The following is a 109,608-nucleotide window of genomic DNA, read 5'->3' on the forward strand; positions in this document are numbered from 1 at the left end:
CGTGAGCTTGGAGAGATGCCTGCGTTGTCTTCTGCACGGCAGGTACACTACACCGTACCGTGTAGTGCTGCACCGGTCGGTGTAGAGTTTCGGGCAGAGCGAAGGATGACGATGAGCGATGCGAGGCCGGTCAGGCAAGGCCAGGAGCAGAAGCGCTCCGCGATACTCACGGCGGCGCGAGAGCTCTTCGTCGAGGTGGGCGTCGAACGATCCAGCATGGATGCCGTTTCGGCGCGCGCAGGTGTCTCCAAGCGCACCGTCTACGACTACTACGGCGATAAACGGCGGCTGCTGCTCGGAGTGGTCGAGAGCGCGGGCGAGACAGCCGTGAACACCCTCCGCGAGCTGGCCGAGACGCACCTGCCGGACACCATCGCGATCGACGGCCGCGACGGATTGCACCAGGCTGTGCTCGCATTCGCCGCCGAACTCGGGGGGTTCCTCGCCACATCGACGAACTACGCAGCCGCAGTCAAGCTGATCTCGGAGAACGAGTCACTCCTGCCCGAACTCGAGGACCACCCGCTGGACCGAGCGCACGCAGACGTTCTCGCCGAGCGCTTCGCCCACTTGGCGACCGAGGGTCTGCTCGACCTCGACGACCCGGGACTCGCCGCCGAGCACTTTCACGCGCTCACGACGCTCCGGGTTCTCAACGAACCCGCTCGCCGCCGGACGGACGCGGAGCGGGTTCGACAGATCATGACCGATGGCGCCGGCGCCTTCCTGCGCGCTTACGGCCCGAGAGCGCGGTAAGCGCGCACCGCAGCGATCAGGCGGCGAGACTCAGGTAGGGCTCCCAGCGCGGGTCGGATCGCTCCGTTCCCCGCACCGTCCACTGCGGTCCACGCGGAGGCTTCGGCAGCCATCGCAGCTCCCATCCCATCTCCTGCGGAGTGTGGTCGCTCTTGAGGTTGTTGCACCGCAGGCAGCAGGCGACGAGGTTCTCCCACGAGTTGCTGCCCCCGCGCGAGCGAGGCATGACGTGGTCGATGGTCGACGCGGCCTTTCCGCAGTACGCACATCGGTGCGCATCACGGCGGAGCACCCCGCGCCGTGTCACCGGCACTCGGCGCGCATTCGGGATACGGACGTACCGGGTCAGAACGATCACCGCCGGGCGTTCGTACGTCCCGTCGATCCCGAGAACGGGGTCATGGACGACGTGCTCGACGATCGTCGCCTTGTCGTTCAACACCAGGAGGAGGGCCCGACGGAACGACACCACAGCGAGTGGCTCATACCCGGCGTTCAGTACCAGAGTGCGCATTTCCTGTCCTCACGAACTGCCCTGACGGCTTCAGCGGATGTTCGATGACCGACGTAACGCGCGCCGTGCGGGCAGGTCCCGCGAGGGTGTGAGCACGAAAAAAGGCGCCGTCATGAAGACAGCGCCTTGATTCACGGCCGAGGCCGCAGTGGTGCACACGATGCCGCAGGACGTAGCGACCGATCGCATTCACGGTTCGAATGCCCGGTACTGGTCCCATCGGCTCCCCCTCGGCGTGCGCGAGCGTCGCGTTCAGGGTAATACACCCTCGACCCCGGGAAGGTCGACGGAAGATGAACGGATGATGCGTGTCGTCAGCCCGCGTTCGCGACGAGCCACGACTCGGCGTTCACGTACGCGCCGTCGACGACGATCTCGAGGTGCAGGTGCGTTCCGAACGCACGGCCCGTGTCGCCCACCTGGCCGAGCAGCTGGCCCGCCGAGACGGTGTCGCCGACCTGCACCGCGCGGGTGCCCCAGTCCATGTGGGCGTAGAGGCTCGTGACGTTGGTGCCGTTGATGTTGTGCGCGACCTTGACGTACACGCCCCAGCCCGGACCGCTCTCGCTCGACGCGACGACCGTGCCGTCGGCGACCGAGTAGATCGGCGTGCCACGGTCGGCCATGTAGTCGGTGCCGCGGTGACCGGCGTACGGGGTGCCGAAGTTGTTGAACGACATCAGAGGACGACGCACGAGACCGGAACCCGGCGCGACGAGCGGAATCGACTGGCTGTACGACGTCGAGGATGCGGTCGAGCTGCTCGCGGAGATGCGGTTGGCGAGAGCCTCGGCGGCTGCCTTCGCGGCGGCCTCCTCGTCCTTCTTCTTCTGGATCTCTTCGGGTGTGGTCGCCGTGAACCCGCTGCGGTCGAGGGAGGCGGGGCCCACCTCGGACGCGACGACGATCGACTGCGCATTGTCGGCGGCCACCTGCTGCAGCGTCATCGCATCGGCCGACGTACCGCGCACGGCGGCGAAGGCCGGGATGGCGACGGTCGCCACGAGACCCACCACGGCAGCGACCGTGAAGGTGCTGCGGACGGGGTGGACCCGACGTCGGCTGCGGCGGGTGGCGCGGTTCTCAATGGTCGCGACGTCCCGTGATTGCTTCTTTGCTGTCGGGAAGCGGCGGCCACGCAGGGCGCGACCAGAGCGGTCGGGATTCGTCGCGTCGACCTCGGGTACGTCTACCGACGAATCGTTGTTTTCAGCCAAATCAGTCCTCCGGCGCCTCTGCGCGATGGTCTGCGCTGGCTCGTCGATACTGCGCGTGTAGGTCCACGCGACATTCGGGTGTCACCGCGTGGACGACGAGCCGAAGAGGCAATCCATGCAGCGGTCTCGGGCGGGCTTCTCGCCTGAAGACTTCTCGAGGCTACCGGAAGGTAACGAATAAGTCACGCTGTCGCCCCCATCCCCACCCGACGCTCAGGGTCGACGCGACGCGCACCGGATCGACGTCTGCGCGGGGCGGATCGTGCCGCGAGCCGGCAGGGACCTCAGTCGCGGCGCGTGAGGAAGATGTGCGAGGCGACCTCGACGGGGAGCTCGAGCCCCTCGTCGACGCCATCCATCTGCACGAGGACGTAGCCCTCGGAGAACTGGAAGGTGCCGTCGCGACCGGGGACGACACCCGCGGCACGCAGCTGCTGCAGCAGTTCAGGATCGACCTGGGCCGGCTCGGCGAGGCGGCGCACGGTGCCCTCGATCGGGCCCCCGGTCTCGTTGAGGACGCGGACGAGGCCGACCACGCCGTCATCGAACGTGCGAGCAGGCACGTCGCCGAGCTGATCGAGGCCGGGGATCGGGTTGCCGTACGGCGATTCGGTGGGGTGACCGAGCAGCTCGATGAGGCGGCGCTCGACGAGCTCGCTCATCACGTGCTCCCAGCGGCACGCCTCTTCGTGGACGTAGGCCCAGTCCAGGCCGATCACGTCGCTGAGCAGGCGCTCGGCGAGGCGGTGCTTGCGCATGACGTCGACGGCCTTCTGTCGTCCGCTGTCGGTCAGCTCGAGCGAGCGGTCTTCCGAGACGACGACCAGGCCGTCGCGCTCCATGCGGCCGACCGTCTGCGAGACGGTGGGGCCGGAGTGCCCGAGACGCTCCGAGATGCGCGCACGCAGAGGGACGATCGCCTCTTCCTCGAGCTCGAGGATGGTACGCAGATACATCTCTGTCGTGTCGATGAGATCGGTCATCACAGCCCTTGTCGTGCGCGTGGTCGGAAGAACCCCAGCCTATCCGCTGGCGAGGACATGCGAGGCTGCCCTTACCTCCTGCTCATGGCACGGCGGGTCCGGACACCGCCTCTAGAATCGGCTCATGGCGCACGTCACCCTGCCCCGAGACATCCTTCCTCGCGACGGCCGCTTCGGCTGCGGTCCCGCCAAGATCCGCCCCGAGCAGGTCGCCGCCCTGTCGGGTCCCGGCTCGATCCTGCTCGGCACGTCGCACCGTCAGTCGCCGGTGAAGAGCCTCGTCGGCCAGGTCCGCTCCGGTCTCTCCGACCTGCTGCGACTGCCGAACGGCTACGAGATCATCCTCGGCAACGGCGGATCGACCGCCTTCTGGGATGCCGCAGCATTCGGCCTCATCGAGAACCGCAGCCAGAACCTCGTCTTCGGCGAGTTCGGCGGCAAGTTCGGTGCGGCCGCATCCGCGCCCTGGCTGCAGGCGCCCGACATCCGCAAGGCCGAGCCCGGTTCGAGCATCACGGCGGAGCCCGTCGAGGGCGTCGACGTCTACGCCTGGCCTCACAACGAGACCTCGACGGGTGTCGCCGCTCCCGTGCGCCGCGTCGCCGGCGACGAGGGCGCGCTGACGGTCATCGACGCCACGAGCGCGGCCGGCGGCATCGACTTCTCGGTCTCGCAGTGCGACGTCTACTACTTCGCCCCGCAGAAGAACCTCGGCTCCGACGGCGGCATCTGGTTCGCCGCGGTCTCGCCCGCGGCGATCGAGCGGATCGAGCGAGTCGCCGCCTCGGGTCGCTACATCCCCGAGTTCCTGAGCCTGAAGAACGCGCTCGACAACTCGCGGCTCAATCAGACGCTGAACACGCCTGCCGTCGCGACGCTGTACCTGCTCGACAAGCAGCTCGAGTGGATCCACAGCAACGGCGGCCTGCAGTGGGCCGCCGACCGCACTGCGGAATCATCGTCCGCACTGTACGACTGGGCCGAGGCTTCGGAGCACGCGACGCCCTTCGTCGCCGATCCCGCCGACCGCTCCCCCGTCGTGGTCACGATCGACTTCGATGAGACCGTCGACGCCGCCGCCGTCGCCAAGAGCCTGCGCGGCAACGGCATCGTCGACACCGAGCCCTACCGCAAGCTCGGCCGCAACCAGCTGCGCATCGCCACGTTCGTCTCGATCGAGCCCGACGACGTGCGCCAGCTCATCAAGTGCATCGACTACACGATCGACCGTCTCTGACGGCGGCACACCGCTGAGACGACAGAAGGGATGCCGCGCGGTGCGGCATCCCTTCTGTCGTTCTGGGCGAGAGCGGTCAGCGCTCCCAGGGCGATTCGTCGTGGTCGGACTCGTCGTCCTCGTCGGACTCGTCGTCCTCGTCGGACTCGTCATCCTCGTCGTCCTCGGAGTCCTCGTCTGATTCGTCGTCTGCCGCCCCGGCGTCGAGGGCGTCGATGTCGACCCCGTCGACGTCGCCCGCGTGGGTGACGGCCGTGCTGCCGTCGGCGAAGTCGTCGTCGTCCGCATCGTCATCGTCGATGTCGTCGGCATCGTCGAGGTCGACCGCGTCGTCATCATCGAGATCGTCGTCGGAGTCGTCCTCGTCGGCAGCGGCCTGGGCAGCCTGATACTCGGCGAGCCGCACGGCCCAGGGCACCCACTCGGGGGCCAGGAGGGCACCGGCGGCGGGGAGCAGTTCGACTTCGAGAACCGTCGGCTCGGCGTCCTCGACCACCGCGACACTGACGGTCCAGAGCCACCCGGGGTACCCGGCGAGACGGTTCGCGAAACGCAGCGAGACCACACCGTCGGCCTCGACCACGTAGTCGACCGGGTCGCCGACCGTCGAGGCAGGGGTGATCTCGGCGAGCGCCGCCAGGGCCAGATCGTGCGCGGCGAGCAGACGCTCGTCGACGGTCACCGGATCGGTCGGCACAGCGTCCTCGGTTGCCGGAGCATCCTCGGAGACGGCGGTCACTTCGGCGACGGGCTCGGCGGACCCGGGCTCGTGCGACGTCGAGGCGACGGGAGAGTCAGGCGTCGAGGTCATCGGCGACCTTGCGCAGCACCGCGGCGATCTTCTTGCCGTGACCCGAGCTGGGGTACCGGCCGCGACGGAGGTCGGCACCGATGCCGTCGAGGAGCTTGACGAGGTCCTCGACGATGATCGCCATGTCGTCCGCGGGCTTGCGGTTGCGCTTGCTCAGGCTGACGGGAGCCTCGAGCACGCGAACGGCCAGGGCCTGCAGGCCGCGCTTGCCGTCAGCGACGCCGAACTCCAGGCGCGTGCCGGGCTTGAGCGACTCGGTGCCCGCCGGGAGTGCCGTGGCGTGCAGGAAGACGTCCTGGCCGTCATCGGAGGAGATGAAGCCGAACCCCTTCTCGTCGTCGTAGAACCTGACCTTGCCGGTGGGCATGTGCGTACCTCGCTGTCACGGACCGCGTTTCGCGGGCAGAACGGAATGCCGGGACCGTTTGAGCCCCGGCAACCAGCCTACGGCACCGCTGCGAAGCGCTACGCTGATGCGGATGAGCACGCGCAGCACGGGCGACGACCTTCCGGTCCGCCGTATAGACCGCATCCTCGCGTTCATGTCGCTGGGACTGCTGATCCTGGCGATCGTCTGCTTCTTCGCGATCATCATCGGCACCGCGACCGGCATGGAGCAGGCGGACTTCGGCTCGGGGGTGTGGCCGACGGTCAGCGCGATCGTGTGGATCGCCCCGCCGATCGCGTTCGCCCTGCTGCTGACGGTGCTCATCATGACCTTCATCCGACGGAGCCGGGCCAACAAGGGCCGGTGACGTGTCTCCTGTCGACGCCCGTGCCCTCGCGAGCTGGCTCGCCACGGTCGACGACGACGTCCTGACGGCACTCCTGCGTCGACGCCGCGTCTCGACCGACGCCGCGTGGGCCGACTTCTTCGACGCCGCCGAAGCGCTGCTCGACCCCACGGCGGTGGCGAAGGCCGCCCCGCTGCTGTCTCGGCCGCTCGTCGACGCCATGGATCAGGCCGTCGCCTCGGACGAGCCGGTGCCCCCGGGCACGGCACGCGACGAGCTGCTGCACCTCGGACTCGTCTCCCCCGAGGGCCTGCCCTACGCCGGCGCTGCGGCCGCATGGCGCGACCTCTCGCGACCCGAGACCCCGGATCCGGCGACCGCGGGAGCTGCCGCGGAGGATGACGCGCAGCTGGCCGAACGAGCCTTCACCGCGCTCTCGTCGCTCGCCGACGTCCTCTCGCTGACACAGCCGTCACCCCTCGGACGCACCGGCGCCGGAACTCTGGGCGCCGGCGATCGCCGCCGGCTGGTCGATGCGGGAGCGGTGGCGGATGCCGCGACGGTCGACCTCGTGATCGGCATCGGTCTCGACGCCGGGCTGCTGAGAGCGGTGGACCGGGAATGGCGGGTCACGACGGACGGGAGCGCGTGGCTCCTGCACGGATCGGTCGATCGTTGGGTCGAGACCGCGTCGCACCTCCGCGACGCCCTCCCCGCCGCGTTGCGCACGGAGAACGGCGGTTGGCGGCCGCCGGCCGAATGGCACCTCGCCTATCCGCTCGATCCTCAGTGGCCGGCTCGGGCCGGCCGCCTCGCGGCGCAGTGGCGGCTCTGGGCGATCATCGACGCCTCGGGCCGACCGGCAGCGTGGGCGACGGCGATGGCGGACGGCGGCGACGTCGACCGGGAGACCCTGCAGGCGCACCTGCCCGGCGAGGTCGACCGCATCTTCCTCCAGAACGACCTCACCGCGATCGCCCCGGGCCCCCTCGAACCCGCGATCGATGCGCGGCTGCGCCGGGCGGCGCGACGCGAATCGCGCGCGCAGGCATCGACCTACCGGTTCTCCGCCGAATCGATCGGAGCGGCGCTCGCGGCCGGAGAGGATCCGGCATCCCTCGCCGAATTCCTCACCGCGATCTCGCTGACCGGCCTGCCGCAGCCGCTGGCGTACGAGCTCGAGCGCGCGGCGCAGCGCCACGGGCGCCTGCGCGTGGGGACCGATGCGACCGGCCGTACCCAGGTCACCGCATCCGAGCCGACTGCTCTCGACACGCTCGCGGTCGACCAGGCGTTGCGCCCGCTCGGTCTCATCCGCGACGGTGACCGGCTCATCAGCCGCAGCTCGGTGGACGCCGTCTTCTGGATGCTGAGCGACGCCCGCTATCCCGTCGCCGCGGTCGACGCGGACGGACGGGTGCGCATCCTCGACCGCGCCCGCCTGACCGATTCCTCACCGGGAACGGCGGCGGGTGCCGACGACGCGTCGTATGCGCCACTCATCGAGCGCATGCGCCGCGCTCACTCCTCCGACGACGCGGATGCCGCGTGGCTGGGGCGCGAGCTCGAGCAGGCCGTCAAGGCACGGGCGGTGATCGAGGTGAGCGTGCGGCTGCCGGACGGCACGACGCGCGACTTCGTGCTCGAGGCGACCGGCCTCGGAGGCGGTCGTCTCCGCGGCCGCGACCGCGCATCGGATGTCGAGCGCACCCTGCCGGTGTCGAGCATCGTCTCGGCGCGTCTGACCTGAGCTCGGTCGCCGCTCGCCGCGCAGGCCGATGCCCGTTCAGCACCGGTACGATTGCTCGTTATGGCTGATGGCCCCCTGATCGTCCAGAGCGACCGCACCGTGCTGCTGGAGGTCGCCCACCCGAGCGCGGAGGACGCGCGGCACGAGCTCGCGATCTTCGCCGAACTCGAACGCGCCCCGGAGCACATCCACACCTACCGCATCACGCGGCTGGGCCTGTGGAACGCCCGCGCCGCGGGGCACGACGCCGACGACATGCTCGCGACGCTCGATCGGTGGTCGCGCTTCCCGGTGCCGCCGTCGGTGTCGACCGACATCCGCGAGACGGTCACCCGGTACGGACGCCTCGTCATCGAACGCGACGAGGAGGGCACGCTCGTGCTGCGTTCGAACGACGCGGCCGTGCTGGCCGAGGTCACCCGCAACAAGCGGATCCAGCCCCTGCTGCTGGGGCACCCCACGCCCGAGACGTACGTCATCGACGCCTGGGCCCGCGGCCAGATCAAGCAGGAGCTGCTGAAGATCGGCTGGCCGGCGGAGGATCTCGCCGGCTTCACCCCCGGCACACCCCACGAGATCGAGCTGCACGAAGACGGCTGGAGCCTGCGCCCCTACCAGCGCAAGGCGGTCGACATCTTCACCGAAGGCGGCTCGGGTGTGGTGGTGCTCCCCTGCGGCGCGGGCAAGACGCTCGTCGGGGCCGCGGCGATGGCCGACACGAAGACCACCACGCTCATCCTCGTGACCAACACCGTCAGCGCGCGGCAGTGGCGCAACGAGCTGCTCAAGCGCACGAGCCTGACGCCGGAGGAGATCGGCGAGTACTCCGGTCAGTCGAAAGAGGTCAAGCCGGTCACGATCGCGACCTACCAGATCCTCACCGCGAAGCGTAAGGGCGAGTACGCCCACCTCGCGCTCCTCGACGCCCTCGACTGGGGTCTCGTCGTGTACGACGAGGTGCACCTCCTTCCCGCGCCGGTGTTCAAGCTGACCGCCGATCTGCAGGCGCGACGCCGCCTCGGCCTCACCGCCACCCTCGTGCGTGAGGACGGCCGCGAGGGTGATGTGTTCAGCCTCATCGGCCCCAAGCGCTTCGACGCCCCCTGGAAGGAGATCGAGGCCCAGGGCTTCATCTCCCCCGCGGTCTGCTACGAAGTGCGCGTCGACCTCCCGGCGTCCGATCGCCTCGAGTACGCCGCGTCGGCCGACGACGAGCGGTACCGCCTGGCGGCCACCGCGCACGCGAAGATCGGCGTCGTCCGCGACCTCGTCGCGAAGCACGCGGGCGAGCAGATCCTCGTCATCGGGCAGTACCTCGATCAGATCGACGTGCTCTCCGACGCGCTCGGGGCACCGAAGATCACGGGGTCGACACCCGTCGACGAGCGCGAGGAGCTGTACGAGGCGTTCCGCACGGGAGAGATCCCCGTGCTCATCGTCTCGAAGGTCGCGAACTTCTCGATCGACCTGCCCGACGCCTCCGTCGCGATCCAGGTCTCGGGGTCGTTCGGATCCCGCCAAGAGGAGGCCCAGCGGCTCGGACGCCTGCTTCGTCCGAAGTCCAACGGTCACACCGCGAGCTTCTACACGCTCATCGCTCGCGACACCGTCGACCAGGACTTTGCGCAGAACCGGCAGCGCTTCCTCGCCGAGCAGGGGTACAGCTACACGATCCTCGACGCCGAGAAGCTCGAAGCGGCCTGAGCCGGTCGCCGCACGCCGGCCGCGTCAGGGCTTCGTGAGCTCGGGCGTCGGCTCGCCCGGAAGCGGCACGGTCGCCGTCGGCGTCGGCATGGGGATCGGCGCCGGCAGCGGTGTGCGCGGAAGGGCGTAGGTCCGCACGATCGGGCGGCGCCGCAGCACGTACTCGACGGCGAGGCAGTAGCCCCCGAGCAGCAACGTCGAGGTGGCGAAGCTCACCCAGCCGACATCCGCCGCCGTCGGGTCGGCTCCCGCAGCGATTCCGGTCGCGAAGGCCAGCAGGTTGTTGACGATGTGCACCGCGATCGCGGCCTCGAGTCCGCCCGTGCGCCACGTGAGCCAGCCCGCGGCGATCGCGAAGAGCGCGACGGCTGCCTGACCGACGGGGTCGTAGAGGTGCCCGATGACGAAGAGGGGAACGGGAAGCAGGATGGCGAACAGCGGATGCCGCAGCCACCGCCCGATCGCCTGCATCAGGTAGCCGCGGAAGACGTACTCCTCGGCTGCGGCCTGGACCGGAACGACGAGGACGACCACGAGCAGGCTCAGCCACAGGGTCGCGCCCGCCGGCGGCGTCAGTGCGGCTGCGCCCTCCTCGGCCGGGAGCAGCGCCGTGACGACCGTGACGACGACCGCCATAGCCACGGCGAGCGCGACGCAGACGAGCAGCCAGCGCCAGCGCAACCGCCCGAAGACGGCGGAGGCGAACCCGAGGCGACGACCGTTGACGATGAGCGACGCGAGCAGGTACGCGGGCAGCAGCAGCGCGATCGCGCCGAGGCCGAGAAGCAGTGACAGCGGGTCGCCGACATCCAGCGCTCCGCCATCGCGCAGGACGTCGTTGAGCGCGCGTGCCGCGTCATCGCTCGACAACGCGATGAGCAGGGCGGCGAGCGCGACCACGATCACCATGACGAGGTAGAGGACGATGCCGAGGGCGCCCACCGCGAGCGGGGTCCACCATCCCGAGCGACGACGTGCGAACACGAGCCGGTGGAATGCGAGACGGTCGGAATCGATCGGACGCGGCATGCCTCCATCCTCTCGCGACCCTTACCAGGTCGACCCGCTGCGGCGCGATATCCAGCAAACCGATGGGATCCGGTGCCAGTATGGGCCTATGACAGCACCGCGCATTCTCGTCGTGGACGACGAACCGAACATCCGTGACCTGCTGATCACCGGGCTGAAGTTCGCCGGATACCAGGTCCGCGCCGTGGGCAACGGAGCGCAGACGATCTCGGCGGTGCTCGAGGAGGAGCCCGACCTGATCGTGCTCGACGTGATGCTGCCCGACATGAACGGCTTCAGCGTCACCAAGCGCCTGCGGGGCGCGGGCTACACCGCGCCGATCCTCTTCCTCACCGCGAAGGACGAGACCGAGGACAAGATCGAGGGACTCAACGCCGGCGGCGACGACTACGTCACGAAGCCCTTCAGCCTCGACGAGATCGTCGCCCGCATCCAGGCCATCCTCCGCCGCACGATGCAGGCCGACGAGGAGTCGATCATCCGCGCCGGCGAGCTGACGATGGACCAGGACACGCACGATGTGCAGGTCGGGGACGTCTCGATCGACCTGTCGCCGACGGAGTTCAAGCTGCTGCGCTACCTGATGCTCAACCCCAACCGCGTGCTGAGCAAGGCGCAGATCCTCGATCACGTGTGGGAGTACGACTTCAACGGCGACGCCGGCATCGTCGAGAGCTACATCTCGTACCTGCGCCGCAAGATCGACCCGCACTCCTCCGAGCCGCTGATCCAGACCAAGCGCGGCTTCGGCTACATGCTCAAGGCCGACAAGTCGGCGTGATCCGCGGGAGCGCAGACGCCTGAGCGATTCCGCGAACGACGGCGTCACCCGGTGGTGGCGCGGCATCAGCCTGCGCACGAAAGTCACGGGCGTCATCGTCACCCTGCTGGCGATGGGGCTGATCGCGGCGGGCGTGGGAACGATGATCTTCCTCCGCAACGCTCAGGTCGCGGCTCTCGACGGCAGCCTGCGGTCGCTGGCCCCCACCGACCTGGCGAGCACGGTGATGGATGTCTCCGTCGAAGACGGAATCGCCCTCTTCGAGGCGAAGGAGTCCCCGGCGCCGACCACCTTCGTCGTGGCGATCTACAGCGCTGAGGGCGAGCTGCTGTCGGTGGCGGGCGGGCCCGAGTCGATCCGCCCCGATCTTCCCGCCTCGTTCCCTCTCGATCGAACGCTCGTCAAGGGAACGGAGCCGTTCGAGCTCCCCGCCCGCCAGGGGAACGGGACCTTCCACGCGAGCGTCGACATCCTCCAGCCTGAGGGATCGCGAGAGAGCTACACGCAGCTCGTCGCGCTGCCGCTGACCTCGGTGACGCAGACCGTCGCGAACTTCATCAGCATCTACACCGTGATCGCCGCCCTCATCCTCGTGGCCGGTGCTCTCGGCACCCGCTGGCTCGTGACCCTCACCTTCCGCAGCCTCAGCCAGGTCGAGGAGACGGCGATGACGATCGCGGCCGGCGACCTGAGCCAGCGCATGGGCGACATCTCTCCCGGCACCGAGGTCGGCCGGCTGAAGATCGCCATCAACGCGATGCTCGACCGCATCGACACCGCCCTGGCCCAGCGCGACGCCACGGTCCAGCAGATGCGGCGGTTCATCGGCGACGCCAGCCACGAGCTGCGCACGCCGCTGGTGACGGTCCGCGGATATGCGGAGCTGTACCGCATGGGTGCGATCACCGACGCCGAGCACACCGCGCAGTCGATGGAGCGGATCGAGAAGGAGGCCGTCCGGATGAGCGGCCTCGTCGAGGACCTCCTGGCCCTCGCGCGCCTCGACGAACGCCGAGACCTGGTCATCACCCCCGTCGACCTGCGTCCGATCGCCCGTGATGCGGCGCTCGACACGCGAGCCGCAGCTCCCGAGCGCCAGGTGTCGGTGATCGAGTACTCCGATGAGACGTTGACCGTGGATCTGCCGACGGACACCGGGGCCGGGGCGACGGCCAAGCGCTCCGGCGGCGCCCGCAATCGCACGGGCCAGACGCTCGCCCGCCTGCGGCGACGTCCGAAGGACGACCGCGGCGCCCGCTCGGGATCGGAGTCGGGTTCGACGTCGCGGAAGGCGGATGCCGCGTCGGCGAGCACCTCGTCCGCCGCGGCCGCCGACACGAAGCCTCTGCTGCAGCCGGCCGAGCCGCCGCTCGTCCCCGTCGTGCTCGGCGACGAGAACCGCATCCGCCAGGTCGTAGCGAACCTCATCGGCAACGCCCGGCGCTACAGCCCCGAGGGCACTCCGATCGAGATCGCCGTGGGCCTGGACCGTGACGCCCGCATGGGATGGATCTCGGTGATCGATCACGGCGAAGGCATCCCGGAACCGCTGCGCGAGAAGATCTTCCAGCGGTTCTGGCGCGCCGACACGTCGCGCACGCGCGAGACCGGCGGGTCCGGCCTCGGCCTGTCGATCGTCGCGTCGATCGTCGAGGCGCTGCACGGCTCGATCGATGTCCAGGCTACGCCCGGCGGCGGCGCGACGTTCCGCGTCGCATTCCCCCTGGCCGATCGCCGCGAGGCCGCCGAGCACCTCTGGATCGAGACCCAGCCGCTGCCGCGTCTGCGCGACGAGCGCTGAGCGGGATGAGGGGCGCGGCTCCTCCCCGGCAGCGCCCAGCGTCGCTCTCTCCCCCGTCCGCCCGACCTGCGACCGCAGGCGGTGGGAGGGGCCCTAGCGTGTCGGCATCCCATCGCACGACGCAAGGAGCGACATGGCCATCTTCTCCATCGACAGCGACGCCGTGGCGAGTGCCACCGCCGCCATCCGAGCCACCTCGGGGCGCATCGAGAGCGACACCGGCGCCATGATGGCGCAGTTGACACAGCTGCAGGGGTCGTGGACCGGAAGCGCCGCACTCGCGTTCCAGGCGGTCGTCGAGCGCTGGCGCGCCGCCCAGCGCGAAGTCGAAGCGGCGCTCGGCGACATCGGATCGGCGTTGGATGCCGCGGGCCAGCAGTATCTGCACGCCGAGGCTGCGGCCGCCGGCCTCTTTCGCTGACCCGTCCGAAACGCGGAACGGCCCCTCCCGAAGGAGGGGCCGTTCTGTCTGCGATGGATCAGAAGTCCATGCCACCCGTGGGGTCGCCCGCGGGAGCCGGGGTCTTCTCCGGCTTGTCCGCCACGACCGCCTCGGTCGTGAGGAACAGGCCGGCGATCGACGCGGCGTTCTGCAGCGCGGAGCGCGTCACCTTGGCCGGGTCGATGATGCCCTGCTCGAACAGGTTGCCGTACTCGCCGGTCGCGGCGTTGAGGCCGTGACCGATCTCGAGCTCGGCGACCTTGTTGGCGACGACGCCCGGCTCGAGGCCGGCGTTCAGAGCGATCTGCTTCAGCGGAGCCTCGATCGCGACCTTGACGATGTTCGCGCCGGTCGCCTCGTCGCCCGAGAGCTCGAGACCCTTGAACGCGTTCTTGCCGGCCTGGATGAGCGCGACACCACCACCGGCGACGACACCCTCTTCCACAGCTGCCTTGGCGTTGCGGACGGCGTCCTCGATGCGGTGCTTGCGCTCCTTGAGCTCGACCTCGGTCGCAGCTCCGGCCTTGATGACGGCGACGCCACCGGCGAGCTTCGCGAGGCGCTCCTGGAGCTTCTCGCGGTCGTAGTCGCTGTCGGTGTTGTCGATCTCGCGGCGGATCTGGGTCACGCGGCCCTCGAGCTGAGCCGAGTCACCGGCGCCCTCGACGATCGTGGTCTCGTCCTTGGTGATGATGACCTTGCGCGCACGGCCCAGCAGGTCGACGGTGGCGTTCTCGAGCTTGAGGCCGACCTCTTCGGTGATGACCTGGCCGCCGGTGAGGATCGCGATGTCCTGCAGCTGAGCCTTGCGGCGGTCGCCGAAGCCGGGGGCCTTGACGGCAGCCGACTTGAAGATGCCGCGGATCTTGTTGAGCACCAGCGTCGCGAGAGCCTCGCCCTCGACGTCCTCCGCGATGATGAGGAGTTCCTTGCCCTCCTGGATCACCTTGTCGACGATGGGCAGAAGGTCCTTGATGTTCGAGATCTTCTGGTTCGCGATGAGGATGTACGGGTCTTCGAAGACAGCCTCCTGGCGCTCCGGGTCCGTGACGAAGTAAGGGTTGATGTAGCCCTTGTCGAAGCGCATGCCCTCGGTGAGCTCGAGCTCGGTGCCGAAGGTGTTCGACTCCTCGACGGTGACGACGCCTTCCTTGCCGACCTTGTCGATCGCCTCGGCGATCAGCTCGCCGATCGAGGCGTCAGCGGCCGAGATCGAAGCGGTGGCAGCGATCTGCTCCTTCGACTCGACCTCCTTCGCGTCGGCGAGGAGCTGGTCGGTGATGGCCTTGACGGCCTTCTCGATGCCCTTCTTGAGCGAGATGGGGTCCGCGCCGGCTGCGACGTTGCGCAGGCCTTCGCGAACGAGCGCCTGAGCGAGGACCGTCGCGGTGGTCGTTCCGTCACCGGCGACGTCGTCGGTCTTCTTGGCGACCTCCTTGACGAGCTCCGCACCGATCTTCTCGTACGGGTCGTCGAGCTCGATCTCCTTGGCGATCGAGACGCCATCGTTCGTGATGGTGGGGGCGCCCCACTTCTTTTCGAGCACGACGTTGCGACCGCGCGGGCCGAGCGTCACCTTGACGGCGTCGGCCAGCGTGTTCAGGCCGCGCTCGAGGCCACGGCGGGCCTCCTCGTCGAAAGCGATGATCTTTGCCATGTGTGTGTCGTCCCTCCCGGACGGTGGAGAACAGTCTTTAGCACTCGATGAACGTGAGTGCTAAAGCCATTCTGGCACTCGCCCATGGGGAGTGCAAGCCGCCCCGTCGGCGACCGGACCGGGAAACGACAGAGCGCGCCGCGATGGCGGCGCGCTCTGTGCGAGTGGTGCGATTCAGGCGACGACGCGCACCGATTCCGCTTGCGGACCCTTCTGCCCCGTCCCCACGGTGAACTCGACCGCCTGCCCTTCCTCGAGCACGCGGAAGCCGCTCATCTCGATGTTGGAGTAGTGGACGAAGACGTCCTGCCCCTCGTTCACGGTGATGAAGCCGAAGCCCTTCTCGGCGTTGAACCACTTGACGGTGCCCTGTGTCATGCGAATCTCCTGATGCTGTGCGACAGCGTCATCGTATGCAGGGCGCTCCGCCTGACCCGGCGCTTCCGGTCACTGTTGACACGGCCGCATCGAGAATTTCACGAGCGTGAAACACGCCCCCTCATTCACCCTCGGAAGAGCCGCCCGCCCGGTCCTCGCCGACCACCACGGTCAGCTGCTTGCTGGGGTTGCCGTCGGCCGCGTCGGGGCCCGCGTATGCCTCGCTCATCTCCACGTCCGCACCCCCGATGACCTGGGCGAGACCTCGCGCAGCGCCCTCGTCCTCCGCATTGACATAGAAGATCGTGGTCGTCGCGAAGTCATGAGTGCTGGCGTCACCCGCGTCGACGACATCCGAGTTCCACCCGGCGCCGACGACGGTGTCGCTGAGGGCGGTCGCCAGGCCGCGCTCGGAGGTGGCGTTGAGGATCAGCACCGGATAGGACGTGTCGACCACCGGATCGGCTTCCACGGGGGCTTGGACCACAGCCGTGGCGGTCGGTTCCGCCGGGAAGAGCGCGATCCGCCCGGTGACGATCATCGTGCCGACGATGCCCACCGCGACCAGGACGAGAACCGCGCCCGCGGCCCAGGCCAGAACGACGCCGGCACGGAGCCGGGGGTTCTCCGCCCGGTGGGCGCCGACTCGGGTGGTGTCGGCAGGGAGCTCGTCGAAACGGTCTTTCGGGTATGTCGTTGTCGGCACGGAGGAATGCTATCTGGCCAAGCTCCGCGTCACATGGCCGCGCGTTCGGCGCGCGAACGCTCCGCAGCCGCGCGCATGCGCCGCAGCCGGTGCACCAGCATGGGGTCGTGCGAAACCGCATCAGGCGAGTCGATGATGCGCCCCAGCAGCTGGTAGTACCGCGCCGGGCTCAACGAGAGCTCGGCGCGCACGGCCTCTTCTTTCGCGCCGCTGTGGGCACCCCAACGCGCCTCGAAGTCGAGGATCGAGCGGTCGCGATCGGAGAGTGCCACTCCTCCACGTTACGACCGCGGTCGCTCGGATCCGGGACGCCACTCCCACCACCGCCCGAGCGGGTCGGCTGCCGCGTCGATCTCGCCATCGAGCGCCACGGCGAAGCCACCCCGCCAGTCGCTCGGCTCACCCGACCACGCGTCGTGGGTCGCCGGGTCGTCGATCGTCAGCCATCGCCCGAGATCGCGGGCGCGCTCGATCACCCGCGAACGACGCTCACGCGGAATGTGGACGAGGACGCCGGGAGTGGTGATCACCAGCGTCGCCCCCGCCGGCGCGAGAGCCGCGGCCTCCGGCAGAAGGTCGAGAGCGTCTCCGGCGAACAGGAGGGGCGGGTCGGATGCCGCGACCGCCGCGGCCGCGCGGATCCGATCGGCCCGTCCGTTCTCGCCGGGCCAGACCAGCCGAGCCAGCCAATCGACGTCGCGAGGGTCGCGCACGTCGAGCGGGGCGAGGTCGATGCCGGCACGCCAGACGATGTCGGGATGCCGCACCTGCGGCATCCGCTCCCCCGCAACCGCGCTGACGAGCTCGACGTCCGAGACGCCGGTCACCGGATCCAGCCGCACCTCGCCTCCGTCTACGCCGACATATCGATACGAGTAGCGGTCGGGATATAGGCACAGCCCCGCGCTCGCCCCGACCTCCAGCAGCGCGATCGGGCCGGTCACCCGCGAGAGCGTCGGGAGGAGTGCCGCGCAGCGCAGGGGCTCGTTCGTCTGCACCGAGCGCGCGAAACTCTCCGAGACCACAGCCTCGGCATGCGCCAGCACCCAAGCGGCCCACGTTGGGGCATCGACGTCGCCCGACCCGAGCAGCCGGCACACCGCGAACACGAGCGGCGGCTGGCGGCGGTTCGCGGGAAGGCGCGAGAGCACCTCCTGCAGGGCCGGGTCCTCGACGACGCGCCACGCCCAGTCGGCGTACAGCTCGGAGCGGCCCGGAGCCTCGTCTGCGGCGAAACGCCGGTAACGCTCGATCACGGCGGCGAACTCGTCGGACATGAGGACATTCTCCGGGAACATCGACCCCCAACGTCGAGTTGAATAGAACGAGGCGAAGGAGCAGACATGACCTATTCCGTGAATAAGACCGACGAGCAGTGGCGCGAGGAGCTCACCCCCGAGCAGTACGCGGTGCTGCGGCAGGCCGGCACCGAACGCGCGTGGACCGGCGAGCTGCTCGATGAGAGCCGCGCGGGCCTGTACACCTGCGCCGCCTGCGGCGCCGAGCTGTTCCAGAGCGGCACGAAGTTCGACTCGCACTGCGGGTGGCCGAGCTTCTACGAGTCGGTGCGTCCCGAGGCGGTCGAGCTCATCGAGGACCGTTCGCACGGGATGGTGCGCACGGAGGTGCGCTGCGCGAACTGCGGTTCGCACCTGGGCCACGTGTTCCCCGATGGTTTCGGCACGCCCACCGGCGACCGCTACTGCATGAACTCGCTGTCGCTGTCGTTCACCCCCGAGCAGGAGAAGTGACCGGAGCCTTCGAGGCCGCCGGCGCACGCCGGTCGTGGTCGAAGGTCACCGACGAAGCACCCTCGCACGAGGAGCTCGCGCGGCTGGTCTCCGCCGCGGGGCGTGTCGCCGACCACTCTTCGCTGCGCCCGTGGCGGCTCATCGAGATCAGAGGCGACGGGCGCACGCGGCTGGGCCGCGCGCTGAACAAGGCCGAGGGCAAGCGCGGTGTCTCGACGAAGCCGATGCGCGCTCCGCTGCTCGTCGCGGTCGTCGCCAGCTACAGCAAGAAGAGCAAGGTCCCGCGGTGGGAGCAGGAGGCCGTGGCGTCCGGCGTCGCGCACATGCTGAGCCTGCTGCTCGACGAGGCGGGCTGGGGCGTGTTCTGGCGCACCGGGGGCGCGACGCGCTCCAAAGCCGTCGCGAAGGCGCACAAACTCGGTAAGCGCGAGGAACTGCTCGGGTGGCTCTATGTGGGCGGCAAGCCCGCAGACCGGGACTCGGGCCGACGCAAGACGATCGACGCCGAGGACTTCCTCAGCCCGATGCCCTGAACGCGTCAGGTGGGCGGCGGCCCGCCTGACCGCACCCGCCGTGTTGTCAGGCGACTGTCATCGAGCAGGTCGGACATGTCGACATCGAGGGCTGCAGAGATCCGTGCCAGCTCCTCGATCGACATGGCCGACGGACGCCGGACATGCAGGCGGCGCGCGAGCGTTCGCATCGGGATGCCGCTCGCCTCAGCCAGCCATTCCTGCGTCAACCGCTCATCCGCGAGGACCGCGCGGATGGACCGAGCCACTCGAGCGCTTAGCAAGCCGTCTGCCATATGGCAACACTATTGACACGCTTGCCACATGGCAATGGTTCCGCCAAACTTGGCACGTGCCCACAGGAAGAACGCCGGAACCCGGCCCGCTCAGCCACCATGTCGCGAATCTGCTCGCCGCCGAGATCGCCCGCCGCGGACTGCGGCAGACAGACGTCGCCGCACAGGCGGGCATGTCGGCCTCGCAGCTGTCGCGCGTCCTCGCCGTGAAGAAGGTCTTCACGCTCGACCAACTCGACGCGGTGTGCCGCGCCGTCGGCATCCCCATCGCGCAGGTCGTCGTGATGCCCGGCGAGCAGGCGCGGCACGCCCGCCGAACCGGCCGCATCGCACCCATCGATGTCGGACCGGCGCGCCGCACCGAGCGCGCGGTGGCCAAAGCGCCGCAGGACGACCTCGGCGGGGACGACGGTCGCGGATGACACGCCGCTCTGGACGGGCGGACACGATGGCGACAACTCCGCCAGACTTGGCACGTGCCCTCAGGAAAGACGCCGGAACCCGGCCCGCTCAGTCGTCATGTCGCGCACCTGCTCTCCATTGAGATCGCCCGCCGCGGACTGCGTCAGTCGGACGTCGCCGCGCGAGCCGGCATGTCGTCCTCGCAGCTGTCGCGGGTGCTCGCCGCGAAGAAGGTCTTCACGCTCGACCAACTCGACGCGGTGTGCCGCGCGGTCGGCGTCCCCATCACCCAGGTCGTCGACGTGCCGGGACAGCAGCCTGGCCGGGCCACCGGCGCGGCTTCCGTCCCCCGCATCGATGTCGGACCCTCACGCGATACTGAGCGGGCGGTGGCCAAAGCGCCACACGACGACCGCGGAGGGGACGACGGTGACGGATGACGAGCTTCTCGACACACTCGATCTTCTCGGCGTACGCGTGACCATCGACGAGCTGCCTCCCGACCGCGACGGCGAGTACGAGCACGGGCTTCGGATCGTCCGGCTCCGGCCGGGAATGGCCCGTCGCCTCCACCGGTCGGTCCTGGCACACGAGTGCGCCCACGCCGTCTACGGCGACGTGCCGCTTCGCGACCCGCACCACGCCGAACGGCAAGAGACGCGGGCCGACGAATGGGCGGCACGGACGCTGGTGTCGGTCGACGACTACGCGCGCGCCGAGAGCATCCACGACGGTCACGTGGATGCGATGGCCCTCGAGCTCGACGTCACCGTCGACCTGATCCGAGCCTTCCAACGCACGCTCCGACATCCTCGCGCCCCTCGCATGCCGGGCATCCCGACAAGCGCCTCCCGGTAGCACAGCGTTCCGCATGCAGCCGACCGCATGCGTCGAGACGTAAAATCGACGGATGCCCGGATGCGCCTCGAGCGCGGGTCGGAGGCAGAAGCCGCTGGCCACCGGAGACACCGCGGGAGTCGCATTGCACGGAAACGCCACCACTCGTTACGACGACGTCGCCCTCCTTTCGGTCGCGAGTGTCCTCCCCTCCCGCGTCACTTCTTCCGACGCGATCGAGGACCGATTGTCGGACGTGCTGCGGCAGCTCAAACTCAAGCCGGGCCTTCTGCGCCGGGTCGCGGGCGTGAACGAGCGACGCAACTGGGCTGCGGGCGAGTCCTCCGACGACGCGACGATCCAGGCGGGGCGCCGGGCGCTCGACGAGGCGGGCGTGCGTCCCGACCAGATCGGCCTGCTCATCAACACCTCGGTGTCGCGGAAGCATCTCGAGCCCTCCGTCGCGGTGCGACTTCATCACGGGCTCGGGCTGCCCACCTCGGCCATCAACTTCGACGTCGCCAACGCTTGTCTCGGCTTCATCAACGGCATGAGCCTCGCGTCGGGAATGATCCAATCGGGCCAGATCGACTACGCGATCATCGTCAACGGCGAGGACGCCGATGAGATCCAGGTCAACACGGTCGAGCGACTCAATCGCGGCGGCCTCGACCGCAACGGGTTCATGAGCGAGTTCGCCTCGCTCACCCTCGGCTCGGGCGCCGCCGCCGCCGTGCTGGGGCGTGCGAGCGAGAACCCCGGCGGACATCGCATCGTCGGCGGCGTGACCCGCGCGGCCACGCAGTTCCACGAGCTGTGCGTCGGGAGCGTCGACGGAATGTTCACCGATGCGAAGGCTCTCCTCAAGGGCGGTCTGGCGCTCGTCGTCGACGCCTGGAAAGAAGCGCAGTCGACCTTCTCGTGGTCCGGCATCGACCGTTACATCACGCACCAGGTCTCATCGGTGCACACCAACGCGATCGTCAAGGCCGTCGGCCTCGATCGCCGCCGCGTTCCGGTCACGTATCCCCAACTGGGCAACGTGGGACCGGCGTCCATCCCCATCACCCTGGATGCGGAGAAGGCGACGCTGCAGCGCGGCGATCGCGTGCTGCTCATGGGTGTCGGCTCCGGGCTGAACACCAGCATGCTGGAGCTCGCCTGGTGACCCCGGTGGCGCCGCGGGAGCTCCCCGGAATCGAGGGCGGCGTCTCGACGACCCGCGTCGTGGCCGGTGTCGGCGCCGACGCCGGATCGCAGCGACGCTGGCACCTGCTCGACACCGCTCCGCTGCTCGAGCGAGAGGGCATCACCCCGGTCGGGACGATCGTCGCGGTGCACGGCAACCCGACCTGGTCGTATCTGTGGCGCGCCCTCGTCGCGGCGTCGCTGCAGCGCGCACGGGCCGGCGGACCGGCGTGGCGCATCGTCGCCGTCGATCAGCTCGAGATGGGCTACTCCGAGCGCACGACACTGACGCGGGGCCTGCCGCAGCGCATCGACGACCTCGGTGCGCTGATCGATGAGCTCGGCATCACCGGCACGCTCGTCACCCTCGGCCACGACTGGGGAGGCCCGATCTCGCTGGGATGGGCCGTGCGCCATCGCGACCGCGTCGACGCCGTCGCCGTTCTCAACACCGCGGTGCATCACCCCGCCGGGATGCCACTGCCCTCGGCCCTGCGCGTCGCGGGAGCCCGATCGCTGCTGGCCACGACGACGATCAAGACGACCGCGTTCCTCGACACGACCCTCGCGCTGGCCGATCCTCCGCTCGCTCCCGAGGTGCGTGCCGCTTACCGGGCGCCGTACACGTCGAGCGGACTGCGGCGCGGCATCGGCGCATTCGTCGCCGACATCCCCGCCACGCCCGAGCATCCGAGCACTCCCGCCCTCGACGAGCTCGCAGGCGGCCTCGTCGACCTGACGGTGCCCGCCCTGCTGCTGCGCGGGCCGCGCGACCCGGTGTTCGGCGAGCACCATCTCGACGACCTCGCGCGCCGCCTTCCGCACGCCGACGTGCACCGCTTCGAAGGTGCCGGACACATGCTCGCGGAGGAGCGCCCGTACGCGGACGTCGTGCTCGACTGGCTCGACGACAACGGCCTGTCCTCCGGTGACGCGACTGACGCCCGTGACGTGGGTGAGCGCCGCATCCCCGCCGACGAGAAGGATGCGGACGACGACGCTCGCGCGTTCGTCCCGATCTGGCAGCGACTCTTCGACCGCAGCGACGACGACGACACCGCCGTGGTCGATCTCACCCGACGCGTCGGCGGGGAGCCGCTGGACGTCAGCTGGCGCGAGCTCGCGCAGCGTGTGGATCACCTCGCCGCGGGGTTCGCGGCGTTCGGAATCCGACGCGGTGACCGGGTCTCGCTGCTCGTGCAGCCCGGTCCGACGCTGACCGCCGTGCTCTACGCGTGCCTGCGTATCGGCGCCGTCGTGGTGGTCGCCGACCGGGGGCTGGGAATCCGCGGGCTCTCTCGCGCCGTCCGCGGCACCGAGCCCGCCTTCGTCATCGGCGAGCAGGCCGGCCTCGCGGCCGCACGCGCACTCGGGTGGCCGGGCCGGCGCATCTCGGCTCCGAATCTGCCCGCCCCGGCAGCCCGTGCGCTCGGCGTCGAGGCCTCGCTCGCCGAGATCGCCACCTCGGGTTCTCGCGGCGCGGTGCCGGCGCCGCCGTCTGCCGACGACGAAGCGGCGATCCTCTTCACCTCCGGCTCCACCGGCCCCGCCAAGGGTGTCGTGTACACCCACGCGCAGCTCGCCGCGCTCCGCGACACCCTCGGATCGCACTTCGACGTCACCCCCGATGTCGGGCTGGTGACGGGCTTCGCCCCCTTCGCCCTGCTGGGTCCTGCGCTCGGCACGCGATCGGCGACGCCGCGCATGGATGTCTCAGCGCCGCGAACGCTCACGGCGACCGCGGTCGCCGAAGCGGTCCGCGCCTCCCGTGCGCGCATCGTGTTCCTCTCTCCCGCGGCCGTGGCGAACGTCTGCGCGACGGCCGATGCGCTCACAACCGACGATCGCGCAGCGCTCGCGCAGGTGCGCACGTTCCTTTCGACCGGCGCGCCCGTGAGCATCGGCCTTCTGCGCCAGGCGCACGAGCTCATGCCCGAGGCCGAAGCTCACACGCCGTACGGCATGACCGAGTGCCTGCTCGTCACCGACGTCACCCTCGACGAGCTCGAGCGAACGCAGTCGGCGCCCGACGCCGGCGTCTGCGTGGGCACGCCGATCGGCACGGGCACGGTCCGCGTCTCCGGCCTCGACGCCGATGGCCGTGCAACCGGCGACCTCTCGGACACACCGCATGTCACGGGCGAGATCGTGGTCTCGGCGCCCCACCTGAAGCGCGGCTACCACCGTCTGTGGGCGACCGATCGCGAGGCGGTGCGAGGTACGGGCTCCCACCCCGGCCGCTGGCATCGCACCGGAGACGTCGGTCACTTCGACGCCGAGGGTCGGCTCTGGGTCGAGGGGCGGCTCCCCCATGTCGTCGTCACGAGTGACGGGCCCGTGACCCCGGTCGGTCCCGAGCAGCAGATCGAGAGGGTCGAGGGCGTCCGCCGCGCGGCCGTCGTGGGTGTCGGGCCCCGGGGCCGCCAGGTGTGCGTCGCCGTCGTCGAGACGACGCCCGGGGCGCGCCGGCCCGGCCTCGCCCCGTCGGCACTGGCCGAGCGCATCCGTGCGGCATCCGACTCCGCGATCGCTGCCGTGCTCGTCGTGCCGGCCCTGCCCACCGACATCCGGCACAACTCCAAGATCGACCGGTCGCGCCTGGCGGCGTGGGCCGAGCGCGTGCTCGCCGGCGAGAAGCCGAGCGCACCGTGATCGTCCTGGCCACCGGGGCATCCGGTTTTCTCGGTCGCGCTGTCGTCGCGGACCTGGTCTCCGCCGGGCACGAGGTACGCACCTTGCAGCGCCGCCCGTCCGGCGTCACCGGAGCGCACGACATCCGGGGATCGGTCACCGATGCGACCACCGTGGCGGATGCCGTGGCGGGCGCGGATGCCGTCGTCCACCTCGCCGCGAAAGTGTCGCTCGCCGGTGACAGACGCGAGTTCCACGACGTCAACGTCGGGGGTACGACGACCCTCCTCGATGCCGCCGCAGCGGCGGGAGTGTCGCGCTTCGTGCAGGTCTCCTCCCCCTCCGTCGCTCACGCCGGCTCCGCTCTCGCGGGCGCCGGGGCCGATCCCGCCGACCCCGTTCGCGCGCGCGGCGAGTACGCGCGAACGAAGGCCGAGGCCGAGCTGATCGCACTCGGACGCGACTCCGAGGCGATGCGCGTCGTCGCCGTGAGGCCGCATCTGGTGTGGGGCCCGGGCGACCCGCAGCTCATCGAGCGCATCGTGGCTCGCGCTCGACGGCACACGCTGCCGCTCCTGAACGGGGGCACGGCCCTCATCGACACCACATACGTCGACAACGCTGCGTCGGGCATCGTGGCCGCGCTGGAGCGAGCGGACGCCGTCGGCGGTCGCGCTTACGTGCTCACCAACGGCGAACCGCGACCCGTGGGCGACCTGATGGCGGGCATCTGCCGCGCAGCGGGAGCCCCCGAGCCGAAGCTGCGCCTGCCGGCTGCCGTCGCCCGTGCGGCAGGAGCCGCCGTGGAGAAGGTCTGGGACGTGCGTCCCGGCGCCGACGAGCCGCCGATGACGCGTTTCCTCGCCGAGCAGCTGTCGACCGCGCACTGGTTCGATCAGACGGAGATCCGGCGCGACCTGCGGTGGGCGCCGACCGTCTCGATCGATGAAGGACTCTCACGACTCGCGGAGCACTACGCCGCACACCGCTGAGACTCTCAGCGGACGCGGCGCCGCCAGGGAACGACGGCGATGATGACGCCGACGAAGGCGACCGCGGCGGCCGTGGTCGCAGCCAGCAGCGACGGTCCGGACGGGGGCGGCGCGATCGCGTCGAGGACGATCGAGGCGGCGAGCAGTCCGACGACGGATCCGAGGCCGAGGAGCAGCACCCCGGTGCGCTTGACCAACGCCGCCGAGATCACGATGTAGACCACGCCCGTCGCACCGCCGAGGTACATCCAGGGCTCGGCCTGCAGCGCCCCCGGCATCCCGTTGACCGTCACACTCACCGCCGCTGCGATGCCGAGCGCGATCGATCCTCCCGCGAAGTTCACCACCGTCGTCGACAGCGGGCTGCCGAGCTCCTGCCGGAGCCGGCCGTTGGTGGCCTGCTGCCAGGCGATGCCGGCTCCCGCGACGAGCGGCAGCGCCAGCATCCACCAGGCGACGGGCTCGCCGCGCTGGCCGAGAGCGCACAGCACGACGCCGACGATCGCCAGCAGACCGCCCGCCAGCCGGGGAACGGTCACGGCGACGACGCCGGCCGGTCCGTACCCGACGCGGTCGAGCACCAGGCCACCTGCCGTCTGCCCCGCCACGAGCCCGACCGTGAAGAGCGCGACCCCGATCGTGGCGACGGTGAGCCCCTGGGTGGCGACCGTCACAGCGCCCGCGAGCCCGCCCAGCAGCATCCAGACGGGAATGCTGCGCCCCGCGCCCGCGACGAGCCGTCGGAGTCCTTGCCGGCCGGTGGGGGCGAGCAGGGTGCCCACGAGGATCAGCACCAGACCGCTTCCGAACGAGATGAACGCCGCGACGAACCCATCTCCGATCGCCGCGCCGAGCGCACCGTTGATACGAGCTTGAACGGCGGTGAGGACGCCGACCAACACTGTTGCGGCGATCGCCGCACCAAGCGGCAGAGCCGGGGGTCGATTCTGATCGGTCACTCGGTCAATAGTGCATCAGGAGGCACCGCGCCACGAACCGTGCGGGCTGCACGCGCCCCCTCTTGACGCTGGTGGGACGAACCGAGACCGTGGATGAGGAGAACGGGGAACGATTCGCGGGCGCGGTCCACACGCCGCATATCCCCCCTCAGTGCGGCGGCCGACTCGCGAATCGTTCCTCTTCGGGAGCCATCATGGGGCGATTCATCTACGGCAACGGCAACACGAAGGTCGAGATCGAGGACCGTGCTCTCGCGCACCTGCAACAGGTCATCGGGTCGAAGCTCCGTCGCAACGAGCGCTTCTTCTTCACCTGGCGCGACGACGTGAGCATCGGCGACGGGCGCCGGTCCGTCTGGATCCATCAGAACGCCGACCTGGTGTTCAAGTACCACGGGCATCGCCCGCCGCAGCTGAACCGGGACTGGCTCGAGGCCCTCACCACCGTCGCCAACTCCGGCGGCGGCCTCTACCTCACCCCGGAACCCCCTCCGCGCAGCTGCGTCGGCCACGACGCGGCGCTGCACGACCGGGCCGATGCGATCGGCCGCGGCTGACGCGCAGCCTAGGCTGGTTCCCATGTACGTGGGCACCATTCGTCGCGTCGAGAACACCACCGTCGAACTCGCAGGTCACTCGCTCGAGGAGATCCGGGATCAGGCACAGGCTGCCGCCCCGGAGGGCTTCGACCTCGTGTCCGCGCCGGTGCAGATGATCAAGGGCAGCAGCGAGCTCAAGGCGACCGCGACCTATCAGCGCCGCGACGGCTTGCGCGACATCGAGGCCGACGACCGGGAGGCGTTGTTCGCCAAGGTGCCCGAGGGTTGGCAGCTCGTCAACATCCGCAAGCACTGACGTCGCCGGTCCGGCCGGCTCCGCTTGGTCGCGTCGCGGAGAGCCAGACCACGTCGGGATGTCGTCGGGCCATGTCAGTCTCTGGCCGGGAGAGGAGACCCGGCCCGTGGGCACGAACAAGCGTTACGCCGATGCAATCGATCGACGGGTCGACGAACGCACCGAACGCGTCCTCATGCGCATCCCGCCGTGCACGATCCCGATGCAGGCCTATGGGCCACGCCCGCTCGAGTGGCCGGCGGACCGGCCTGCGGTGTGGGCGTGGGTGTCGTGGCCGCACAAGCCCGCCGAACGGGTCGCAGCCATCGCGCACGGGTGGAACGATCGCGTCGTGGTCGTGCACTGGATGAGCCCGGCCGGCGAGCTCAACACCGTCGTCTGGCGCAACGCCGTGACGCGCCGCGGCGAGCGCGCGCACGGATAGCCCGCCGCTGACGAGTTGGCAACCCCGTCCCGCACCATCGCCCGCCGTGGCATCGTGCGTCACGATGCGTTACGTCAAGTACGGGGGCGAGACCTTCATCACCAGCGATGCCGTCGCTCGCGCGCTGCTCGCGCTGACGGCGAGCGTGGCCGCCACATCGGGAAGTGAAGTCGTCACGGTCCTCGCGATCGAGCCGGGGTCGGAGGAGCCCGCGCAGGTCGATCTCGTCATCGGGACGGGCATCCACATTCTGTCCCGGCCCGCGGCCATCGACATCCCGGAGCCGGATTTCGAGGATGCCGTCGGCTGGCTGCAGTTGCATCCCGACTACCCCCGCCGCGCGCCTGAGCCCGGCCCGACAGCCGAGACCGACGACCTCACGTCGTGGAACGACGATTTCGGCGGAGCGATCGACATCATCTGAGATCTCGCGGCGTGAGCCGTTACGCGCAGTGCCCTTGACGACCGCTCGTGCGACGAGGACCGTTATGAGCAAGCAAGCGTGGAAAAACGCGATGGCCTCCTCGCTCCCTCCCCTCATCGGAGCGGCCGTCGCCCTGTGCACGTGTGGAGGACAGCATGGGCCGCTTCATCTACGGAAACGGAAACGCCAAGGTCGAGATCGAGGATCGCACGCTCGCTCACCTGCAGCAGGTCGTCGGGGCGAAGCTCCGGCGGAGCGAGTCGTTCTTCTTCACCTGGAAGGACGACCCGAGCGTGGGCGGCGGGCGGCGTGCTGTGTGGATCCACCCGGGTGCCGACCTCGAGTTCAAGTTCCACGGCGGCCGCGAGCCCCAGCTCAGCCGGGAATGGCTCACCGCGCTCACGACCGTCGCGAGCTCCCCCACCGGACTGTACGTGGTACCGGAGCCGGCGCCGCGGGCGGCACCCTTGCACAGCGGCGGTGTCGAGCTCTACGGGGAGCGTATCGGCGGATGATCGACCGCCGGCCGGCGGTACAACGATCCCGTTTCGGTATCGGCGAGCGCCCTCGCGCACGCTGACCACGGAGGAGTCGGGAACGGTCGTCGGTCCAGGCGATAATGAGCGCCGGCGACACGACAGGCGTCTTGCCGGGTGCCATTGGAGGAGCGCATGCCGTTTCGCACGAAAGAGACGTTGGAGGCCTGGCTGGCTGAGTTCGCCGAACTCGGATACCCGATCAGCGAGCGGCTGCGGGTGATGCCGCAGGACGGCACCGACGGCTATGACACGGGCCTCATCGGCCTCGACCTGGTCAATGCCGGCACCGTGACCTACCTGCAGCCCGAGCCCGTCGGTTCGACCCGCTGGGCGATCACGTTCGAAGCCCGCGAGCAGGACGTGAAGCTCGACGCCGGCCGTGCCTTCGAGCTGTCGGCGGAGCTGGCGATGGTGTCCGCCCTCTGCTCGTTCCTGCAGTCCAAGTCCGCCGACTTCATCGCGAGCCGGGCGACCTGACGGGTCAGTCGCCGGTCGGCTCAGGAACCAGCCGCAACCCCGCCGCGCTGTTGGCCGCCTCATTGAGGAGCACGAGCCACCGCCGGTTGAGCGTCCCCGTCGGCGCTTCGGCGAAGCTGAAATACAGCGACGAGGCGCGGGAGATCCAGACGCTCCCGTACTGACCTTCCTGCCCCTCCGCGGCATCGTCGCCGTGCGTGTCGGGCTCGCTGCCCCACGTAAAGACGAAGCTCTCGTCGCGACGGAGCTTGGTGACGATCACCGCACGCAGATGCTGCAGCGCCCAGTCATCGACGTTGACGGCCGGTGCGACACCGTAGATCAGATGTCCCATGCTTCTCCCTCTCGAGCAGGGCCCGGTCTCACCCCGGACCAGGGGCCTCTGGCGCTTGAGCGTCGCGAGCGGCTGATCCACAAGGTACCTCCACCGCCGCCCGTCGGGAGACTGCGCCGAGGAGGCGAAGGATGCGCCGCGTGCGCCCGATCACGCAAGCCGCCTTGCGTGCTTTCTCCTACCGGGGACAATTGGCGGGTGCGTCGAATCCACTATGGAACAGGCGTCGTCCTCACCACGGACGACGTCGCCGACGTGTTGCTGCGCCTCAGCGTCGCCCTCGCGAACCTGTCGCACACCGAGCGGGTGACGATTCCCGTCGCCAGTGGCGACTCCTCGAACACCAGCGTCGACCTGATCCTCGGTCCCGGCATCGCGGTGATGTCCGAGCCCGCCCCCTGGTACGGCGACGAACCGGACTTCTCGACCGGTGCCACCCTGCTCCGGATGCACCCGCACTACCCCTATCGGCGTCCCGCCGATCGTCCACAGCCGATGACTCCGATCGAGGTGGACAACTGGGACCCCGATCTCGAGGGCTACTGAGCCGACTACGGGACTCGAACCCGTAACCCCCGTTTTCGACGTGCGACGTACCATCGCGTACTTTGCTGTACTTTCCGCGGTTCCCGGCGGTTTCGGTCCACCAAAGTACAACTAAGTACGTGCGCAAAACCATGGGTAAACCATGGTTCACAGCCCGTCGCGGGCGGCCACTCACGACGCGAGCCGACCGCCGGCGCCGCGCGCGACGCATCCCGACGGCCGCCCCAGTAGATGACCGGCTCCCATGCGTTCAGCGGGCCCGCGCTACGCGTCGGCCGCTCACGTGCGCCCGATCCAGGCGCCGCAGCACGCGGTGCGTCGTCACCGGGTCATGCTCGAGCTGCTCGCGCGTGTCGACCGCGCGGTGCAGCAGCACGTAGGAGCGATCCGCGACGAGCTCGGCGTAGAGGCGGCGAAAGATCAACTCGGACACGAGGACAAGAGGACCACCGAAGCTCATTACGCCGACCGCGTCCGACGAGGCCCCGCCGCAGCCTAAACCCTATCGAAGCTGCTGCGCTGACTCTCGAACGCCGAGGAGTGCTCGGTAGTGCTCGCGGATCAGATCGTTGGGAATCGGCTCATCGCTCGACTCGCCATCCGACACCCCGGCGATGCGCCTAGTCTCACTCCACGGGGTACCGGGCTCGTGCGTCATCGCACTCAGCTGGAGTCCGGTCAATGCTTCGTAGTTGGTCAGGACTGCGTCCAAAATTATCCGCTCGTCCGCGGAGAGAGCATCCGGATCGCCGCTGGGCCAGGACGAAACACTGAAGCTTCTCCGGTGCTGCCTGTACAGCTGAGGGGAAACCGGCCCGTTCTTCCACGCCTCGAAGTCGCCGGCGAAGAGCGGGTCATCGCGGAGGGCAAGCGACCAGCCCTGAGCGATGTAGCACAGCTTTTGTAGCTTCATCGTCGAGATCCCTTCGCCTTCGAAGTGACTCACTACATGAGCGGCAACATCATCAGCTTTCGCCATCGTCCTGCCCTTCTCTGTTCTCGGCATCATACGAGTCCCCCCTGACATCCGCATGTGCAACGCCGCGGAGAAGAACCATGGCATCACGCAGCTCGGGCTGCACGTCTCGTGCTGCGGATTCGAGCAACTGAACGCCGACCTCAAGGAAGCGCGCGATCGACCGCGAGACGCTCTTCTGGTCATCTGTGAAGTCGTTCAGCTTGTCTGAGTCCAAGAAGAGTGCGCCCCAGACTCGATCGCGCGAATGGACCGGCACGACACAGAAGGACCTCCATTGCGCTTCTTCATCCCGATCGAGAGGTATGGACGGAGCGCGGTGCGTGGCAACGTAGCGCGCCTTGCCTTCCTCCACGATCTCGATGATCGCCTTGCCGTGCGCCGTATCGGGGGTGAAGCGCCTCCGCGCATTGTCAGGCCGCCCTTTCGATCGCCCGACCCTTTGCAGGTACTGCGCACCACCCTCCGACCGCTCGTCGCCCTCCAGGGTGTAGAGAGTGGCACGGCAGTTTCTGATGGGCATCAGACGTGTAGCCTCACCGAGCATCGAGTCCATGAACCGATCGCAATCGGCTCCGAGCCGTTTTGACTGCATCAGCTCAGAGACCGCGTCGGATGCGCCTGTCAAAGAGTTGCTGAAGGATTTCATCGCGCCGCGAGCTTCGGCACGCGTGGTGAGCGACCGTTTCCCGGTCACGAGCGCCAGACCGAGCGACGCGACGGTCGCCACAATCGCGCCCCAGGTTTCGAGGTGGCCGAGAGCTTCCTGCCATCCGTCCTCCGTCGGCGCAAACTCCCATACGACCGCTGCGAGCGCCGCCGTGACAGCCGCAAGCGCGGGCAGGAAGAAGTCCGCGGCATCGGCTTTGTTGAAGCCGTTGTCGTCCATCCAATTCCCGAACGGGCGTCTGACGGCCTTCCAGGCTGTCGAAAGTGAATCCCCCACGGGGAGATAGTAGGACAGCTCAGGACTTGGTCAGGACCCGAAGGCTGTCGTCCAAAACCATGGGTAAACAATGGGTTGCCCCAGTTGGCCCTGAACTCACCTGCAAATTTTGGCCCTCTGACCGGGACTTTACAGAGCCGACTACGGGACTCGAACCCGTAACCCCCGTATTACAAGTACGGTGCGCTACCAATTGCGCCAAGTCGGCAGGACGTCCAGTCTATCGACGGACGCGGGCAGCGCAGAAACGCCTGCTGCCCCGACGGCGCCCGGTCAGGACGCGGGCGCCTCGGTGGGCGTCGGGGTCGGGGTCGGGGTGGGAGCGGACTTGTAGTACGCGTCGCTCGCGGTCGTCAGCACGAACTGCGAGAACTCGGCCGGATCGCTCAGGTCGCCGATGTACTGCTTGCCGTTGACGAGCACCATCGGGGTCCCGGTGAGCGACAGGCCGTTCGTGTCGGGGATGCCGGCGACGGCGCGCTCGGTCGCCGACTTCGCCCAGGCGGCGTAGGAGCCCGACTCGATGCAGTCGCGGACGACGCGGGTCGAGTCGACGCCGGAGGCCTGCGCCATGTTCGCGAGCTCGGTGTCGGAGTAGCCGTCGGTGTCGACCTCGGGCTGACGCGTGAGCAGCTCGTTGTTGAACGCGAAGAAGGCGTCGGGCGCGTTCGTGGCAACGCACGCTGCCGCACTGGCCGCGCGGAGCGAGTACTTCGTTCCGTTCGACTTCGCCGTCAGCATCGCCACCGGGTAGTAGCTGAGAGTGACGGCACCGTCGTCGACCCAGGAGGTGAGCTGCTGGGCGTTGGCGACCTGCCACTCGCGAGCACCGGCGGAAAGGTAGTCGACGTAGACCCGGATCTCGACGGGCGGGGCCGTGGAGGACGTCGGAGCAGGAAGGCCCTCGGCGGGCGTCGCAGCCGCGGCATCCGGGGCGGACTCCGCCGGCGCGGACGCATCGGTCTCGGCGGCGATGTCGGTCGATACCGAGGTGTTGACCACATCGGCGACGACGAATCCGTCACCCGAGGCGGTCGCGGGCTCGAGCTGCGGCTGGCTTCCGGCGCTCGAGACGGTCATGGTGACGGCCACGGCTGCGGCGGCCACGACTCCGACAGCAAGCACTCCCAGACCCGAGCGGCGTGCGATGCGCGCACGCGACTGCCGGGTGTGAACCTGGAGCGCCTTCTCACGCACCGCCTCGCGACGGTCGGTGACTGCCGGCGTTTCAGGTGCGTCAGGAGTGTCGTCAGAAGACATGGAACCTCGGGGAACAGAAGAAGGATGAGGGCCGAGCGGTGGCACTCGCGACGGGCTTCACGAGTCACTCGATGGTAATCAGCCAGCCTGGGAAAGCCCAGAGCACCGGCCCGATCTCCATGTCTCTCGCACGCCCGCGCACGTGCCATACTGAGAGCGCGCCCGATGAGGGGCGTACGGGGGCGACCCCGTTCCATTCACAACGGATCGTCCGGCACGTACCTGCCGGTGAAGGAGAAGAAACGATGGCGACTGTCACTTTCGACAACGCAACCCGTCTGTACCCCGGTGGCACGCGCCCCGCGGTCGACAAGCTCAACCTCGAAGTGGGCGACGGCGAGTTCCTCGTCCTGGTCGGCCCCTCGGGTTGCGGAAAGTCCACCTCGCTGCGCATGCTCGCCGGCCTCGAAGAGGTCAACTCGGGCAGCATCCGCATCGGTGAGCGCGACGTCACCGACGTTCCCCCGAAGGACCGCGACATCGCGATGGTCTTCCAGAACTACGCGCTGTACCCGCACATGACGGTCGCTGAGAACATGGGCTTCGCGCTCAAGATCGCCGGCGTCGGCAAGGAAGAGCGCGCCCAGCGCGTGCTCGAGGCGGCCAAGCTCCTCGACCTCGAGGAGTACCTGACCCGCAAGCCGAAGGCTCTCTCGGGTGGTCAGCGTCAGCGTGTCGCGATGGGCCGCGCCATCGTCCGCAAGCCCCAGGTGTTCCTCATGGACGAGCCGCTGTCGAACCTCGACGCCAAGCTCCGCGTCCAGACCCGTACGCAGATCGCTTCGCTGCAGCGCAGCCTCGGCGTCACCACGGTGTACGTCACCCACGACCAGACCGAGGCCCTCACCATGGGCGACCGCATCGCGGTCCTCAAGGACGGCATCCTGCAGCAGGTCGGCACCCCGCGCGACCTGTACGAGAAGCCGAACAACGTCTTCGTCGCCGGCTTCATCGGGTCGCCCGCCATGAACCTGTTCACCGCCTCGCTCGCCGAGGGCGGCGTGCAGTTCGGCACCAAGGTCGCCCCGGTCGAGGCCGACACGCTCGGCAAGGCGCACGGCTCGACCGTCACCATCGGCATCCGCCCCGAGGACATCATCGTCAACCCCGAGGACGGCCAGGGCCTGACCGTCGACGTCGACCTGGTCGAGGAGCTCGGTGCTGACGGCTACCTCTACGGCCACACCGACATCAACGGCAAGCGCACCGACATCGTCGCGCGCGTCGACGGCCGCCGTCACCCGAACGCGGGCGACAAGGTCGTCCTGGCTCCCGTCCCCGGACACGTCCACGTGTTCGACGGCGAGACCGGCGAGCGCCTGACCGACAAGGCCATCGCCTCGGCCTGATCCGGTATCTTCGTACGCTGCGGCGCGGGTGGCCTCTGGTCGCCCGCGCCGCAGTCTTTGCGCCTCACATCCGATCGGAGAATCCGTGACCGCCTCGCTCTCGATCACCGCCAGCAGCGTCGACCCGGGCCTGCTCGCCCTTCCCTGGTCGACGACCCTCGCCGACTGGTCGACGCCCGACATCGTCTACCTGCCCAAGGGCATCTCGCGCCACCTCGTGCGCTTCGCGAACCTGTCCGGACGGGTCGTGGCGATCAAGGAGACGACGGCGGCGATGGCCCGGCGCGAGTACGAGATGCTCGGCTCGCTGCAGCGCCTCGACGTGCCCTGCGTCGAGCGGGTGGCGGTCATCGACGGGCGTCGCGACGCGGACGGCGAGGAACTGCCCGCGGCCCTCGTGACGGCACACCTGAAGTTCTCCCTCCCCTATCGCGCCCTGTTCACCCAGGTGCTGCGCCCCGACACGGCGACCCGTCTCGTGGACGCCCTCGCGGTGCTGCTCGTGCGCCTGCACAACGTCGGCTTCTTCTGGGGCGACGTCTCGCTGTCGAACACGCTCTTCCGCCGCGACGCCGGCGCCTTCGCCGCGTACCTCGTCGACGCCGAGACGGGCGAACTGCACGAGCGCGGCCTCACGCGCGGTCAGCGGATGCACGATCTCGACATCGCACGCACGAACATCGCCGGCGAGATCATGGACCTCGAGGCCGGCGGCCGTCTTGAGGGCGGCGTGGACGCCATCGCGATCGCCGACGGCATCATGTCGTCGTACCACTCGCTGTGGGCGGCCCTCACCGACCAGGAGACATTCTCGGCGAACGAGTCGTGGCGCATCACCGAGCGCGTCCAGAAGCTCAACTCGCTCGGGTTCGACATCGGCGAGATGTCGATCGACGCCGCCGCCGACGGCACGCGCGTCTCGATCCAGCCGAAGGTCGTCGACGCCGGCCACCACCAGCGTCGACTGCTCCGACTGACGGGACTGGACGTCGAGGAGAACCAGGCCCGTCGTCTGCTCAACGACCTCGACGAGTTCAGCGCGCGCGTCTCACGCCTCGGGTCGAACGAGGAGATGGTCGCGCACGAGTGGCTCACCCGAGTGTTCGAGCCCGTCGTGCTCTCGGTGCCGTGGGACCTGCGCGCGAAGCTCGAGCCGGCCGAGCTGTTCCACCAGGTGCTCGAGCACCGCTGGTACCTCTCGCAGACGGAGGGGCGGTCGGTGCCCCTGGCCGAGGTGCTGTCGTCGTACGTCGAGAACGTGCTCCGTCACCGGCGCGACGAGGCGACCGTGATGGGTCCGCCGACCGAGACGATGTCGGTTCCGATCGTCACCGACTCCGTCCCGGTCGACGACGACGAGGCTGAGGTCGACTGGCGCGACCTCGTCTGACGAACGAGGCCGCGCCGCCGGTCAGTAGCCGACGGTGAAACGCTCGCGGACGTGCTTCGGGTTCTCGATCTCGTCGACGACCGCGATGGCGAAGTCGGCGCCGGAGATGAACGAGTCGCCGTTCTCGTCGGTGACGAGCACATCGCCGCCGTCGCGGTAGCGTCCCGTGCGCTCGCCCGGGTTGAACGACCCGAAGCCGCCCGCCGGGTGGATGAAGAACCAGTCGCGACCGCTCTCATCGGCCTGCAGATCTTCGAGGATGCCGATGGCCTCGAGCGCCTCGTCCTTGAACTCCTCGGGGAAGCCACTGTCGATCAGGCGCGGACCGCCCGGGGCGACGAGGCTGCCGCCCGCACCGCCGACGACGCCGACGCGCACGTTCTCGGGAAGGCTTTCGACCAGCAACGCGGTGTTCGGGCGGACCTGCCCCTGCATGTCGCCGCGCGGGGCGACAGCCGAGACGACGACGTCCACGCCGTCGAGCTGGCCGACGAGGGCGGGCACGTCCAGCAGGGTGCCCTCGAGGTACGTCGCGCCCTCGATGCGATCGGCGGGAACCTTGCGGGCGACGGAGACGACGGTGTGGCCGCGCGAGACGGCCTCCTCGACGATGTGGCTGCCGGCGTAGCCGGTTCCTCCGATGACGGCGATGCGTGCCATGACTTCTTCCTCCGTTGGGTGTCGTGCGCGGGCCCCGGCCCGCGGGTGTGGCCGATCAGCGAGCGGGCTGCGTGTGCCAGATGCGGTCGATGTAGTCGCGGATCGACCGATCCGACGAGAAGAAGCCTGTTCGAGCGACGTTCAGGATGGCCGAGCGGGTCCAGGCATCGCGGTCGGCGTACGCGGCATCCACCCGCTCCTGGGCTGCGATGTACGACGTGTAATCGGCCAGCACCATGAAGCGGTCGTCGTACATCAGGTTCGACACGACGGGCTCGAAGGTCGAGCGGTCGCCGTCCGAGAACGCACCGGATCCGATGAGATCCAGCGCCCGGCGCAGTTCATCGTCAGCCTGGGCGAACTCTCCCGGACGGTAGCCCGCGGCCCAGAGCTCCTCGACCTCGGGCTCGCTCATGCCGAACAGGAAGAAGTTGTCGTCACCGACGAGCTCGCGGATCTCCACGTTTGCGCCGTCATCGGTGCCGATAGTGAGCGCGCCGTTCAGGGCGAACTTCATGTTGCCCGTGCCCGAAGCCTCCTTGCCTGCGAGCGAGATCTGCTCGGACAGGTCGGCGGCAGGGATGACCCGCTCCGCGAGCGTGACGTTGTAGTTCGGCGGGAAGACGACCTTGAGGCGCCCCTCGAGGCGCGCGTCGTTGTTCACGACAGATCCGACGGCGTTGATGAGGTGGATGACCCGCTTGGCCATCGCGTAGCCGGGAGCCGCCTTGGCACCGAAGATGAAAGTGCGCGGCTGCAGGTCGGACGCCGCCACCCGCCCCGACACGACCCGCTCGTAGAGCGTGACGATGTGGAGCAGCTTGAGCGTCTGACGCTTGTACTCGTGCAGTCGCTTGACCATGACGTCGAGCAGGTGGTCGTCGGCGATCTCGAAGCCGTCGCGCTTCATCAGCACGTCGTTCAGGCGCCGCTTGTTCGCGGCCTTGACGCTGGCGAAGGCCGCACGGAAATCGGGATCCTCGGCGTACGACTCGAGTTCGCGCAGCCGCTCGAGGTCGGTGAGCCAGCCGGTGCCGAGCGCGGCGGTGATGAGCTCGGACAGGTCGGGGTTCGCCAGACGCATGAACCGTCGCGGGGTCACGCCGTTCGTGACGTTCGTGAACTTCTCGGGCATCATCTCGTCGAACTGGTGCAGCACCTTCTCGCGCAGCAGCTGCGAGTGGAGCTCGGCGACACCGTTGACCTTCGACCCGGCGACCGTCGCGAGGTAGGCCATGCGCACGGCCCGCTGCTCGGAGACGATGGACATGTCGCGCAGGCGCTGCTCGTCGTCGCCGAACCGCTCGCGCACGCGGAGCAGGAACTCGTCGTTGATGCGGTAGATGATCTCGAGGTGCCGCGGCAGCAGGCGACCGAGCAGATCGACCGACCAGACCTCGAGCGCCTCAGGCAGCAGGGTGTGACACGTGTAGGCGAAGCACTTCTGGGTGATGGCCCAGGCGGCATCCCAGTCGAGCTTCCGCTCGTCGACGAGCACGCGCATCATCTCGGGAACGGCGATGACGGGGTGGGTGTCGTTGAGCTGGAAGATCACGCGCTCAGGAAGATCCTCGAGATCGAAGTCTTCGGGCAGCACCTTCGTCATGTAGTCGGCGATGGACGCCGCGACGAAGAAGTACTGCTGCTGAAGGCGCAGCTCCTTGCCCTGCGGCGTGGAGTCCTCGGGGTACAGCACCTTGGAGATGTTCTCCGCGAACGTCTGCGCGCGCACCGCCTCGACGTAGTCGCCGCTGTTGAAGGTGCGCAGGTCGAAGGCCTTCGTGGCTTCGGCGCTCCACAGACGGAGGGTGTTCACCCGCCCGTTCTGGTAGCCGGGCACCATGTAGTTGTAGGGCACGGCGCGCACGCTCCAGGCCGGCACCCACCGGCTGCGGATGACGCCGTCGTCGTCGTAGGTCTCGGTGTGGCCGGCGAACGAGACGGTCTGCGCCGATTCGGGGTGACGGAACTCCCACGGCGAACCGAGCGCGAGCCAGGCATCCGGCTTCTCGATCTGCTCGCCGCCCCGGAAGACCTGGCGGAAGATGCCGTACTCGTATCGGATGCCGTACCCGATGCTCGGAACACTGAGGGTGGCGAGCGAGTCGACGAAGCATGCAGCGAGGCGCCCGAGGCCGCCGTTGCCGAGGCCCGGCTCGACCTCGTGAGCGCGCATCGTGTCGATGTCGATGCCGCATGCGGCCAGCGCCTCGGTCGCGATCTCGGTCAACCCCGAGGCGAGCAGGTTGTTGTCGAGCTGACGCCCCAGGAGATACTCCGCCGACAGGTAGCAGACGGCCTTGCGCTGGTCCTCGCGCTGACGCCGCTGGTCCTCGAGCCACCGCGCGACGAGATAGTCGCGCACGGTGGCGGCGAGTGCCATGTACGTGTCGGTCTCGGTCGCCGACGACAACGCGACACCGCGTTCCATGTTGAGGTTCAGCAGGAACTCGCGCACGAAACCGTCCACCGTCGCCGGGGGCGACGCCACCGGCGCAAGCGCCAGCGGGTGGGTCGCAGCGATCGTGCGGGAGCCGGAGGTCTTGTCGTTCTCGCTCACGGTTCGAAACTACCCGTTCGATCGGAATCGCGTCGGGTCGTCAGGCGTCGACCGAGTGGAATTTACAGGAAGGTCATCGCCCGGTCACAGCCCGACGACGCCCTCCGATCATTCCTGCGCGGCGCGGATCGTGGCGACCTGGTAGAGCGCGACGGATGCCGCGATACCGGCGTTGAGCGACTCGGTCGCCGACGAGATCGGGATCGAGACGACCTGGTCGCACGTCTCGGTCACCAGACGCGAGAGCCCCTTGCCCTCTGACCCGACGACGATGACGACCGGGCGGTCGGCGAGCTGCAGCGACGGCAGCTCGATGTCGCCGCCGCCATCGAGGCCGAGCACGAAGACGCCCTGCTTCTTGAACTCCTTGAGCGTGGTCGTCAGGTTCGGCGCGATGACGACCGGGATGCGCGCGGCCGCGCCGGCGCTGGTCTTCCACGCGGCCGAGTTGACGCCCGCCGAGCGGCGCTGGGGAACAATGACGCCCTGGCTGCCGAAGGCGGCGGCCGAGCGCATGATCGCGCCGAGGTTACGCGGGTCGGTGACACCGTCGAGCGCCACGAAGAGCGGGGTCTCCCCCGAGTCGATGACCTCTTCGAGCAGGTCCTGCGGGTGGCCGTACTCGTAGGGCGGCACCTTGATCGCGACGCCCTGGTGCACGCCGTCGAACCCGGCCATGCGGTCGAGCTCCTGGCGCGTGACCTCGAGCACCGGGATGCCGCGGTTCGTGGCGATCGACAGCATCTCCTTGACACGGTCGTCCATCTCGACGCGCTGGGCGATGTAAAAGGCCGTGGCGGGGATCTTGGCGCGCAGCGCCTCGAGCACGCTGTTGCGGCCGGTGACCGTCTCGGTGTCATCGCCCGACTTCGACTTCGGCGCCCGGTTCGCGCTGCCCTGGCGCTGCTGCGGCTTGCCACCGGCGGCGATGTAGCGCTCCTGAGCGGCCTTCCGCTTGCCCGCGGGGTGCCACGCGCGATCCTCGGCCTTCGGCGTCGGGCCGCGACCCTCGAGCGAGCGACGGTTCTTGCCGCCGGTGCCCTTGGTGGGGCCCTTCTTCTTGCCGCGTCCGGCGGACGGGTTTCCTGGCTTAGCCACGGTTCACACTCCAATGGGTCCCCTCGGGACCGTCTTCGAGGACGATGCCGGCCGCCGCGATCGCGTCGCGGATACGGTCGGCTGTCGTCCAGTCCTTGGTCGCGCGCGCTTCAGCGCGCTGGTCGATCATGGTGCGCACGAGCGCGTCGAGAGCGACGGTCTCGGCGTCGTCGCCGCGCGGCTCATCGGCGGCATCGAGCCCCAGCACGGCGAGCATCGCCGACACGGCTCCCACCGCGGCGGAGACCGCGTCGTGGTCGCCCTCGTCGAGCGCGGTGTTGCCCGCCCGGACGGTCTCGTGCAGCACGGCGAGCGCCTGCGGGACGGCCAGGTCGTCGTCCATCGCGGATGCGAAGGCGACGGGCACGTCCTCATCCCGACCGGCCGATCCCCCGGGCAGCACGCGAGCGGCGCGCTGCAGGAACGAACGGATGCGGCCGAGCGCGGCCTCGGCCTCGTCGAAGCTCGCCGGCGTCAGGTCGAGGCTCGACCGGTAGTGGGCGGCGCCGAGCGCATACCGGACGACACGGGGGTCGCGCTCGCGCAGCACGTCGTCGGCGAGCAGGAAATTGCCGAGCGACTTCGACATCTTCTGGTCGCCGACGGTGACGAGGCCGTTGTGCACCCAGTAGCGCGCGAAGGCGTCACCCGCCGCCGTCGACTGGGCGAGCTCGTTCTCGTGGTGCGGGAAGCGCAGGTCGAGTCCGCCGCCGTGGATGTCGAACTCGCCGCCGAGGTAGCGCCGGCTCATCGCCGAGCACTCGATGTGCCACCCGGGACGGCCGTGCCCCCAGGGGGAGCTCCAGGCGGCATCCGACGGCTCCTCCGGCTTGGCACCCTTCCACAGGGCGAAGTCGCGCGGATCGCGCTTACCCCGGGGGTCGGCGTCGGCCGCGGCCTCCATCGCGTCGAGCGACTGGCGGGTCAACGAGCCGTACTCGGGCCACGACCGCACATCGAAGTACACGTCTCCCGAGCCGTCGGGGGCCGCGTAGCCATGGCCACGCTCGATGAGGGTCTCGATGAGCTCGATCATCTGCGGAACGGATGCCGTGGCGCGCGGCTCATAGGTCGGCGCCAGCACACCCACGGCTGCGTAGGCACGGGTGAACTCGAGCTCGATCCGGTACGCGAGCGCCCACCACGGCTCGGCATCCGTCGCGTTGGCGAGGATCTTGTCGTCGATGTCGGTGACGTTGCGGACGAACGTCACCCGTCCGTGCCGGTACTCGAGCCAGCGGCGGAGGATGTCGAAGCCGACCGCCGCGCGGACATGGCCGATGTGCGGACCGGACTGCACCGTCGGACCGCAGACGTAGACCGTGACGTTCGACGGGTCGCGCGGCGCGAAATCGCGCAGCGCCTGCGCGCGGGTGTCGTAGAGGCGAACGGTCACTGCACCAGCCTACCGGCGGGGCGCCGCGCCGCCGTGGCATGAGCGTGCCCCGAGACGCGGTAGAACTGGAGGGTGCTGCCCGTGATCGCCGTCCTCGTCGCAGCGGTGCTGTTCGGCACGACCGGCACCGCGCAGGCGCTCGGCCCCGACGACACGACGCCGCTCGGTGTCGGAGCGGCCCGCCTCATCGTCGGGGGCACGGCGCTCGCGGCCGTCGGCCTGTCGATCGGTGCCCGCCGACAGCGCGCTCGCATCGCGCGCGACGGCATCCGCCCGGTCGGAGGTCCGCGCGCCGTCGGCCTCATGGCGCTGACCGGACTGTGCCTCGCGCTCTATCAGCCGCTGTTCTTCCTCGGCACGGCGCGCAACGGTGTCGCCGTGGGGACGGTCATCGCGCTCGGATCCGCCCCGGTGCTCGCGGGACTGCTGGAGTGGGCCCTCACACGGCGGCGGCCGACGTCGTCGTGGATGACCGCGACGGCGCTGGCCACGGCCGGAGTCGCCCTGCTCGCCGTCGCGGGCGGCGGCTCGGCAGGGGCCGACGGTCTCGGCGTCCTGGGGTCGCTGGGGGCGGGTGCCTCGTTCGCGATCATCGCCAATGCGCAGCGGCGGCTGATCTCCGGCGGATGGGACGCTTTCACCGTCTCGGGTGCGATGGGCTCCGGCGCAGCCGTGTGCGGCGCCGCGATGCTGCCGTTGACCGACATGCGGTGGCTCACCGAGCCGCGCGGCTGGGTCATGGCGCTCTGGCTGGGCGTGGCGACGGTCGCGCTGGCGTACGCGCTGTTCACGTGGGGGCTCGGCGGCTTGAGCGCGGCGACCGCAGCCACCCTCACCCTCGCCGAGCCGCTGACGGCGAGCCTGCTCGGCGTCATCCTGCTGGGCGAGCGCCTCGCTCCGCTGGCGCTCGTAGGACTCGCCGTGCTCGCCGCCGGCCTCGTGCTGCTGGCCGTCACCTCGCGCTCCCGCCGCAACCCCGCCCCGACACCCGTGGAGGCCTGACATGGCGGGATCCGTCACGATCGTCCGAGACGACCTCACCGGCGCCGCGACCCGCGGTCTGCTCGCCGCGCACCTTGCGGGCATGCTCGCCAACACGCCGGTCGAGAGCGTGCACGCCCTCGACCTGACCGCGCTGCAGCATCCGACCGTCCGGGTGTACTCGGCCTGGGTCGGTGACGAGATCGCCGCTGTCGGCGCGTACAAGGCTTTCGACGTCGACCGCGCGGAGATCAAGTCCATGCGCGTCGCCGACGGGTTCCTCGGGCGCGGCTTGGGGCGCGCGATGCTGCAGCACCTCGAGCGGGAGGCCCGGGATGCCGGCATTCGCTCGCTCTGGCTCGAGACCGGCTCCGGCCCCGACTTCGTCGCCGCACGGAGTCTGTACGAGAGCGCCGGCTTCTCGTACTGCCCGCCGTTCGGCGACTACTCCCCCGACCCGCTGTCGGTGTTCATGACGCGCGACCTCGAGGCAGCGCCCCGCTGAGCCTCAGCGGATGCGGTAGACGAGGGCGACCGCGGTAGCGGAGACCCCTTCGCCGGCGCCGGTGAACCCGAGCCCGTCGGTCGTCGTGGCCGCGACGGAGACCGGCGCGCCGAGCGCCTGCGTCAGCAGCGCCTCGGCCTCGGCGCGGCGCGGCGCGAACCGCGGCCGGTTGGCCTGCACCTGCACCGAGACGTTTCCGATCGCGTAGCCGGCCTCGGCCACGAGCTCGCGCACGCGCCGCAGGAAGACGATGCCCGCGGCCCCCGCGTACTCGGGACGGTCGACCCCGAAGTGGGTGCCGATGTCGCCCAGGCCGGCGGCCGCGAGCACCGCGTCGACGATCGCGTGAGCGACCGCGTCGCCGTCCGAGTGGCCGCGCAGCCCGGGTTCGCCGGGCCACTCCAGTCCCGCCAGGCGCAGCGCCCCGTCGCCTCCGAACGCGTGGACGTCGGTGCCGATGCCGACGAGCGGGACCACGGATGCCGCCGCGGCGGTGGGCCGCAGCAGGTGACGCGCCCGGTCGAGGTCGGCGGGCGTGGTGATCTTGAACGACAGGTCATCGCCCGCGACGGTGTGCACGGGGTGACCGGCGGCCGCGAACAGCGCGGTGTCGTCGGTGAACTCCTCGGCCGCCGTAGCGTACGCGGATTCGAGGAGTGCCCGAGGAAACCCCTGGGGCGTCTGCGCTGCGGCCAGCGGAGCGCGATCGACAGCCTCGTCGACCGCGGCACCGGTCACGCGTTTGAGCGTGTCGACGACGGGGCGCACCGGCACGACTCCGGCGCCCGAGCGATCCACCTCGGCGATCACCCGTTCGAACACGTCCGGCGGGGTCAGCGCACGGGCGGCGTCGTGGACGAGGACGGTCTCGACGTCGGCCCACAGGGCCGCGAGTCCCGCGGCGACCGACTGCTGCCGCGTCTGGCCCCCGACGACGACCGAGACGAGGTCGGAGCGACCGCCGAATGCCGCCTCAGCCTCGGTGCGGGCGTCGCCCTCGCGTCCGGCGGGCGCCACGATCACGACCTGAGCGGTCGGTGCCGCGGCGACGCCGTCGAGGGCGTGCCTCAGGATCGAGTGCTCGTCGATCCCGACGAACGCCTTCGGAGCCCCGGCCGAGAGCCGTGTTCCGGAACCGGCCGCGACGACGATGACCGCGACGCGCGGAACGGGGATGATGCCCACGGCAGCGGATGCCGAGACGGACTCAGGAGGCGAGGACCTCGTCGAGGACGCCCGAAGCGTGGTCCTCGTCGGCCTTGAGCGCCAGCGCGATCTCGGACACGAGGATCTGGCGCGCCTTCGCGAGCATGCGCTTCTCGCCAGCGGACAGGCCGCGGTCCTGATCGCGACGCCACAGGTCGCGCACGACTTCGCTCACCTTGATGACGTCGCCCGAGGCGAGCTTCTCGAGGTTGGCCTTGTACCGACGCGACCAGTTGGTCGGCTCTTCGGTGAAAGGGGCACGCAGGACGTCGAACACGCGCTCGAGTCCGTCCTTGCCGATGACGTCGCGAACGCCGACCAGGTCGACGTTGTCAGCCGGGACCTCGATGATGAGGTCTCCCTGGGTGACGTTGAGCTTCAGGTATTTCTTCGTCTCGCCCTTGATGATCCGGTCCTTGACCTCGATGATCGTGGCTGCCCCGTGGTGGGGGTAGACGACGGTTTCGCCAACCTCAAAAAGCATGGAGTTATATCCCTTCGGCAACATCCAGGATAACACAGGGGGCATACAGTAAGGTTTGCCGCCGCTTATACCCCGCGGCATCCGAGGGGTGTCGGCACGTCGGCCCCGTCACCCTTAGACTTCTGAAGACGCCCGTCTGCCTGCCTGGAGGATCCGTGAAACTGCGAATCGTCGCTTCGATTGCCGTGGGCGCCGCCCTGACCCTGGGGGCCACCGGCTGCAGCATGATCTCGCCGCAGGCGACGACCATCGACTTCTCCGCCTCGGACGGCGTGAACATCCCGCCCTCCGGCCCGCTCGACGTCCGCAACGCGATGGTCATCGCCGACGAATCCGGCACCGCGGGCAACTTCCTCGCCGCCATCGTCAACCCCACCGACGAGGACCACACGCTCATCTTCGGCTTCGGCGAGACCACGACCACGCTGAAGGTGCCGGCGCGCGACAGCATCAGCCTGGGCGTCGACGGCAACAAGCCGATCCTGCTCGAGGACATCGACACCATGCCCGGTGCGACCCTGCCGATGTCGTTCCAGTCGGGAGACGCCGAGGGCGTGCGCATCGACGTGCCCGTCCTCGACGGCACGCTCCCCTACTACACGGAGTACGTGCCGCTCGAGGCGACGACCCCGTCGGCGACCCCCACTCCGTCCGCCACCCCCACCCCGTCGGCGACTCCGACCCCGTGACGGCCCGACGCATCTGACGCGAACGAGGGGCCCGGCGACGATCGCCGGGCCCCTCATCACGTCTTCGTGGCTTCCTCCTCGCCGCGAGCGAGCTCAGCCCTCGAAGCGATAGCCGAGACCGCGCACGGTGAGCAGCATCGACGGCCGGCCCGGGTCGGTCTCGATGCGGGAGCGGATGCGCTTGATGTGCACATCGAGGGTCTTCGTGTCGCCGAAGTAGTCGCTCCCCCACACGCGGTCGATGAGCTGACCGCGTGTCATCACCCGGCCTGCGTTACGCATCAGGACCTCGAGCAGCTCGAACTCCTTCAGCGGCATGTTGATCTCGCCGCCGTCGACGGCCACCGTGTGTCGGTCGAGATCGATCGTCACACGGCCACCGGCGAGCACGCGCTCGTCGACGTCGACCTCGGCCGTCGCGGCCCGCCGCAGAACCGCCCTCATGCGAGCGAGCAGCTCGCGCGACGAGTACGGCTTGGTGACGTAGTCGTCGGCGCCGAGCTCGAGCCCGACCACGATGTCGACTTCGGAGTCCTTGGCGGTCAGCATGATGATGGGCGTCTTCGACGTCGTCCGGATGATGCGGCACACCTCGGTTCCCGGCATCCCGGGAAGCATCAGGTCGAGCAGCACGATGTCGGCCCCGCGCGACTCGAACGCCTCGAGGGCGGCGGGTCCGTCCTCGGCGATCTCGACCTCGAAGCCCTCCCGTCGCAGCAGGTACGCCAGCGGGTCGGCGAGGTCGGGCTCATCCTCCACGAGCAGGACACGAGTCATGATGGGTCTCCCTTGGGCCGGGCGGGCATCGCCCGGACGATCTTCTTCCTGGTCTTCCTCGGCGCCGCGGCCGCACCATCGGGGGCGGCGATCGCGGGCAGGCGGATCGTGAACGTCGAGCCGCGTCCCGGACGGGACCACAGCTGGACCTCGCCACCGTGGCGCTGCACGGCGTGCTTGACGATCGAGAGCCCCAGGCCGGTGCCGCCCGTACGGCGCGAGCGGGCGTAGTCGGCGCGATAGAACCGCTCGAATACGCGCTGCTGCTCGCTCTCCGGGATGCCGATGCCGCGATCGGTCACGGCGATCTCGACGGTGTCACCCGTGCCGCGGATGCCGACGCCGACCTGACTGGCGGGCGGCGAGTACACGATGGCGTTCGCGATGAGGTTCCCCACCGCCTCGCTCAGCACCTGCACGTCGCCGCGCACGTACAGCCCGCGATCCCCTCCGCGCACGAGGGCGACGCCCGCCGACTCGGCGGCGATCGCGTGCGTCTCGATCGCCGACGTGACGACCTCGTCGATCGCGACGTCGCGCAGCTCCGTCAGCTCGTCGGAGGACTGCAGACGCGACAGGCTCATGATGCGCGAGGTCAGGTTGCCGAGCCGCATGGCCTCGGCACTCAGCCGGCTGGCGAACGAGCGCACCTGTTCCGGGTCGTCGGCGGCGGACTCGATCGCCTCGGCGAGCAGGGTGACCGCCCCGACCGGGGTCTTCAGCTCGTGACTCGTGTTCGCCACGAAGTCGCGCCGCATCTCCGCGAGCCGTTCGCGCTCGGTGATGTCGCGCACGAGCACGAGGGTGAACCGCGGGGTGATACTGCTCGCGCGCGCGACGATTAGTCGCGGCTCCGCCGGAGCCACCCCGCGGCGCAGCCGCAGCGTGCCCGTCTCGGAATGCGCCACGCCGCGCGAAGAGCGCAGCAGCTCACGCAGCTCGTCACCCGGAACCGTCTCGCCCTCGAACAGGCCGAACAACTCGGCGGACGGCGACGTCGCGACGATGGTGAACGACGCATCGACGATGAGTGCGGCCTCATCGAGGGCGGCCAGCACGTCGCGCGCGCCGGCCGGGAGATCGCCGTCGGCCTGCTCCTGCGCCTGTACGCGGGCGCGCCAGGCCAGGAAGGCCACAGCGCTGATGAGAAGGCCGACGAACACGCCCCCGAGAAGGGCGACCAGCGCGAGCTGCGTCGGATTCATTCCTCCAGATTAGGACGAGGCGCGGGGCCCGCCCATCGCGTCTCGGCCGTTCCTTCTCGGACTCGGGTCGATGTTCATCGGCTCGGCACCGTTCGTTAACCTTGTCGAGCGACAATCGCGTCGCCGTGAGTACGGCGTCGTGCTGTCTCCGCAAGAAGGAAAGGTGCTCCGATGCGCGAAGTCTTCCACCAGTCCCTCGAGGACGTCCAGGCCCGCCTGGTCGAGATCTCCGAGCTGGTGACCGTCGCGATCGAGAAGGCCACGCGTGCATTCGGCACGAGCGACATCACCCTCGCCGAAGAAGTCATCGATGCGGACGCCGTCATCGACGACAAGGCCATCGCGATCGACGAGCTGGCCATCGAGATCCTCGCCCGCCAGCAGCCGGTTGCACGCGACCTGCGCATCGTCGTCTCGGCACTGCGCACCAGCGCGTCGCTCGAGCGGATGGGTGACATCGCCGAGCACATCGCGCAGCTCACCCGCATGCGCTTCCCCGAGCGCGCCATCCCGAAGGGCCTGAAGGGCACCTTCACCAAGATGGGCGAGATCGACGTCGAGGTCGCGCGCACCCTCACCGAGCTGCTTCGCTCGGAAGACCTCGCTCTGGTCGAGACGCTGCGCGCTCTCGACGACCGGCTCGACGACCTCCACCTGAGCGTGTTCGAGAAGGTCCTCAGCGAGAACTGGCAGGGCGAGGCGGCCGCCACCGTCGACGCGACGCTGGCCAGCCGGTACCACGAGCGCTTCGCCGATCACGCCGTCACGGTCGGCAAGCGCGTCGCCTATCTCGCGACGGGCGAATGGCGCCCCGACACCGAGACGATCAACGTCATCGTGAACGACGGCGGTCTCTGACCAGCATCCGGTCGATGACGAAGGGGCGGTGCCGATCGGCACCGCCCCTTCGTACGTCTCGTGCTTACGCCTTGCCCTGGTTGGCCACGGCGGCAGCACCGGCCGCAGCCGCCTCGGGGTCGAGGTACTCACCCGGGCCGAGCGGCTTGAGGTTCTCGTCGAGCTTGTAGACCAGCGGGATGCCCGTGGGGATGTTCAGCTCCGCGATGTCGTCGTCGCTGATGCCCTCGAGCTGCTTGACGAGAGCACGCAGCGAGTTGCCGTGAGCGGTCACGAGCACGGTCTTGCCCGCGCGCAGGTCTTCGGCGATGTCGGACTCCCAGTACGGCAGCAGACGGTCGATGACGAGCTTGAGGGACTCGGTGCGAGGCACCTCGCCGTCGATGTCGGCGTAGCGCGGGTCGTTCACCTGGCTGTACTGGTCGTCGTCGGCGAGGGGCGGCGGCGGCACGTCGAACGAACGACGCCACAGCATGAACTGCTCGTTTCCGAACTCCGCGAGGGTCTGCGCCTTGTCCTTGCCCTGCAGCGCACCGTAGTGACGCTCGTTCAGGCGCCACGAGCGCTTGACCGGGATCCACAGGCGGTCGGCCGCGTCGAGAGCGATCTGAGCGGTCTGGATGGCACGGCTGAGGACCGACGTGTAGAGGACGTCGGGCAGCAGGCCCGCCTCGGCGAGCAGCTCACCGCCGCGCTGGGCCTCGGCCTTGCCCTGGTCGGTCAGTCGGACGTCGACCCAGCCGGTGAACTGGTTGGACTTGTTCCACTCGCTCTGCCCGTGGCGGAGGAGGATCAGCGTGTACGGCGCACTCATGCTTCGAGTCTACCGAGCCGGGGCCTGCGATCATGGGGGCATGGCCCCGGGACATATCGGGCAGGCCACCCGTGGTACCACCAACACGAACCGCCTGCGTCGCGTCGATCGCTGGATCGCGCGGCATCCCGTGCTGCGCCGATGCGCCGACCCCCTGGTCATCGACCTCGGCTACGGTGCGAGCGGCGTGACGGCGCTCGAGCTGGAGGCACGGCTGAGGCCCGCCCGCCGGGACGTCGAGGTCCTCGGGCTCGAGATCGACCCCGACCGCGTCGCTCGAGCGCGCTCCCAGCTCGTCGACGTCCGCGCTGGACGCACGCCCTTCGCACCGGATGCCCGCGTCGGGTTCGCGAGGGGCGGGTTCGAGGTGCCCGTCCCGGGTGGACGCAGACCCGCGATCATCCGCGCGTTCAACGTGCTGCGTCAGTACGACGAGTCGGATGTCGCCGATGCGTGGTCCCGGATGGCCTCGCGCCTCGCACCCGACGGAATGCTCGTCGAGGGGACGTGCGACGAGATCGGCCGCGTGAGCACCTGGGTCGAGGTGGGCCCGGATGCCGCGCCCCGCAGCCTCACGATCTCGCTCCGACTCGCGGGGCTCGACTCCCCCGCGATCGCGGCCGAACGCCTGCCGAAGGCTCTCATCCACCGCAACGTCGCCGGCGAACGGGTGCACGCGCTGCTGTCGTCACTCGACGACGAGTGGCAGCGGGCCGCGCCGGCATCCGCTTTCGGGCCGGTCCAGCGCTGGCGCGCCGCTCTCGGGGCGATGTCCGAGCGTGGGCTCGACCTCGGCGACCGCGCTCGGTGGCGGCTGGGCGAGTTCACGGTGCCGTGGAGCGCCGTCGCGCCCCGCTGACGCTCGCGGGGCGCGCCGTGCGCGGAGTCAGCGCCCGGGGCGGAGCAGTGGTGTCAGGCGTCGTCGTTCCAGTCCGCGGCATCCCGTCGCGCTGCGGCACGGCGCGCGACCGCGACCGCGGCCTCGTAGCCGTCGTCGGGGTTCGAGAGGAGGTGATCCGTTGCAAGCGCGTGCAACCGGACGTTCCATTCCGCCGAGGCCGCCGCCGCGTCGATCGCGTCGCGTCCCGACTCGCCGAGGGTCACGAACGCCCGACTGAGGCTCTGCTGGAGGTCGTCGGAGCCGAGGCCGAAGTGGGCGGCCAGCTCGGACGCGAGGGCGCCGCGCTCGGCCTCGGGCGCGAGGCCCGCTGCCGTCCGCCAGGCGGTGCGGGCGACGTCGGTGTTCGCGTCATGAAGCAGTTCCCGCGTGATCGCGGGCCACGCCCGCGGGTCGCGGATCTTCGAGAGCGTGTGGAGCGCCTGGGCCCGTGCCCTCGGCAGCGGCGACCCGAGCTCGGGGATCACCCGGTCGAGGGTCGCCTCGCGGTCCTGTCGGGTGAGGGCCCAGGTCAGCGTCTCGCGCACGGTGAAGTCGGGTTCGTGCGCGCACTGCTCGACGAGCACCGGCACGTACTCGGGACGCGGGTAGGTTCCCGCCGCCATGGCGCTGCGGACCCGCTCGGATCCGTTCGGCGACCCGAGCGCACGGCGCAGGAGATCAGCGGCCGTCGGTGTGTCGTCGTCGGTCGCGGTGCTGTCGTTGCTCATGATGGCTCCTCCTCCCCTATAGAACACTCTCGGCGGCCCTCGGGGGCGGATCCGACTGATGTCGCAACGGCGTCTCAGGCCGGAGTCTCCGATCGGCGGCTGCGGCGCGCGGCTTGCCGCGCCCGCCCGCGACCGCGATCGGCGAGGAAGACCGCGAGATCGTCGACGACGGCCTCGATGAGCGGAGCCCGCGGTCCGTCCGCGTCCCATCCCGCGTACAGCTGTGCTTCGAGGCATCCGTCGACCCCGACGATCGGGACCGTCACCGTGCCCGGGGCCGGGTCGTCCGTCAGCACGGCGACCCCGCGCCCGGCGGCCACGAGCGCGCGCGCGATCGCCGGCTGCCGCACCGTGATGGGGTCGTCGTAGGCGAGGCCGGCCCGACCGACCTCGTGGTCAAGGGCACGTCGCGCCGCGCTGTTGGGCGTCAGCAGCACGAGCGGATGCCGCACGAGCTCGTCGACGCCGACCTCGGCGCGCCGCGCGAGGTCGTGCTCGCGCGGCACGTGAGCCCACACCCGCGCGGCGGACAGTCGGCGCCCACGCCACCCCGGCCGCGGCGTCGTTGTCGAGATCCCGAGGTCGGCGCCTCGCGTGGCGGCCAGGTCGAACACGCGGAACGGGTCTGCGTCATCGCAATCGAGCACCGGCGCGTCCGCTCCGCGTGCGACGAGGTAGGGGGCGATCGCCGACGTGATGGTCGCCGACGGCGCGATGACGTGCAGGATGGCGCGGGTCTGCCCGCTCTCCTGCTTGGTCCGTCCGACGACGTTCTCGGCGAGCGCGAGCAGGTCGGTTACGCGATCGTAAAATCTCGCACCGGCCGGCGTCGGGCGGACCGGCCCATTTCCTCGGACCAGCAGCCGGACGCCGAGCTCATCCTCGAGCCGCTGGATCTGCCGTGACATCGCCGGCTGCGTGATACTGCGGCGACGCGCCCCCGCCGAGATCGAGCCTTCCTCGACGACGGCGGCGAAAGACGCGAAAGCGAACAGGTCGGCCATGCATCGAGAACATACCTCAATGCCCGAATATCATTCGACAACATGGCGGGCTCTCGGGAGCATGGCCGGACGGCGCTGCTGCGTCGAGACGAGAGGACCCGACCCCATGACCGTTTCCGCCCCCGCGCTCCACGATGAGCGCAAAGCCCGCCGCGCCGCCTTCGGCTCGTTCGTCGGCACCTCGATCGAGTGGTACGACTTCTACCTGTTCGGAACCGCAGCCGCTCTCGTGCTGCCGACGGTGTTCTTCCCCGGCGCGGATCCGGCCATCGGACTGCTGGCCTCGTTCGCGACCTTCTGGGCGGGCTTCCTCGCGCGGCCCCTCGGCGGACTCTTCTTCGGCCACATCGGCGACCGTCTCGGACGCAAGAACACGCTCGTCGTCACGCTCATGATCATGGGGGTCGCGACCTTCCTCATCGGGCTCCTCCCCGGGGCCGATGCCTGGGGCATGGCCGCGCCGATCCTGCTCATCGTGCTGCGGGCCGCGCAAGGGTTCGCGGTCGGCGGCGAGTGGGGCGGAGCCGTCCTGATGGCCTCGGAGAGCGCGCAGAAGGGGCGGGGCGTGCGGTCGGCGATGTGGGTGCAGCAGGGTTCACCGGTCGGCAGCATCCTCGCCACCGTCGCGTTCCTGCTCGTGGGGCTGCTCGACCAGGAGGCCTTCCTCTCGTGGGGCTGGCGGGTGCCCTTCCTCGCCTCGGCCGTGCTCGTCGCCGTCGGGCTGCTCATCCGCCTCAAGGTCGAGGAGTCGCCCGAGTTCGAGGCGGCTGCGTCGGATGCGGATGTGCCCCGCATTCCGATCAGCGAGCTGCTGCGCCATCACTGGGGCACCCTGCTGGTCGGCGTGCTCGCGTGCGGCCTCGGCATCGGCGGCGCCTATTTCACCTCGACGTTCATGCTCTCGTACACGACGACCCAGCTGGGCGTCGACCGTCAGACGATGCTGATGATCCTGCTCGGCACGGTCTTCGTGCAGTTCGCCTGGCAGCCGATCGCGGCGCGCATCGCCGAGCGCGTCGGGACGGCTCGGTTCATGGTGGTCAGCCTCGTCGCGGCGATCGCCATCGCCTTCCCGGCCTTCCTCGTCATCTCCTCGGGCGAACCGCTCGGCATCTTCCTGGTTCTCGCGGCGGTCATGATCCCGACCTCCGGCTACTACGCCGTTCTGGCCGGCTTCCTCGCCCAGGCGTTCCCCGTGCGCATCCGCTACACGGGCATCTCGGCCGCGTACCAGCTGTGTGCCACTCTCATCGGTGGCACGACTCCCCTGCTCGCCCAGCTCGCGCTGAACATCGGCGGCGGGAGCTGGGTCGGGATCGCGGTCTTCTACGTCATCCTCATCGGCATCACCCTCATCGGTGTCGTGGGCGTGACGGTCCGCAGCGGCTTCTCGGCCGCCGCGGAGAAGCGCGAGCGCGAGGTGTCCGCATGAGGCTCGACGCGATCATCGAGAACGGGCGCATCCGCACCGGCGACGCCGAGCGCCCGATGGTCTCGCGGATCGGGGTCTTCGCGGGGCGGATCGTCGGGGTCGATGAGGAGATCGACGGCGCCACCGCAGACCGCATGCTCGACCTCGGAGGGGCGCCCGCGGTGCCCGGCTTCCACGACGCGCACCTGCACTTCAGCCTGCACGGACAGAAGCTGCTGCGACTCGACCTGTCGCACACGGCACAACCCGACCTCGACGCCGTCTACGCGGCGATCGCGACAGCCGTGGCCGCCGCTGCTCCCGGGGCGTGGGTGCTCGGGCGCGGACACGACCAGAACAAGCTCGGCCGCCACCCGCACCTGAAAGATCTCGATCGCATCGCGCCCGACAACCCCGTCTACCTCGAACACACCTCGGGACATATGGGCGTCGCCAACAGCGCCGCCTTCCGGGCCATGGGCCTCGACCCCGCCGCACTGCCGCACCACATCGACGGCGGGCACGTCTCGCGCGACGCCGACGGCCATCCCGACGGCCTGCTTCAAGAGCGGGCGCAGGAACTCGTCACCGGCGGCTTCCTGCCGGTGACGCTCGAAACCCACCGAGAGGGCTCCCGGCTGGCCTCGGCCGATCTCCTGCGATACGGCATCACCACCGTGACCGAGCCCGGCATCGGGGCACCGGGGCAGATCGGGCAGAGCCCCGTCGAGCTGCGCGCCTACCAGGAGGGCATCGAAGCCGGCGACATCCGCCTTCGCCTCAATGCCATGCCCTACATCCGCGTCATGCACGACCTCGGCGCGATCGGCGGCGGCGAGAGCGGATGGGGCCTCGACCTGGGGGCGCGCACCGGCCTGGGCGACGACCGGCTGCGCATCTCCGGGACCAAGGTGCTCAGCGATGGTTCGCTCATCGGACGGACCGCGGCCATGTGCTGCGACTTCAGCGACGACCCGGGCAACCGCGGGTTCCTCGTGTGGGAGGAACCGCAGCTGCACGAGATGATCCGCGACGCGCACCGCAACGGATGGCAGATCGCGACTCATGCCATCGGCGACCGGGCGCTCGATGCGCTGATGGATGCCGTCGACGCCGCGCAGCGGGAGTTTCCGCGCCATGACCCGCGCCACCGCATCGAGCACTGCGGGGTCTCGCGGCCCGATCAGATCGACCGGGTCGTGGCTCTCGGCCTCATCCCGAGCCCGCAGGGTCGGTTCGTCTCGGAAACCGGCGACGGCCTGCTCGCGGCGGTCGGCCCCGAGCGGGCCGACATGGTCTACCGCATGCGGACCTGGCTCGACCGCGGTGTCGTGCTGCCCGGCTCGACGGACGCCCCGATCGTGCACGCCGACCCGATCGCGAGCATCCACGACATGGTCAACCGCCGCACCGCGGCCGGCGTGCCGCTGGCGCCCGCCGAAGCGGTATCCCCGGCACAGGCGCTACGGGCCTATACCTACGGTTCCGCCTACGCCGCGCGCGAAGAGCATGTCAAGGGCACCATCCGCCGCGGGATGCTCGCCGACCTCGCGGTGCTCAGCGACGACCTGCTCGAGGTCGACCCCACGCGTATCTCGTCGATACAGGTGGGCGCGACGATTGTCGGAGGCGAACTCGTGCACGACCGCGGCGCCGTCGTGTCGTGATGGTGCCGCAGCTGCGGTGACGCCCGGCCGGATCAGCCGCCGATGTCGAGGGCGACCTTGATCCAGCCAGGCTCGCGGCGGTCGAAGGCCTCGTACGCGTCGATGACCCCGGCGAGCGTCTCGTGGGCGGTGATGAGGGCCGTGGGATCGAAGACCCCGGCGGCGACCATGTCGATGAGCGGAGGCGTGACGCTGTGGTGGTCGCAGTTGCCCATCCGGACGGTGAGGTTCTTGTTCATGGCCTGCCCGATCGGATAGACCTCGGCCAGCGGCGAGTACACCCCGATGATCCCGATTCGCCCGTACTTCGCGACCATCTCGACCGCCCACCGAGACGCTTGCGACGGCGCGTCGCCCGGTCGCCAGAGATCACCCTGAGGCGCGATGTCGGGCGCGACCTGCGCGACCTCCTCATCGAATCCCGCCGCGGTGTCGTCATCCGGGGCTGCCGGACCGCGAGCCGGACGCTCGGCGTCCACCCCCACGGCGTCGATGACGCAGTCGGCGCCGATGTCGTTCGTCAGCTCCATGACAGCGGCCACGGGGTCGTCGTCGTTGAAGTCGACCACTTCGGCTCCCAGAGTGCGCGCCTGCTCGAGGCGATCCGCGACGCCGTCGACGACGATGACGCGTCCGGCGCCCTGCTTGAAGGCCGAGACGACCGAGAACTGCCCGACGATCCCCGCTCCGAGCACGACGACGACGTCACCGCGGGAGACCCCCGCGAGCTGCGCGCCGAACCACGCCGTCGGGAAGATGTCCGAGAGCAGGATCGCCTGATCGTCCGAGACCGCGTCCGGCAGCTTCGTCATCGTGTTCTGAGCCCAGGGGATGCGGGCATACTCGGCCTGCAGGCCGTCGACAGGTCCCGTCGCCTCAGGGCCGCCGAAGAACGAGGTGCCGGCGTGCGGCCCGTTCGGGTTGGCGACGTCGCATTGGGCCGTGTGCCCGTCGCGGCAATAGCGGCACGCGCCGCACGACATCGTCGAGTTGATCACGACGCGGTCGCCGGGCTGGAAGCCGCGAACGTGTTCGCCGACCTCGGTCACGACGCCGACGGCCTCGTGTCCGAGGATGGTGCCGTCCCTCATTCCCGACATCGTGCCGCGAATGAAGTGGAGGTCCGTGCCGCAGATCGCACTGCGGGTGATACGGACGATCGCATCGTGCCCGTCCTCGATCCGAGGCTCGTCGACCTCGTCGAGCCTGATGTCGCCGATGCCGTGCCAGACCACTGCCTTCATGCTCGCTCCTCACTCCAGGGGAATGATCACGCTAGAGAACGGAAGGGATGCCGCACGAGGCGGTTGCGTGACATCCCGAGCTGTCATAGACCATGGTTCTCTGCCAGAGTGTTATCGTTCGATAACCGGAAGAGGGAGCGGCATGGCGCAGCGACGTCTGCCCGCGCGCAACGAGCAGCTACTCGCCGCATCGATGCGCGCCTTCGCCGCCCATGGCTACTTCGGGACGACGACCGCGCAGGTCGCTGAACAGATGGGCGTCTCGCAGCCCTACGTCATCCGCACATTCGGTTCGAAGCTCGAGCTCTTCATCCGCACGCACGCCTTCGCCGGCGAGCTCATGCTGCGGGCGTTCCGCAGCATCGAACCCGGCCAGCTCACGCCCGAGCGGCTCGGAAAGGCCTACCGCGACCTCGTCATCCGCGAGACGGCGGCGGTCCTGGTGCACGCTCACGCCTTCTCGGCCTCCGTCGGCGAGCCGGCGATCGGGGTCGAAGCCCGCCGCCTGTTCGACGAGGTCTACCGAACGCTCGCTGCGGCGGGCCTCGATCACACCGAGATGTGGATGTTCATGGGCCGCGGCATGCTCATCAACAACCTGCTGCTCATGGAGGCCCCGCGCTACGCCGACGGATACGACTTCGCCCCGCTGGTCGCCGTCGTCCTCGGCCCTGCGCCACCGCCAGACGTTCACTCCGACGATCCCGATGCCCATCCCGAGGAGCAGGAAAGATGACCGCCCACGTTCCGTTCACCGACAACTTCACGGACCTGTCCAACACCGAAGGCTTCCAGTTCGAGTTCCGCTGCGAGCGATGCGGCAACGGCTACCGCTCCGCGTTCCGCCGCGATCCCCGAGCCGCAGGCCAGAAGCTCGCGCGCGGGCTGGGCAACCTGTTCGGCGGCGCTCTGGCCGAGTTCACCTCGGCCGCCGATCGCCTCCTCGACCGCGGGACCAACTCCCCCGCGAAGGACGATGCCCTGCGGGCCGCGACCGCTGAGATCGGTCCTCTGTTCCACCAGTGCCGCGGATGCAGCGACTGGGTGTGCGGCGATGTCTGCTGGAACGACGGTGTCGGACAGTGCGCCCGGTGCTCGCCGATCCCGACGGAGGAACTCGCTCAGCTGCAGGCCGAGGCACGCCGCCGGCAGCTCCAGGAGCGCCTCGAGACGACGGATCTGATCGCGGGGGTCGCCGTCGGCCAGCAGGCCCGGCCGCGTTGCTCATCGTGCGGCGCCCGGTCGTCGGGCGGCAAGTTCTGCGGGGAGTGCGGCGCGTCTTTGAACCCGGTGCGTCGTTGCCCGGGATGCGCGCACGAGAACCCGTCGACCTCGCGGTTCTGCGCCGAGTGCGGCACGGGGCTCGTCGCATGAGCCTGCGCCCGACGCGGCGCGGAGCACACGCGCGCACCGCTCTGGTCCTGTGCGCCGTCGGCACGGTTCTCACCGGATGCAGCGCAGGTCAGGACGCCGCCGCATCCCCCGCCCCCTCCGATTCGCCCTCGGCCACGGCCACACCGTCGCCGGCCGCCACGACCCCGTCGACTCCGCCATCCGGCGCCGCCACGGGCGGCACGGCGGACTACACCGAACTGTGCGACGCGAACCGCGAGGCCGCGGCGGCGAAAGCGGGCACGGTCGGACAGGACCTCGCGGCGGCGCACCGGCAGGCCGACGCGATCGCCGCGCTGCTACCGATGACCGAGGTCAGTCCTGAGGTCACGGCCGGGGCGACGGTCTTCGCCGATTCGACCGCGGAGCTGATCGGCATCCTCGAGCAGTATCCGGCAGACACCGCGGTCGTCGACATCGCGCTCGACGACGCGTTGCTGCAGTCGCAGGCCCTCGAGAGTGTCGCTACCAACACCGACTACCAGGCGTTCATCGCCTGGACGATCGAGACCTGTTTCGGCACCATTCTCGGCGAGTGATCCCGGCTCCTACCGAGTCGATGCGGAGCCCGGCGCTCAGATGCGCGGCATCGTCGCCCGGGCTTCGGCCTGCGGCATCCCCGCCGCCGTGAGCAGATCGACCACGAGGGGACGCAGCGCGGTGATGACGTTCTGATCTCCGAGCGAGGAGCCGGGCGCCAGGCGGGTCGGATCGAGGCGGGTCGCGACGGCGAGCAATGACTCGCGGGCTGCCGGTTCCAGCGCGATGTCGTCGATCGACTGGCCCAACAGGTCGGCCGCACGGGCGATCTGGGCGAGGAGGTCGGCGGCGATCGGGCGTGGCTCGCGGTCTTCGAGGGCGTACACGACACGACGGGCGATGACTCGGAGGTTGCGCGTGGCAAGGTCGAGCGACGCCCGCATGCGGTCCTGGCGCTGCAGCTCCTCGCGCTGGCGCCGGAGGAACGGCGAGATGCGGGCGACGGCGAGCCCGGAGTCCAGCGAGGTCGTCCAGTCGTCGACGAGCGGCTGCAGCGCCCGCGCCTTCTCGAGGCCGCGGTCGGCTCGCACCCTGTCGCCGCGGCGCAGCGCCTGGATCACCGTCGCCGCAGCGCCGTCGAACGAGGCGAAGAGGGCGCGGCCCGCCCGCGAGACCTCTCGCAGTGGCCGGCGCGGCAACAGGGCCGTCGCGAGCAGCGCGGCGACCGCTCCCACCGACCCGTCGACGAGGCGGAGGAACGGCATGCTTCCGGGGATCGCGATCACGATCACCGATTGGATCGCCGCCGAGATCGCGAAGCTCGGCTGCGCCGAGAGCACCCGAGCGGTGAGCAGCGTCGCGGCAAGAGCCAGGGCCAGCTGCCACGTCCCTGACCCGACGGCGAGCACGATGAGCTCGGAGACGAGCACACCCACCAGCATCCCGATCACGGTCTCGAGCACACGGCGCGGACGAGCGTCGCGGACGAGCCCGAGACTCGAGATGGTCACGGTCGCCGCGAGCAGGGGCGACGGATGCCCGAGCACGAGGTGCGCGAATGCGTAGGCCGCGGATGCCGCCACGACGATCTGAACGATCGCGGGAGTCGAGTCGCGCGCGCGCTCGAAGCCCCGGCGCGGGCGCACGCGAGCCCGCCAGCCGGTCGCGATGGGCGCAGTGACGGCGGGCGGCTCGTCGGCACGCTCGGGTGTCACGTCAGGTGCGACGGCTCAGGCGGGGCAGCCGCGGCGGCGCGGCGGTGCGGCCGGCGTCGGGCGGGACGACGACCTCCTGCACCGCGGCGACCGTGTCATCACCGGCGTCGACGATGAGGTCGGCATCGATCGGCACCGATCGTTTGACGAGGGCGAGGGCGATCGGCCCCTGCTCGAAGTGGCGCGCGACCGAGGTGACGCGCCCCACCTCCTCGCCCTCGCGGCGCACGATCGCACCGGGTTCGGGGAGCACCGCGTCGCTGCCGTCGAGCTGCAGAGCCACCAGCCGCCGGGGCGGGTGACCGAGGTTGTGCACCTTCGCCACCGTCTCCTGTCCGCGGTAGCAGCCCTTCGACAGGTGCACGGCGGTGCGGAGCCAGTCGACCTCGTGCGGCAGCGTCATGCCGTCGGCCTCGGAGTCCGCACGCGGACGCCACGCGGCGATGCGCAAGGCATCCGCGGCCCACCGTCCGGCGATGCGGCGACGTCCCGCGATGGCCTCGTCGGCGAGCCGGCGGAGCTCCTCGCGGTCGACGATCGCCTCGGCCCAGTCGCGTCCGGCACCGGGATGCCCCTCGCCGGTCGCGTACCCCCACCCGCCGATCGAGACCTCGGGCCACGGGTCGCGCCACACGGCGGACGACGCGAGATCGGCGACTGCGGATGCCGTTCCGCCGACGACCGCGGTGTCGCCGGAGCGATCGGCGACCTCGACCCGCAACCGGAACCGCATGCGCGTGAGCCAGGTCACAAGCGCCTCGAGCCGCCCGGCGTCGGTGATGAGCCAGGTCGTCTCGCCGTCATCGACGACGGATGCCGCATGCTCCACGTGGCCCTGCGGATCGAGCACGAGCAGTTCGGTGCTCTCTCCGGGGAGCAGCCGCGTCAGTGCCTGCGAGGTGAGCGAGTCGAGCCAGCTGAGCCGGTCGGGACCGGTCACGGTGACGACCGAACGGTCGCCGAGCGGTGCGACGGCGGCGCCGCTGTCGAGCAGCTGCTGCTCGCGCATCGGGTTGCCGATGTGCACGAGGCCGAGGTCGTCGCACACCGCCCCGTCGACGCCGGCGAAGGTCGCGCCGTCGCCCGACATCATTCGGCCTTCGCCAGGCGGGCCGAGGCGTGGGAGGCGAGCTCGCCGCCGAGCGCGGCGATGTCCCAGGCCCACAGCAGGTGCCCGTCGACGAGGCCGTACATGCGCGTGGCGGCCGTGTACTCCTTCGCACCCGCGGTGCGGACGACGGCATCGGTGGCGAGGTCGATGCGCGGACCGCGGACCTGTCCGAGATACAGCTCGCTCACACCGTCCGAGTGCACGAGCGCGACCTCGAGGTCGAACCCGCCCTCGGCATTGCGGAGCGCCTCGACGTCGTCGACGGTGCGCTCGCGCGCGGGAGCGGATGCCGGCAGCAGTCCCGGTCCGGCGTCTTCGGCTCCGGCAGGTCGTGCGACGCGCCAATAACCGGTCTCGGCCACGAGAGGCCGAATGCGCGTGCCGCTGTCGTCGATCAGCCAGGCGGTGGCGGAGTAGTTGAGGTAGTCGCCGCCGTCATGGCTGAAGCTCACCTGGTGCGCGAACTCGCCGGTGAGATGACCATCGGCCGTCTCGTAGTCGATGACGCCCGAGCCTTCCCAGACTCCGAGCAGCCATGACAGCGGAACGAGGTCCGCCGGCAGATCGGTGGGCAGCTCGAGCACGATGTCAGCGCTGGCCGCGGTAGAGGTTCTTCACGACGACGCCCGAAACGAAGACGATGGCGAGCGACGCCAGTCCGAGCAGGCCCACGTAGAAGATTTCGAGCGCGAGGAGATCCATGCCCCTACTCTATGCCCGCAGGGGCCGTCCGCGCCTGTGACGAGCGGCAACGCCGGCGGTCAGGCTCCGACGAGCGACGAGAGCCCGAACCCGATGCCGATGAACCCCATGACGAAAAGCGCGCCCAGCACGCTCACCGCGACGCGCTCGATGAACCCGCGCACCCGGCCCGACGCCAGCTGGACGACGAACGCGAGGATGAGGCAGCCGCCGAGGGCGATCGGCATCCATACCGCCCGCTGGTCGACCGGGGCGAGGATGCCCACCAGGACGGCCGCGACGGCGGCTGCGATCCAGACGGCGACGACTCCGGCGACGGTGCGCGGCGGTGCGAGATCGGGCGTGGTCACCGTCCCATTGTGGCCCACGGTGTCGTCCGACGCGACGCTGCGCACGGGCGGCATCCGGCGAACGCCTAAGATGAGTGCACGTCCCGGCCGCTCCCGGAGGAATCCCCGTTGGCACAGCTTCTCGTCCTGAGTTCCACGCACGGCGGTGGTCTCGCGCTCCCGGCGCTCGAGCTGCTCAGCCATCGGGTCCGTCAGATCCCCGCCGAACCCGCCCAGCTCGTCAACGCGCCCAGCGCCGACGTCGTCTTCATCGACGCGCGCCATGACCTCGTCGGCGCGAAATCGCTGTGCAAGATCCTGGGCAGCACGGGCATCGACGCACCGCTCGTGCTCATCGTCACCGAGGGCGGCCTCACCGCAGTCTCCACCGACTGGGGCATCGACGACGTCATCCTCGCCGCGGCCGGACCCGCCGAGATCGACGCCCGCATCCGTCTCGCGATCGGACGCGTGAGCAAAGAGGCCGTATCGAGCCGCATCCAGACCTCCGGCATCACGATCGACGAGTCGTCGTACTCGGCGAAGGTCCACGGGCGCCCGCTCGACCTCACGTACAAGGAGTTCCAGCTGCTCCACTTCTTCGCGACGCATCCGTCGCGGGTGTTCACGCGGGAGCAGCTGCTGAGCGAGGTGTGGGGCTACGACTACTTCGGCGGCACGCGTACGGTCGACGTCCACGTGCGACGGCTGCGAGCCAAGCTCGGCGATCTCGAACAGCTGATCGGCACGGTGCGCAACGTCGGCTACCGCTTCAACGTCTACGAGGACGAGCCGGTTCCCGCCGGTGGCGAATCCGCGCAGGGCTGACTCTCCGTCTCGTTCACCGGCAGGACACGCAGGACTGCCATGATGAGGGGATGATCGACACCGAGGCTCTGGACTCCGGTCTGGGCGACGCCGACGACGACGACTTCGACCCCGCCGTCGAAGACGTCGACGCGCAGCTGCCCGACCACCGCTACACCGACCGTGAGATCAGCTGGCTCGCCTTCAATCAGCGCGTGCTCGAGCTCGCCGAGGACCCGACCCTGCCGGTGCTCGAACGGGCCAACTTCCTCGCGATCTTCGCCAGCAACCTCGACGAGTTCTTCATGGTGCGCGTCGCCGGCCTCAAGCGTCGCATCGTCACCGGCCTCGCCGTGCCCACCAACGTCGGACGCGCACCGCAGGAGGTGCTCTCCGACATCTCCGCCGAGGCGCACGCACTGCAGCTGCGCCACTCGAGCGCCTGGGGCGACATGGTCCAGCCCGCTCTGGCTGAGGCGGGCATCGAGATCGTCGGCTGGGACGACCTCGACGAGTCCGAGCGCGGACGTCTGTACGACTACTTCCAGGCGCAGGTGTTCCCCGTCCTCATGCCCCTCGCCGTCGATCCGGCGCACCCCTTCCCCTACATCTCGGGCCTGTCACTGAACCTGGCGATCCGCATCCGCAATGCCAAGACCGGCCGGCAGGAGTTCGCGCGCCTCAAGGTTCCGCCGATGCTCCCCCGGTTCGTCGAGCTCGACACCGGCACCTCGGTCAAGCGCTACCTGCCGCTCGAGGACCTGATCGCCAACAACCTCGAAGACCTTTTCCCCGGCATGGAGATCCTCGAGCACCACACCTTCCGGCTCACGCGCAACGAGGATGTGGTGATCGAGGAGGACGAGACCGAGAACCTGATCCAGGCCCTCGAGGCCGAGCTGCTCCGGCGCCGCTTCGGTCCGCCGATCCGGCTCGAGGTGACCGAGGATATGGACGACGTCACGCTCGACCTGCTGCTCGGCGAGCTCGACATCACCGATCAGGAGGTCTACCGCCTGCCCGGCCTGCTCGACCTGCGCGGACTCTTCGATCTCGCCCGCATCGACCGCCCCGAGCTGCGGTACAAGCCGCACGTCCCGACCACGGCGACCGCCTTCCAGCCCGCCGAGCAGAACGGGCGCACCGACTTCTTCGGCGCTATCCGCGCCGGCGACGTGCTCGTGCACCATCCCTACGAGTCGTTCACCACGAGCGTCGTCGCGTTCCTCGAGCAGGCTGCGCGCGATCCCCATGTGCTCGCCATCAAGCAGACGCTCTACCGCACGTCGGGCGACAGCCCCATCGTGCAGGCGCTCATCGACGCGGCCGAACGGGGCAAGCAGGTGCTCGCCCTCGTCGAGGTGAAGGCCCGCTTCGACGAAGCGGCGAACATCGTCTGGGCGCGCAAGCTCGAGAAGGCCGGCGTGCACGTCGTCTACGGCCTGGTCGGGCTGAAGACGCACTGCAAGCTGCTGCACGTCATCCGCGAAGAGGACGGCGCGCTCCGCAGCTACAGCCATATCGGCACCGGTAACTACAACCCCAAGACGAGCCGCCTCTACGAGGACTTCGGCCTGTTCACGAGCGACGAGCAGGTCGGCCGCGACCTGACGCGACTGTTCAACGAGCTCAGCGGCTACGCGATCGAGAAGAAGTTCAAGCGACTGCTGGTGGCTCCCCTCCACCTGCGGAAGGGCCTGCTGCGTCACATCGACGCCGAACGCCGCAACGCGCTCGACGGCAAGCCCGCCCACATTCGCATCAAGGTCAACTCGATGGTCGACGAGCAGATCATCGACGCCCTCTACCGGGCGAGCCAGGCCGGCGTTCGCGTCGACGTGTGGGTCCGCGGCATCTGCTCGCTGCGCACCGACCTGGCGGGAGTGACCGACAACATCACCGTCCGCTCGATCCTCGGGCGGTACCTCGAGCACTCGCGCATCTTCACCTTCCACAACAACGGCGACACGATCGCCTACATCGGCAGCGCCGACATGATGCACCGCAACCTCGACCGCCGCGTCGAGGCGCTCGTGCGCGTCGTCGCGCCCGCCCACGTCAAGGAGCTGACGACGCTGTTCGACCTCGCGATGAGCGACTCGACCAGCTCGTGGCACCTGGGTGACGGCGGTGTGTGGACCCGTCACGCGTTCGACGACGACGGCAAGCCGCTGGTCGACCTCCAGGACCGCACGATGGCGCAGGTGCAGCGACGCCGCCGGGCGCGGGCGGTGCGATGACCGACACCGCGGTGTACGCGGCCGGTGGTGTGGTCTGGCGGTGGGTCGACGGCAAAGTGAAGGTGCTGATCATCCACCGCACCAAGTACCGCGACCTCACGCTGCCCAAGGGCAAGGTCGACCCGGGTGAGATGCTCGCCGAGACCGCCGTGCGCGAGATCCGCGAGGAGACGGGCATCTCGGTCCGACTCGGTCCGCCCGTCGGAGTGTCGAAGTATCACCTGCCGAGCAAGAAGCAGAAGATCGTCCACTACTGGGCGGCCGAGGCGACCGACCTGGCGATCAGGATGTCGACGTTCGTGCCGAACAAAGAGATCGCGGCACTGGAATGGATGGGGCTGAAGAAGGCGCGCAAAGCGCTGAGCTATCCCGTCGACGTCGAGATCCTCGACGAGTTCGTGCGACTCGTTGACGAACGCGCCATCGACACGTTCCCGCTCATCGCCCTGCGCCACGCCAAGGCCGTGGCCCGCGAGGACTGGGACGGCGAGGATGCCGCACGGCCGCTGTCGGCACGCGGGAAGAAGCAGGCGCACGCGATCGTGGGCCCGCTCGTCGCGTTCGGCGTCCGTCGGATCATCTCGTCCGACGCGCGGCGCTGCGTGCGCACCGTGACACCGCTGGCGGCGGCGATCAGCAAGCGGATCGACAAGAGTCCGCACCTGTCGCAGGACGCGTGGGAGAACGGACTGGCCGACGTCAGGTCGGTGGTCGGCGACCGGGTGCGCGCCCGCAAGCCGGTCGTGCTCTGCAGCCACGGCCCGGTCCTCCCCGACCTGTTGAACGAGATGGCGCTCGCCACCGGAACGCTGCGCGGCTCGTACCTCGGCAGCGCTTCGGCGCTCGAGACCGGCGCGTTCTCGGTCGTGCACCTGCCGCGTGAGAACCCGGGCTCGGGGATCGTCGCGATCGAAACCCACATGCCGAAGGTGTGATCTCGCTCGCGCCACCACGCCGCGAGGCCCGTCTTTCCGCGGCTCGAGAGCGCCGTTCACCTTCTGTTCACCCCCACAGCGCACTCTCGTAAGGGACGGTGTCTACCGTTCGGGACGAACCTGCACCGGGTTCTCGTCACCAACATGCGAAGGATTCACACAGTGAAGCTCTCCCGACTCGCCCAGCTGGGCGCCGTGGCCGCCGTGGCCTCTCTTGCCCTCGCCGGCTGCGCTGCAAACGAAACCGCTGCGCCCGGCGCCGGCTCGAGCGACTCCTCGGCCCCCTCCCTCGAGGGCAACCTCGTCGGTGGCGGCGCCTCGTCGCAGGAGGTCGCCGTCCAGGCCTGGACGCAGGGCCTGCAGACCGCCAACCCCGGTCTCACGATCGACTACGACCCCTCCGGTTCGGGCACGGGACGCGAGTCGTTCCAGGCCGGCGCCGTGCAGTTCGCCGGCTCGGACCGCGCGTTCAAGACCGACGAGATCACTGCCGGCCCGTTCGAGGCATGCGCGGCCGACTCCGACCTCGTCGAGCTGCCGACCTACATCTCGCCGATCGCCGTCGTCTTCAATATCGACGGCGTCGACTCGCTGAACCTCGACGCGACGACGCTCGCGAAGATCTTCGCCGGCCAGATCACGACGTGGAACGACCCGGCCATCGCCGCCCTCAACTCGGGCGTCGAGCTGCCCGCGACGGCGATCACGCCCGTCCACCGCTCCGACAAGTCGGGCACCACCGGCAACTTCACCGACTACCTCGCCAAGACCGCGCCCGATGTCTGGACCGCCGGCTCGGTCGAGGAGTGGCCGGCCCTCGGCGGCGAGGCCGCTCAGGGCACGTCCGGCGTCATCTCGGCTGTCGAGGGCGGCCAGGGCACCATCGGCTACGCCGACGCGTCGCGCGCCGGCAACCTCGGCACCGTCGCGATCCAGGTCGGCGACGAGTTCGTCGAGTACTCGCCCGAGGCCGCTGCCGCGATCGTCGACGCGTCGCCCGAGGAAGAGGGGCGCGCCGCCACCGACATCGCGATCAAGCTCGACCGCACCAGCACCGAGGCCGGCGTCTACCCGATCGTCCTCGTGAGCTACCTCATCGGCTGCGCGGAGTACAAGGACGCCGCGACCGCCGAGATGGTCAAGGGCTTCTTCAGCTACGCCGCGAGCGCCGAGGGGCAGGACGCCGCGGCATCCGCTGCCGGCTCCGCCCCCATCTCGGAGACCCTGCGCACGCAGGTCACCGAGGCCATCGAGGCCATCAAGTAAGACGCTCCGGGTGCCCGGTCCGGTTTCGCCGGGCCGGGCACCTCGCGCGGTTCCCGTCCGTCGCACAGAATCGAAGCCATGACCACCACACCCGAGGTCACCCGCACCGGAGCCCCGAAGGCCAAGACCCGAGCGGGTGACCGCTGGTTCTCCGGCACCGCGCTCTTCGCCGGCTCGATGATCCTCGTGACCCTCGCCGCGGTCGCGATCTTCCTGGTCATCCAGTCGCTCCCCGCTTTCGTCGCCACCAACGAAGACGCCTCGATCCTGCCCGACAACTTCTGGTCGTACGTCGGGCCGCTCGTCTTCGGCACCGTCTGGGCCGCCGCGCTGGCGCTGCTCATGGCCGTGCCGCTGTCGCTCGGCGTCGCCCTCTTCATCTCGCACTACGCGCCGCGCAAGCTCGCTCAGGCCCTCGGCTACGTCGTCGACCTGCTCGCGGCGGTCCCCTCTGTGGTCTTCGGCCTGTGGGGCATCGGCGTCCTGGCACCGGCCGTGCAGCCGGTCTACAGCTGGTTCGTCGACAACGTCGGGTGGTTCCCGCTCTTCAACGGGCCCGTCTCCAGCACGGGCCGCACGATCTTCACGGCATCCGTCGTCCTCGCCGTCATGGTCACCCCGATCATCACCGCGATCTGCCGCGAGATCTTCCTGCAGACGCCGACCCTGCACGAGGAGGCCGCGCTGGCCCTCGGGTCGACGCGCTGGGAAATGATCCGGATGGCCGTCTTCCCCTTCGCCCGCAGCGGCATCGTCTCGGCCGCCATGCTCGGCCTGGGCCGGGCGCTGGGCGAGACCATGGCCGTCGCCATGGTGCTCTCCGTGTCGGGCGGCGTCACCTTCGCGCTCTTCACGTCGGGGAACCCCTCGACGATCGCGGCGAACATCGCACTCACCTTCCCCGAGGCCTACGGGACGAACGTCAACGTCCTCATCGCCACGGGCCTCATCCTCTTCGTCGTCACCTTCGCGGTGAACGCGGTCGCGCGCTACATCGTGAGCCGCCGCAAGGAATTCTCGGGGGCCAACTGACATGACCGCGACTCTCACTCCCCCGAGCACGTCGGCGCGCAGCGCATCGACGAGCCTCACCACGGGGCACCTGCCCAAGTGGGGGCCTTGGGCGATCCTCGGCGCCTCGCTGGTGGTCGTCGGCATCTTCTTCGGCGTCATCGCCGCGGCATCCGGCGATGCGCTCAACATCCCCGGCTGGCTGATTCTGTCGGCGGTGGCTTACCTCGTGCTCATCACCGCGGTCTCGGCCGCCGTCGAGGGCCGCCGCAAGGCGGTCGACCGACTGGTGACGGGTGTCGTCACGGTGGCGTTCCTCATCGCGATGGTGCCGCTCGTCTCCGTGGCGTTCACGGTCATCACGCTCGGCGCTCCCAGCTGGAGCGGCGAGTTCTTCAGCTCGTCGATGCGCAACGTCGTCGGCGAAGGCGGCGGCGCGCTCCACGCCATCATGGGCACCGTCCTCATCACGCTCGCCGCAGCCGTGATCTCGATCCCGATCGGCATCTTCACCGCGATCTACCTCATCGAGTACGGCCAGGGGAAGCGTCTGGCCCAGGGCATCACGTTCCTCGTCGACGTCATGACCGGCATCCCCTCGATCGTGGCCGGCCTGTTCGCCTACGCCCTGTTCGCACTCTTCCTCGGCCCCGGCATCCGCCTGGGCATCATGGGGTCGGTGGCCCTCGCGGTGCTGATGATCCCGGTCGTCGTCCGCTCGACGGAAGAGATGCTGCGCCTCGTCCCCAACGAGCTGCGCGAAGCCTCCTACGCGCTCGGTGTGCCCAAGTGGCTCACGATCGCGAAGGTCGTGCTGCCGACGGCGATCGCGGGCATCACGACCGGCGTCATGCTGTCGATCTCGCGCGTCATCGGCGAGACCGCACCGCTGCTGATCACCGCCGGCTTCACGGCATCCATGAACTACGACCTCTTCAACGGTCGTATGCAGACCCTGCCGGTCTTCACCTACACGCAGTACATGAACCAGGGCATTCCCGCCGAGGCCTTCGTCGGCCGCGCGTGGGCATCGGCCCTGACCCTCATCGTCATCGTGATGCTGTTGAACCTCGTGGCGCGCCTGATCGCCAAGTTCTTCGCACCCAAGACCGGCCGCTGACCCGAAAGAAAGAACCTCCGTGTCCAAGAGCATCGAAGTCAACGACCTCAACGTCTACTACGGCGACTTCCTCGCCGTCGAGGGCGTCTCCCTCGACATCGAACCCCGCAGCGTCACCGCCTTCATCGGCCCCTCGGGCTGCGGCAAGTCGACGTTCCTGCGCACCCTCAACCGCATGCACGAGGTGATCCCCGGCGCCCGCGTCGAGGGCAGCGTCCTGCTCGACGGCGACGACCTGTACGGCCCGGGCGTCGACCCGGTGCTCGTGCGCCGCCAGGTCGGCATGGTGTTCCAGCGGCCGAACCCCTTCCCCACCATGTCGATCCGCGAGAACGTGCTGGCGGGCGTCAAGCTCAACAACCGGCGCATCTCGAAGTCCGACGCCGACGCCCTCGTCGAGAAGTCGCTGCGCGGCGCCAACCTCTGGAACGAGGTCAAGGATCGTCTCGACAAGCCCGGCTCCGGCCTCTCGGGCGGACAGCAGCAGCGTCTGTGCATCGCTCGCGCGATCGCGGTCTCGCCCGACGTGCTGCTCATGGACGAGCCCTGCTCGGCCCTCGACCCGATCTCGACGTTCGCCATCGAGGAGCTCATCCAGGAGCTCAAGAGCGACTACACCGTCGTCATCGTCACGCACAACATGCAGCAGGCCTCGCGCGTCAGCGACAAGACCGCGTTCTTCAACATCGCCGGCACCGGCAAGCCCGGCAAGCTGATCGAGTACGACGACACGACGTCGATCTTCACCACCCCGTCCGTGCAGGCCACCGAGGACTACGTCTCCGGCCGCTTCGGGTGAATCGAACCCCGGCTCGTCGTGGGCCGGCCCCGCGAAGTGCCGGGATGCAAGGGATCGCGCGCGACGCGCCGGTGCGAGGACTCCTCGCCCGGCGCGTCGCCGTTTTCGCCTTGCATCCCAGCGCGACGGGGCTGCATCGTGGGTCCCGGAGTGTCCGGCTCGGGCCGTGCGCGGATGCAAGGGATCGTGGCCGACACCCCGGTGAGGATGCCGCTCGGGCGGGGTGTCGCGCCGGATCTCTTGCGTCCCGGTACGCGGCCAGCGGGTGCAGCGGTTCCTGCACGAGGCACCGAGCACCAGAGCAGTGCACAGAACGAGCCGTATGGCCCACCGGTCGGCCCCGAGGCGAGCACGGTCGGGGGATGTGCGAGTCGCGATCCATCTTCTCCACCCGCGAGCTCCGTGCCGACGGGCTGAGCCGCCGGGAGATCGCTGCGGCCGTCGACTCCGGCCGGCTCAGCCGCATCCGGATCGGCATGTACGCCTCCCCCGGCGCGTGCGCCTCCGCCCGGGCGATCGCGGCGCACGGCGGGTCGATGGCGTGCGTCACGGCCGCGCGGCATCACGGTCTGTGGATCCTCGATGACGACCACGAACCGCACGTGTGGCTGAAGACCGGCCAGCGAGCCCACCACGACGCGTCATGCGGGTGCATCGAGCATTGGGACCGAGACGCACGGCCCGCGGCATCCGGTGCTCTTCCACTCCGGCAGGTGCTGCGCCAGATCCTCGGATGCCGCGGCCCCGAGCACTTCTTCGTCGCACTGGAGTCCGCGCTGCGGCAGCGCCGCCTCACGAGAGACGACCTGCGGTGGCTCCGTCGGCACACCAACGCTCGCGGCCGGGAAGCGCTGAGTCTCGCTCGAACGGATGCCGACAGCGGACTCGAGTCGCTCCTGCGGTGGCGTCTACGGAAGCACGACCTCCGGGTGAGGACGCAGGTCTCCGTCTTCGGGGTCGGTGTCGTCGACGCGCTGATCGGCGACCGGCTCATCGTCGAGCTCGACGGCAGGGCCAATCATCTCGGCGAGGCGAAGCGCCACAAGGACCTGACGCGCGACGCGAACGCCGCCTCGTGGGGCTACGTGACGCTGCGCTTCGACTACGCGCTCGTCGTCCACGACTGGGAGCTCGTCGAGTCCGCCATCCTCGGAGCCCTGCAGTCGCACCCGAGCCTGCAGCTCTCGGCATCCGCCTGATTTCCGCTTCCTCGGCCATTCGGTCTCCTCACCGTGCCGGGATGCAATGCTTCTCGCCCGACACCCCGAGGCGAGCGACGACCCGCCGGCGTGGCGCGCACGATGTCTTGCATCGCGGTACACCGCCCCGCCCGGCGGGACGGGGGTCAGTCGCGCGGCGAGAGCAGGTAGGTGTTCAGGGATGCGGTGAACTCGGCGTCGATGTCGAGAGCGGCGCCGTCGAGCTCGATGACGGGAGCCGCGAGCCGGACACTCGACACCAGCCACGCGGCATCCGCTCGTCGCAGCTCGTCGACCGGAATCGTCTCGTACGCCGTCTCGAAGCCGCGCTCGGCGAGGTGCTCGAACAGGCTCAGCTGCGTCGTGCCGTGGAGGATGCCGCCGTTGGGCGCCGGGGTGACGAAGGTGTCGCCGCGTCGCAGGATGAGCGAGGCCGTCGGCGCCTCGAGCACGAAGCCGTCGGAGCTCAGGAAGATGGCGTCATCCGCGCCGCGCCGGTGCGCCTCGCGCAGGGCGGCCATGTTCACGGCGTACGACAGGGTCTTCGCGCCCAGCAGCAGCCACGGAGCCCGCGCGGGCGCGTCGATGGCGTAGCCGCGGTCGAGAGTCACGACGCGGATGCCGCTCGTGCGCGGCTCGGTGAAGTCCGCTGCCGCCGCTGCCGTGGCCCACGCCGTCGGGGTCGGTCCGTGCTCGATCCCGCGACTGAGGATCAGCTTCACGACCCCCTCGCCCGAACCGCATTCGGCTGCCGCGTTCGCCACGGCCGCCCGCCACTGGCCGATGTTCGGCACCGGCAGGTCGCAGAGCTCGGCGGAGTGCGCCAGGCGCTCGAGGTGCGCCTCGACCTCCTGCGGGTGGCCGTCGACTACGCCGATCGATTCGAAGATGCCGTCGCCGCGCTGGGTGCTGAGCTCTCCCACCGTCAGCGCCGGGGCCGCGGGGTCGACCGCGGTGAAGGTCGACGTGAAGTCCGACCGGGTGTCATCCGCCGCGAGCGGGTCGATCATCAGCGCGAAACGCAGTGCCATGCGCCGAGCCTACGACGCGTCCGGTGCCCGGACGCACGACATCCCGCCCGACACCCCGGTACGGATGCCGCTCCCCCGGCGCGTCGCCTACGATCCCTTGCATCGCGGCCCGCACGCCGCCGACGGGAGGCCACGACTCACTACCGGCCGACGACCGGATTCGTCCACTCGGGAATGCCCACACCCGAGGCTCGGTTAGACTGTATGTGCCGGGCCGCAGTAACCCCGGGCTCCATCTTCAGCCGCTGCGAGCGGCCACGCGCCGAGAGGCGTTCTGCGGCCCGGCACTTCTCTTTGCCGGGTCTTTCCGGCTTTCTCTCCGGACACCGGCGCTACCTCACGTAAGAGCTTCGCGACGCCACAACCCGGCGCACGAGCCCAGATCGTCGGCGTAGGTGCTCAGCCGGAGGGCGCGCGCGGTGAGCGCCGACGACCGGTCGGGCTCGCTGACATCGTGGTCGTCGGCCACCGAGGTCGCTCCGGCCGACTGCACCCGGCAGAACGACGCGGCACGTTCGAGCGCGACGGCGAAGTCTCCCCGGAACACGCCGCGCATGATCACGTCGATGAGGGCCACGAGCTCTTCCGGGCCCGCGGGCGTGGGAGCCCCGGCGATCACCTCGTCGGCAGAACGCAGCACGACCCGGCCACGTTCGTAGAGCAGCGCGGCGGTCCGCGGGTCGCGATGGATCATCAGCTGCAGCAGGTACAGCCGCCAGAGGGCGCCCGGCAACGACTTGGCCGGCGACCGCGACCACAGCTCGGCGACCGTGTCGATGCCGTGCTCGGCCGTGAAGCCCACGAGACGGTCTACGACGGCGTCGCTCGGATCTTCGCGCACCCGCGACAGCAGGGCACCCGCCGTCGCATGCGCAACGCGCGAGACCTCCGCCGGATCTTCACCGGCGAAGTGCCGGTCGAACTCGTCGGCGGGTCGCCGAACGGGCTTGTGGTAGTCCCGGGATCCGTCCGTCATCATTCCAGGCTAAGCGAGAGCGGCATCCCTGCGGCCCACGCAGGGACAAGCCGAAACGACGGAACGGCCGGCCCGAGAGGGGCCGGCCGTTCCGCTGCCGGATAACGGGGTAGGGCAGTCAGGCGTTCGTCGGGATCGCGACGATCGGGTCTGTGGTGGGCAGGCCGCTCGGCGACCCGCCGCTCTGCTCGATGGTGAGAGCGATGACGTCATCGGGCTCCATGTCGCCCTCGAGCAGCATCGCCGCCGAGCCGTCGCTCGATTCGAAGGCACCGGCCGGGATCGGGGCGCTGCCCCGGACGAACCATGCCTCGTACGACTGGTCGTCGGCGATCTCGGGCAGCCCCTCGGCGACGAGCACGACGCCGTCGATGCTCGGCGACCAGTGAACCGTGGCTTCGCCGCCGTCTCCCAGCTGCGCGGTGCTCGACTGCGCGTCGCCGGAACGCTCGATCTGCGCGAGCACGCTCTCGGCGGACGGAGCGCGCATGTCCTGCGTCAGCGCGCCGACGCCCCAGCCGATGCCGACGAGGAGTGCGATCGACGCCGTCAGGGCGAACAGGCTGCGCGTCCAGTTGCGACGCTGCACCAGCTGCACCTCTTCGGTCACCGGAGAGCCCACGGAATAGCCGGATGCCGCAGCCCGCGGGTCGTCGTCCTGGAGCTCATCCGCGGGGTCGGCGACATCGTCCTCGCCAGGCGAAGGCTGCTCCGCGACCGGCTGCTCCGCACCCGGCTCCGCGACCGGCGCACCGATCTGTGCGAGCAGGCTGGCCCGCAGGGCCGGCGGGGGCGTCACATCGGCGACACCCTCCGACAGCAGAGCCGCCGCTGCGGCATCCGCCTCGACCAGCGGCATCCACTCGGGGTGCGCGTCGAGAGCTTCGCGGTAGGCGAGCTCGTCTTCAGGCGACAGCGCTCCGAGCGCGTACCCTGCCGAGAGCTCGGCGAAAGTCTGTTCGTTCACGATGTCACCCCCATTGCACTACGGAGCTTGGTCAATCCGTCACGCATCCGTGTCTTGATCGTTCCGAGCGGCGCTCCTACCAGCGCCGCGATTTCGCTCTGACTGTATCCCCCGTAGTAGGCGAGGGTGATGGCCTCTCGTTGCGCCTCGGGTAGAGAGCTGAGAGCCCGAGCGACGCGCCGTCCTTCGATGCGCAGCTCAACCTGCTCGGCGACACCTTCGGGCTGTGACGCCATCTCGCGGTAGCCCGCACGTACGTCGCGATCGCTGCTCGCCTGCGACGACCGAACCCGGTCCACCGCGCGGCGGTGAGCGATCGTGAGAACCCACGATCTTCCTTGCCCCTTCTTCGGAGCGAACGCCGAAGCGGATTGCCACACTTCCAGGAAGACCTCCTGGAGCACTTCCTCGCTCTGCGCGCGATCGACGAGCACGCGGAGGATGAGTCCGAAGACGCGCCCCGACAGGGTGTCGTACAGGCGGGTGAAAGCACTGTGGTCACCGTCGGCGCAGCGCTGGATCAGCTCCGCGACGTGATCCGTCGACGGCCCGTCGTCGGGCACGTCCATTCCATCTATGACCATCGCTACCAGCATGCCGCATCCTCCGACCTGTTCCCGGATGCAGCGCCGACCTGTTATCGGTTCTCTACCTGCCGCCTGCCGCGGTGTGCACCCGCGCCGACATCCGTGTCGCCGTCTTCGTATAGAAGGGGTGCTTCGGATGCCGGAAAACTCGGTTTCGAACTTTCTCGAACTTTTTCCGATCCGATCGGTCGGGGCCTCCGAAGAACCCTCGACGCCGGGGACGGACCCACGGCGGAGAACACACGGAGGCAATCATGCTCAGCACCAAGAAGAAGTTCACTGCTGCCCTGGCCCTCGGCTTCGCCGGAGCCCTCGCGCTGTCGGCCTGCTCGTCGACCTCGGGCGACACCATGACCGAGGAGACCGAGGCGCCCTCGTCGACCGCCGCTCCGATGGAGACGGCTTCGCCCGACGCCTCGATGGACCCGGCCGCCAACCTCGTCGGCCCCGGTTGTGCCGACTACGCCGCAGCGGTTCCGGACGGCGCCGGCTCGGTCGCCGGTATGGCTCAGGACCCGGTGGCCACCGCAGCGTCGAACAACCCGCTGCTCACCACCCTCGTCGCCGCCGTCAGCGGACAGCTCAACCCTGACGTCAACCTCGTCGACACGCTTAACGGTGACGAGTTCACCGTCTTCGCTCCCGTCGACGACGCTTTCGCGAAGATCGACCCCGCCACCATCGAGTCGCTGAAGACCGACTCGGCGACCCTCACGTCGATCCTCACCTACCACGTCGTGCCCGGCCAGATCGCGCCCGACGAGATCGACGGCACCCACACCACCGTCAACGGTGCCGACCTGACCGTCACCGGCTCGGGCGACAACATCATGGTCAACGACAGCGCCGCGGTCATCTGCGGTGGCGTCACGACGGCCAACGCCACGGTCTACCTCATCGACACGGTGCTGATGCCCCCGATGTGACCCGAACAGCCGCGGTGAGGGGTTCCCGCGGCACGGCCTCGGTATCTCCGTGGCCGAGGCGAAGCCGCCGGTGCGAGCACACCGGCGGCTTTGTCGTGCCCGGACGGATGCCGCGGCGCCGGGTGGTGCGAGCGGATGCCGCGAACGGGATCCGGCGGCAGCGGTGCAAGGCGGCTCGATCGCCCGGTCGCGGCTACTAGGCTAGGAAGCTCAGGGCCTCTAGCTCAGTCGGTAGAGCATCGGACTTTTAATCCGCGGGTCGTGGGTTCGAGCCCCACGGGGCCCACCACCTGATCGTCATCTGTCGACTCGCCAGAACCTGCGTATGTGGGAGGCCTGGCATCCGCGATTCGTGGCGAGTCGACGGACGGTGAGCCCCCGCAACCCCCTTCCACCCGCATCCGCTCCCCCGTAGCGTCGGCCGCATCCCCACGACGATGCGAACCATACGGAGGACGCGATGACCGATGTATCGAGCCAGGGTCCGGCAGAGGGCGACGAGCGCCCCGAGCTGACCACGCGACAGGGACACCCCGTCTACGACAACCAGAACCAGCGGACGGTCGGAGCGCGCGGACCCGCGACGCTCGAGAACTACCACTTCCTCGAGAAGATCAGCCACTTCGACCGCGAGCGCATCCCCGAGCGGGTCGTCCATGCGCGCGGCTTCGTCGCTTTCGGCTACTTCGAGGCGACCGGCATGTGGGGCGACGAGCCCATCTCGCAGTTCACGCGCGCGAAGCTCTTCCAGGAGCCGGGCAAGCGCACCGACCTCGCCGTCCGCTTCTCGACCGTCATCGGCGGGCGTGATTCGTCGGAGGCGGCGCGCGACCCGCGCGGGTTCGCCGTGAAGTTCTACACCGAAGACGGCAACTGGGACCTCGTCGGCAACAACCTCGGCGTCTTCTTCATCCGCGACGCCATCAAGTTCCCCGACGTCATCCACTCGCTCAAGCCCGACCCGGTCACCTTCCGGCAGGAACCGGCGCGCATCTTCGACTTCATGTCGCAGACGCCCGAGTCGATGCACATGCTCGTGAACCTCTTCAGCCCCCGCGGCATCCCGGCGAACTATCGCACCCAGCAGGGTTTCGGGGTGAACACCTACAAATGGGTCAATGAGCAGGGCGAGACGAAGCTCGTGAAGTACCACTGGATTCCCTCCGTCGGCGTCAGCTCGATGACCGAAGCGGATGCCGCCGCCGTGCAAGCCGGTGATCTCGGTCACGCCTCCCGCGATATGTACGAGGCGATCGAGCGCGGCGAGTATCCCGAATGGGAGCTGCGGGTGCAGATGATGGACGACCACGACCATCCCGAGCTCGATTTCGACCCGCTCGACGACACGAAGGTGTGGCCCGAGAACGAGTTCCCGCCGCGCGCCGTCGGCAAGATGGTGCTCAATCGGAACGTGTCGAACTTCTTCGCCGAGAACGAGCAGATCTCGTTCGGCACCGGCGTCCTCGTCGATGGCCTGGACTTCTCCGACGACAAGATGCTCGTGGGGCGCACGTTCTCGTACTCCGACACCCAGCGTTACCGCGTCGGGCCGAATTACCTCCAGCTGCCGGTCAATTCACCGAAGAACGCCTCGGTGGCCACGAATCTCCGCGATGGACAGATGGCGTACTACGTCGACAACGGCGGCGAGAATGCCCACGTCAACTACGAGCCGTCGATCACCGGCGGGCTCCGCGAAGCCCGGTACCCCACGCACGACGAGCAGGGTCCGGACATCGTCGGACGGCTGACGCGCAAGCGGATTCCCCGGACCAACGACTACACGCAGGCCGGCCAACGCTATCTGCTGATGGAGGACTGGGAGCGCGACGACCTCGTGGCGAACTTCGTCGACCTGATCGGGCAGGCCGCTCGTCCCGTCCAGGAGCGGATGCTCTGGCACTTCTACATGGTGGAGGACGACCTCGGCCGTCGCGTCGGCGAGGGCCTGGGAATCACGCTGGACGAAATCAAGGATCTGCCGCCCCTGCAGTCCCAAACACTCAGCGAGGATGAGGTCGAGCGACTGCGCAATCTCGGGCACAACGGTCCTCGTGATGTGGCCGGTCTTCAGATGACTCATTGCGTTCCCAATGCGCGCGCACAGAAGGCCTGAGTCTTTTGCTGGCGACGACACGAAATAGTGTTGTCGAGTGGTGATGCGTAACGCGATCGAACCGCTAATATGTCAGCCATGGCCCGCAAACAAATCACCCAGCTCATCGACGATCTCGACGGAACCGTTCTCGAGAGCGGCGAAGGAAAGCAGATCACGTTCTCGATCGAGGGACGCGCTTACGAGATCGACCTCTCGGACGACAACGCCGAGAAGTTCTACAAGGCTCTGGCACCGTTCGTCGACGTCGCTCGTTCGATCCGCGCGAACACGCCTTCGCGTTCGCGCTCCTCGCGCGCGAACAAGAGCGACCTCGACCTGACGGCCGTCCGTGAATGGGCGCGTTCGAACGGTCACACCGTCAACGAGCGCGGCCGTGTTCCGGCAGCCGTGATCGAGGCGTACCGCGCCGCGAACTGACCCCATGCGACCGCAGAAATGGCTCAGGCACCTCCAGTCCTGAGCCATTTCTCGTTTCCCAACAACGACGGAGCGCCTCGTGAACGACGGCTCAGCCAGCAATAGCGATCGCGCGAGCAGTGGCGCGAACGGGGTCGCAATCGGAATCGCGCTCGGCCTTCCCCTCGGCAGTGCGATCGGCATGCTCGCGTTCGACAACATCGCGCTCGGCGGCGCGATCGGCCTCTCTCTCGGGATCGTGCTGGGCGTCGCTGCCGACGCGCGTCGCCGCGATCAGTCGGATGACGCGGATGGTGCCGATGATGCCGACTGAGCTCGCTGCCCGCTGCTCGAGGTGAAACCGCCGTTCACGAAATAGATCGCGGCGAGCATCGGCACGAATGCCACCGTCACAGCGATCGGCGCGAGAAACCACAGCCCCGAGAGCGACGAGGCGAACATGGTCGACCCGAAGATGATGAAGGCGACCCCGACGATGCGCACGGCCCGCACTCGACCGGGTTCCCGCGTGGGGAATGTCCACATCGGGTAGGGAATGCCCGGGCGAAGCCGTTCGAACCAGAGCACCGAGACGACCTGCATCGCCGCTCCGGCCGCGATGAGCAACAACCACATCCACGAGAGATCCATCTGTTCGATGCAATCACACGGATGCATCGACGGCCAGCGACGAATGGATCAGTCGTCGCGAGACTCCCGCGCAAGCCGCCGTCGACGGATGCCGAAAACCAGCGCCACCACCCAGTAGAGCGCGAGCAACGGTGAGATGACGGCGAGAACGATACGAATGACGTCGCCGCCGTCGAGCGCCCAGGGAATCCAGATCGCCGACATCCCGACCCACACGATCGCCTGTACGAGGATCACCCCGAACGGTGTCGCCGCCGAAGTCGCTGCGATTCGCTGGAACAGACTCTGCACCCAGCGAACCTAACAGCCGCTCAGGCCGGTCGATGCTCGACCTTGCCGTGCCGTCGACAGGCTGAGCGCCGATCGGATCTGTGCTCCGTGCCGATTCCCCGCTCACAGCCTGACAACGGCACCGGACTGCGCTTATCCCCCCTCTCTAGGCTGGGTGAGTGCCCGGCTTCTTCACACTCCTCTTCACGGCGCTCGGGATACTCCTCGCCGCCCGCGACTCCCGCCGCATGTTGCCGGGCGTCCTCCTGACGCTCGCGGCGACCTCGCTCGTCGCCGCTGTGGTGACCTTCTTCCTCGGCTTGACGGTGGCGCTCGCCACGCTCGCCGTTCCCGGGAACGACGTCGTCGGGCTCCTGCTGGTCTTCATCGTCCCTCTGCTCGCCGCGATCGGGCTGGGGGTCGCCCTGCTCGCCAACGGGGTGGTGATGCTGCAGCGCGAAGGACGATCGCTGGCGAACCGCCTCTCGCTCCTGGCCGGAATCGGCGTTCTCGCCATCCTTGCCCTCGGCATCGTCGCCGTCACGGCGGGATGGTTCGAGCTCGCCGTCATTCTCCTGCTGCTGGCCGGTCCGATCGGCTACGTCGCGATGGGGTTCGTCGCCTACCTCTGCTGGTCGGCGGTGTACGCACGCATCGCGCGCCGCAGCGCAGCACCGGCCGCGATCATCACCCTCGGGTCGGGCCTTCGCCGCGACGGGAGCGTGCCGCCGCTGCTCGCCCAACGCGTGGCGCTCGGCGTGGAGACCCTGCAGCGATCCCCCGGCGCGATGCTCGTCGTCTCGGGCGGTCAGGGCGCAGACGAGCCGCGGAGCGAGGCGGCCGCGATGGCGGAGTACGCCGCAGAGCTCGGCGCCCCCGCCCAACGCCTGCTCATCGAGGATGTATCCCGGACGACCGAAGAGAACCTCACGCTGACCCGCCGGATCCTCACCGAACGCGGCATCACGGGCCCGGTGCTCGCGGTGACGAGCGACTATCACGCATTCCGCGCCGCCACTCTTCTGCGGACCCTCGGCATGCCGGGCCACGCGATCGGCGCGCGCACCGCCCGCTATTACCGGCCGAGCGCTCTGCTGCGCGAATACCTCGCTCTGCTTCGCGACCACCTCGTACTCAACGCCGTCGCGCTCGGCGTCCTGATGCTGCCGGTCGTCGCGTTCGTGGCGATGTCGCTGATCACTCTCATCGCGGATTGAACGTCATCCTGGCGGGGTAGGCGAAATCCGTCGACAGGCTCACGACAGCGAGCTCGCCCCCCGCGAGGCTGGAAGCATGATCGAAACCGCACGCTTCCTCATCGTGTCCGACGACTGGCTGCCTCGCGACTGGATGCCGGGAGTTGCGACATCCGTCGTCGTGGTGCTCGCCGTGGTCGCGGCCCTGGCGGCGATCCTGTTCATCTCGAGCCTGATCTCGATCCTCGCCTCGCCCCGTTACACCGGTGGCGGCAAGCTGCTGTGGATCATCGGGATCTTCGTCTTCCCCATCGCCGGTCCGCTCGTCTGGTGGCTCGGAGGGCGCAACGCGCAGATCCGCACCGACCGCCCGTGACCGCAGGGGCGAGGCTCAGCTGATCAGGCGATCGCGACGGCGTGCCCCGAGACGGTGATCCCGCCGCTGACGGGGATGTCGACGGTCAGCTCCCCCGGTCGTCCGACATGTCGCCCCTGCTCGATGACCACGACTGCGGGAACCTCGACCGCGCCCAGCGCGCGCAGGTACGCGCCGAACGATGCGGCCGCCGACCCCGTCGCCGGGTCCTCCGTGATGCGACCGACGGGGAAGAGATTGCGCGCCTGGAAACGATCGGATGCCGCGCGGAACGCGACGGTGATGGTGGCGGGCCACCCGCGGTCGTCGAGCAACGCCCGAACCGCGGCGGGATCGAACGAGAAGTCGTCGAAGGTCTTCTGATCCGCCAGGACGACGACCGGATGCGTGTTGCCCGTGTTCGCGAGCCGCGGCGGCAGCGCGGGGTCGAGGTCTGCCTGCGTCAGGCCGAGAAGGTCGAGAATCGCCTCGAGATCGGCGCCGTCGAGGTCGCTGACCGACGGCTCGACGCTGGTGAAGGACGCGCGGATGCCGTCGTCGTCGCGCGAGACCGCGATCGACACGACGCCGACGGGGGTGTCGAATCGAACCGCGCCGTCGGCGGCGACCTGGCCTCGCTCGGCGAGCGCGACCGCCGTGGCCACCGTCGCATGACCGCAGAACGGAACCTCGGCGATGGGCGAGAAGTAGCGGACCGAGCGCGCGCCGTCGGCGGTCGTGCCGGTGACGAAGGCCGTCTCGGCATAGTCGACGTCGGCAGCGATGCGCTGCATCGCGCTGGCGTCGAGGGCGCCTGCATCCAGGACCACGCCGGCGGGGTTCCCGCCCTCGGGTCGCGTGCTGAACGCGGTGTATCGCAAGACCTCGGGCGTGCTCATCCGTTCAGGCTACGCCCGCCGTCGCGGTGTCCGATGCTGCGCCGCCCGTCACCGTCAGAGCAGACGCGCCAGCCGCTTCTTGCTCGCGTTCTCGCGGACGATCCAGGCGATGTCGGGGTCGGCGGTGTCGAGCGCCTCGAACGCGAGCAGACCGGGTCCGGGATCCGCAGCCACCGCGACGCTCCACGCGTAGCCGAGCGTCTGCCGCAGCGTGCGGGCAGCGCTGTCGTGCCGTCGGGCCTGGGGACGCGCCACCAGTCGCTCGGTCGCGCGTGCGCACACCTCGACGGCGATCGCCGCCGTCTCGGGCGACCTCAGCAGGTGTGGCTCGCAGATCGCGGCGACCGCGGCTCGAACCACGAGCGGGCTGTCGTCATCCGCCCACATCCGGACGGTCGTCGCGAGGGTCTCCGGGTCGGCGTCGCCGAGCAGCTGCAGACCGAGCGCGACTCCTTCGCGTACGCGCCACCGGTCATCGGCGGCGGACAGCCGCGCTCGAGCATCCCGGCCCGGGGCCGCTCGCCGGGCGACCGCCGCCGCCGCGCACATCATCGGGAACTCTCCGCCGTCCCGCACGAGCTCGTCGACGACCCCGGCATCCGCCACCTCCGCCGCCGCAGCGACCAGTGTCGTGTTCGCCCGCGGACCGGGCAGGCCGGAGTGCTCGACGAGGTAGTCGACCCACGCGTCTGCGTCGAGTCGTCGAAGCTCCGCCGCCCACGCGGTCACGGTGGCCATGCACCGCACGCTACGCGCATCGCCCTGGCGCGTCACCGGGGCAGGCGACGTGACAAACGCATCCGGTGAGGACTCGACGCTCAGCGCTCGGGCGACGGGGCGAGCCGGTACAGCACCTGCGGACGGCCGCGCTTGCCGTAGCGATGCGAGAGATGGATGACGCCGGTCTCGACCAGGTGCGTCAGGTAACGGTTCGCGGTCGCGCGAGAGATACCGCAGGCCGTGGCGACCTCGGCTCCGGTCAGGGCGATGACCGGGTCGAGGGCGGCGATGACCTGCGCGAGCGTCGGCGCGGCGAGACCTTTCGGCAGCGCGTCGTGGTCGCCACCACCCGGCATCCGTCCCGCTTGCCGGTGCGATCCGGATGACGCAGGCGGGGTGGTTCGGATGGTGCCGGTCGACAGCAGCCGGTCGATCTCACCCTGCGCCAGAAGCGCGTCGCGGTCGTTGGTGACGAGCCGCCGCTCGCGGTCTGCCGCATAGCGTTCCAGCCGCTCGCGCAGCGCGGCCTGCGTGAAGGGCTTGACGAGATAGCCGACGACACGCGCCGCGAGAGCCTGACGCACGGTGGTCTGATCCTGCGACGAGCTGATGACCAGCACGTCGGGCCCGTCGTCACCGAGAGTACGCAACCGGTGGAGCACCTCGATCCCGCTGATGCCGGGCAAGCGCATGTCGAGCAGCATCAGATCGACGCCGGACCGGCTGCGTTCGAGAGCCGCTTCACCGGTGCCCGCGGTCGCGACGACGACGAACCCCGGGGTGTCGGAGACGAATCCCGCGTGGAGGGCGCGCGCACCGCGGTCGTCGTCGACGACGAGGACCCGGATCGGTCCGGTCATCGCGCAGCCTCCAGCTCGAAAGCGAATCGCGCTCCCCCGAGCGGCGAGCGTCCGACCTCGACCGACCCCGTTCGGGCCGTGACGATCCGGCGTACGACATCCAGTCCCAGCCCGCGCCCGAGCCCCGTCGTGTCGGTCTTCGAGGAGTAGCCGGCCGCGAAGATACGCCGTGCGACGCGCGGCTCGACTCCGGGACCGTCATCGTCGACCGAGCCCACGATGCGCGAGCCATGATTCCGCAGCGAGCAGACCACGTTCGCGGCGCCCGCCTCGGCCGCGTTGCGGCAGAGGTTCGACACGACCGACACAATGCCCTCGTCGATGTCGAAACCGCGGCCGAGGTCGAGGTCGAAGCGCACCCGAGCCCCGATCTCCTGCAGCTCGGCGCGTACCGTCGGGATCATCGCGGCGAGCACCGGCTGGTCGTCGCCTGCCTCGTCGCCGCCCGGGTCCACGGGGCGGCGGACGCTCGCGATCTCTTCGATGTATCCGCGAGCCTCGTCGGTGTCGCCGCGCGACAACAGGCCGTGGATGACATGCAGCCGGGTGCTGAACTCATGCGACTGCTCGCGCAGCGCTGTCGCGGTGCGGCGCATCTGGGCGTGCTCGGCCGCGATGACATCCATGCGGCGGAACCGGCGCTCGACTGCGGCGGTCAGGATCGAACTCGCCAGGGTCGCGACCACGAGCGCACCGATGGCCCAGGCCAGCAGGGCGCCGACGGCCTCGTCGAGCTCGCCGGCGATCTGCGACTCGAGCACCCCCACAGCCACCATCCCGATGGGCGTTCCGTCGGCGCCGCGCACCGGCACTTTGGCGCGCAGCGACGGCCCCGACGCGCCGACTTCCGTGCCGACGAACGTCTCGCCCGCGAGCACGGAAGCGTTGGCGGTCTCGACCTGCACGCCGCGTTCGGACGCGAGAGGGTGGGTGATCCGCACGCCCTCGTCGTCGGTGATGACGACGTAGTAGACGCCGGCCGCCTCGCCCACGAGCTCGGCGATCGGCTGCAGGATCGCGGTCGCCGGCGCGAGATCGGCCGCGTCGGCGAGCACGCTCGGCGACCCCGCGCTCATCGCTCCGGCCACGGCTTCGCGCACCTCCGGAAGGTCGGCGAGACTCGAGGCCACCTCGAGCACGCGTTCGGTCGTCGCCTCCCGGATCGTGCGCTCCTGCGCCGCGAGGGAGATGGCCACGCTGGCCGACAGTGCCGCGAGCGTCACGACCGACGGGAGCACGAGCAGCACGAGACGCGCGGCAGACGCTCTCACCGTGAACGGCATCCTGTCCACTTCCTCGTGCGATCGGACACTGTCGGGCCGTGCCCGTGCGCATCTATGAGAACAAATCCCGCCACGCTCGGGGACGGCTCAGCGAAGTGCCATCCTAATTCGATCTCGCGGAGACGACGATGTCCGCGCGAATGGAGTGATCATGACGCATAGCGCGACAGACGCCGGCGCGCGCCCGGCGCACCGCGGCCGCACGCTCGCGGCCCGCATCATCGGGGGCGCCGTCGCGGCGGCCGCCATTGCGACCGCCGCGGTCGGCTCGGTCACCTCGGCCGCCACCGGCCAGGAGATCAATGCCTCGATGACGATCATCGCCCCGGCAGCGGCCGGCGGCGGGTGGGACGGCGTGGCTCGTGAGCTGCAGCAGGCGCAGAAGGCCAACGGCCTGGTGAACAACGTGCAGGTGGTGAACATGCCGGGCGCGGGCGGGACGATCGCCCTCGGCAACGTCTCGGTGCTCGACGGTCAGCCGGGCAACATGCTCGTCGGCGGCACCGGGCTTCTCGCGGCGACGATCCAGTTCGACTCGGCCGCGAAGCTCGGCGATGTGACCCCGCTCGCAGTTGTCGTGGAGGAGTACGACGTCATCGTCGTACCGGCCGACTCGCCGTACGAGACCCTCGACGATCTCGTCAACGCCTGGCGCGAGAACCCGAAGTCGATCCCGTGGACGGGCGGCGGGTCGTTCGACCAGCTCGTGGTCACCGACCTGGCGCTGGCCGCGGGCGTCGACCCGGTCGACACGACATACATCTCGTCCGACGGCGGCGGCGAGGCGATTCAGGCGCTCCTCAACGGCACGGCCAAAGCGGCAGCGGGCGGTTACCCCGACAACATCGACCAGATCGAGGCGGGGCGGCTGCGCGCGCTCGCCCTCGTCTCGAGCGAGCCAATCGACGGCATCGACATCCCCACCGCCGCCGAGCAGGGCTACGACATCTCGCTGTCGAACTGGCGCATGCTCGCGGCACCCTCGGGGCTCGATGACGCCGATGTGACCGCGTTGACCGAGCTCGTGCTCGACTCGGTCGCCACTCCCGAGTGGCAGGACGCGATCGAGCGCTACCGCTGGACCGAGCGCATCATCACCGGAGACGAGCTGACCGCGTTCCTCGACGACGAGGAGAAGCGCATCACGAACCTGTACGAGGAGATGGGACTATGACGTTCCCCCCGAACCCGACTGCGACCTCGGCCGTCGTCGGCGATCGCCTGAGGCTCGTCTCGGGCCCCGGCATCGCCGCCCTGCTCAAGGGGCTGACGATGCCGGTGATCATCGCCGCCTTCGCCACCTATCTGGTGGTGGGGATCTTCACGATGAAGGTGCCGGCCAACGCCGTGTTCCCCGGGCCGCAGTTCTTCCCCGCCATCATCGCCGGAGGCCTCTACATCTTCGCCGCGGCGCTCGTCGTCTCGGCGGTGAAGGAGATGCGCGAGACGAGCGCCGCACGGCCCGACATCGCAGCGGTCGCCGCCGACGTCATCGGGGGCGACGAACCGGATGCCGAATCGGGCGACTCCGGTGCCGCCCGACCGGTCCGCGTCGACGTGCGTTCGCTGCTGTGGGTGGTGCTGTCGTTCCTCGGCTTCGCGTTCCTGCTCGAGATCCTGGGCTGGATCATCGCGGCGGGGCTCCTCTTCTGGTGCGTCGCGCGAGCCTTCGGCTCGACGAGGCACCTCGGCGGGCTCGTCGTGGGGCTCACGGTGAGCTCGATCGCCTACATCGGTTTCGACATGGTGCTCGGGATGCCGCTCCCGTCCGGCATCCTCGGAGGGTTCTGACATGGATGTGCTTCAGCTTCTCGGCGAGGGCTTCGCCGGCGCACTGATCCCCGCCAACCTGCTGTGGGTGCTCGTGGGATGCCTCCTCGGCACGGCCGTCGGCGTTCTTCCCGGCCTCGGCTCGTCGATGGCGGTCGCCCTGCTGCTGCCGATCACGTTCTCGCTCGATCCGACGGCTGCCTTCATCATGTTCGCGGGCGTGTACTTCGGCGGGCTGTTCGGCGACTCGACCATGGGCATCCTCATGAACACGCCCGGCCAGGCCTCGGCGATCGCGTCGACCTTCGAGGGCCACAAGATGGCGCTCAACGGACGCGCGGCTCAGGCGCTCGCGACCGCGGCCATCGGCGCGTTCATCGGCGGCTTCGTGGCGTCGGTCGTCGTGGTCTTCGTCGCTCCGGCCCTCGCGGACTTCTCGAGCAGGTTCGGTCCGGCGGAGTTCTTCGCCCTCGCGGTCTTCGCGTTCGCGGCGACGTCGTCGGTCGTCACCGACAACGTCGTCAAGGGCCTCACCGCCCTGTTCATCGGCCTCGGCATTGCCGTCATCGGCATCGACGGCGTCTCGGGCGCTCCGCGCTTCACGATGGACTCCCCCAACCTGTTCGACGGCATCTCCCTCGTCACGGTGACGGTCGCGATCCTCGCCCTCGGTGAGGTCATCTACGTCGCCTGCCTCGAACGGCATACCTCGAACAAGGCGCTCATCAAGCCGACGGGGCGGCCCTGGCTGTCGCGCCGCGAGCTGAAGGAAGCCGCGCCCGCCTGGGCACGCGGCACCGCGATCGGTCTGCCGTTCGGCGTCGTGCCCGCCGGCGGTTCGGAGATCCCGACCTTCCTCGCCTACGGCCTCGAGAAGCGGCTCGACGCGCGGCGCAAGGACCCGCAGTTCGGCAGGGGCGCCATCCGTGGTCTCGCTGCGCCGGAGGCGGCCGGCAACTCCACGACCGGCATGGCGATGGGCGCGCTCCTCGCTCTCGGGCTGCCGATCTCGGCGACGGCCGCGATCATGCTGGCCGCTTTCCGCCAGTACGGCCTGCAGCCCGGCCCGCTGCTGTTCGACCGGGCACCCGACCTGGTGTGGTCGCTGCTGGCGAGCTTCTTCATCGCGATGATCGTGCTGCTGATCCTCAACCTCCCTTTCGCGATGCTGTGGGCGAAGCTGCTGCTGATCCCGCGTCCCTACCTCTACGCGGGCATCACCGTGTTCTGCGGTCTGGGCATCTACGCGACCTCGGGCTCGACCTTCGACCTGCTGATGCTGCTCGGCATCGGGCTGCTCGGGTTCCTCATGCGCGCCCTCGACTTCCCGCTCGCGCCGCTGATCATCGGCATGGTGCTGGGACCGCTGGCCGAGACCAGCCTCCGCGACGCCGCGATGAGCTCGAACGGCGACTTCTCCGTGCTCGTCCAGAGCCCGATCACGATCGTGCTCTACGCGCTCCTCGCGCTCGTGCTGATCGTCTCGGTGCGGGGTCGCGTCGTGGCTCGCAAGCGCGAGAAGCAGCTCGCCAAGGTCTGATCGAGCAGGCGACATGAGGAGGGCGGATGCCGCAACGCGCGGCATCCGCCCTTCCTCCGTCTTCCCGCCGATCACACCGACGCGAGCAGACGGTCCGCCGTGCGCAGCGACAGCGCCATCTGCGTCAGGCCCGGATTCGCCGACAGCGCACTCGGGAACGTCGAGTTGTCGCAGATCCACATGTTGGGGATGTCGTGCGACCGCCCGTCCGGGTCGACGACGCCGTCAGCGGGATCGGTGCTCATACGGCACGTGCCCATCGTGTGGGCTGTCCGCGCTAGCGTTCGCGTCTCGCGTGCGCCGGCGGCCTCGAGGATCCGCGTCATGACACCGACGGCGTGATCGTCGATCGCCTTCTCGTTCGGCCCGGGCGAGAAGCTGATCTCCGCGCGCGGGATGCCCCATTCGTCGGTCTCATCCGAGAGGATCAGCATATTGTCGTCCGACGGAAGACACTCGCCGTTGATCCCGATGCCCGCCGAGAACTGCCAGGCGTCGAGGGCGTCCATCAGGTCTTGTCCCCAGAGCGAACCGCCGCGCACGAGCGAGGTCGCATAGGTCAGGGGCATGACGCCCAGGCTCTGGATGAGGTAGCCGCCCGCGAAGTCGGCGCCGTCGGGACGCACGAAGTCCTCCGTGATCGCCGCCGACGGGTAGCCGCGGTAGCCGCGGATGCTCTCGTCGAACCGCCCCCACACCTGTACGGCGCCGTGGGCGAGGAAGTTCCGTCCCACCTGGCCGCTGGAGTTCGCGAGCCCGGTGTTCAGCAGCAGCCGCGGGGTCTCGATACCGCCGCCCGCGAGCACGAGGGCCGCGCAGCGCTGTCGGTACTCGGCTCCGTCGTGCAGGTAGACGACGCCGGTGACCCGTCCCGCGGCATCCTGCTCGATACGGTGCACCATCGAGTCGGGACGGATCTCGGCACCGTGCGCCACGGCGACGGGCAGATAGGTGATCGCCGTCGTCGCCTTGTAGCCGAAGCGGTCGCCCTGGTGGATGCCGCCGACGTCGATGCTGGCCTTGCGCTGACCGTAGTGCGGCTGCTCGCGGTCGCGGGTGATGATGGCTGCAGGCGCATCGGTCGCCGTGATGCCCAGGTGCTCGCACCCTCGCAGCACGAGATCTGCCGGGGCGTTGCGGCGGGTCGGACCGTCGAGGTACTCGCGCTGCGGATCCCACGGGTAGGGGGTCGGCCCGCTGACTCCGATGACTCGCTCGACCTCGACGATGTAACGGATGAGCTCGTCGTACTCGATCGGCCAGTCTCGCCCCTGTCCTGTCTCGCTGCGCAACGAAAGATCGCGGCGGTCGGGTCGGGGCGTGAACGCGCCCCAGTGCAGCGTCCCACCGCCGACGCCCCAGCCGCTGTTGTTCGGGCCGAAGGCCGTGGGGGTGTCGCCGCCGCTGAACCGGTCGGACATCCAGTTGATGCGGGTCGCCTCGCGCTCGTCCGGGGTGAACTCGTCCATCTCGAGGTTCGGTCCCGCCTCGAGCGCGACCACGCGCAGTCCGCGTTCCGCGAGCCTGCTGAGCAGTGGCCCGCCGCCGGCCCCCGTGCCCACGACGACGACATCCACGACCTCGTCGAGGTCGTACCGGCGCATCCCGGAGAGGTTCATTCGGTACGTCCTTCCGCGGCGCCGAGGCGGCCGAGTTCTTCCGGTTCCCATTCCTCGCGCTCGCCCGCTGCGAGCACGAGGTAGCCGGCGGGCTCCGGCCCGGTGCCCCCGGTCGCGAAGCCGGTGTAGCCCACGCGCGCCAGCGACGCCGGGTGCGACAGCCAGACACGCGCGAGATCGTTGCGGGCATCCTCGAACCACAGGCTCAGCTGATCGGGGGTGAGGACGGAGCCCGAGGGGGCGTCGCCGTCGATCACCCGTCGGATGACGGCATCCTGGGCGGCGGGCCCGCGCATCCAGATCGCGGCGAGCGCGTCGAGCCCGGCGCGATACGCCTCGACGTCGGTCGACATGCCGGTGGGGCGCCAGCCGTCGCTCTCCCCCGCCTCGACCATGCGATCGAGACGAGCAGCGAGATCGATCGCGGGTCCGTCGCCCTGGGGCACGATTCGGCGCGCCACGTCGCGCAGGAGGGCGAGCTGCTCGGGGGTGAGCGCTCGCGGATGGTACGCCGGGTCGTCGACGAGCGCTCGGCGAGAGAGGGTGGCGCGCATGGCGACATCCGTCCGCGACGAGGCGATGATCCGCGCCCACGACTCGGGAACGCGCGGGCCCCAGGCGGCGATGTCGGCCGCCAGGCGTCGGACCGCTGCTGCGAGGTCGTCTGTCGCGAGCGCTGCAGGCACCTCGTGCGCACGGATGCCCTCGGGAATCTCGGCGGCGTCGAGCACCGCTCCGGCGAGACCGAAGACACCGAGCGCTCCGTCGAGGATGCGGTCGATGAGGTCTTCCGCGAGCCCCTGATCGTCAGGGCCGGCCACGAGGATCCACGGCGTGGTGATCTCGGCGTCGGCGATGGCCTCGATCAGACCGTCAGCACCGAGAGCCGCGTCGACCGCGACCTGGCGGAAGGGGCCGATGGCGTCCTCTGGTGCGTCATCGAGCTGCGGTACGTCTCCGCGGAGCGAGACGACCGCGAATGGGTTGTCGCTCACGGGGTGACCATGCCTCCGTTGACGTTGAGCGTCTCGCCCGAGACGTAGCTCGACTCGGCTGAGGCGAGGAAGACGAAGGCGGGGGCGATCTCGGCCGGTTGCCCGGCTCGCTGGTAGGTGCTCTCGTCGTCGAAGGCCCGCATCTGCTCGTCCGAGACGCCGTCGCTCACCTGCAGCGCCGACCACGTCGGACCGGGGGCGACGACGTTGACCCGGATGCCGCGCGGTGCGAGCTGCTGTGCGAGGCCCTTCGAGAGGTTGTTGATCGCGGCCTTCGTCGCGGCGTAGTCGACGCGGTCGGGGGCGGGCTTGTACGTCTCGAGCGAGGCGGTGTTGATGATCGAGGCACCCGCCGGAAGGTGCGGCAGAGCGGCCTTCGTGATCCAGAAGTTCGCGAAGACGTTGGTGTGGAAAGTGGCCGCGAACTGCTCGTCCGACAGGTCCTCGAGCCGCTCGACGGCGACCTGCTTGCCCGCGTTGTTCACCAGGATGTCGATGCCGCCGAGGAAGTCGGCGGCCTCTGCGACGAGCGCGCGACATGCCTCGGCGGTCGAGATATCGGCGGCGATGGCGTGCCCGCGCACACCGGCGTCGGCGATGAGGCCGAGGATGCGGTCGGCGTCGCGCTGCTCGGCCGGCAGGTGGACGATCACGACGTCGGCGCCCTCGCGGGCGAAGGCGATCGCCGTCGCGCCGCCGATGCCGGAGTCGCCGCCGGTGATGAGGGCTTTGCGACCGAACAGCCGCCCGGAGCCGCGATAGGTCGCTTCACCGAGGTCGGGAACCGGCTGCATGTCGGCCTGGACGCCGGGCTCGGGCTGGTGCTGGACGGGCGGCTCGACCCGGTCGTATCGGGTCACCGGGTTGTCGAAGGTGTACTGATCGCTGTGCTCCACGGGCTCACGGTAGGTCTCGGCCGAAACTCGGCGCGAACGCTTGCCAAAAGTCAAGGGAGGGGCGTAAAGCGGATCACCGGCCGACGCCCTGCGGACCCGCCTTGCGGCGTCAGGGCTGCGGCGACCCCGTGACGAGCGCGATCGCCGTGCCGACAGCGTCCGCCGCGCCGGCGGCATCCACGCGGGCGAGGGCGAAGGCCGAGACGACCAGCCCGGTGCACGCATCGGCGAGGACGGCGACCTCGGTCCCGTCGAGATCGGGACGGCGTGCGGCGACGCCCCGGCCGAAGGCCGCGCGCAGCTCGGCGCGGTACCCGGCGATCACCTGCGCGACGGCTTCGTCCCGCCCGATGGGGGCCGCCGCCGTGTTCACGAGCAGGCACCCACTCGACGCCGGCAGCGAGCTCGGCTGTCGAAGCGCGCCACGCAGTCCATCGAGGTACTCCTCCAGGGCCGCCGGAGTCACGTCCTCGCCGATCAGCGGCGCCAGCCGCGGTCGGATGATCTCGTCGAGATAGCTCTCGACGGCGGCATCGAAGAGGCCCCGCTTCGAGCCGAACGCGTGGTAGATGCTCGATCGGTTCAGACCCGTGACGCGCTCGAACTCGGGCAGCGGCGCGCCCTCGTAGCCCTGCTCCCAGAAGACGCTCCGCGCCGCGCGGACGACGTCGTCGCGGTCGTAGCTCTGCGTTCGGCCCATGCGCCGCGCCCCCTTTTGTGTATCGTTCAGTTCAGTATATATTGAACCAAGCGATACAGAAACTGCGGTGTCCACCGCCGGAAGGGAACAGCTCATGATCATCGCCGGTCTTGCGCTCGCGGGCCTCGCAGCGCTCATCCACGTCTTCATCTTCTACCTCGAGTCCATCGCCTGGACGAGCGAACGGGCACGCAAGACGTTCGGCACCGGAACGGCAGCGCAGGCCGAGGCCCAGAAGGCGCTCGCCTTCAATCAGGGCTTCTACAACCTGTTCCTCGCCATCGCGGTGTTCGTCGGCATCGTCGTCGTCATCGCCGGGAACCTCCCGGTCGGCGCGACGCTCGTCTTCACCGGGGCTGGTTCCATGGTCGCGGCCAGCCTGGTGCTCGTCCTCTCCGACCCCTCCAAGGCCTCCGCCGCCCTCAAGCAGGGCGTGGTCCCCGCCCTCGGCGTCCTCGCGCTCGCGCTCGGCATCGCACTCTGACCCGCCGTAGCGCGCCACCCCTGTCCGCGACTCCGACCGAGCATCGCGGCATCCGTCACCGACCCCTCATGAAGGAGAAACACATGACCCACGGAACCAGCACGCAGGTCCGTCTCGCACGCCGCCCCCAGGGCTGGCCGACGCCCGAGGACTTCTCGATCGAGCGCGTCGAGCTGAGCGATCCCGCGCCGGGCGAGGTGCGCGTGGCCAACGAGTTCGTCTCCGTCGACCCGTACATGCGCGGACGTATGAACGACGTCCGCAGCTACGTCCCCCCGTACGCCCTCGGCGACGTGATCACCGGCGGCGCGATCGGCCGCGTCGTGGCGAGCGCGTCGGACGACCTGCCCGTGGGCACCGTCGTGCTGCATCAGCACGGGTGGTCGGATGTCGTGCAGGCCGACGCCTCGACGTTCCGCGCCGTCCCCGAGGTGCCGGGCCTGCCCCTGTCGGTGCGGCTGCACATCCTCGGGATGACGGGCCTGACCGCCTACGTCGGACTCACCGCGATCGCGCACATGAAGCCGGGTGACACCGTGTTCGTCTCGGGAGCGGCCGGAGCCGTCGGCACCGCCGTCGGCCAGATCGCGAAGCTCCTCGGCGCGGGCCGCGTCATCGGTTCGGCGGGCTCCGCCGAGAAGGTCGCGCTGCTCACCGAGAAGTACGGCTACGACGCAGCCTTCAACTACAAGGACGCCCCCGTCCGCGAGCAGCTCGCCGCGCATGCTCCCGACGGCGTCGACGTGTTCTTCGACAACGTGGGCGGTGACCACCTCGAGGCCGCGCTCGACGTCATGAACACCGGCGGACGCCTGGCGCTCTGCGGCGCGATCACGGGCTACAACACCACCGAGAAGACCCCTGGGCCCGACAACATGGCCAACATGATCACCCGCGGTCTCACCGCGACCGGCTTCACGCTGGCCGCCTACCTCCACCTGGCGCCGGAGTTCACCGAGAAGATGACCGCCTGGTTCGCCGAGGGCAAGATCGCCTACGACGAGACCATCGTCGACGGCATCGAGAACACCGTCGACGCCTTCCTGGCGATGATGCGCGGCGCCAACACCGGCAAGATGCTCGTGCGGACCTCCGCGCGGTAAGCCCTCGAGCCGACCGAAAAGGCGGTGACGCTTCGCGCGTCACCGCCTTTCGCGTCGGCTCGACGGACGAAGCCGTCACCCCCGCAGGTGCAAGCTGCCGTCTCGCCACTCGGCCGAGCGGAGGTCGTCGATCCGGGCGTCGACGACGGCGGTACCGAGATGGTCCCCCACGCCGACGACCCATCCCGCTCCGGCGGCGCGAGCCGAACGCACGCCGGCCTCGGCATCCTCGAACACGACGCATCGCGCAATGTCGACGCCGAGCAGCGCGGCGCCGGCGAGGTAGGGCTCAGGGTCGGGCTTACCGCGACCGACGTCCTCCGCCGCAACGAGCGCGGACGGGACGGGATGCCGTGCGGCCGCGAGTCGCCGGCGCGCCAGCTCGCGCGTGGCCGAGGTCACCACGGCCCACATCCCCGACGGGATGCGCGAGGTCAGGGCGACCGAGCCGGGGATCGGCTCCGTCAGCGCGGCGGATGCGACCTCCGCCTCATCGAGAGCGGCGACGGCCTCGTCGCGCAGCCCTGCCGCCACGAGCGTCGCGACGGTGTCGGCGGCGCGCACCCCGTGCTCGATCTGCGTGCGGAAGTCGAACCCCGGGGCGTACCGCGTCGCCCAGGCGTCCCAGGCGGTGGCGGCGGCCTCGAGCGAGTCGACGAGCACGCCGTCGCAGTCGAACAGCACGGCACTCGGAGTGATGGCGGTCACAGGAGGCTCCAGGGAGGAGGATGCCGCCGGGGCGGACCCCGGCGGCATCGATTCGGTTCAGCGGGACGTGGCTGCGGGGGCCGGAGTCGCGTCGGCCTCGGCTTCCGCCGCCTTCCGCCGGTCGCGACCGCGCAGGGCGAAGGTCGTGCCGTAGAGCGCGACGAGGGCGACAGCGAGCGCGACGATGACGGCGATCTGCCCGCCGGCACCGGAGACGCCACCGAGGATCAGGCCGAAGACGCCGTAGTCCGAGTCGGAGAAGGTCGAGTTCGAGAACCCGATGTCGCCGAGGACCGGCAGCAGGAACAGCGGCAGGAAGGTGATCGCCACGCCGTTGGCGAAGGCTCCGAGGACGGCGCCCCGGCGACCGCCGACGGCGTTGCCGATCACGCCCGAGGCGGCACCCGTCATGAAGTGCGCCACGACGCCGGGGATGATGATCGCTGTGCCGAGCGCTGCCATCCCGAGCATGCCGACGATGCCGCCGACGAAGCTCGCGAGGAACCCGATGAGCACGGCGTTAGGAGCGAAGGGGAAGACGATCGGCACGTCGAGCGCGGGCTTGGCGTTCTTCACGAGCTTCTCGGAGATGCCCTTGAAGGCGGGCACGATCTCGGCGAGCACGACGCGCACGCCGGCGAGGATGATGAAGACGCCGGCCGAGAACGTCGCGGCCTGCAGAGCGAGGAAGACGATGAAGTTCTGTCCGTTCGACAGCTCCCCCTCGATGTACGCGGCCCCCGCGAACAGCCCGACGATGACGTAGATCACGGCCATCGAGAGCGCGACGATCACGGTCGTGTCGCGGAGGAAGCCGAGCCCGCTGGGGAACGAGATCTCCTCGGTCGACTTCGAACGTCCCTTGCCTCGGGTGATCAGGGCGACGAGACCGCTGAGGGCGACGCCGGCGCCGCCGGTGTGCCCGAGGGCGACGTCATCGCTGCCGGTCACGCGGCGCATGAAGGGCTGGACGAGAGCAGGCGAGACCACCATGTAGATGCCCTGTGCGATCGACCCCCAGAGCACGACGGCCCACGGCTCGAAGCCGGCGACCCCGAGGATGACGGCGAACATGGCCGCGATGTAGAACGCGACGTGACCCGACAGGTAGATGTACTTGAAGCGTGTGGTCGCCGCCAGCACGATGTTGACGATCATGCCGAAGAAGAAGATGAGCGCGGCGGCGGAGCCGTAATCGAGCAGCACCTGGGCGACGATGGCCTCGTTGTTGGGGACGACGCCCTGCACGTTGAACGCGTGCTGGAACATCGCACCGAACGGATCGAGCGAGCCGACCACGACGCCGGCGCCGGCGGCCAGCACGAGGAAGCCGACCAGGGTGCGGATCGTGCCCTTGAGGACGTCGCTGAACGACTTCCCCTGCACGGCGAGACCGATCAGGGCGATGAGCGCGACGATGACCGCCGGCTGGGTGAAGATGTCGAGCAGGACATCGATGACAGCATCCATCGCGGATGCTCCTTTCGTCGGTGAAAGCGTCGGGTGGAGAGCGGGAGGGTCGGTCGGGTCAGGAGTGCCGCTTGACGGCCTCATCGACCTTCGTCCGGAGCTCCGCGAGGTCGATGATGCTGTCGAGCGCGACGACGTCGTCGCCGAGGCCGCTCGCGGCCTCGGCGATGTCGCGGCCGACGAAGATGGTGTCGGCGTCGCCCCGGGCGACCGAGCCGAGGTCGGCGTGATCGACGGTGATGCCGGAGACTCCCAGCTCCTTCAGCACCTTCTCGATGTTCATGTGCACCATGAAGCTGCTGCCGAGGCCGGAGCTGCAGACGGCGAGAAACTTGGTCATCGGATGACTCCTGTCGTGAGGGCCGCGCGGACGTCGGCTGTGGTTCGGGCGGAAAGCAGAACTGCACGGGCGCGGTCGTCGCTGAGCAGTCGGGCGAGCTCCGACATCGTCGAGAGATGCGACTCGGTGTCGGTCGCCGCCAGGCAGAAGAAGAGGGTGATGGGGTGGGCCTCTTCGTCGTTCAGCAGAACGGCGGGGTCGACCCAGAGCGCGGAGAGTCCCGTGCGCACGACACCCTTCTCGGGGCGGGTGTGGGCCAGCGCGATGCCGAACCCGAGATCGATGTAGGTGCCGCCGCCGGCGATCGACTCGATCATCGCGTCGATGTACGAGCGCGTGATGGAGCCGTCATCGAGAAGCGGTCGGCTGACCGTCTCGATGGCCGTGCGCCATCCGTCGAGGTCGGTCGCGAACTGGATGCGGTCGTCGCTGAGCTGTTCGATGAGCATGGGGTCCTTCCGGTCAGACGCCGGGCCGAGGGCCGTGGAGCGTGAGGGAGATCTCGCTGTTCTCCGGAGCGTGGCGTGCCGTGCCGAAGGCGACCGGGGTGCCGTCGGCGTCGAACACGAGGGAATCGATGGTGAGCAGCCGCAGGCCGGCGCTCACCCCGAGGTTCAACGCCACGTCCGGCGCCGCCTCGTCGACGCGCACCGTCATGTCGTTGCGGACGAGACTGACGCCGTACTGCTCCTGCAGGAAGGCGTACAGCGACTGATCCGAGAAGTCACCGGTGTACACCCCGGGGTACCGGGCGTGCGGAACCCACGTGAACACGTGCTGGTGGAGCTGGCCGTTGACGTAGCGCAGACGGACGAGCTCGACCACGCCCTCCCCCTCCTCGAGTTCGAGGAGGCGGGCCACCTGGGCGCCGGCGGGCACGAGCTCCTGACGGAGCACGCGGGTCGTGACGACGTTGCCCGCGCTCGTCTGCTGACGGTGGAACCCGGTGACGACGTCGGCGAAGTGCTCCGGGTAGTGATCGCCCGCAACCGGCTCGGTGACGAACGTGCCGCGGCCGTGCTCACGAGCGAGCCATCCGTCCTGCACGAGCCCGTCGACGGCCTTGCGCAGGGTGATGCGGCTCACCGCGAACTCCTCGCACAGCTCGGGCTCGGACGGCAGCCGGTCGCCGACGGCCATCTCGCGGATGCGTCGCAGGAGTTCGTCGTGGACGGCCCGGTACTTCGCGGTTCCGGTTGCTGTCACCATCGGTCGCCTCCTTGCTGACTCGCGTCATTATGACGTCATGACTAATCCGACGTCGATCATGCCTGAAACCGGGACGTTCTGCAAGATTGCTTCGCTAAGTCATTATGACATCATGATGACTATGGAGAACTTGATCTCGACACCCGCCTTACCGGCCGACGCCCCGGACGCCACCGAAGCCACCGAGCATGACGTCGTCGTCGCCGCCCGCCTGCTCGCTGCGGATGCCGTGGAGGCCGCACGCTCCGGACACCCGGGCACCGCGATCGCCCTCGCGCCGATCGCGACCGCGCTCTTCCAACGGCACATCGAGCACGACCCCGCCGACCCGGAGTGGCAGGGTCGTGACCGGTTCGTGCTGTCGTGCGGGCACGCGAGCATCCTGCTGTACACGCAGCTCTTCCTCACCGGCTACGACGTCACGATCGACGACCTCCGCGCTTTCCGCACGCTCGGCTCGCGAACCCCGGGCCACCCCGAACTCGGCCACACCGCCGGGGTCGAGACGACGACCGGGCCGCTCGGGCAGGGCCTGGCCACCGCCGTCGGCATGGCCATGGGCCTGGTGCACGAGCGGGCGACCTTCGACCCCGACGCCCCGCGGGGCGCATCGCCGTTCGACCGGCACGTGTGGGTCCTCGCCTCGGATGGCGACCTGCAGGAGGGCATCTCGTACGAAGCCGGGGCCCTCGCAGGCCGTCATGGACTCGACAACCTCACCGTCGTGTACGACGACAACGACATCCAGATCGAGGGCGACACGCGTCTGACCTCGTCGGAGGACGTGGGCGCCCGCTTCCGCGCCCAGGGGTGGCACGTCGAGCGGATCGAGCTGGCCGCAAACGGCGACGTCGACGTCGACGAGCTCGACCGCGTCCTGGGCGCGCCGAACCCCGTCGGCAAGCCGCGCCTGGTCATCCTGAAGTCGCAGATCGCGTATCCCTCGCCCGGAGCCCTCAACACCGCGGCATCCCACGGCGCCCCGCTGGGGGCGGCCGAGATCGGACTGCTGCGCGACGCGCTCGGCACGCAGGCTGCGCCCTTCGACGTGAGCGAGGCGGTCCTCCACCGTTCGCGCGCCGCGCGAGCGCGCGGTGCGCGTCTGCACGAGGCATGGGACGAGGCCTACTCGCGGTGGCAGGCATCGGATCCCGCTCAGGCCGACGCGCACGCCGCTTTCCGGGCGCGCCGTCTGCCCGACGACCTCGGCGCGCGGCTCCCCCGCTTCGACCCCGGTACGGAGGCGTCGACGCGCGACGCTTCGGGCGCCGCCATCCAGGCACTCGCGCAGGCGCTGCCCGCGATGTGGGGCGGATCGGCCGATCTCGCCGAGCCCAACCGCACCGAGATCCACGCGGGCGGATCGTTCCTGCCCGAGGAGACGGGCCTGGGAACGCGAGCGGGCCGCAACATCCACTGGGGCGTCCGCGAGCACGCGATGGGTGCCGCGATGAACGGCATCGCCCTCGCCGGCGGTTGGCGCGTCTTCGCCGGCACGTTCCTGGTGTTCAGCGACTATCAGCGCCCCGCGATCCGCCTGTCGGCGCTCATGGGACTTCCGGTGACCTACCTGTGGTCGCACGATTCGGTCGCGCTGGGTCAGGACGGTCCCACCCATCAGCCGATCGAGCACCTGGCGAGCCTGCGCGCGATGCCCGGCTTCACCGTGGTCCGCCCAGCCGACGCGAACGAGACCGTGGCGGCATGGCATGCGATCGTCGAGGCGGACTCCCCCGCCGGGCTCGTGCTGGGCCGGCAGGGCGTGCCGGTGCTCGACATCCCCATCGATGACGTACGCGCCGGGGTCCGCCGCGGCGGCTACGTCGTGCGCGACGTCGCCGCTCCGGACGCCGTCATCATCGCGACCGGGAGCGAGGTCGGCCTCGCACTGTCGGCCGCCGAGGCGGCCGCCGCATCCGGCCTCCAGGTCCGGGTCGTGTCGATGCCGAGCCGTGAGTGGTTCCTGGCACAGGACGCCGCGTACCGCGACGCGGTCCTGCCGCCGTCGCTCCACGCGCGAGTCGCGGTCGAGGCGGCGTCGCCGTTCGGCTGGCACGAGATCGTGGGCTCATCGGGCGCCGTGGTCGGCATCGACGAGTTCGGGCTCTCCGCTCCGGCGGCAGATGCTCTGCGCGAGCGCGGCATGACGCAGGAGCGGGTTCTCGACGCCCTCCGCTCCGTCACCGCCCGGAGCTGATCGACCTCATCCCTCGACCCGACCGAGAAGGCGGTGACGCTTCGTGCGTCACCGCCTTTCGCGTCGGCTCGGCGACCGTCAGCGCCCCGGCGTCGCGACGGGGGCCGGGCGGCGCACGAAGAACGTCAGCACCACCGCCGCCGAGGCGATGCATGCGCCGGTGACGAAGGCCGTGTGCACGCCCGAGGCGGTCGCCGCGACGGCATCCGCCCCGCCTGCCGCAGCCGCGGCTGCGCCGACCGACATCAGCGTCACGAACAGCGCGGTTCCCGCGGCACCGGCGACCTGCTGCAGCGTGCTGACCGTCGCACTGCCGTGCGAGTAGAGACGCGTCGGCAGCGATCCCAGCGCCGAGGTGAGCAGCGGCGTGAAGACGCAGCCCAGGCCGAGGTTGAGGCCCATGTGCACCGCGATGATCCAGGCGATCGGGGTACCGACGCCGAAGGTCGTCATGCCCCACAGCGCCGAGGCGGCGACGATCATGCCCGGGATCACGAGCGGCGTCGGGCCGAACCGGTCGAACAGCGCACCGACGACGGGAGCGATGAGCCCCATGAGCACACCGCCGGGCAACAGCATCAGGCCGACCGTCAGGGTGTCGAGCCCCAGAACCTGCTGCAGGTAGATCGGCAACAGGATCAGCGACCCGAACAGAGCCGACATCACGACCACGACCAGCACGACGGCGAGGCTGAACGACCGCGACTGGAACGTCCGCAGGTCGAGCAGGGCCGCGTCGGTGCGCTGCAGCTTCAGCTGACGCGTGACGAAGGCGGCGAGCGAGAGGGCGCCGATGACGAGCGGGATCCAGACGGGCACCGGTGCGTGGCCGGTCGCCGACTCCCCGATCGAGCTCAACCCGAAGATCAGCCCGCCGAAGCCGAGAGCGGAGAGCACGACGGATCCGACGTCGAAGCGCGCCTCGCGCGTCTCGGTGACGTTCTGCACCCAGATCGCGCCGAGGCCGAGCGCGAGCAGCGCGATCGGCAGCACGAGCCAGAACATCCAGCGCCAGTCGAGCACAGACAGGATAAGACCCGACACGGTCGGGCCGATCGCCGGGGCGACGGCGATCACGATGCTGATGACGCCCATCATCCGTCCGCGACGGGCGGGCTCGACGACGTTCAGCACGGTCGTCATCAGCAGCGGCATCATGATGGCCGTGCCGGACGCCTGCACGACGCGTCCGGCGAGCAGCATGCCGAAGCCGGGCGCGAGCGCGGCGATCAGCGTCCCGGCGGCGAACAGCGACATCGCCGTGAAGAAGACGCCGCGGATCGGGAATCGCGCCAGCACATAGCCGGTCAGCGGGATGACGACGGCCATCGTCAGGAGGAAGCCGGTGGTGAGCCACTGCGCAGTCGCCGCGGTGATCTCGAGGTCGACCATGAGCCGCGGCAGGGCGACGCTCATGATCGTCTCGTTGAGGATGACCACGAACGCCGATGCGACGAGCAGGGCGATGACGGGGCCGGTGCGCACGGATGTCGTGCGGGGAGGGGCCGATGTCGGGATGGCGGAGGTTTCGGGATGCTGCTGCTCGAGTGTCACTCACTGATCTTATGGCAGTCTCTGCCACATTGGCGCTGTGCGACACTTATCTCATGGAGCGCGAACGCGATCAGGCCGCCGCGGTCGCTGACGAGCATCCCGCGGGCCTCCGGGAGCGACGACGTCAGGAGACCCAGCGCGAGCTGTCGGACGCAGCCCTCGACCTCTTCGAGCAGCACGGAGTGCACGGCACGACGGTGGACGACATCGCGCGCCGCGCCGGCACGTCGCAGCGCACCTTCTTCCGCTACTTCGCGACGAAAGAGGCTGCCGTGTTCGCGAGCGCCGACGACTCGGCGCGCGTCGTCGGCGACGCGATCGATGCCGTACGTGCGGGAGCCTCCGTGGTCGAAGGCATCGAGCGCAGCTGGCTGAAGCTCCTCGACCGCTTCGACGCGCATCCCGACGAGCACATCCGCGCTCTGCGCATCCGCCGCCTCGTCGGTTCGGAGCCGTCGCTCCTGGCCGTCGCGTTGCGCAATGAGGCTGAAGAGGTCGAGCAGCTCACCGACGCCGCCGTCGATGCGGCGGGGGCCGACGCCGATGTGCTCGCCGCTCGCGCGGCCGTCTCGACCATGGCGCTCGTCCTCCGGCTCACGATCGACGAGTGGGTACGTCGCGCCGAGCTGAACGAGCGCGCGAGCGTCCGCCAGATCTACCTCGAGATGCGCCGCGGCGTCGCGACGGTGGCCCGCGACCTCGAGGCTCATCCCCCGCATCTCGGCTGACCGACCCCGGCCTCTTGACCGAGGTCCCACTTCGGCCGGCAATACCGTCGGGAAACCCGGCTCACGTGGGACCTCGCGGTGGACCGATCCCCGCCTGCTAGCCTGGATCGGTGGGTTACTTAATTGCAGCGCCCGTGATGGCGCGCACCTTCACGTTCCGCGACCGCCGCGCCTGACGGCGCGTACGGCATCGCTGGTCTGACCGCGCCGTCCTTCGAGATGTCTTCTGCACCTCGGACGGGCCTCTTGCTTGCCTCCCCGCACCCGGGGTGCTCCCCTCGAACATCGGAGCACACCCATGCCTCGTTCCCGCCATGGCGGACGCCACGAACTCGGCCAGAACTTCCTGACCCATCGCCCCACCCTCGACACCATCTCCTCACTCGTCACCGCCACCGACGGCCCGATCCTGGAGCTCGGCGCCGGTGACGGTGCACTCACCCGCGTTCTCGCTTCGTCCGGCCGCGCACTGACTGCCATCGAGATCGACGAGCATCGCGCGCGCCGACTGTCGCGCGCCCTTCCGGAGGTCACCGTCATCGCCGACGATGCGTTACGGCGACGGCTGGATGCTCCGGTCGTCGTCGGCAATATCCCGTTCCACCTGACGACACCGATCCTGCGCCACCTTCTCACCGATCCCGGCTGGCAGCATGCGGTGCTCGTGACGCAATGGGAGGTTGCGCGGAAGAGAGCGGGGGTGGGCGGCCGAACCATGATGACGGCGCAGACCGCTCCCTGGTTCGACTTCGCCCTCCACGGGCGCGTGCCGAACTGGGGCTTCGAACCCCGCCCGTCGGTGGATGGCGGCATCCTCGCCATCACGAGACGAGCATCGCCGCTGCTTCCCGAAGCCGAACGTCGCAGCTACGAGTCGTTCGTACGCACGATGTTCACGGGGCGCGGGCACGGCCTTGCGGGCATCCTCCGGGTGTCGGTCGGCGCGAGCGCCGCGACCGCCCGCGGAGCCTGCCGCCGTGCCGAGGTCGCCCCCGACGCCCTGCCGCGCGACCTCACGCCACGGCAGTGGACCGAGCTGTGGCGCGCGCTGCGGGAGTGCCGGCGAACCCGTCAGGAGCGCACGCGCTGAGGCGATCCCGCGCCGCGGGTGCGTCGCCGCGGCGCGCGTGCACCGCGGCGCAGGGTCGCCGGCCGAGCTGCTTCGGCGACGGCCGCAGCAGCCGCGTCGGGCGAGGCGTGGGTGCCGAGGTCGGCGCCGTGGCCGCTCTCGGCGTCGAAGGTCGCCGGCATCGAACCGGTGGTCACGAATCCGGCGTACTGGCCGTCGAGAGTCGCGACGAAGAAGTCGGCATCCGCCTGTCGCCAGACGAGCGAAGGCGCGGAAGAAGAAAGAGTTGAAAGCACGATGTCCTGAGAACGAGCGCGCACAGCACGGTGCGCGGAGAAAAGATGAGGGCTGGATGAACCAGTGATCGCGTCGGACGATCTGCTCGACGGTGAGCCAGGCGAACGACACACGAGCCCCGAAGGGACGTTTCAACGCTAGCACGCTCCCGCCGGGCGGGGGCCGGACGCGGTCAGCCTCGCCAGCGGCCGATCACGTCGCGGAGTCGGACGATCGCGGCGGTGACGAAGTCGGGGTGTGCGCGGTACCAGTCCGCGTGGGCCTCGGCGACCAGTTTCGGATCGACCTCGACACCGTCGACGATCCACGAACCCTGCGGCGGATCGGAGAGCTCCCAGGCGTCGGCCACCCACTCCTCGAGCGGGGCCCGAACCGCGTTCAGCAACGGCCGCCCCGGATCGGTGGGAACACCCGGCAGGCCGAGGGCCGCCAGCACACGCTCGGCGAGAGGCAGCCACACGACGTTTCCCGGGTGATTGACGGTGCGCATCAGTTCGGCCGACGCGGGCCGCAGCAGATCCGACACGGCGACGTCGATCGACTCCTCGCGACGACGCAGCTCGGCCAGCGAATCGCTCGCTACCTGCCGCACCGCCCGGCGGTCCAGCCGCGGAATTGTCGGAAGCCCGGCCGCCGCGGCGAGAGTGCGGATGTCATGGTAGGCCACGATCGGCGGCACCTCTTCGATCCCGTCGACGTGCAGCGCCGCCTGGAACGGATGCAGCCCCGCGTAGCGGACGACCGGGAAGGTCACCAGAGGCGCGGACGGAGCGAGGGATGCCGCCAGCTGACGCGTGCCCAGGCGCAGGCCGTGGTAGTCGTCGCGCACGGGCTGAGCGACGAGGAAGGAGGCCCGGGGCAGCAGTTCATGCAGGCGCTCGACGTCGGCGGCATCCATCTCGTGAACCGGAGGCACACGGACCGTCGGGCGGTCGGGGGCGTCGAGGACGATGCGCATCGACTCGGCCTGGCAGTTGCCGACGACGAGCCCGAAGCCCTCGGGCGGTTCGACTTGCCGGAAGGGGTCGGGGGCATGAGGCATCCCTCCACTGTGACCCGCGGCCTCGACCGACGCCGGTGTTTGCCGTCAGGCCCCCGGATGCGCTAACGCCGACCTGGCCCGGTGACGACGCACCCCGTCGCGATTCGCGCAGCGCACCGAGCAGTAGCGCTGCCGCCCGTTACGGGTCACGTCGACCACGACGTTGCGGCAGGGGTCGCCCGGAAACCGTCCGGCGGCGCACCGCGACAGACGGCCCATCCCCCGCGTCGTCACATGGAGCGCGGTCCCGACGGCGATGACCGCGCGGAGCACCTGCGGCAGGCGCTGATCGTCGTCGCGGTAGTGCAGGTGCCATTCGCCGTCGTGGTCGGTCAGCCGGGGATACGCCGTCGCCGCCGCCATCAGCCGGTTCAGCAGCCTCGCGCGTTCCGCCGCCGTCTCGGCATCGACCACTTCGAGCCACGAATCGATCACCGCCCGGGTCGCCTCGAGGTCGGACGGCGCCCCGGGCGCGTACACAGCGGTCATGCCGTATTCGTACGTGCGCGCCACGACGCCCTCGCGGTCGCTCGGCCAGTCGTTCGCGAGCGATGCGGCGAGAAGAACCGCGTACTCACCGTAAGGGTTGAGCTGCATAACGGCATTACACCACGATCGAATCATGTCGCCGCCCTCCCCTGCATCCCCCACCGCTCCGCTGCCGTCCCGTACTCATGAGCACGGCTGGACGACCGAGTCGGCGCATCGCACATCGGACGGCCTCGTCCGTTACGTGCGGTGCGACGGATGCGGCGCCCGACGTGTGGACCTGCAGGCGACGGCATCGCGCCCGCCGGTCGCAGAAAGCGCCGAAATCGGTCAGCCGATTTCACCCGGATGAGTGAGACGCCACCATTCCGACGGCGGTTCGATGTCACCGTCGAGCACGACCGGCACCGTGACCGACTCGGGACCGGCCGTCCACGTGATCTCACCGAGCACCTCGCCGTCGGTCCAGTCGCGTGGCTCGCGCACGTCGCCGGTGACCGCTATAGGCGTGTCGGACCAGGTGCGCAGAAACGCTCCCTTCGCCAGCACCACCCGCACCGAGCTGCCCCACGCCGTCGTGTAGATCCCGAGCTGCTGCCCGTGCTGCGCGACCGCAGTGACGTGGAACCCGTCGGCGAGACGCTGCAGAACACCGAGAACACTGGCGGCGACGCCGCGCTGGGATGAGCCGCCGAGCGCGACACCGACGACGCTCAACGGCTCGGGAAGCCCGACATCGACGGTCGCCGTGTAGAGCAGGTTCGCACCGCTGTCGTCGAGCGTGCCCGTCTTGAGCCCCGTGATCCCGCTCTGACCGAGGAGGCTGTTGGTGTTCGCCATGGCCCCCGGCCCCGGCAGATTCAGAGACGGCGTCGCGGCGATCGCTGCCACCGTCGGATGTGCCGCGGCGATGCGACCGAGTGCGATCAGGTCGCTCGGCGTGCTGGTGTTCCGGGGATCCAGCCCCGTCGGCTCGACGACCTCCGTCCGCTCCAGGCCGTTCGCCGTGAGCCACCGGTCGGCGGCGGCGCGGAAGCTCGACACCGAACCGAAGGCCCAGACGGCGATCGCCTCGGCGTAGTTGCTCGCAGACGGGATGAGCATCGTCGCCAGGGCGTCGCGCAGCGACAGCGAACTGCCGATCGGCATGGGAGCGATCGTCGCATCGCGGACGAAATACGCGTCGTAGAGGGCGTGGTCGTCACGGTCGAAGGTGAGCGTGGGCCCCCGGTCGCCATCGGCGATCGGGTAGGCGTCGAGGACCACCAGTGCCGTGATGACCTTGGTGATGCTGGCGATCGGTCGAGGGTCATCACCGCCCTCGACCATCCAGACGCCGGCCGCCGCCGAGCCGAGGTACGCCTCGGCGCCCGCAACGGACAGCGCCGCGGACCCGTCGGCCGTGAAGCCGATGTCGACGGGGGTCGGCGGCACGGGTGCTGGCGGGATCGAGACCTCCCCCGCGGCCGGCCTCAGCGGAGCCGTCAGCGCCCATGCGGCGTATCCCCCGGGCGCGCCGAGAACGATCGCCGTCGTGATGCCCGCGGCGATCCATCCGTTCCGGCGACGGCGGCGGCGCCCGGTCGCCACCTCTTCCGCAGTCATCGAGAGCTCAGGAGCGGAGGTCGAGAAGAAGGCCCCGAAATCGTCGAGGTCGTCGCTCACCGAGTCGCGTCGCGTCATCGCGGTCCCTTCGTCATGGCGCCCATCTTCACGCAAAACGTCATCCTCATGGATGATTCGCGACTCTCAGCGAGCCCATAGTGTTGAGGCGTTCTTGAAACAAGGGGGTTGCACGTGCACCGCAAAACACTTCGTTGGGCCGCACCGGCGGCGGTCGGCCTGGTCTTCGTCTTGGCGGGCTGCACGGCCGCGGACGGCTCCGTCGACAGCGCCGAGGATTCGCCGCTCACCGAGTACTTCTCGGCGTTCTACGGCGGCGAGATGAGCGAGGAAGAGCAGCAGGCGCAGTTCGAGACGCAGAACAAGCAGCGCGAGGAGCTCGTCGCGCAGTGCATGCAGGACGAGGGCTTCGAGTACATCCCCGCCCCCTCCACGATGACGTTCAGCTCGGGCACCGAGTGGAAGCCCGAGGACCGCGAGTTCGTGGCGCAATGGGGCTACGGTGCCGTCGAGTATCCGGACGCGGACGAGCAGCCCGAGCCCGAGCAGATGACGCCCGACCCCAACGCGGATTACGTGATGGCGCTCTCCGAGTCGGAGCAGGCCGCCTACTACGAGGCGCTGTACGGCCCGGGCCCGACCGAGGAGGAGATGTCCGAGGACGGGTCCTACGAATACAACTGGGAGACGTCCGGCTGCAACGGCTGGGCCGATCACGAGATCAACGGCGACGACCCTCTGCAGTCCGACGAGTTCGCCGACCTGATGGACGCCGTCACGAAGTTCTACGAGTCCTCGGCCACGCTTCCGGCCATGGTGGACCTCGACCGCGAATGGGCCGCGTGCATGGATGCCGCCGGGTACCCGGGATTCGCCTCGCAAGCGGATGCGCAGAACTCCATCTACGAAGAGCTGAACGGCGTCTACGAGAACTCGACCGAGACCGGCCCGGATCAGGCGACCATGGACGAGATCCACGAGCGTGAGGTCGAACTGGCTCTCGCCGACCTCGACTGCCGCAAGGAGACCGACTACCGCGCCAAGTACCAGAAGGCGCAGTTCGCCGCCGAGGAGCAGTTCATCGCCGATCACAAGACGGAGCTCGAAGCGATGAAAGCAGCGGCTGAGCAGGCTCGCCCGTGACCGCAGATCCCGCGAAGGACGGCACGACCGCGGCCAATGACTCGTTCGACGAGCTCATCGCCGACCCCGCCGCCCCCGCGCCGACCGGCGGGGGCCGGCTCGCGGTGTGGCGGTCGGTCGTCTCACGCAACCGCGTGCTCTGGATCTCCGCGGCGGTCGCCGTCGTGGCGCTCGTCGGAGGGCTGCTCGTCGGCCGGTTCGTCATGGCGCCCGCCTCGGCGGCTGCCGACGACGCGCCGGCACCCGGTCTCGTGACGGTTCCGGTGGAGTTCGGCCCCCTCAGCAACGACGTCACGATCCGCGGCGAGGTCGGGTTCGCCGACCCCGTCGAGGTGAAGATCGACACGTCCGCGATCTCGGGACCGGCCGTCGTCACCGGCCAGGTTCCGGCGCTCGGAGCCGAGCTGACCCAGCTCTCCGTCGCTCTCGAAGTGGCAGGGCGTCCCGTCATCGTGCTCCCCGGCGAGCTCCCGGCCTACCGAACCTTGCGGTTCGGCGTGGCCGGCCCCGATGTCGTGCAGTTCAAAGAGGCCATGCGCGCCGTCGGCATCGACGCCGGAGACCCGGGCAACGACGTCTTCGACGAGCAGGCCGCGACCGCGGTCACCGCGCTGTACGCGGCGGTCGGCTACACCGGCCCCGAGTCGGAGGACGACGGCGACAACGCGGTGCGTTCGGCGCAGGAGAGTGTTCGGTCCGCCGAACAGGCGCTGTCCGCGGCGCGCGCAGCGCTGGGCGCAGCGGGACGGGACGGCAACGCCATCGCGCGCGCCGACCTCGAGGTCGCGAACGCCCGTGCTGTTCTGCAGGGGGCACGCGACAACGGCGCGTCATGGGACGAGATCGTCGCAGCCCAGAACCAGGTCGCGACCGCCGAGCTCGCACGTGAGCAGCTGAACGCCGCACCCGATACGAGCAGCGAGCGGGCCGCGGTCGACGCCGCGGCGAGCCAGCTCTCGCAGGCGCAGGACGACCTCGTGCGCGCCCGCCAGCAAGCCCTGCCCGCCCTCCCCGCCGGAGAAGTGCTCTATCTGACGGAGCTGCCCCGCCGCGTCGACGCGGTGACGGCCGAACGCGGCAGCATCCTCTCCGGCGCGGCGATGACCGTGTCAGGGGCGACCGTGGCGCTGACCGGCTCCGCGGCGGAGGCGGACGCCAAGCTGCTCACGGTCGGCTCGACCGCGAGCTTCGCCCTCCCCGACGGGGCAGAACATGCCGCCACCGTCACCGCCGTGGAGGCGGGCGCGGGCGGCGAGAGTCGGTGGAAGGTGAGCCTCGAGCCGGCGGAGCTGACGCCCGAGCAGATCTCGCAGCTCCAGGGCACGAACGTGCGCGTCACGATCGCCGTCGGGGCGACGGCGGGCGACGTGCTGAGCGTTCCCGCGGCGGCGCTGACGGCTGGCCCCGGCGGCGAGACGCGCGTCGAGGTCGTCGACGGCGACCCGCGCGACCCCGATGCCCGCACCCGGCTGGTCGTCGTCGAGACCGGGCTGTCGGCCGGCGGGGCCGTCGAGGTGCGTGCCACCGAGGGCGAGCTGGCGGAGGACGATCTCGTCGTGGTCGGGCGATGACGGAGGCGGCCGCCGTCCTCTCGGACCGCTCGACGGCGCCGGACGGGAGCGACGACGTCATCCGATCGGATGAAAAACCGCCGGTTATCGAGCTGCGCGACGTGACGAGATCCTTCCCCGGGCCGCCCGAGGTGCAGGCCCTGAAGGGCATCAACCTGACGGTCTCCGACGGCGAGTACGTATCCATCGTCGGACCGAGCGGTTCGGGCAAGTCGACGATGCTCAACATCCTGGGTCTGCTCGATCGCCCGACCGTGGGCGAGTACCGCCTCGCGGGCGAGCTGACGGGCGGATATTCCGAGGACGAGCGAGCGGCGGTGCGCGCTCGTCGGCTCGGCTTCGTGTTCCAGGCGTTCCACCTGATGCCGCGGCGAACCGTGCTCGAGAACGTCTCGCTGCCGATGCTCTACAGCGGAACCCCGCGCGCGGAGCGCACCGAACGGGCACGAGCCGCGCTCGAGCGCGTCGGCCTCGGGCACCGTGTCGACTTCCGCCCTGGACTTCTCTCGGGTGGTGAGCGCCAGCGCGTGGCGGTGGCACGTGCCGTCGTGACGCAGCCGCGGGTGATCCTGGCCGATGAGCCGACCGGCAACCTCGACCAGGCCACGACGGCGGACATCATGGCGTTGTTCGAAGAGCTGAACGCGGGCGGGCTGACGTTCGTCGTGATCACGCACGACCAGGGCGTGGCCGACCGCGCGGCGCGACGTATCCGCATCGCCGACGGCCGGATGAGCGAGCTGAGCTGATGACGGGATTCTGGAAGAGGCTCCGGGCGCGGCGGTCTCGTCGCGCCGTCGATGCCGAGGCCACGACGACGGCGGTCGCCGAGGCGCGCCAGGTTCCGCGAGCCGACCGGTTCGGCTTCGGCGACCTCGTGCTCGAGGCGACGACCGACATCGGCTCACGCCCCGGCCGCCTCGTCATGACCGTCATGGGAACGGTGCTCGGCATCGGCGCGCTCGTGGCGACCGTCGGCTTCGCGCAGACAGCGGCCGGGCAGATCGCCCGACAGTTCGACGCGGCTGCTGCGACGCACCTGAGCATCGGTCCGGCCGAAGCGCAGGCTCGGGGCGGGCAGCGCGTCGCCACCGCATCGCTGCCGTGGGACGCGCCGGCACGGCTCGAGAGGCTCGCCGGCGTCGAGTCCGCCGCTGTGCTGGCCCCCGTCACTCTGCGGGAGAACTCGATCACCGCCGTGCCCATCAACGACCCTTCCATCGCGGCCGCCGCTCCCCCGGCGCTCTTCGCCGCCTCCGGCGAGATCCTCGACACGCTGGGCGGGCACATCGTCACGGGCAGATCGTTCGACGAGGGGCACGACACGCGCGGCGACCGGGTGGCGATGCTCGGCTCCCGGGCCGCGGAGCGTCTGGCGATCAACCGTGTCGACACGCAGCCGTCGGTGTTCATCGGCGGGGTGGCCTACGCCGTCGTCGGAATCTTCGACGAGCTCGACCGCCGC

120 protein-coding genes and 2 tRNA genes (2 of these 122 only partly in view) are annotated in these 109,608 nt (G+C 69.6%); 62 read left to right on the forward strand and 60 right to left on the reverse strand.

The window, feature by feature from the left end:
• Nucleotides 1-37, reverse strand: partial view of an ABC transporter ATP-binding protein gene (locus tag CBF90_RS05635; protein WP_088380123.1) — the 5' end (the start) only. Its footprint begins 887 nt before the window's first position; the window shows 37 of its 924 coding nt (coding positions 1-37); its start codon is at nt 35-37; its stop codon lies off the left edge, out of view.
• Nucleotides 38-111: 74 nt separating this feature from the next.
• On the opposite strand from CBF90_RS05635, the gene CBF90_RS05640 reads away from it, so the two are divergent.
• The gene (locus CBF90_RS05640; RefSeq protein ID WP_172407791.1) at nt 112-756 is read left to right on the forward strand and encodes a TetR/AcrR family transcriptional regulator; all 645 of its coding nucleotides are present in this window, start codon (nt 112-114) and stop codon (nt 754-756) included.
• 16 nt (nt 757-772) lie between these two features.
• On the opposite strand, the gene CBF90_RS05645 is transcribed toward CBF90_RS05640, so the two are convergent.
• The 3 genes from CBF90_RS05645 to CBF90_RS05655 all read right to left on the reverse strand — a co-directional run bounded on the left by CBF90_RS05645 (nt 773) and on the right by CBF90_RS05655 (nt 3,470).
• Nucleotides 773-1,270: an HNH endonuclease gene (locus CBF90_RS05645; RefSeq protein WP_023954771.1), complete on the reverse strand. Its 498-nt coding sequence runs from the start codon at nt 1,268-1,270 to the stop codon at nt 773-775.
• A 314-nt stretch (nt 1,271-1,584) separates the two neighbouring features.
• The gene (locus tag CBF90_RS05650) at nt 1,585-2,487 is read right to left on the reverse strand and encodes a M23 family metallopeptidase (RefSeq protein ID WP_088380125.1); all 903 of its coding nucleotides are present in this window, start codon (nt 2,485-2,487) and stop codon (nt 1,585-1,587) included.
• 284 nt (nt 2,488-2,771) lie between these two features.
• Nucleotides 2,772-3,470 carry a metal-dependent transcriptional regulator gene (locus tag CBF90_RS05655; RefSeq protein ID WP_023954775.1) on the reverse strand — a complete coding sequence of 233 codons (699 nt, stop codon included), beginning with the start codon at nt 3,468-3,470 and terminating at the stop codon, nt 2,772-2,774.
• A 124-nt stretch (nt 3,471-3,594) separates the two neighbouring features.
• Here CBF90_RS05655 and serC point away from each other — a divergent pair, with 124 nt between their 5' ends.
• Nucleotides 3,595-4,707: a phosphoserine transaminase gene (gene serC, locus CBF90_RS05660; protein WP_071917915.1), complete on the forward strand. Its 1,113-nt coding sequence runs from the start codon at nt 3,595-3,597 to the stop codon at nt 4,705-4,707.
• 76 nt (nt 4,708-4,783) lie between these two features.
• Here serC and CBF90_RS05665 read toward each other — a convergent pair whose 3' ends face one another.
• Both CBF90_RS05665 and CBF90_RS05670 read right to left on the reverse strand, forming a co-directional pair.
• Nucleotides 4,784-5,518, reverse strand: coding sequence for a DUF3027 domain-containing protein (locus tag CBF90_RS05665; protein ID WP_088380126.1), 735 nt, complete (start codon nt 5,516-5,518; stop codon nt 4,784-4,786).
• Nucleotides 5,502-5,885, reverse strand: coding sequence for a cold-shock protein (locus CBF90_RS05670; protein ID WP_023954781.1), 384 nt, complete (start codon nt 5,883-5,885; stop codon nt 5,502-5,504). Before CBF90_RS05670 ends, CBF90_RS05665 begins: the two co-directional genes overlap by 17 nt.
• A gap of 112 nt (nt 5,886-5,997) precedes the next feature.
• Between CBF90_RS05670 and CBF90_RS05675 the strand changes: the two genes are divergently transcribed.
• Genes CBF90_RS05675 through CBF90_RS05685 form a run of 3 tightly spaced genes read left to right on the forward strand, consistent with a single transcriptional unit; the run spans nt 5,998 to nt 9,706 of the window.
• On the forward strand, nt 5,998-6,273 hold the full coding sequence (locus CBF90_RS05675) for a hypothetical protein (RefSeq protein WP_023954783.1): 276 nt from the start codon (nt 5,998-6,000) through the stop codon (nt 6,271-6,273).
• A 1-nt stretch (nt 6,274) separates the two neighbouring features.
• Nucleotides 6,275-8,002: a helicase-associated domain-containing protein gene (locus CBF90_RS05680; protein ID WP_088380127.1), complete on the forward strand. Its 1,728-nt coding sequence runs from the start codon at nt 6,275-6,277 to the stop codon at nt 8,000-8,002.
• A 60-nt stretch (nt 8,003-8,062) separates the two neighbouring features.
• Complete coding sequence (locus tag CBF90_RS05685; protein WP_088380128.1) at nt 8,063-9,706, forward strand: DNA repair helicase XPB; 1,644 nt, start codon at nt 8,063-8,065, stop codon at nt 9,704-9,706.
• A 24-nt stretch (nt 9,707-9,730) separates the two neighbouring features.
• Here the strand turns inward: CBF90_RS05685 and CBF90_RS05690 are convergent, their stop codons facing one another.
• The gene (locus tag CBF90_RS05690; RefSeq protein WP_064954992.1) at nt 9,731-10,735 is read right to left on the reverse strand and encodes a CPBP family intramembrane glutamic endopeptidase; all 1,005 of its coding nucleotides are present in this window, start codon (nt 10,733-10,735) and stop codon (nt 9,731-9,733) included.
• 88 nt (nt 10,736-10,823) lie between these two features.
• Between CBF90_RS05690 and CBF90_RS05695 the strand changes: the two genes are divergently transcribed.
• From CBF90_RS05695 to CBF90_RS05705, 3 genes are all read left to right on the forward strand, one after another.
• On the forward strand, nt 10,824-11,516 hold the full coding sequence (locus CBF90_RS05695; RefSeq protein ID WP_023954791.1) for a response regulator transcription factor: 693 nt from the start codon (nt 10,824-10,826) through the stop codon (nt 11,514-11,516).
• 112 nt (nt 11,517-11,628) lie between these two features.
• On the forward strand, nt 11,629-13,317 hold the full coding sequence (locus CBF90_RS05700) for a cell wall metabolism sensor histidine kinase WalK (protein WP_023954793.1): 1,689 nt from the start codon (nt 11,629-11,631) through the stop codon (nt 13,315-13,317).
• A gap of 133 nt (nt 13,318-13,450) precedes the next feature.
• Nucleotides 13,451-13,738, forward strand: coding sequence for a WXG100 family type VII secretion target (locus CBF90_RS05705; protein ID WP_023954795.1), 288 nt, complete (start codon nt 13,451-13,453; stop codon nt 13,736-13,738).
• A 58-nt stretch (nt 13,739-13,796) separates the two neighbouring features.
• Here the strand turns inward: CBF90_RS05705 and groL are convergent, their stop codons facing one another.
• The 5 genes from groL to CBF90_RS05730 all read right to left on the reverse strand — a co-directional run bounded on the left by groL (nt 13,797) and on the right by CBF90_RS05730 (nt 17,777).
• Nucleotides 13,797-15,416, reverse strand: a complete 1,620-nt coding sequence (gene groL / locus CBF90_RS05710; protein WP_088380129.1) for a chaperonin GroEL — start codon at nt 15,414-15,416, stop codon at nt 13,797-13,799.
• A 174-nt stretch (nt 15,417-15,590) separates the two neighbouring features.
• Nucleotides 15,591-15,794: a cold-shock protein gene (locus CBF90_RS05715; protein WP_023954799.1), complete on the reverse strand. Its 204-nt coding sequence runs from the start codon at nt 15,792-15,794 to the stop codon at nt 15,591-15,593.
• Between the two features lie 121 nt (nt 15,795-15,915).
• Nucleotides 15,916-16,500: a LytR C-terminal domain-containing protein gene (locus CBF90_RS05720; RefSeq protein ID WP_088380130.1), complete on the reverse strand. Its 585-nt coding sequence runs from the start codon at nt 16,498-16,500 to the stop codon at nt 15,916-15,918.
• Between the two features lie 29 nt (nt 16,501-16,529).
• A complete protein-coding gene (locus CBF90_RS05725) occupies nt 16,530-16,772 on the reverse strand; it encodes a DUF3263 domain-containing protein (protein WP_023954805.1) in 243 nt (80 codons plus the stop codon).
• Nucleotides 16,773-16,781: 9 nt separating this feature from the next.
• Nucleotides 16,782-17,777 carry a DUF2332 family protein gene (locus tag CBF90_RS05730; RefSeq protein WP_036306035.1) on the reverse strand — a complete coding sequence of 332 codons (996 nt, stop codon included), beginning with the start codon at nt 17,775-17,777 and terminating at the stop codon, nt 16,782-16,784.
• A 66-nt stretch (nt 17,778-17,843) separates the two neighbouring features.
• Between CBF90_RS05730 and msrB the strand changes: the two genes are divergently transcribed.
• Together msrB and CBF90_RS05740 are read left to right on the forward strand one after the other, a co-directional pair.
• On the forward strand, nt 17,844-18,251 hold the full coding sequence (gene msrB / locus CBF90_RS05735) for a peptide-methionine (R)-S-oxide reductase MsrB (protein ID WP_023954808.1): 408 nt from the start codon (nt 17,844-17,846) through the stop codon (nt 18,249-18,251).
• On the forward strand, nt 18,248-18,784 hold the full coding sequence (locus CBF90_RS05740; protein ID WP_088380131.1) for a nitroreductase family protein: 537 nt from the start codon (nt 18,248-18,250) through the stop codon (nt 18,782-18,784). The genes msrB and CBF90_RS05740 overlap by 4 nt, the downstream gene beginning before the upstream one ends.
• 5 nt (nt 18,785-18,789) lie before the next feature.
• On the opposite strand, the gene CBF90_RS05745 is transcribed toward CBF90_RS05740, so the two are convergent.
• Nucleotides 18,790-19,059 carry a helix-turn-helix transcriptional regulator gene (locus CBF90_RS05745; RefSeq protein WP_023954813.1) on the reverse strand — a complete coding sequence of 90 codons (270 nt, stop codon included), beginning with the start codon at nt 19,057-19,059 and terminating at the stop codon, nt 18,790-18,792.
• A gap of 56 nt (nt 19,060-19,115) precedes the next feature.
• Here CBF90_RS05745 and CBF90_RS05750 point away from each other — a divergent pair, with 56 nt between their 5' ends.
• The 6 genes from CBF90_RS05750 to CBF90_RS05775 all read left to right on the forward strand — a co-directional run bounded on the left by CBF90_RS05750 (nt 19,116) and on the right by CBF90_RS05775 (nt 25,109).
• Complete coding sequence (locus CBF90_RS05750) at nt 19,116-19,481, forward strand: helix-turn-helix domain-containing protein (RefSeq protein ID WP_023954815.1); 366 nt, start codon at nt 19,116-19,118, stop codon at nt 19,479-19,481.
• Nucleotides 19,482-19,535: 54 nt separating this feature from the next.
• Nucleotides 19,536-19,901, forward strand: a complete 366-nt coding sequence (locus CBF90_RS05755; protein ID WP_023954816.1) for a helix-turn-helix domain-containing protein — start codon at nt 19,536-19,538, stop codon at nt 19,899-19,901.
• Nucleotides 19,891-20,319 (forward strand): ImmA/IrrE family metallo-endopeptidase, encoded by a 429-nt coding sequence (locus CBF90_RS05760; protein WP_088380132.1) that lies wholly within the window; start codon nt 19,891-19,893, stop codon nt 20,317-20,319. The genes CBF90_RS05755 and CBF90_RS05760 overlap by 11 nt, the downstream gene beginning before the upstream one ends.
• Nucleotides 20,320-20,443: 124 nt before the next feature.
• Entirely contained in the window at nt 20,444-21,466 is a 1,023-nt protein-coding gene (locus CBF90_RS05765) for a 3-oxoacyl-ACP synthase III (RefSeq protein ID WP_233494957.1), read from the forward strand.
• Nucleotides 21,463-24,138, forward strand: coding sequence for an alpha/beta fold hydrolase (locus CBF90_RS05770; protein ID WP_306460397.1), 2,676 nt, complete (start codon nt 21,463-21,465; stop codon nt 24,136-24,138). Before CBF90_RS05765 ends, CBF90_RS05770 begins: the two co-directional genes overlap by 4 nt.
• Nucleotides 24,135-25,109, forward strand: coding sequence for an NAD(P)-dependent oxidoreductase (locus tag CBF90_RS05775; protein WP_088380255.1), 975 nt, complete (start codon nt 24,135-24,137; stop codon nt 25,107-25,109). The genes CBF90_RS05770 and CBF90_RS05775 overlap by 4 nt, the downstream gene beginning before the upstream one ends.
• A gap of 5 nt (nt 25,110-25,114) precedes the next feature.
• Here CBF90_RS05775 and CBF90_RS05780 read toward each other — a convergent pair whose 3' ends face one another.
• Nucleotides 25,115-26,068, reverse strand: a complete 954-nt coding sequence (locus CBF90_RS05780; protein ID WP_064955001.1) for a DMT family transporter — start codon at nt 26,066-26,068, stop codon at nt 25,115-25,117.
• 194 nt (nt 26,069-26,262) lie between these two features.
• On the opposite strand from CBF90_RS05780, the gene CBF90_RS05785 reads away from it, so the two are divergent.
• From CBF90_RS05785 to CBF90_RS05810, 6 genes are all read left to right on the forward strand, one after another.
• Nucleotides 26,263-26,625: an ATP-dependent DNA ligase gene (locus tag CBF90_RS05785; protein ID WP_088380133.1), complete on the forward strand. Its 363-nt coding sequence runs from the start codon at nt 26,263-26,265 to the stop codon at nt 26,623-26,625.
• A gap of 22 nt (nt 26,626-26,647) precedes the next feature.
• Nucleotides 26,648-26,923, forward strand: coding sequence for a hypothetical protein (locus tag CBF90_RS05790; protein ID WP_023954831.1), 276 nt, complete (start codon nt 26,648-26,650; stop codon nt 26,921-26,923).
• 106 nt (nt 26,924-27,029) lie between these two features.
• Nucleotides 27,030-27,347: a hypothetical protein gene (locus CBF90_RS05795; protein WP_064955003.1), complete on the forward strand. Its 318-nt coding sequence runs from the start codon at nt 27,030-27,032 to the stop codon at nt 27,345-27,347.
• 64 nt (nt 27,348-27,411) lie between these two features.
• Complete coding sequence (locus CBF90_RS05800; protein WP_137750504.1) at nt 27,412-27,771, forward strand: hypothetical protein; 360 nt, start codon at nt 27,412-27,414, stop codon at nt 27,769-27,771.
• Between the two features lie 155 nt (nt 27,772-27,926).
• Nucleotides 27,927-28,286 carry a hypothetical protein gene (locus CBF90_RS05805; RefSeq protein ID WP_023954837.1) on the forward strand — a complete coding sequence of 120 codons (360 nt, stop codon included), beginning with the start codon at nt 27,927-27,929 and terminating at the stop codon, nt 28,284-28,286.
• A 156-nt stretch (nt 28,287-28,442) separates the two neighbouring features.
• Nucleotides 28,443-28,787, forward strand: a complete 345-nt coding sequence (locus tag CBF90_RS05810; RefSeq protein ID WP_023954838.1) for a hypothetical protein — start codon at nt 28,443-28,445, stop codon at nt 28,785-28,787.
• Nucleotides 28,788-28,791: 4 nt separating this feature from the next.
• Here CBF90_RS05810 and CBF90_RS05815 read toward each other — a convergent pair whose 3' ends face one another.
• Nucleotides 28,792-29,121 carry a hypothetical protein gene (locus tag CBF90_RS05815; RefSeq protein ID WP_023954840.1) on the reverse strand — a complete coding sequence of 110 codons (330 nt, stop codon included), beginning with the start codon at nt 29,119-29,121 and terminating at the stop codon, nt 28,792-28,794.
• A gap of 198 nt (nt 29,122-29,319) precedes the next feature.
• On the opposite strand from CBF90_RS05815, the gene CBF90_RS05820 reads away from it, so the two are divergent.
• Complete coding sequence (locus tag CBF90_RS05820; protein ID WP_036305866.1) at nt 29,320-29,667, forward strand: hypothetical protein; 348 nt, start codon at nt 29,320-29,322, stop codon at nt 29,665-29,667.
• A gap of 250 nt (nt 29,668-29,917) precedes the next feature.
• Here CBF90_RS05820 and CBF90_RS05825 read toward each other — a convergent pair whose 3' ends face one another.
• From CBF90_RS05825 to CBF90_RS05845, 5 genes are all read right to left on the reverse strand, one after another.
• Nucleotides 29,918-30,100: a hypothetical protein gene (locus CBF90_RS05825; protein ID WP_141097137.1), complete on the reverse strand. Its 183-nt coding sequence runs from the start codon at nt 30,098-30,100 to the stop codon at nt 29,918-29,920.
• Between the two features lie 69 nt (nt 30,101-30,169).
• A complete protein-coding gene (locus tag CBF90_RS05830; protein ID WP_197690562.1) occupies nt 30,170-30,646 on the reverse strand; it encodes a Panacea domain-containing protein in 477 nt (158 codons plus the stop codon).
• Complete coding sequence (locus CBF90_RS05835) at nt 30,633-31,532, reverse strand: GAF domain-containing protein (RefSeq protein ID WP_088380136.1); 900 nt, start codon at nt 31,530-31,532, stop codon at nt 30,633-30,635. The genes CBF90_RS05830 and CBF90_RS05835 overlap by 14 nt, the downstream gene beginning before the upstream one ends.
• 192 nt (nt 31,533-31,724) lie before the next feature.
• A tRNA-Thr gene (locus CBF90_RS05840) sits at nt 31,725-31,797 on the reverse strand.
• 65 nt (nt 31,798-31,862) lie between these two features.
• Entirely contained in the window at nt 31,863-32,849 is a 987-nt protein-coding gene (locus tag CBF90_RS05845; RefSeq protein ID WP_071917904.1) for a thioredoxin domain-containing protein, read from the reverse strand.
• A 245-nt stretch (nt 32,850-33,094) separates the two neighbouring features.
• Between CBF90_RS05845 and CBF90_RS05850 the strand changes: the two genes are divergently transcribed.
• Both CBF90_RS05850 and CBF90_RS05855 read left to right on the forward strand, forming a co-directional pair.
• Nucleotides 33,095-34,198 (forward strand): ABC transporter ATP-binding protein, encoded by a 1,104-nt coding sequence (locus tag CBF90_RS05850; protein ID WP_023954846.1) that lies wholly within the window; start codon nt 33,095-33,097, stop codon nt 34,196-34,198.
• Between the two features lie 85 nt (nt 34,199-34,283).
• On the forward strand, nt 34,284-35,588 hold the full coding sequence (locus CBF90_RS05855) for a DUF4032 domain-containing protein (protein WP_023954849.1): 1,305 nt from the start codon (nt 34,284-34,286) through the stop codon (nt 35,586-35,588).
• Between the two features lie 21 nt (nt 35,589-35,609).
• Here CBF90_RS05855 and CBF90_RS05860 read toward each other — a convergent pair whose 3' ends face one another.
• From CBF90_RS05860 to cysS, 4 genes are all read right to left on the reverse strand, one after another.
• Nucleotides 35,610-36,248: an NAD(P)-dependent oxidoreductase gene (locus CBF90_RS05860; RefSeq protein ID WP_088380137.1), complete on the reverse strand. Its 639-nt coding sequence runs from the start codon at nt 36,246-36,248 to the stop codon at nt 35,610-35,612.
• 55 nt (nt 36,249-36,303) lie between these two features.
• Entirely contained in the window at nt 36,304-38,739 is a 2,436-nt protein-coding gene (locus tag CBF90_RS05865) for a glycogen/starch/alpha-glucan phosphorylase (RefSeq protein ID WP_088380258.1), read from the reverse strand.
• Nucleotides 38,740-38,916: 177 nt separating this feature from the next.
• The gene (rlmB, locus tag CBF90_RS05870; protein WP_023954855.1) at nt 38,917-39,906 is read right to left on the reverse strand and encodes a 23S rRNA (guanosine(2251)-2'-O)-methyltransferase RlmB; all 990 of its coding nucleotides are present in this window, start codon (nt 39,904-39,906) and stop codon (nt 38,917-38,919) included.
• Nucleotides 39,899-41,302, reverse strand: coding sequence for a cysteine--tRNA ligase (cysS, locus tag CBF90_RS05875; protein WP_088380138.1), 1,404 nt, complete (start codon nt 41,300-41,302; stop codon nt 39,899-39,901). Before cysS ends, rlmB begins: the two co-directional genes overlap by 8 nt.
• A 72-nt stretch (nt 41,303-41,374) precedes the next feature.
• Between cysS and CBF90_RS05880 the strand changes: the two genes are divergently transcribed.
• Complete coding sequence (locus CBF90_RS05880) at nt 41,375-42,304, forward strand: DMT family transporter (RefSeq protein ID WP_088380139.1); 930 nt, start codon at nt 41,375-41,377, stop codon at nt 42,302-42,304.
• Nucleotide 42,305: 1 nt separating this feature from the next.
• Nucleotides 42,306-42,788, forward strand: a complete 483-nt coding sequence (locus tag CBF90_RS05885; protein ID WP_088380140.1) for a GNAT family N-acetyltransferase — start codon at nt 42,306-42,308, stop codon at nt 42,786-42,788.
• 3 nt (nt 42,789-42,791) lie between these two features.
• Here CBF90_RS05885 and ispD read toward each other — a convergent pair whose 3' ends face one another.
• Nucleotides 42,792-43,973, reverse strand: coding sequence for a 2-C-methyl-D-erythritol 4-phosphate cytidylyltransferase (gene ispD, locus CBF90_RS05890; RefSeq protein WP_088380141.1), 1,182 nt, complete (start codon nt 43,971-43,973; stop codon nt 42,792-42,794).
• Nucleotides 43,974-43,995: 22 nt separating this feature from the next.
• A complete protein-coding gene (locus tag CBF90_RS05895; RefSeq protein ID WP_023954865.1) occupies nt 43,996-44,478 on the reverse strand; it encodes a CarD family transcriptional regulator in 483 nt (160 codons plus the stop codon).
• Nucleotides 44,479-44,633: 155 nt separating this feature from the next.
• Here CBF90_RS05895 and CBF90_RS05900 point away from each other — a divergent pair, with 155 nt between their 5' ends.
• Complete coding sequence (locus CBF90_RS05900) at nt 44,634-45,167, forward strand: hypothetical protein (protein WP_064955010.1); 534 nt, start codon at nt 44,634-44,636, stop codon at nt 45,165-45,167.
• A gap of 93 nt (nt 45,168-45,260) precedes the next feature.
• On the opposite strand, the gene CBF90_RS05905 is transcribed toward CBF90_RS05900, so the two are convergent.
• Together CBF90_RS05905 and CBF90_RS05910 are read right to left on the reverse strand one after the other, a co-directional pair.
• Nucleotides 45,261-45,944 carry a response regulator transcription factor gene (locus CBF90_RS05905; protein WP_064955011.1) on the reverse strand — a complete coding sequence of 228 codons (684 nt, stop codon included), beginning with the start codon at nt 45,942-45,944 and terminating at the stop codon, nt 45,261-45,263.
• A complete protein-coding gene (locus CBF90_RS05910; RefSeq protein ID WP_023954871.1) occupies nt 45,941-47,149 on the reverse strand; it encodes a cell wall metabolism sensor histidine kinase WalK in 1,209 nt (402 codons plus the stop codon). The genes CBF90_RS05905 and CBF90_RS05910 overlap by 4 nt, the downstream gene beginning before the upstream one ends.
• 171 nt (nt 47,150-47,320) lie before the next feature.
• Here CBF90_RS05910 and phoU point away from each other — a divergent pair, with 171 nt between their 5' ends.
• Nucleotides 47,321-48,007 carry a phosphate signaling complex protein PhoU gene (phoU, locus tag CBF90_RS05915; protein WP_023954873.1) on the forward strand — a complete coding sequence of 229 codons (687 nt, stop codon included), beginning with the start codon at nt 47,321-47,323 and terminating at the stop codon, nt 48,005-48,007.
• A 64-nt stretch (nt 48,008-48,071) separates the two neighbouring features.
• Here phoU and CBF90_RS05920 read toward each other — a convergent pair whose 3' ends face one another.
• Nucleotides 48,072-48,821 carry a phosphoglyceromutase gene (locus CBF90_RS05920; protein ID WP_023954875.1) on the reverse strand — a complete coding sequence of 250 codons (750 nt, stop codon included), beginning with the start codon at nt 48,819-48,821 and terminating at the stop codon, nt 48,072-48,074.
• A gap of 40 nt (nt 48,822-48,861) precedes the next feature.
• Between CBF90_RS05920 and CBF90_RS05925 the strand changes: the two genes are divergently transcribed.
• Complete coding sequence (locus tag CBF90_RS05925; protein WP_036305870.1) at nt 48,862-49,680, forward strand: class I SAM-dependent methyltransferase; 819 nt, start codon at nt 48,862-48,864, stop codon at nt 49,678-49,680.
• A gap of 53 nt (nt 49,681-49,733) precedes the next feature.
• Here the strand turns inward: CBF90_RS05925 and CBF90_RS05930 are convergent, their stop codons facing one another.
• On the reverse strand, nt 49,734-50,429 hold the full coding sequence (locus CBF90_RS05930) for a HEAT repeat domain-containing protein (RefSeq protein ID WP_088380142.1): 696 nt from the start codon (nt 50,427-50,429) through the stop codon (nt 49,734-49,736).
• 74 nt (nt 50,430-50,503) lie between these two features.
• Complete coding sequence (locus CBF90_RS05935) at nt 50,504-51,433, reverse strand: LysR family transcriptional regulator (RefSeq protein ID WP_088380143.1); 930 nt, start codon at nt 51,431-51,433, stop codon at nt 50,504-50,506.
• A gap of 106 nt (nt 51,434-51,539) precedes the next feature.
• Here CBF90_RS05935 and CBF90_RS05940 point away from each other — a divergent pair, with 106 nt between their 5' ends.
• Both CBF90_RS05940 and CBF90_RS05945 read left to right on the forward strand, forming a co-directional pair.
• Nucleotides 51,540-52,865, forward strand: coding sequence for an MFS transporter (locus CBF90_RS05940; RefSeq protein WP_064955013.1), 1,326 nt, complete (start codon nt 51,540-51,542; stop codon nt 52,863-52,865).
• Nucleotides 52,862-54,511, forward strand: a complete 1,650-nt coding sequence (locus CBF90_RS05945; protein ID WP_088380144.1) for an amidohydrolase — start codon at nt 52,862-52,864, stop codon at nt 54,509-54,511. The genes CBF90_RS05940 and CBF90_RS05945 overlap by 4 nt, the downstream gene beginning before the upstream one ends.
• 32 nt (nt 54,512-54,543) lie before the next feature.
• On the opposite strand, the gene CBF90_RS05950 is transcribed toward CBF90_RS05945, so the two are convergent.
• Nucleotides 54,544-55,755 (reverse strand): alcohol dehydrogenase catalytic domain-containing protein, encoded by a 1,212-nt coding sequence (locus CBF90_RS05950; RefSeq protein ID WP_023954885.1) that lies wholly within the window; start codon nt 55,753-55,755, stop codon nt 54,544-54,546.
• Between the two features lie 142 nt (nt 55,756-55,897).
• On the opposite strand from CBF90_RS05950, the gene CBF90_RS05955 reads away from it, so the two are divergent.
• Genes CBF90_RS05955 through CBF90_RS05965 form a run of 3 tightly spaced genes read left to right on the forward strand, consistent with a single transcriptional unit; the run spans nt 55,898 to nt 57,686 of the window.
• The gene (locus tag CBF90_RS05955) at nt 55,898-56,491 is read left to right on the forward strand and encodes a TetR/AcrR family transcriptional regulator (RefSeq protein ID WP_172407792.1); all 594 of its coding nucleotides are present in this window, start codon (nt 55,898-55,900) and stop codon (nt 56,489-56,491) included.
• Entirely contained in the window at nt 56,488-57,129 is a 642-nt protein-coding gene (locus CBF90_RS05960) for a zinc ribbon domain-containing protein (RefSeq protein ID WP_088380146.1), read from the forward strand. Before CBF90_RS05955 ends, CBF90_RS05960 begins: the two co-directional genes overlap by 4 nt.
• The gene (locus CBF90_RS05965) at nt 57,126-57,686 is read left to right on the forward strand and encodes a hypothetical protein (RefSeq protein ID WP_137750514.1); all 561 of its coding nucleotides are present in this window, start codon (nt 57,126-57,128) and stop codon (nt 57,684-57,686) included. The genes CBF90_RS05960 and CBF90_RS05965 overlap by 4 nt, the downstream gene beginning before the upstream one ends.
• Nucleotides 57,687-57,722: 36 nt before the next feature.
• Here the strand turns inward: CBF90_RS05965 and CBF90_RS05970 are convergent, their stop codons facing one another.
• The 4 genes from CBF90_RS05970 to CBF90_RS05985 all read right to left on the reverse strand — a co-directional run bounded on the left by CBF90_RS05970 (nt 57,723) and on the right by CBF90_RS05985 (nt 61,004).
• Entirely contained in the window at nt 57,723-58,841 is a 1,119-nt protein-coding gene (locus tag CBF90_RS05970; protein ID WP_141097138.1) for an FUSC family protein, read from the reverse strand.
• A 1-nt stretch (nt 58,842) separates the two neighbouring features.
• Nucleotides 58,843-59,934, reverse strand: coding sequence for a folate-binding protein YgfZ (locus CBF90_RS05975; protein ID WP_088380148.1), 1,092 nt, complete (start codon nt 59,932-59,934; stop codon nt 58,843-58,845).
• The gene (locus tag CBF90_RS05980; protein WP_071917892.1) at nt 59,931-60,536 is read right to left on the reverse strand and encodes an FABP family protein; all 606 of its coding nucleotides are present in this window, start codon (nt 60,534-60,536) and stop codon (nt 59,931-59,933) included. Before CBF90_RS05980 ends, CBF90_RS05975 begins: the two co-directional genes overlap by 4 nt.
• Before the next feature lie 177 nt (nt 60,537-60,713).
• Entirely contained in the window at nt 60,714-61,004 is a 291-nt protein-coding gene (locus tag CBF90_RS05985; RefSeq protein WP_036306055.1) for a hypothetical protein, read from the reverse strand.
• 108 nt (nt 61,005-61,112) lie between these two features.
• On the opposite strand from CBF90_RS05985, the gene CBF90_RS05990 reads away from it, so the two are divergent.
• The 8 genes from CBF90_RS05990 (at nt 61,113) to CBF90_RS06025 (ending at nt 70,360) form a co-directional block, all read left to right on the forward strand.
• Nucleotides 61,113-61,811: a response regulator transcription factor gene (locus CBF90_RS05990; protein ID WP_064955017.1), complete on the forward strand. Its 699-nt coding sequence runs from the start codon at nt 61,113-61,115 to the stop codon at nt 61,809-61,811.
• Between the two features lie 50 nt (nt 61,812-61,861).
• Nucleotides 61,862-64,030: an RNA degradosome polyphosphate kinase gene (locus CBF90_RS05995; protein WP_023954897.1), complete on the forward strand. Its 2,169-nt coding sequence runs from the start codon at nt 61,862-61,864 to the stop codon at nt 64,028-64,030.
• On the forward strand, nt 64,027-64,965 hold the full coding sequence (locus tag CBF90_RS06000) for an NUDIX domain-containing protein (RefSeq protein WP_023954899.1): 939 nt from the start codon (nt 64,027-64,029) through the stop codon (nt 64,963-64,965). The genes CBF90_RS05995 and CBF90_RS06000 overlap by 4 nt, the downstream gene beginning before the upstream one ends.
• Nucleotides 64,966-65,127: 162 nt before the next feature.
• Nucleotides 65,128-66,231: a phosphate ABC transporter substrate-binding protein PstS gene (pstS, locus tag CBF90_RS06005; protein ID WP_023954901.1), complete on the forward strand. Its 1,104-nt coding sequence runs from the start codon at nt 65,128-65,130 to the stop codon at nt 66,229-66,231.
• Nucleotides 66,232-66,309: 78 nt separating this feature from the next.
• The gene (gene pstC / locus CBF90_RS06010) at nt 66,310-67,263 is read left to right on the forward strand and encodes a phosphate ABC transporter permease subunit PstC (RefSeq protein ID WP_023954902.1); all 954 of its coding nucleotides are present in this window, start codon (nt 66,310-66,312) and stop codon (nt 67,261-67,263) included.
• Nucleotide 67,264: 1 nt separating this feature from the next.
• Entirely contained in the window at nt 67,265-68,362 is a 1,098-nt protein-coding gene (gene pstA, locus CBF90_RS06015; RefSeq protein WP_023954904.1) for a phosphate ABC transporter permease PstA, read from the forward strand.
• A gap of 19 nt (nt 68,363-68,381) precedes the next feature.
• A complete protein-coding gene (gene pstB, locus CBF90_RS06020) occupies nt 68,382-69,161 on the forward strand; it encodes a phosphate ABC transporter ATP-binding protein PstB (protein WP_023954907.1) in 780 nt (259 codons plus the stop codon).
• Nucleotides 69,162-69,523: 362 nt separating this feature from the next.
• Nucleotides 69,524-70,360, forward strand: a complete 837-nt coding sequence (locus CBF90_RS06025) for a type IV toxin-antitoxin system AbiEi family antitoxin domain-containing protein (protein WP_088380149.1) — start codon at nt 69,524-69,526, stop codon at nt 70,358-70,360.
• A 146-nt stretch (nt 70,361-70,506) separates the two neighbouring features.
• Here the strand turns inward: CBF90_RS06025 and CBF90_RS06030 are convergent, their stop codons facing one another.
• The 4 genes from CBF90_RS06030 to sigK all read right to left on the reverse strand — a co-directional run bounded on the left by CBF90_RS06030 (nt 70,507) and on the right by sigK (nt 73,930).
• Nucleotides 70,507-71,391, reverse strand: a complete 885-nt coding sequence (locus CBF90_RS06030; RefSeq protein WP_088380150.1) for an aminodeoxychorismate lyase — start codon at nt 71,389-71,391, stop codon at nt 70,507-70,509.
• Nucleotides 71,392-71,728: 337 nt separating this feature from the next.
• Nucleotides 71,729-72,367 (reverse strand): hypothetical protein, encoded by a 639-nt coding sequence (locus CBF90_RS06035; protein WP_036306059.1) that lies wholly within the window; start codon nt 72,365-72,367, stop codon nt 71,729-71,731.
• Nucleotides 72,368-72,485: 118 nt separating this feature from the next.
• Nucleotides 72,486-73,334 (reverse strand): anti-sigma factor, encoded by an 849-nt coding sequence (locus CBF90_RS06040; protein ID WP_088380151.1) that lies wholly within the window; start codon nt 73,332-73,334, stop codon nt 72,486-72,488.
• Nucleotides 73,331-73,930, reverse strand: a complete 600-nt coding sequence (gene sigK, locus CBF90_RS06045; RefSeq protein ID WP_172407793.1) for an ECF RNA polymerase sigma factor SigK — start codon at nt 73,928-73,930, stop codon at nt 73,331-73,333. Before sigK ends, CBF90_RS06040 begins: the two co-directional genes overlap by 4 nt.
• A 245-nt stretch (nt 73,931-74,175) precedes the next feature.
• Between sigK and CBF90_RS06050 the strand changes: the two genes are divergently transcribed.
• The 5 genes from CBF90_RS06050 (at nt 74,176) to CBF90_RS06070 (ending at nt 77,696) form a co-directional block, all read left to right on the forward strand.
• Nucleotides 74,176-74,847, forward strand: a complete 672-nt coding sequence (locus CBF90_RS06050; RefSeq protein WP_088380152.1) for a fasciclin domain-containing protein — start codon at nt 74,176-74,178, stop codon at nt 74,845-74,847.
• Between the two features lie 213 nt (nt 74,848-75,060).
• A tRNA-Lys gene (locus CBF90_RS06055) sits at nt 75,061-75,136 on the forward strand.
• 171 nt (nt 75,137-75,307) lie between these two features.
• Nucleotides 75,308-76,963, forward strand: a complete 1,656-nt coding sequence (locus CBF90_RS06060) for a catalase (protein WP_064955023.1) — start codon at nt 75,308-75,310, stop codon at nt 76,961-76,963.
• Between the two features lie 78 nt (nt 76,964-77,041).
• Entirely contained in the window at nt 77,042-77,383 is a 342-nt protein-coding gene (locus CBF90_RS06065) for an Lsr2 family protein (protein WP_036305878.1), read from the forward strand.
• A gap of 79 nt (nt 77,384-77,462) precedes the next feature.
• Entirely contained in the window at nt 77,463-77,696 is a 234-nt protein-coding gene (locus CBF90_RS06070; RefSeq protein WP_064955024.1) for a hypothetical protein, read from the forward strand.
• Here the strand turns inward: CBF90_RS06070 and CBF90_RS06075 are convergent.
• Together CBF90_RS06075 and CBF90_RS06080 are read right to left on the reverse strand one after the other, a co-directional pair.
• Complete coding sequence (locus tag CBF90_RS06075) at nt 77,657-78,013, reverse strand: hypothetical protein (RefSeq protein WP_088380153.1); 357 nt, start codon at nt 78,011-78,013, stop codon at nt 77,657-77,659. The two genes, CBF90_RS06070 and CBF90_RS06075, sit on opposite strands and share 40 nt — an antisense overlap.
• A 48-nt stretch (nt 78,014-78,061) precedes the next feature.
• Nucleotides 78,062-78,304 (reverse strand): hypothetical protein, encoded by a 243-nt coding sequence (locus CBF90_RS06080; RefSeq protein ID WP_088380154.1) that lies wholly within the window; start codon nt 78,302-78,304, stop codon nt 78,062-78,064.
• A 158-nt stretch (nt 78,305-78,462) separates the two neighbouring features.
• On the opposite strand from CBF90_RS06080, the gene CBF90_RS06085 reads away from it, so the two are divergent.
• Together CBF90_RS06085 and CBF90_RS06090 are read left to right on the forward strand one after the other, a co-directional pair.
• Nucleotides 78,463-79,500: a YdcF family protein gene (locus tag CBF90_RS06085; RefSeq protein ID WP_088380155.1), complete on the forward strand. Its 1,038-nt coding sequence runs from the start codon at nt 78,463-78,465 to the stop codon at nt 79,498-79,500.
• 76 nt (nt 79,501-79,576) lie between these two features.
• Nucleotides 79,577-79,855, forward strand: coding sequence for a PLDc N-terminal domain-containing protein (locus tag CBF90_RS06090; RefSeq protein ID WP_197690563.1), 279 nt, complete (start codon nt 79,577-79,579; stop codon nt 79,853-79,855).
• Between the two features lie 23 nt (nt 79,856-79,878).
• Here CBF90_RS06090 and CBF90_RS06095 read toward each other — a convergent pair whose 3' ends face one another.
• The 4 genes from CBF90_RS06095 to CBF90_RS06110 all read right to left on the reverse strand — a co-directional run bounded on the left by CBF90_RS06095 (nt 79,879) and on the right by CBF90_RS06110 (nt 83,584).
• The gene (locus CBF90_RS06095; protein ID WP_088380156.1) at nt 79,879-80,733 is read right to left on the reverse strand and encodes a PhzF family phenazine biosynthesis protein; all 855 of its coding nucleotides are present in this window, start codon (nt 80,731-80,733) and stop codon (nt 79,879-79,881) included.
• A 54-nt stretch (nt 80,734-80,787) separates the two neighbouring features.
• Nucleotides 80,788-81,471 (reverse strand): PBS lyase heat domain-containing protein repeat-containing protein, encoded by a 684-nt coding sequence (locus CBF90_RS06100; protein ID WP_088380157.1) that lies wholly within the window; start codon nt 81,469-81,471, stop codon nt 80,788-80,790.
• A gap of 80 nt (nt 81,472-81,551) precedes the next feature.
• Nucleotides 81,552-82,313: a response regulator gene (locus tag CBF90_RS06105; protein WP_088380158.1), complete on the reverse strand. Its 762-nt coding sequence runs from the start codon at nt 82,311-82,313 to the stop codon at nt 81,552-81,554.
• On the reverse strand, nt 82,310-83,584 hold the full coding sequence (locus CBF90_RS06110) for an ATP-binding protein (RefSeq protein ID WP_242435601.1): 1,275 nt from the start codon (nt 83,582-83,584) through the stop codon (nt 82,310-82,312). The genes CBF90_RS06105 and CBF90_RS06110 overlap by 4 nt, the downstream gene beginning before the upstream one ends.
• A gap of 163 nt (nt 83,585-83,747) precedes the next feature.
• Here CBF90_RS06110 and CBF90_RS06115 point away from each other — a divergent pair, with 163 nt between their 5' ends.
• From CBF90_RS06115 to CBF90_RS06125, 3 genes are read left to right on the forward strand one after another with little or no spacing between them, the layout of a single operon-like run.
• Nucleotides 83,748-84,770: a tripartite tricarboxylate transporter substrate binding protein gene (locus CBF90_RS06115; RefSeq protein ID WP_088380261.1), complete on the forward strand. Its 1,023-nt coding sequence runs from the start codon at nt 83,748-83,750 to the stop codon at nt 84,768-84,770.
• Nucleotides 84,767-85,387 (forward strand): tripartite tricarboxylate transporter TctB family protein, encoded by a 621-nt coding sequence (locus CBF90_RS06120; RefSeq protein ID WP_023954948.1) that lies wholly within the window; start codon nt 84,767-84,769, stop codon nt 85,385-85,387. Before CBF90_RS06115 ends, CBF90_RS06120 begins: the two co-directional genes overlap by 4 nt.
• A gap of 1 nt (nt 85,388) precedes the next feature.
• On the forward strand, nt 85,389-86,906 hold the full coding sequence (locus CBF90_RS06125) for a tripartite tricarboxylate transporter permease (protein ID WP_088380159.1): 1,518 nt from the start codon (nt 85,389-85,391) through the stop codon (nt 86,904-86,906).
• Between the two features lie 71 nt (nt 86,907-86,977).
• On the opposite strand, the gene CBF90_RS06130 is transcribed toward CBF90_RS06125, so the two are convergent.
• From CBF90_RS06130 to CBF90_RS06145, 4 genes are all read right to left on the reverse strand, one after another.
• Entirely contained in the window at nt 86,978-88,525 is a 1,548-nt protein-coding gene (locus CBF90_RS06130; RefSeq protein ID WP_088380160.1) for a GMC family oxidoreductase, read from the reverse strand.
• Nucleotides 88,522-89,520, reverse strand: coding sequence for a gluconate 2-dehydrogenase subunit 3 family protein (locus CBF90_RS06135; RefSeq protein ID WP_088380161.1), 999 nt, complete (start codon nt 89,518-89,520; stop codon nt 88,522-88,524). The genes CBF90_RS06130 and CBF90_RS06135 overlap by 4 nt, the downstream gene beginning before the upstream one ends.
• Complete coding sequence (locus CBF90_RS06140) at nt 89,517-90,416, reverse strand: SDR family oxidoreductase (RefSeq protein WP_088380162.1); 900 nt, start codon at nt 90,414-90,416, stop codon at nt 89,517-89,519. Before CBF90_RS06140 ends, CBF90_RS06135 begins: the two co-directional genes overlap by 4 nt.
• Before the next feature lie 109 nt (nt 90,417-90,525).
• A complete protein-coding gene (locus tag CBF90_RS06145) occupies nt 90,526-91,116 on the reverse strand; it encodes a TetR/AcrR family transcriptional regulator (protein ID WP_088380163.1) in 591 nt (196 codons plus the stop codon).
• A 94-nt stretch (nt 91,117-91,210) separates the two neighbouring features.
• Between CBF90_RS06145 and CBF90_RS06150 the strand changes: the two genes are divergently transcribed.
• Together CBF90_RS06150 and CBF90_RS06155 are read left to right on the forward strand one after the other, a co-directional pair.
• Nucleotides 91,211-91,600, forward strand: coding sequence for a DUF1304 domain-containing protein (locus tag CBF90_RS06150; protein ID WP_023954960.1), 390 nt, complete (start codon nt 91,211-91,213; stop codon nt 91,598-91,600).
• A gap of 83 nt (nt 91,601-91,683) precedes the next feature.
• On the forward strand, nt 91,684-92,703 hold the full coding sequence (locus CBF90_RS06155) for an NADP-dependent oxidoreductase (protein WP_064955034.1): 1,020 nt from the start codon (nt 91,684-91,686) through the stop codon (nt 92,701-92,703).
• 75 nt (nt 92,704-92,778) lie between these two features.
• Here the strand turns inward: CBF90_RS06155 and CBF90_RS06160 are convergent, their stop codons facing one another.
• From CBF90_RS06160 to CBF90_RS06180, 5 genes are read right to left on the reverse strand one after another with little or no spacing between them, the layout of a single operon-like run.
• Nucleotides 92,779-93,411: an HAD-IA family hydrolase gene (locus tag CBF90_RS06160; protein ID WP_064955035.1), complete on the reverse strand. Its 633-nt coding sequence runs from the start codon at nt 93,409-93,411 to the stop codon at nt 92,779-92,781.
• A gap of 57 nt (nt 93,412-93,468) precedes the next feature.
• A complete protein-coding gene (locus CBF90_RS06165) occupies nt 93,469-94,881 on the reverse strand; it encodes a PTS ascorbate transporter subunit IIC (protein WP_088380164.1) in 1,413 nt (470 codons plus the stop codon).
• A gap of 58 nt (nt 94,882-94,939) precedes the next feature.
• Nucleotides 94,940-95,221 (reverse strand): PTS sugar transporter subunit IIB, encoded by a 282-nt coding sequence (locus CBF90_RS06170; RefSeq protein ID WP_023954969.1) that lies wholly within the window; start codon nt 95,219-95,221, stop codon nt 94,940-94,942.
• Nucleotides 95,218-95,670: a PTS sugar transporter subunit IIA gene (locus CBF90_RS06175; protein WP_023954971.1), complete on the reverse strand. Its 453-nt coding sequence runs from the start codon at nt 95,668-95,670 to the stop codon at nt 95,218-95,220. The genes CBF90_RS06170 and CBF90_RS06175 overlap by 4 nt, the downstream gene beginning before the upstream one ends.
• Nucleotides 95,671-95,683: 13 nt before the next feature.
• A complete protein-coding gene (locus tag CBF90_RS06180) occupies nt 95,684-96,430 on the reverse strand; it encodes a GntR family transcriptional regulator (protein ID WP_071917852.1) in 747 nt (248 codons plus the stop codon).
• A 121-nt stretch (nt 96,431-96,551) separates the two neighbouring features.
• On the opposite strand from CBF90_RS06180, the gene tkt reads away from it, so the two are divergent.
• Nucleotides 96,552-98,627: a transketolase gene (tkt, locus tag CBF90_RS06185; RefSeq protein ID WP_088380165.1), complete on the forward strand. Its 2,076-nt coding sequence runs from the start codon at nt 96,552-96,554 to the stop codon at nt 98,625-98,627.
• 78 nt (nt 98,628-98,705) lie between these two features.
• Here the strand turns inward: tkt and CBF90_RS06190 are convergent, their stop codons facing one another.
• Nucleotides 98,706-100,112 (reverse strand): DHA2 family efflux MFS transporter permease subunit, encoded by a 1,407-nt coding sequence (locus tag CBF90_RS06190; RefSeq protein WP_141097141.1) that lies wholly within the window; start codon nt 100,110-100,112, stop codon nt 98,706-98,708.
• A 122-nt stretch (nt 100,113-100,234) separates the two neighbouring features.
• Between CBF90_RS06190 and CBF90_RS06195 the strand changes: the two genes are divergently transcribed.
• Nucleotides 100,235-100,909: a TetR family transcriptional regulator gene (locus tag CBF90_RS06195; protein WP_036305885.1), complete on the forward strand. Its 675-nt coding sequence runs from the start codon at nt 100,235-100,237 to the stop codon at nt 100,907-100,909.
• A 298-nt stretch (nt 100,910-101,207) separates the two neighbouring features.
• The gene (erm, locus tag CBF90_RS06200) at nt 101,208-101,999 is read left to right on the forward strand and encodes a 23S ribosomal RNA methyltransferase Erm (protein ID WP_088380166.1); all 792 of its coding nucleotides are present in this window, start codon (nt 101,208-101,210) and stop codon (nt 101,997-101,999) included.
• On the opposite strand, the gene CBF90_RS06205 is transcribed toward erm, so the two are convergent.
• From CBF90_RS06205 to CBF90_RS06225, 4 genes are all read right to left on the reverse strand, one after another.
• Nucleotides 101,981-102,274, reverse strand: coding sequence for a hypothetical protein (locus tag CBF90_RS06205; protein WP_023954983.1), 294 nt, complete (start codon nt 102,272-102,274; stop codon nt 101,981-101,983). The two genes, erm and CBF90_RS06205, sit on opposite strands and share 19 nt — an antisense overlap.
• Nucleotides 102,275-102,447: 173 nt before the next feature.
• Nucleotides 102,448-103,317 (reverse strand): WcbI family polysaccharide biosynthesis putative acetyltransferase, encoded by an 870-nt coding sequence (locus tag CBF90_RS06210; protein ID WP_064955039.1) that lies wholly within the window; start codon nt 103,315-103,317, stop codon nt 102,448-102,450.
• A 45-nt stretch (nt 103,318-103,362) separates the two neighbouring features.
• The gene (locus tag CBF90_RS06215) at nt 103,363-103,914 is read right to left on the reverse strand and encodes a CGNR zinc finger domain-containing protein (RefSeq protein WP_023954987.1); all 552 of its coding nucleotides are present in this window, start codon (nt 103,912-103,914) and stop codon (nt 103,363-103,365) included.
• Nucleotides 103,915-104,136: 222 nt separating this feature from the next.
• Entirely contained in the window at nt 104,137-105,489 is a 1,353-nt protein-coding gene (locus CBF90_RS06225; protein WP_088380168.1) for a D-alanyl-D-alanine carboxypeptidase family protein, read from the reverse strand.
• Between the two features lie 114 nt (nt 105,490-105,603).
• Between CBF90_RS06225 and CBF90_RS06230 the strand changes: the two genes are divergently transcribed.
• The 4 genes in view from CBF90_RS06230 to CBF90_RS06245 are tightly spaced (at most 59 nt apart) and all read left to right on the forward strand, a layout consistent with a single transcriptional unit that may run on beyond the window.
• The gene (locus CBF90_RS06230; protein ID WP_023954991.1) at nt 105,604-106,572 is read left to right on the forward strand and encodes a hypothetical protein; all 969 of its coding nucleotides are present in this window, start codon (nt 105,604-105,606) and stop codon (nt 106,570-106,572) included.
• Nucleotides 106,569-108,143 (forward strand): hypothetical protein, encoded by a 1,575-nt coding sequence (locus CBF90_RS06235; RefSeq protein WP_141097139.1) that lies wholly within the window; start codon nt 106,569-106,571, stop codon nt 108,141-108,143. The genes CBF90_RS06230 and CBF90_RS06235 overlap by 4 nt, the downstream gene beginning before the upstream one ends.
• 59 nt (nt 108,144-108,202) lie before the next feature.
• A complete protein-coding gene (locus tag CBF90_RS06240) occupies nt 108,203-108,892 on the forward strand; it encodes an ABC transporter ATP-binding protein (protein ID WP_242435615.1) in 690 nt (229 codons plus the stop codon).
• On the forward strand, nt 108,892-109,608 hold the 5' portion of the coding sequence (locus CBF90_RS06245; protein WP_088380170.1) for an ABC transporter permease. Its footprint extends 603 nt past the window's final position; only the first 717 of its 1,320 coding nucleotides appear in the window; the start codon lies at nt 108,892-108,894; the stop codon falls past the right edge of the window. The genes CBF90_RS06240 and CBF90_RS06245 overlap by 1 nt, the downstream gene beginning before the upstream one ends.

Origin of the sequence: Microbacterium sp. AISO3, assembly GCF_002204305.1 — a bacterium.
Taxonomy (GTDB): domain Bacteria; phylum Actinomycetota; class Actinomycetes; order Actinomycetales; family Microbacteriaceae; genus Microbacterium; species Microbacterium arborescens.

What these genes read in the sequence shown, in the direction of transcription:
- CBF90_RS05645 (WP_023954771.1), bottom strand. Translation starts at nt 1,270, where the DNA reads ATGCGCACTCTGGTACTGAACGCCGGGTATGAGCCACTCGCTGTGGTG.
- CBF90_RS06210 (WP_064955039.1), bottom strand. Translation starts at nt 103,317, where the DNA reads ATGCCTCATGCCCCCGACCCCTTCCGGCAAGTCGAACCGCCCGAGGGC.
- CBF90_RS05950 (WP_023954885.1), bottom strand. Translation starts at nt 55,755, where the DNA reads ATGAAGGCAGTGGTCTGGCACGGCATCGGCGACATCAGGCTCGACGAG.
- CBF90_RS05670 (WP_023954781.1), bottom strand. Translation starts at nt 5,885, where the DNA reads ATGCCCACCGGCAAGGTCAGGTTCTACGACGACGAGAAGGGGTTCGGC.
- CBF90_RS06150 (WP_023954960.1), top strand. Translation starts at nt 91,211, where the DNA reads ATGATCATCGCCGGTCTTGCGCTCGCGGGCCTCGCAGCGCTCATCCAC.
- CBF90_RS05940 (WP_064955013.1), top strand. Translation starts at nt 51,540, where the DNA reads ATGACCGTTTCCGCCCCCGCGCTCCACGATGAGCGCAAAGCCCGCCGC.
- CBF90_RS05920 (WP_023954875.1), bottom strand. Translation starts at nt 48,821, where the DNA reads ATGAGTGCGCCGTACACGCTGATCCTCCTCCGCCACGGGCAGAGCGAG.
- CBF90_RS06075 (WP_088380153.1), bottom strand. Translation starts at nt 78,013, where the DNA reads ATGGATCTCTCGTGGATGTGGTTGTTGCTCATCGCGGCCGGAGCGGCG.
- CBF90_RS06180 (WP_071917852.1), bottom strand. Translation starts at nt 96,430, where the DNA reads ATGGTGACAGCAACCGGAACCGCGAAGTACCGGGCCGTCCACGACGAA.
- CBF90_RS05965 (WP_137750514.1), top strand. Translation starts at nt 57,126, where the DNA reads ATGAGCCTGCGCCCGACGCGGCGCGGAGCACACGCGCGCACCGCTCTG.
- phoU (WP_023954873.1), top strand. Translation starts at nt 47,321, where the DNA reads ATGCGCGAAGTCTTCCACCAGTCCCTCGAGGACGTCCAGGCCCGCCTG.
- CBF90_RS06195 (WP_036305885.1), top strand. Translation starts at nt 100,235, where the DNA reads ATGGAGCGCGAACGCGATCAGGCCGCCGCGGTCGCTGACGAGCATCCC.
- sigK (WP_172407793.1), bottom strand. Translation starts at nt 73,930, where the DNA reads ATGCTGGTAGCGATGGTCATAGATGGAATGGACGTGCCCGACGACGGG.
- groL (WP_088380129.1), bottom strand. Translation starts at nt 15,416, where the DNA reads ATGGCAAAGATCATCGCTTTCGACGAGGAGGCCCGCCGTGGCCTCGAG.
- CBF90_RS05800 (WP_137750504.1), top strand. Translation starts at nt 27,412, where the DNA reads ATGCGTTACGTCAAGTACGGGGGCGAGACCTTCATCACCAGCGATGCC.
- CBF90_RS05685 (WP_088380128.1), top strand. Translation starts at nt 8,063, where the DNA reads ATGGCTGATGGCCCCCTGATCGTCCAGAGCGACCGCACCGTGCTGCTG.
- CBF90_RS05690 (WP_064954992.1), bottom strand. Translation starts at nt 10,735, where the DNA reads ATGCCGCGTCCGATCGATTCCGACCGTCTCGCATTCCACCGGCTCGTG.
- CBF90_RS06060 (WP_064955023.1), top strand. Translation starts at nt 75,308, where the DNA reads ATGACCGATGTATCGAGCCAGGGTCCGGCAGAGGGCGACGAGCGCCCC.
- CBF90_RS06215 (WP_023954987.1), bottom strand. Translation starts at nt 103,914, where the DNA reads ATGCAGCTCAACCCTTACGGTGAGTACGCGGTTCTTCTCGCCGCATCG.
- CBF90_RS06065 (WP_036305878.1), top strand. Translation starts at nt 77,042, where the DNA reads ATGGCCCGCAAACAAATCACCCAGCTCATCGACGATCTCGACGGAACC.
- CBF90_RS05930 (WP_088380142.1), bottom strand. Translation starts at nt 50,429, where the DNA reads ATGAGCAACGACAGCACCGCGACCGACGACGACACACCGACGGCCGCT.
- CBF90_RS05815 (WP_023954840.1), bottom strand. Translation starts at nt 29,121, where the DNA reads ATGGGACATCTGATCTACGGTGTCGCACCGGCCGTCAACGTCGATGAC.
- CBF90_RS06130 (WP_088380160.1), bottom strand. Translation starts at nt 88,525, where the DNA reads ATGAACCTCTCCGGGATGCGCCGGTACGACCTCGACGAGGTCGTGGAT.
- CBF90_RS06090 (WP_197690563.1), top strand. Translation starts at nt 79,577, where the DNA reads ATGATCGAAACCGCACGCTTCCTCATCGTGTCCGACGACTGGCTGCCT.
- CBF90_RS06155 (WP_064955034.1), top strand. Translation starts at nt 91,684, where the DNA reads ATGACCCACGGAACCAGCACGCAGGTCCGTCTCGCACGCCGCCCCCAG.
- CBF90_RS06095 (WP_088380156.1), bottom strand. Translation starts at nt 80,733, where the DNA reads ATGAGCACGCCCGAGGTCTTGCGATACACCGCGTTCAGCACGCGACCC.
- CBF90_RS05850 (WP_023954846.1), top strand. Translation starts at nt 33,095, where the DNA reads ATGGCGACTGTCACTTTCGACAACGCAACCCGTCTGTACCCCGGTGGC.
- CBF90_RS05960 (WP_088380146.1), top strand. Translation starts at nt 56,488, where the DNA reads ATGACCGCCCACGTTCCGTTCACCGACAACTTCACGGACCTGTCCAAC.
- CBF90_RS05835 (WP_088380136.1), bottom strand. Translation starts at nt 31,532, where the DNA reads ATGGACGACAACGGCTTCAACAAAGCCGATGCCGCGGACTTCTTCCTG.
- CBF90_RS05910 (WP_023954871.1), bottom strand. Translation starts at nt 47,149, where the DNA reads ATGAATCCGACGCAGCTCGCGCTGGTCGCCCTTCTCGGGGGCGTGTTC.
- CBF90_RS05730 (WP_036306035.1), bottom strand. Translation starts at nt 17,777, where the DNA reads ATGTCCGACGAGTTCGCCGCCGTGATCGAGCGTTACCGGCGTTTCGCC.
- CBF90_RS05810 (WP_023954838.1), top strand. Translation starts at nt 28,443, where the DNA reads ATGCCGTTTCGCACGAAAGAGACGTTGGAGGCCTGGCTGGCTGAGTTC.
- CBF90_RS05675 (WP_023954783.1), top strand. Translation starts at nt 5,998, where the DNA reads ATGAGCACGCGCAGCACGGGCGACGACCTTCCGGTCCGCCGTATAGAC.
- CBF90_RS05845 (WP_071917904.1), bottom strand. Translation starts at nt 32,849, where the DNA reads ATGTCTTCTGACGACACTCCTGACGCACCTGAAACGCCGGCAGTCACC.
- CBF90_RS05975 (WP_088380148.1), bottom strand. Translation starts at nt 59,934, where the DNA reads ATGATGTCGGGCGACGGCGCGACCTTCGCCGGCGTCGACGGGGCGGTG.
- pstA (WP_023954904.1), top strand. Translation starts at nt 67,265, where the DNA reads ATGACCGCGACTCTCACTCCCCCGAGCACGTCGGCGCGCAGCGCATCG.
- CBF90_RS05745 (WP_023954813.1), bottom strand. Translation starts at nt 19,059, where the DNA reads ATGGCAGACGGCTTGCTAAGCGCTCGAGTGGCTCGGTCCATCCGCGCG.
- CBF90_RS05945 (WP_088380144.1), top strand. Translation starts at nt 52,862, where the DNA reads ATGAGGCTCGACGCGATCATCGAGAACGGGCGCATCCGCACCGGCGAC.
- CBF90_RS05695 (WP_023954791.1), top strand. Translation starts at nt 10,824, where the DNA reads ATGACAGCACCGCGCATTCTCGTCGTGGACGACGAACCGAACATCCGT.
- erm (WP_088380166.1), top strand. Translation starts at nt 101,208, where the DNA reads ATGCCTCGTTCCCGCCATGGCGGACGCCACGAACTCGGCCAGAACTTC.
- CBF90_RS06225 (WP_088380168.1), bottom strand. Translation starts at nt 105,489, where the DNA reads ATGACGCGACGCGACTCGGTGAGCGACGACCTCGACGATTTCGGGGCC.
- serC (WP_071917915.1), top strand. Translation starts at nt 3,595, where the DNA reads ATGGCGCACGTCACCCTGCCCCGAGACATCCTTCCTCGCGACGGCCGC.
- CBF90_RS05665 (WP_088380126.1), bottom strand. Translation starts at nt 5,518, where the DNA reads ATGACCTCGACGCCTGACTCTCCCGTCGCCTCGACGTCGCACGAGCCC.
- CBF90_RS05905 (WP_064955011.1), bottom strand. Translation starts at nt 45,944, where the DNA reads ATGACTCGTGTCCTGCTCGTGGAGGATGAGCCCGACCTCGCCGACCCG.
- CBF90_RS05955 (WP_172407792.1), top strand. Translation starts at nt 55,898, where the DNA reads ATGGCGCAGCGACGTCTGCCCGCGCGCAACGAGCAGCTACTCGCCGCA.
- CBF90_RS05785 (WP_088380133.1), top strand. Translation starts at nt 26,263, where the DNA reads ATGGGGCGATTCATCTACGGCAACGGCAACACGAAGGTCGAGATCGAG.
- CBF90_RS05860 (WP_088380137.1), bottom strand. Translation starts at nt 36,248, where the DNA reads ATGGCACGCATCGCCGTCATCGGAGGAACCGGCTACGCCGGCAGCCAC.
- CBF90_RS05925 (WP_036305870.1), top strand. Translation starts at nt 48,862, where the DNA reads ATGGCCCCGGGACATATCGGGCAGGCCACCCGTGGTACCACCAACACG.
- CBF90_RS05995 (WP_023954897.1), top strand. Translation starts at nt 61,862, where the DNA reads ATGATCGACACCGAGGCTCTGGACTCCGGTCTGGGCGACGCCGACGAC.
- CBF90_RS06105 (WP_088380158.1), bottom strand. Translation starts at nt 82,313, where the DNA reads ATGACCGGACCGATCCGGGTCCTCGTCGTCGACGACGACCGCGGTGCG.
- CBF90_RS06035 (WP_036306059.1), bottom strand. Translation starts at nt 72,367, where the DNA reads ATGACGGACGGATCCCGGGACTACCACAAGCCCGTTCGGCGACCCGCC.
- CBF90_RS05805 (WP_023954837.1), top strand. Translation starts at nt 27,927, where the DNA reads ATGGGCCGCTTCATCTACGGAAACGGAAACGCCAAGGTCGAGATCGAG.
- CBF90_RS05935 (WP_088380143.1), bottom strand. Translation starts at nt 51,433, where the DNA reads ATGGCCGACCTGTTCGCTTTCGCGTCTTTCGCCGCCGTCGTCGAGGAA.
- CBF90_RS06165 (WP_088380164.1), bottom strand. Translation starts at nt 94,881, where the DNA reads ATGGATGCTGTCATCGATGTCCTGCTCGACATCTTCACCCAGCCGGCG.
- CBF90_RS05700 (WP_023954793.1), top strand. Translation starts at nt 11,629, where the DNA reads ATGGGGCTGATCGCGGCGGGCGTGGGAACGATGATCTTCCTCCGCAAC.
- CBF90_RS06175 (WP_023954971.1), bottom strand. Translation starts at nt 95,670, where the DNA reads ATGCTCATCGAACAGCTCAGCGACGACCGCATCCAGTTCGCGACCGAC.
- CBF90_RS05715 (WP_023954799.1), bottom strand. Translation starts at nt 15,794, where the DNA reads ATGACACAGGGCACCGTCAAGTGGTTCAACGCCGAGAAGGGCTTCGGC.
- tkt (WP_088380165.1), top strand. Translation starts at nt 96,552, where the DNA reads ATGGAGAACTTGATCTCGACACCCGCCTTACCGGCCGACGCCCCGGAC.
- CBF90_RS06145 (WP_088380163.1), bottom strand. Translation starts at nt 91,116, where the DNA reads ATGGGCCGAACGCAGAGCTACGACCGCGACGACGTCGTCCGCGCGGCG.
- CBF90_RS06000 (WP_023954899.1), top strand. Translation starts at nt 64,027, where the DNA reads ATGACCGACACCGCGGTGTACGCGGCCGGTGGTGTGGTCTGGCGGTGG.
- CBF90_RS05885 (WP_088380140.1), top strand. Translation starts at nt 42,306, where the DNA reads ATGGCGGGATCCGTCACGATCGTCCGAGACGACCTCACCGGCGCCGCG.
- CBF90_RS06125 (WP_088380159.1), top strand. Translation starts at nt 85,389, where the DNA reads ATGGATGTGCTTCAGCTTCTCGGCGAGGGCTTCGCCGGCGCACTGATC.
- CBF90_RS06030 (WP_088380150.1), bottom strand. Translation starts at nt 71,391, where the DNA reads ATGGCACTGCGTTTCGCGCTGATGATCGACCCGCTCGCGGCGGATGAC.
- CBF90_RS05895 (WP_023954865.1), bottom strand. Translation starts at nt 44,478, where the DNA reads ATGCTTTTTGAGGTTGGCGAAACCGTCGTCTACCCCCACCACGGGGCA.
- msrB (WP_023954808.1), top strand. Translation starts at nt 17,844, where the DNA reads ATGACCTATTCCGTGAATAAGACCGACGAGCAGTGGCGCGAGGAGCTC.
- CBF90_RS05640 (WP_172407791.1), top strand. Translation starts at nt 112, where the DNA reads ATGAGCGATGCGAGGCCGGTCAGGCAAGGCCAGGAGCAGAAGCGCTCC.
- CBF90_RS06115 (WP_088380261.1), top strand. Translation starts at nt 83,748, where the DNA reads ATGACGCATAGCGCGACAGACGCCGGCGCGCGCCCGGCGCACCGCGGC.
- CBF90_RS05655 (WP_023954775.1), bottom strand. Translation starts at nt 3,470, where the DNA reads ATGACCGATCTCATCGACACGACAGAGATGTATCTGCGTACCATCCTC.
- CBF90_RS06025 (WP_088380149.1), top strand. Translation starts at nt 69,524, where the DNA reads ATGTGCGAGTCGCGATCCATCTTCTCCACCCGCGAGCTCCGTGCCGAC.
- CBF90_RS05705 (WP_023954795.1), top strand. Translation starts at nt 13,451, where the DNA reads ATGGCCATCTTCTCCATCGACAGCGACGCCGTGGCGAGTGCCACCGCC.
- CBF90_RS06100 (WP_088380157.1), bottom strand. Translation starts at nt 81,471, where the DNA reads ATGGCCACCGTGACCGCGTGGGCGGCGGAGCTTCGACGACTCGACGCA.
- pstC (WP_023954902.1), top strand. Translation starts at nt 66,310, where the DNA reads ATGACCACCACACCCGAGGTCACCCGCACCGGAGCCCCGAAGGCCAAG.
- CBF90_RS05830 (WP_197690562.1), bottom strand. Translation starts at nt 30,646, where the DNA reads ATGGCGAAAGCTGATGATGTTGCCGCTCATGTAGTGAGTCACTTCGAA.
- CBF90_RS06170 (WP_023954969.1), bottom strand. Translation starts at nt 95,221, where the DNA reads ATGACCAAGTTTCTCGCCGTCTGCAGCTCCGGCCTCGGCAGCAGCTTC.
- CBF90_RS06120 (WP_023954948.1), top strand. Translation starts at nt 84,767, where the DNA reads ATGACGTTCCCCCCGAACCCGACTGCGACCTCGGCCGTCGTCGGCGAT.
- CBF90_RS05790 (WP_023954831.1), top strand. Translation starts at nt 26,648, where the DNA reads ATGTACGTGGGCACCATTCGTCGCGTCGAGAACACCACCGTCGAACTC.
- CBF90_RS06050 (WP_088380152.1), top strand. Translation starts at nt 74,176, where the DNA reads ATGCTCAGCACCAAGAAGAAGTTCACTGCTGCCCTGGCCCTCGGCTTC.